120 protein-coding genes (1 of these 120 only partly in view) are annotated in these 108,404 nt (G+C 66.4%); 61 read left to right on the top strand and 59 right to left on the bottom strand.

Features of this window, described 5'->3' with window-relative positions; genetic code table 11:
• The first annotated feature begins 71 nt into the window (after positions 1-71).
• Both EV560_RS01465 and EV560_RS35645 read left to right on the top strand, forming a co-directional pair.
• Positions 72-677, top strand: coding sequence for a DUF5666 domain-containing protein (locus tag EV560_RS01465; protein ID WP_131853300.1), 606 nt, complete (start codon positions 72-74; stop codon positions 675-677).
• 218 nt (positions 678-895) lie between these two features.
• The gene (locus tag EV560_RS35645; protein WP_165923267.1) at positions 896-1,324 is read left to right on the top strand and encodes a hypothetical protein; all 429 of its coding nucleotides are present in this window, start codon (positions 896-898) and stop codon (positions 1,322-1,324) included.
• A 123-nt stretch (positions 1,325-1,447) separates the two neighbouring features.
• On the opposite strand, the gene pth is transcribed toward EV560_RS35645, so the two are convergent.
• The 7 genes from pth to EV560_RS01425 form a co-directional block, all read right to left on the bottom strand.
• Positions 1,448-2,059 carry an aminoacyl-tRNA hydrolase gene (gene pth / locus EV560_RS01455; RefSeq protein ID WP_131853296.1) on the bottom strand — a complete coding sequence of 204 codons (612 nt, stop codon included), beginning with the start codon at positions 2,057-2,059 and terminating at the stop codon, positions 1,448-1,450.
• An 88-nt stretch (positions 2,060-2,147) separates the two neighbouring features.
• The gene (locus EV560_RS01450) at positions 2,148-2,771 is read right to left on the bottom strand and encodes a 50S ribosomal protein L25/general stress protein Ctc (RefSeq protein ID WP_131853294.1); all 624 of its coding nucleotides are present in this window, start codon (positions 2,769-2,771) and stop codon (positions 2,148-2,150) included.
• Between the two features lie 135 nt (positions 2,772-2,906).
• Positions 2,907-3,470, bottom strand: coding sequence for a VUT family protein (locus tag EV560_RS01445; protein ID WP_131853292.1), 564 nt, complete (start codon positions 3,468-3,470; stop codon positions 2,907-2,909).
• Positions 3,460-4,188, bottom strand: a complete 729-nt coding sequence (gene queC, locus EV560_RS01440) for a 7-cyano-7-deazaguanine synthase QueC (RefSeq protein ID WP_131853290.1) — start codon at positions 4,186-4,188, stop codon at positions 3,460-3,462. Before queC ends, EV560_RS01445 begins: the two co-directional genes overlap by 11 nt.
• A 218-nt stretch (positions 4,189-4,406) precedes the next feature.
• Positions 4,407-5,351, bottom strand: a complete 945-nt coding sequence (locus tag EV560_RS01435; RefSeq protein WP_131853288.1) for a ribose-phosphate pyrophosphokinase — start codon at positions 5,349-5,351, stop codon at positions 4,407-4,409.
• A gap of 187 nt (positions 5,352-5,538) precedes the next feature.
• Positions 5,539-6,093, bottom strand: a complete 555-nt coding sequence (locus tag EV560_RS01430) for a hypothetical protein (protein ID WP_131853286.1) — start codon at positions 6,091-6,093, stop codon at positions 5,539-5,541.
• Positions 6,094-6,157: 64 nt separating this feature from the next.
• The gene (locus EV560_RS01425; RefSeq protein ID WP_131853284.1) at positions 6,158-7,309 is read right to left on the bottom strand and encodes a M24 family metallopeptidase; all 1,152 of its coding nucleotides are present in this window, start codon (positions 7,307-7,309) and stop codon (positions 6,158-6,160) included.
• Positions 7,310-7,500: 191 nt separating this feature from the next.
• Between EV560_RS01425 and EV560_RS01420 the strand changes: the two genes are divergently transcribed.
• From EV560_RS01420 to EV560_RS01395, 6 genes are all read left to right on the top strand, one after another.
• Positions 7,501-7,755, top strand: coding sequence for an accessory factor UbiK family protein (locus EV560_RS01420; protein WP_114829357.1), 255 nt, complete (start codon positions 7,501-7,503; stop codon positions 7,753-7,755).
• Positions 7,756-8,138: 383 nt separating this feature from the next.
• Positions 8,139-8,645 carry a type III secretion system chaperone family protein gene (locus tag EV560_RS01415; RefSeq protein ID WP_131853282.1) on the top strand — a complete coding sequence of 169 codons (507 nt, stop codon included), beginning with the start codon at positions 8,139-8,141 and terminating at the stop codon, positions 8,643-8,645.
• Positions 8,646-8,765: 120 nt separating this feature from the next.
• Positions 8,766-9,587, top strand: coding sequence for a pyrroline-5-carboxylate reductase (proC, locus tag EV560_RS01410; RefSeq protein ID WP_131853280.1), 822 nt, complete (start codon positions 8,766-8,768; stop codon positions 9,585-9,587).
• Positions 9,588-9,763: 176 nt separating this feature from the next.
• Complete coding sequence (locus EV560_RS01405) at positions 9,764-10,504, top strand: TetR family transcriptional regulator (RefSeq protein ID WP_131853278.1); 741 nt, start codon at positions 9,764-9,766, stop codon at positions 10,502-10,504.
• Between the two features lie 198 nt (positions 10,505-10,702).
• Positions 10,703-12,685, top strand: coding sequence for a methyl-accepting chemotaxis protein (locus tag EV560_RS01400; protein WP_207907932.1), 1,983 nt, complete (start codon positions 10,703-10,705; stop codon positions 12,683-12,685).
• Positions 12,682-13,041: a tRNA-binding protein gene (locus tag EV560_RS01395; RefSeq protein WP_131853276.1), complete on the top strand. Its 360-nt coding sequence runs from the start codon at positions 12,682-12,684 to the stop codon at positions 13,039-13,041. Before EV560_RS01400 ends, EV560_RS01395 begins: the two co-directional genes overlap by 4 nt.
• Here EV560_RS01395 and EV560_RS01390 read toward each other — a convergent pair whose 3' ends face one another.
• On the bottom strand, positions 13,042-13,953 hold the full coding sequence (locus tag EV560_RS01390) for a pyridoxamine 5'-phosphate oxidase family protein (protein ID WP_131853274.1): 912 nt from the start codon (positions 13,951-13,953) through the stop codon (positions 13,042-13,044). It lies immediately after the preceding gene.
• Positions 13,954-13,956: 3 nt separating this feature from the next.
• Positions 13,957-14,583 (bottom strand): glutathione S-transferase family protein, encoded by a 627-nt coding sequence (locus EV560_RS01385; RefSeq protein ID WP_131853272.1) that lies wholly within the window; start codon positions 14,581-14,583, stop codon positions 13,957-13,959.
• A 101-nt stretch (positions 14,584-14,684) separates the two neighbouring features.
• Here EV560_RS01385 and EV560_RS01380 point away from each other — a divergent pair, with 101 nt between their 5' ends.
• The gene (locus EV560_RS01380) at positions 14,685-15,617 is read left to right on the top strand and encodes a LysR family transcriptional regulator (protein ID WP_131853270.1); all 933 of its coding nucleotides are present in this window, start codon (positions 14,685-14,687) and stop codon (positions 15,615-15,617) included.
• Between the two features lie 19 nt (positions 15,618-15,636).
• Here the strand turns inward: EV560_RS01380 and EV560_RS01375 are convergent, their stop codons facing one another.
• Positions 15,637-16,329 (bottom strand): alpha/beta hydrolase, encoded by a 693-nt coding sequence (locus EV560_RS01375; protein WP_131853268.1) that lies wholly within the window; start codon positions 16,327-16,329, stop codon positions 15,637-15,639.
• A 333-nt stretch (positions 16,330-16,662) separates the two neighbouring features.
• On the opposite strand from EV560_RS01375, the gene EV560_RS01370 reads away from it, so the two are divergent.
• Positions 16,663-17,856, top strand: coding sequence for an alpha/beta hydrolase (locus EV560_RS01370; protein ID WP_131853266.1), 1,194 nt, complete (start codon positions 16,663-16,665; stop codon positions 17,854-17,856).
• Between the two features lie 20 nt (positions 17,857-17,876).
• On the opposite strand, the gene EV560_RS01365 is transcribed toward EV560_RS01370, so the two are convergent.
• The 4 genes from EV560_RS01365 to EV560_RS01350 all read right to left on the bottom strand — a co-directional run bounded on the left by EV560_RS01365 (position 17,877) and on the right by EV560_RS01350 (position 21,165).
• The gene (locus EV560_RS01365) at positions 17,877-18,062 is read right to left on the bottom strand and encodes a hypothetical protein (protein ID WP_131853264.1); all 186 of its coding nucleotides are present in this window, start codon (positions 18,060-18,062) and stop codon (positions 17,877-17,879) included.
• Positions 18,063-18,301: 239 nt separating this feature from the next.
• Positions 18,302-19,750, bottom strand: a complete 1,449-nt coding sequence (locus tag EV560_RS01360) for an ATP-binding protein (RefSeq protein WP_248311841.1) — start codon at positions 19,748-19,750, stop codon at positions 18,302-18,304.
• Between the two features lie 6 nt (positions 19,751-19,756).
• Complete coding sequence (locus tag EV560_RS01355; protein ID WP_131853262.1) at positions 19,757-20,485, bottom strand: response regulator; 729 nt, start codon at positions 20,483-20,485, stop codon at positions 19,757-19,759.
• A gap of 173 nt (positions 20,486-20,658) precedes the next feature.
• Positions 20,659-21,165: a MarR family winged helix-turn-helix transcriptional regulator gene (locus EV560_RS01350; RefSeq protein WP_348982178.1), complete on the bottom strand. Its 507-nt coding sequence runs from the start codon at positions 21,163-21,165 to the stop codon at positions 20,659-20,661.
• A 183-nt stretch (positions 21,166-21,348) separates the two neighbouring features.
• Here EV560_RS01350 and EV560_RS01345 point away from each other — a divergent pair, with 183 nt between their 5' ends.
• Complete coding sequence (locus EV560_RS01345; protein WP_131853258.1) at positions 21,349-22,236, top strand: branched-chain amino acid aminotransferase; 888 nt, start codon at positions 21,349-21,351, stop codon at positions 22,234-22,236.
• A gap of 236 nt (positions 22,237-22,472) precedes the next feature.
• Here the strand turns inward: EV560_RS01345 and EV560_RS01340 are convergent, their stop codons facing one another.
• The 5 genes from EV560_RS01340 to uvrC all read right to left on the bottom strand — a co-directional run bounded on the left by EV560_RS01340 (position 22,473) and on the right by uvrC (position 27,121).
• Entirely contained in the window at positions 22,473-23,522 is a 1,050-nt protein-coding gene (locus EV560_RS01340) for a DUF1176 domain-containing protein (RefSeq protein ID WP_165923266.1), read from the bottom strand.
• Positions 23,523-23,559: 37 nt separating this feature from the next.
• Complete coding sequence (locus EV560_RS01335; protein WP_248311840.1) at positions 23,560-24,015, bottom strand: molybdenum cofactor biosynthesis protein MoaE; 456 nt, start codon at positions 24,013-24,015, stop codon at positions 23,560-23,562.
• A 20-nt stretch (positions 24,016-24,035) separates the two neighbouring features.
• Positions 24,036-24,287: a molybdopterin converting factor subunit 1 gene (gene moaD / locus EV560_RS01330; protein ID WP_131854682.1), complete on the bottom strand. Its 252-nt coding sequence runs from the start codon at positions 24,285-24,287 to the stop codon at positions 24,036-24,038.
• A gap of 38 nt (positions 24,288-24,325) precedes the next feature.
• Positions 24,326-24,937 carry a CDP-diacylglycerol--glycerol-3-phosphate 3-phosphatidyltransferase gene (pgsA, locus tag EV560_RS01325; protein ID WP_131853252.1) on the bottom strand — a complete coding sequence of 204 codons (612 nt, stop codon included), beginning with the start codon at positions 24,935-24,937 and terminating at the stop codon, positions 24,326-24,328.
• Between the two features lie 66 nt (positions 24,938-25,003).
• Positions 25,004-27,121 carry an excinuclease ABC subunit UvrC gene (uvrC, locus tag EV560_RS01320; protein ID WP_465246968.1) on the bottom strand — a complete coding sequence of 706 codons (2,118 nt, stop codon included), beginning with the start codon at positions 27,119-27,121 and terminating at the stop codon, positions 25,004-25,006.
• Positions 27,122-27,265: 144 nt separating this feature from the next.
• Between uvrC and EV560_RS01315 the strand changes: the two genes are divergently transcribed.
• From EV560_RS01315 to EV560_RS01295, 5 genes are all read left to right on the top strand, one after another.
• Positions 27,266-28,282 carry an NADP-dependent oxidoreductase gene (locus EV560_RS01315; protein ID WP_131853248.1) on the top strand — a complete coding sequence of 339 codons (1,017 nt, stop codon included), beginning with the start codon at positions 27,266-27,268 and terminating at the stop codon, positions 28,280-28,282.
• A gap of 91 nt (positions 28,283-28,373) precedes the next feature.
• Positions 28,374-29,213 (top strand): prolipoprotein diacylglyceryl transferase, encoded by an 840-nt coding sequence (lgt, locus tag EV560_RS01310; RefSeq protein WP_131853246.1) that lies wholly within the window; start codon positions 28,374-28,376, stop codon positions 29,211-29,213.
• A complete protein-coding gene (locus tag EV560_RS01305; protein WP_165923265.1) occupies positions 29,210-30,307 on the top strand; it encodes a class I SAM-dependent methyltransferase in 1,098 nt (365 codons plus the stop codon). The genes lgt and EV560_RS01305 overlap by 4 nt, the downstream gene beginning before the upstream one ends.
• A gap of 22 nt (positions 30,308-30,329) precedes the next feature.
• Entirely contained in the window at positions 30,330-31,094 is a 765-nt protein-coding gene (pgeF, locus tag EV560_RS01300) for a peptidoglycan editing factor PgeF (protein WP_131853244.1), read from the top strand.
• 95 nt (positions 31,095-31,189) lie between these two features.
• On the top strand, positions 31,190-31,474 hold the full coding sequence (locus tag EV560_RS01295) for a hypothetical protein (RefSeq protein WP_131853242.1): 285 nt from the start codon (positions 31,190-31,192) through the stop codon (positions 31,472-31,474).
• 74 nt (positions 31,475-31,548) lie between these two features.
• Here the strand turns inward: EV560_RS01295 and EV560_RS01290 are convergent, their stop codons facing one another.
• Entirely contained in the window at positions 31,549-32,295 is a 747-nt protein-coding gene (locus EV560_RS01290) for an SDR family oxidoreductase (RefSeq protein WP_131853240.1), read from the bottom strand.
• Complete coding sequence (locus tag EV560_RS01285; protein ID WP_131853238.1) at positions 32,288-33,076, bottom strand: glycosyltransferase family 2 protein; 789 nt, start codon at positions 33,074-33,076, stop codon at positions 32,288-32,290. The genes EV560_RS01290 and EV560_RS01285 overlap by 8 nt, the downstream gene beginning before the upstream one ends.
• A 623-nt stretch (positions 33,077-33,699) precedes the next feature.
• On the opposite strand from EV560_RS01285, the gene EV560_RS01280 reads away from it, so the two are divergent.
• Positions 33,700-34,383, top strand: coding sequence for an outer membrane protein (locus EV560_RS01280; RefSeq protein ID WP_131853236.1), 684 nt, complete (start codon positions 33,700-33,702; stop codon positions 34,381-34,383).
• 79 nt (positions 34,384-34,462) lie between these two features.
• Here the strand turns inward: EV560_RS01280 and EV560_RS01275 are convergent, their stop codons facing one another.
• The 5 genes from EV560_RS01275 to EV560_RS01255 form a co-directional block, all read right to left on the bottom strand.
• On the bottom strand, positions 34,463-35,065 hold the full coding sequence (locus tag EV560_RS01275) for a glutathione S-transferase family protein (RefSeq protein ID WP_131853234.1): 603 nt from the start codon (positions 35,063-35,065) through the stop codon (positions 34,463-34,465).
• A gap of 28 nt (positions 35,066-35,093) precedes the next feature.
• Complete coding sequence (locus EV560_RS01270; RefSeq protein WP_131853232.1) at positions 35,094-35,945, bottom strand: 23S rRNA (adenine(2030)-N(6))-methyltransferase RlmJ; 852 nt, start codon at positions 35,943-35,945, stop codon at positions 35,094-35,096.
• 133 nt (positions 35,946-36,078) lie between these two features.
• Entirely contained in the window at positions 36,079-36,702 is a 624-nt protein-coding gene (locus tag EV560_RS01265) for a ribonuclease T2 family protein (protein WP_131854680.1), read from the bottom strand.
• A 57-nt stretch (positions 36,703-36,759) separates the two neighbouring features.
• Complete coding sequence (locus EV560_RS01260; protein ID WP_131853230.1) at positions 36,760-37,308, bottom strand: hypothetical protein; 549 nt, start codon at positions 37,306-37,308, stop codon at positions 36,760-36,762.
• A 253-nt stretch (positions 37,309-37,561) separates the two neighbouring features.
• Entirely contained in the window at positions 37,562-38,692 is a 1,131-nt protein-coding gene (locus EV560_RS01255) for an iron-containing alcohol dehydrogenase (RefSeq protein ID WP_131853228.1), read from the bottom strand.
• Positions 38,693-38,869: 177 nt separating this feature from the next.
• Between EV560_RS01255 and EV560_RS01250 the strand changes: the two genes are divergently transcribed.
• On the top strand, positions 38,870-39,544 hold the full coding sequence (locus tag EV560_RS01250; RefSeq protein ID WP_165923264.1) for a FadR/GntR family transcriptional regulator: 675 nt from the start codon (positions 38,870-38,872) through the stop codon (positions 39,542-39,544).
• Positions 39,545-39,761: 217 nt separating this feature from the next.
• Here the strand turns inward: EV560_RS01250 and EV560_RS01245 are convergent, their stop codons facing one another.
• A complete protein-coding gene (locus tag EV560_RS01245) occupies positions 39,762-40,658 on the bottom strand; it encodes a DMT family transporter (RefSeq protein ID WP_131853224.1) in 897 nt (298 codons plus the stop codon).
• Between the two features lie 156 nt (positions 40,659-40,814).
• Here EV560_RS01245 and EV560_RS01240 point away from each other — a divergent pair, with 156 nt between their 5' ends.
• The 3 genes from EV560_RS01240 to EV560_RS01230 are packed head-to-tail and all read left to right on the top strand — an operon-like array spanning position 40,815 to position 42,076.
• Entirely contained in the window at positions 40,815-41,129 is a 315-nt protein-coding gene (locus EV560_RS01240; protein ID WP_131853222.1) for an ArsR/SmtB family transcription factor, read from the top strand.
• 2 nt (positions 41,130-41,131) lie between these two features.
• Positions 41,132-41,677, top strand: a complete 546-nt coding sequence (locus EV560_RS01235; RefSeq protein WP_131853220.1) for an SRPBCC family protein — start codon at positions 41,132-41,134, stop codon at positions 41,675-41,677.
• Positions 41,678-41,680: 3 nt separating this feature from the next.
• Entirely contained in the window at positions 41,681-42,076 is a 396-nt protein-coding gene (locus tag EV560_RS01230) for a VOC family protein (protein WP_131853218.1), read from the top strand.
• Between the two features lie 119 nt (positions 42,077-42,195).
• Here the strand turns inward: EV560_RS01230 and EV560_RS01225 are convergent, their stop codons facing one another.
• The 5 genes from EV560_RS01225 to EV560_RS01205 are packed head-to-tail and all read right to left on the bottom strand — an operon-like array spanning position 42,196 to position 46,363.
• Complete coding sequence (locus EV560_RS01225; RefSeq protein WP_131853216.1) at positions 42,196-42,744, bottom strand: winged helix DNA-binding protein; 549 nt, start codon at positions 42,742-42,744, stop codon at positions 42,196-42,198.
• Positions 42,731-43,411 (bottom strand): aspartate/glutamate racemase family protein, encoded by a 681-nt coding sequence (locus EV560_RS01220; protein WP_131853214.1) that lies wholly within the window; start codon positions 43,409-43,411, stop codon positions 42,731-42,733. Before EV560_RS01220 ends, EV560_RS01225 begins: the two co-directional genes overlap by 14 nt.
• A gap of 58 nt (positions 43,412-43,469) precedes the next feature.
• Positions 43,470-44,465 (bottom strand): TRAP transporter substrate-binding protein, encoded by a 996-nt coding sequence (locus EV560_RS01215; RefSeq protein ID WP_131853212.1) that lies wholly within the window; start codon positions 44,463-44,465, stop codon positions 43,470-43,472.
• 38 nt (positions 44,466-44,503) lie between these two features.
• Positions 44,504-45,811, bottom strand: coding sequence for a TRAP transporter large permease (locus EV560_RS01210; RefSeq protein WP_131853210.1), 1,308 nt, complete (start codon positions 45,809-45,811; stop codon positions 44,504-44,506).
• A gap of 3 nt (positions 45,812-45,814) precedes the next feature.
• Positions 45,815-46,363, bottom strand: coding sequence for a TRAP transporter small permease (locus EV560_RS01205; RefSeq protein WP_131853208.1), 549 nt, complete (start codon positions 46,361-46,363; stop codon positions 45,815-45,817).
• 245 nt (positions 46,364-46,608) lie between these two features.
• On the opposite strand from EV560_RS01205, the gene EV560_RS01200 reads away from it, so the two are divergent.
• Positions 46,609-50,202, top strand: a complete 3,594-nt coding sequence (locus EV560_RS01200; RefSeq protein ID WP_131853206.1) for a hydantoinase B/oxoprolinase family protein — start codon at positions 46,609-46,611, stop codon at positions 50,200-50,202.
• Between the two features lie 134 nt (positions 50,203-50,336).
• Here EV560_RS01200 and EV560_RS01195 read toward each other — a convergent pair whose 3' ends face one another.
• The gene (locus EV560_RS01195; RefSeq protein ID WP_165923263.1) at positions 50,337-51,308 is read right to left on the bottom strand and encodes a Bug family tripartite tricarboxylate transporter substrate binding protein; all 972 of its coding nucleotides are present in this window, start codon (positions 51,306-51,308) and stop codon (positions 50,337-50,339) included.
• 189 nt (positions 51,309-51,497) lie between these two features.
• Here EV560_RS01195 and EV560_RS01190 point away from each other — a divergent pair, with 189 nt between their 5' ends.
• Positions 51,498-52,193, top strand: coding sequence for an SDR family oxidoreductase (locus EV560_RS01190; protein WP_131853202.1), 696 nt, complete (start codon positions 51,498-51,500; stop codon positions 52,191-52,193).
• Here the strand turns inward: EV560_RS01190 and EV560_RS01185 are convergent, their stop codons facing one another.
• Positions 52,194-52,811: a LysE family translocator gene (locus tag EV560_RS01185; protein WP_131853200.1), complete on the bottom strand. Its 618-nt coding sequence runs from the start codon at positions 52,809-52,811 to the stop codon at positions 52,194-52,196.
• Positions 52,812-52,899: 88 nt separating this feature from the next.
• Here EV560_RS01185 and EV560_RS01180 point away from each other — a divergent pair, with 88 nt between their 5' ends.
• The 7 genes from EV560_RS01180 (at position 52,900) to arsC (ending at position 59,062) form a co-directional block, all read left to right on the top strand.
• Complete coding sequence (locus tag EV560_RS01180) at positions 52,900-53,484, top strand: GNAT family N-acetyltransferase (RefSeq protein WP_131853198.1); 585 nt, start codon at positions 52,900-52,902, stop codon at positions 53,482-53,484.
• Positions 53,485-53,661: 177 nt separating this feature from the next.
• Positions 53,662-54,465, top strand: coding sequence for a 4-hydroxy-tetrahydrodipicolinate reductase (gene dapB / locus EV560_RS01170; RefSeq protein ID WP_131853194.1), 804 nt, complete (start codon positions 53,662-53,664; stop codon positions 54,463-54,465).
• Between the two features lie 181 nt (positions 54,466-54,646).
• Positions 54,647-56,290 (top strand): methyl-accepting chemotaxis protein, encoded by a 1,644-nt coding sequence (locus tag EV560_RS01165; protein ID WP_165923262.1) that lies wholly within the window; start codon positions 54,647-54,649, stop codon positions 56,288-56,290.
• Positions 56,291-56,359: 69 nt separating this feature from the next.
• On the top strand, positions 56,360-57,454 hold the full coding sequence (locus tag EV560_RS01160) for an ATP-dependent DNA helicase (RefSeq protein ID WP_131853190.1): 1,095 nt from the start codon (positions 56,360-56,362) through the stop codon (positions 57,452-57,454).
• Positions 57,455-57,603: 149 nt separating this feature from the next.
• Entirely contained in the window at positions 57,604-57,972 is a 369-nt protein-coding gene (locus EV560_RS01155) for an ArsR/SmtB family transcription factor (RefSeq protein ID WP_131853188.1), read from the top strand.
• Between the two features lie 2 nt (positions 57,973-57,974).
• Positions 57,975-58,649: an aquaporin gene (locus EV560_RS01150; protein ID WP_131853186.1), complete on the top strand. Its 675-nt coding sequence runs from the start codon at positions 57,975-57,977 to the stop codon at positions 58,647-58,649.
• Positions 58,646-59,062: an arsenate reductase (glutaredoxin) gene (gene arsC, locus EV560_RS01145; RefSeq protein WP_131853184.1), complete on the top strand. Its 417-nt coding sequence runs from the start codon at positions 58,646-58,648 to the stop codon at positions 59,060-59,062. Before EV560_RS01150 ends, arsC begins: the two co-directional genes overlap by 4 nt.
• Positions 59,063-59,112: 50 nt before the next feature.
• Here the strand turns inward: arsC and EV560_RS01140 are convergent, their stop codons facing one another.
• Entirely contained in the window at positions 59,113-59,880 is a 768-nt protein-coding gene (locus EV560_RS01140) for an anti-sigma factor (RefSeq protein ID WP_131853182.1), read from the bottom strand.
• Positions 59,877-60,440 (bottom strand): sigma-70 family RNA polymerase sigma factor, encoded by a 564-nt coding sequence (locus EV560_RS01135; RefSeq protein WP_131853180.1) that lies wholly within the window; start codon positions 60,438-60,440, stop codon positions 59,877-59,879. Before EV560_RS01135 ends, EV560_RS01140 begins: the two co-directional genes overlap by 4 nt.
• A 195-nt stretch (positions 60,441-60,635) precedes the next feature.
• Here EV560_RS01135 and EV560_RS01130 point away from each other — a divergent pair, with 195 nt between their 5' ends.
• On the top strand, positions 60,636-61,439 hold the full coding sequence (locus tag EV560_RS01130) for a DUF4394 domain-containing protein (protein ID WP_131853178.1): 804 nt from the start codon (positions 60,636-60,638) through the stop codon (positions 61,437-61,439).
• A gap of 173 nt (positions 61,440-61,612) precedes the next feature.
• Here the strand turns inward: EV560_RS01130 and leuD are convergent, their stop codons facing one another.
• From leuD to EV560_RS01100, 6 genes are all read right to left on the bottom strand, one after another.
• On the bottom strand, positions 61,613-62,215 hold the full coding sequence (gene leuD / locus EV560_RS01125) for a 3-isopropylmalate dehydratase small subunit (protein WP_131853176.1): 603 nt from the start codon (positions 62,213-62,215) through the stop codon (positions 61,613-61,615).
• 51 nt (positions 62,216-62,266) lie between these two features.
• Positions 62,267-62,899 (bottom strand): LysE family translocator, encoded by a 633-nt coding sequence (locus EV560_RS01120; protein ID WP_131853174.1) that lies wholly within the window; start codon positions 62,897-62,899, stop codon positions 62,267-62,269.
• 3 nt (positions 62,900-62,902) lie between these two features.
• Positions 62,903-63,376: a metallopeptidase family protein gene (locus EV560_RS01115; RefSeq protein WP_131853172.1), complete on the bottom strand. Its 474-nt coding sequence runs from the start codon at positions 63,374-63,376 to the stop codon at positions 62,903-62,905.
• A 1-nt stretch (position 63,377) separates the two neighbouring features.
• Positions 63,378-63,623 (bottom strand): hypothetical protein, encoded by a 246-nt coding sequence (locus EV560_RS01110; RefSeq protein WP_131853170.1) that lies wholly within the window; start codon positions 63,621-63,623, stop codon positions 63,378-63,380.
• Positions 63,624-63,646: 23 nt separating this feature from the next.
• Positions 63,647-65,065 (bottom strand): 3-isopropylmalate dehydratase large subunit, encoded by a 1,419-nt coding sequence (gene leuC, locus EV560_RS01105; protein WP_131853168.1) that lies wholly within the window; start codon positions 65,063-65,065, stop codon positions 63,647-63,649.
• A gap of 105 nt (positions 65,066-65,170) precedes the next feature.
• Positions 65,171-65,350, bottom strand: coding sequence for a hypothetical protein (locus tag EV560_RS01100; RefSeq protein ID WP_131853166.1), 180 nt, complete (start codon positions 65,348-65,350; stop codon positions 65,171-65,173).
• A 180-nt stretch (positions 65,351-65,530) separates the two neighbouring features.
• Here EV560_RS01100 and EV560_RS01095 point away from each other — a divergent pair, with 180 nt between their 5' ends.
• On the top strand, positions 65,531-65,929 hold the full coding sequence (locus EV560_RS01095) for a hypothetical protein (protein ID WP_131853165.1): 399 nt from the start codon (positions 65,531-65,533) through the stop codon (positions 65,927-65,929).
• A gap of 70 nt (positions 65,930-65,999) precedes the next feature.
• Here the strand turns inward: EV560_RS01095 and rplS are convergent, their stop codons facing one another.
• Positions 66,000-66,386, bottom strand: coding sequence for a 50S ribosomal protein L19 (gene rplS / locus EV560_RS01090; protein ID WP_131853163.1), 387 nt, complete (start codon positions 66,384-66,386; stop codon positions 66,000-66,002).
• On the opposite strand from rplS, the gene EV560_RS01085 reads away from it, so the two are divergent.
• From EV560_RS01085 to EV560_RS01060, 6 genes are all read left to right on the top strand, one after another.
• A complete protein-coding gene (locus EV560_RS01085; protein WP_131853161.1) occupies positions 66,376-66,570 on the top strand; it encodes a hypothetical protein in 195 nt (64 codons plus the stop codon). The two genes, rplS and EV560_RS01085, sit on opposite strands and share 11 nt — an antisense overlap.
• A 92-nt stretch (positions 66,571-66,662) precedes the next feature.
• Positions 66,663-67,595 (top strand): sensor domain-containing diguanylate cyclase, encoded by a 933-nt coding sequence (locus EV560_RS01080; protein WP_131853159.1) that lies wholly within the window; start codon positions 66,663-66,665, stop codon positions 67,593-67,595.
• Positions 67,596-67,863: 268 nt separating this feature from the next.
• The gene (locus EV560_RS01075) at positions 67,864-68,667 is read left to right on the top strand and encodes an SDR family NAD(P)-dependent oxidoreductase (RefSeq protein ID WP_131853158.1); all 804 of its coding nucleotides are present in this window, start codon (positions 67,864-67,866) and stop codon (positions 68,665-68,667) included.
• A gap of 229 nt (positions 68,668-68,896) precedes the next feature.
• Complete coding sequence (locus EV560_RS01070) at positions 68,897-70,975, top strand: elongation factor G (protein ID WP_131853156.1); 2,079 nt, start codon at positions 68,897-68,899, stop codon at positions 70,973-70,975.
• Between the two features lie 221 nt (positions 70,976-71,196).
• On the top strand, positions 71,197-72,915 hold the full coding sequence (locus tag EV560_RS01065) for an AMP-binding protein (RefSeq protein WP_131853154.1): 1,719 nt from the start codon (positions 71,197-71,199) through the stop codon (positions 72,913-72,915).
• 84 nt (positions 72,916-72,999) lie between these two features.
• Entirely contained in the window at positions 73,000-74,106 is a 1,107-nt protein-coding gene (locus tag EV560_RS01060) for a sulfite oxidase (RefSeq protein WP_131853152.1), read from the top strand.
• Positions 74,107-74,115: 9 nt separating this feature from the next.
• Here the strand turns inward: EV560_RS01060 and mtaB are convergent, their stop codons facing one another.
• Both mtaB and dapF read right to left on the bottom strand, forming a co-directional pair.
• Positions 74,116-75,435 carry a tRNA (N(6)-L-threonylcarbamoyladenosine(37)-C(2))-methylthiotransferase MtaB gene (mtaB, locus tag EV560_RS01055; RefSeq protein ID WP_131853150.1) on the bottom strand — a complete coding sequence of 440 codons (1,320 nt, stop codon included), beginning with the start codon at positions 75,433-75,435 and terminating at the stop codon, positions 74,116-74,118.
• Between the two features lie 49 nt (positions 75,436-75,484).
• Positions 75,485-76,369, bottom strand: coding sequence for a diaminopimelate epimerase (gene dapF, locus EV560_RS01050; protein WP_131853148.1), 885 nt, complete (start codon positions 76,367-76,369; stop codon positions 75,485-75,487).
• Positions 76,370-76,630: 261 nt separating this feature from the next.
• Here dapF and EV560_RS36615 point away from each other — a divergent pair, with 261 nt between their 5' ends.
• Positions 76,631-77,515 carry a GyrI-like domain-containing protein gene (locus tag EV560_RS36615; protein ID WP_131853146.1) on the top strand — a complete coding sequence of 295 codons (885 nt, stop codon included), beginning with the start codon at positions 76,631-76,633 and terminating at the stop codon, positions 77,513-77,515.
• 125 nt (positions 77,516-77,640) lie between these two features.
• On the opposite strand, the gene EV560_RS01040 is transcribed toward EV560_RS36615, so the two are convergent.
• From EV560_RS01040 to EV560_RS01030, 3 genes are all read right to left on the bottom strand, one after another.
• Positions 77,641-78,699: an MBL fold metallo-hydrolase gene (locus EV560_RS01040; protein ID WP_131853144.1), complete on the bottom strand. Its 1,059-nt coding sequence runs from the start codon at positions 78,697-78,699 to the stop codon at positions 77,641-77,643.
• Positions 78,700-78,779: 80 nt separating this feature from the next.
• Entirely contained in the window at positions 78,780-79,379 is a 600-nt protein-coding gene (locus EV560_RS01035; protein ID WP_131853142.1) for a class I SAM-dependent methyltransferase, read from the bottom strand.
• A gap of 10 nt (positions 79,380-79,389) precedes the next feature.
• Positions 79,390-80,016: a LysE family translocator gene (locus EV560_RS01030; protein ID WP_131853140.1), complete on the bottom strand. Its 627-nt coding sequence runs from the start codon at positions 80,014-80,016 to the stop codon at positions 79,390-79,392.
• Positions 80,017-80,126: 110 nt separating this feature from the next.
• Here EV560_RS01030 and EV560_RS01025 point away from each other — a divergent pair, with 110 nt between their 5' ends.
• The 6 genes from EV560_RS01025 to trmD all read left to right on the top strand — a co-directional run bounded on the left by EV560_RS01025 (position 80,127) and on the right by trmD (position 85,092).
• Positions 80,127-80,690, top strand: coding sequence for an NUDIX hydrolase (locus EV560_RS01025; RefSeq protein ID WP_131853138.1), 564 nt, complete (start codon positions 80,127-80,129; stop codon positions 80,688-80,690).
• A 242-nt stretch (positions 80,691-80,932) separates the two neighbouring features.
• Positions 80,933-82,498, top strand: coding sequence for a signal recognition particle protein (ffh, locus tag EV560_RS01020; RefSeq protein WP_131853136.1), 1,566 nt, complete (start codon positions 80,933-80,935; stop codon positions 82,496-82,498).
• Positions 82,499-82,683: 185 nt separating this feature from the next.
• Positions 82,684-83,046 (top strand): 30S ribosomal protein S16, encoded by a 363-nt coding sequence (gene rpsP / locus EV560_RS01015; protein WP_131853134.1) that lies wholly within the window; start codon positions 82,684-82,686, stop codon positions 83,044-83,046.
• Between the two features lie 165 nt (positions 83,047-83,211).
• A complete protein-coding gene (gene rimM / locus EV560_RS01010) occupies positions 83,212-83,733 on the top strand; it encodes a ribosome maturation factor RimM (RefSeq protein WP_131853132.1) in 522 nt (173 codons plus the stop codon).
• Positions 83,723-84,397 carry an HAD family hydrolase gene (locus EV560_RS01005; protein WP_131853130.1) on the top strand — a complete coding sequence of 225 codons (675 nt, stop codon included), beginning with the start codon at positions 83,723-83,725 and terminating at the stop codon, positions 84,395-84,397. Before rimM ends, EV560_RS01005 begins: the two co-directional genes overlap by 11 nt.
• Positions 84,397-85,092 (top strand): tRNA (guanosine(37)-N1)-methyltransferase TrmD, encoded by a 696-nt coding sequence (trmD, locus tag EV560_RS01000; protein WP_131853128.1) that lies wholly within the window; start codon positions 84,397-84,399, stop codon positions 85,090-85,092. The genes EV560_RS01005 and trmD overlap by 1 nt, the downstream gene beginning before the upstream one ends.
• Before the next feature lie 6 nt (positions 85,093-85,098).
• On the opposite strand, the gene EV560_RS00995 is transcribed toward trmD, so the two are convergent.
• Positions 85,099-85,500, bottom strand: coding sequence for a rhodanese-like domain-containing protein (locus EV560_RS00995; RefSeq protein WP_131853126.1), 402 nt, complete (start codon positions 85,498-85,500; stop codon positions 85,099-85,101).
• A gap of 21 nt (positions 85,501-85,521) precedes the next feature.
• Complete coding sequence (locus EV560_RS00990; RefSeq protein WP_131853124.1) at positions 85,522-86,724, bottom strand: pyridoxal phosphate-dependent aminotransferase; 1,203 nt, start codon at positions 86,722-86,724, stop codon at positions 85,522-85,524.
• A gap of 158 nt (positions 86,725-86,882) precedes the next feature.
• On the opposite strand from EV560_RS00990, the gene EV560_RS00985 reads away from it, so the two are divergent.
• Complete coding sequence (locus EV560_RS00985; protein WP_131853122.1) at positions 86,883-87,800, top strand: hypothetical protein; 918 nt, start codon at positions 86,883-86,885, stop codon at positions 87,798-87,800.
• Here EV560_RS00985 and EV560_RS00980 read toward each other — a convergent pair.
• The 3 genes from EV560_RS00980 to EV560_RS00970 are packed head-to-tail and all read right to left on the bottom strand — an operon-like array spanning position 87,797 to position 88,512.
• Positions 87,797-88,060 (bottom strand): hypothetical protein, encoded by a 264-nt coding sequence (locus EV560_RS00980; protein WP_131853120.1) that lies wholly within the window; start codon positions 88,058-88,060, stop codon positions 87,797-87,799. The genes EV560_RS00985 and EV560_RS00980 overlap by 4 nt on opposite strands.
• Before the next feature lie 21 nt (positions 88,061-88,081).
• Positions 88,082-88,303, bottom strand: a complete 222-nt coding sequence (locus EV560_RS00975; RefSeq protein WP_131853118.1) for a hypothetical protein — start codon at positions 88,301-88,303, stop codon at positions 88,082-88,084.
• Positions 88,304-88,326: 23 nt separating this feature from the next.
• A complete protein-coding gene (locus tag EV560_RS00970; RefSeq protein ID WP_131853116.1) occupies positions 88,327-88,512 on the bottom strand; it encodes a hypothetical protein in 186 nt (61 codons plus the stop codon).
• A gap of 129 nt (positions 88,513-88,641) precedes the next feature.
• Here EV560_RS00970 and EV560_RS00965 point away from each other — a divergent pair, with 129 nt between their 5' ends.
• Positions 88,642-89,133, top strand: coding sequence for a YaiI/YqxD family protein (locus tag EV560_RS00965; RefSeq protein ID WP_131853114.1), 492 nt, complete (start codon positions 88,642-88,644; stop codon positions 89,131-89,133).
• Positions 89,134-89,149: 16 nt separating this feature from the next.
• Here the strand turns inward: EV560_RS00965 and EV560_RS00960 are convergent, their stop codons facing one another.
• Positions 89,150-89,962: a crotonase/enoyl-CoA hydratase family protein gene (locus EV560_RS00960; protein WP_131853112.1), complete on the bottom strand. Its 813-nt coding sequence runs from the start codon at positions 89,960-89,962 to the stop codon at positions 89,150-89,152.
• 141 nt (positions 89,963-90,103) lie between these two features.
• Here EV560_RS00960 and EV560_RS00955 point away from each other — a divergent pair, with 141 nt between their 5' ends.
• The 3 genes from EV560_RS00955 to EV560_RS00945 all read left to right on the top strand — a co-directional run bounded on the left by EV560_RS00955 (position 90,104) and on the right by EV560_RS00945 (position 93,777).
• Positions 90,104-91,078 carry a Bug family tripartite tricarboxylate transporter substrate binding protein gene (locus EV560_RS00955; protein ID WP_131853110.1) on the top strand — a complete coding sequence of 325 codons (975 nt, stop codon included), beginning with the start codon at positions 90,104-90,106 and terminating at the stop codon, positions 91,076-91,078.
• A 209-nt stretch (positions 91,079-91,287) separates the two neighbouring features.
• A complete protein-coding gene (locus EV560_RS00950; RefSeq protein ID WP_131853108.1) occupies positions 91,288-92,592 on the top strand; it encodes an NAD(P)H-dependent oxidoreductase in 1,305 nt (434 codons plus the stop codon).
• A gap of 51 nt (positions 92,593-92,643) precedes the next feature.
• Positions 92,644-93,777 carry a PQQ-dependent sugar dehydrogenase gene (locus EV560_RS00945; RefSeq protein WP_131853106.1) on the top strand — a complete coding sequence of 378 codons (1,134 nt, stop codon included), beginning with the start codon at positions 92,644-92,646 and terminating at the stop codon, positions 93,775-93,777.
• A 176-nt stretch (positions 93,778-93,953) separates the two neighbouring features.
• Here the strand turns inward: EV560_RS00945 and EV560_RS00940 are convergent, their stop codons facing one another.
• Genes EV560_RS00940 through EV560_RS00930 form a run of 3 tightly spaced genes read right to left on the bottom strand, consistent with a single transcriptional unit; the run spans position 93,954 to position 95,411 of the window.
• Positions 93,954-94,256: a hypothetical protein gene (locus tag EV560_RS00940; RefSeq protein ID WP_131853104.1), complete on the bottom strand. Its 303-nt coding sequence runs from the start codon at positions 94,254-94,256 to the stop codon at positions 93,954-93,956.
• Positions 94,257-94,287: 31 nt separating this feature from the next.
• Positions 94,288-95,049 carry a class I SAM-dependent methyltransferase gene (locus tag EV560_RS00935; protein WP_131853102.1) on the bottom strand — a complete coding sequence of 254 codons (762 nt, stop codon included), beginning with the start codon at positions 95,047-95,049 and terminating at the stop codon, positions 94,288-94,290.
• 5 nt (positions 95,050-95,054) lie between these two features.
• Positions 95,055-95,411, bottom strand: coding sequence for a DMT family protein (locus EV560_RS00930; protein WP_131853100.1), 357 nt, complete (start codon positions 95,409-95,411; stop codon positions 95,055-95,057).
• A 208-nt stretch (positions 95,412-95,619) separates the two neighbouring features.
• Between EV560_RS00930 and EV560_RS00925 the strand changes: the two genes are divergently transcribed.
• The 11 genes from EV560_RS00925 (at position 95,620) to EV560_RS00875 (ending at position 106,258) form a co-directional block, all read left to right on the top strand.
• Positions 95,620-96,792 carry a lytic murein transglycosylase gene (locus tag EV560_RS00925; RefSeq protein WP_131853098.1) on the top strand — a complete coding sequence of 391 codons (1,173 nt, stop codon included), beginning with the start codon at positions 95,620-95,622 and terminating at the stop codon, positions 96,790-96,792.
• A gap of 83 nt (positions 96,793-96,875) precedes the next feature.
• Positions 96,876-97,262 (top strand): RidA family protein, encoded by a 387-nt coding sequence (locus EV560_RS00920; RefSeq protein ID WP_131853096.1) that lies wholly within the window; start codon positions 96,876-96,878, stop codon positions 97,260-97,262.
• A 106-nt stretch (positions 97,263-97,368) separates the two neighbouring features.
• Positions 97,369-98,958 (top strand): ABC transporter substrate-binding protein, encoded by a 1,590-nt coding sequence (locus EV560_RS00915; protein WP_131853094.1) that lies wholly within the window; start codon positions 97,369-97,371, stop codon positions 98,956-98,958.
• 340 nt (positions 98,959-99,298) lie between these two features.
• Positions 99,299-99,628, top strand: a complete 330-nt coding sequence (locus EV560_RS00910) for a ribbon-helix-helix domain-containing protein (protein WP_131853092.1) — start codon at positions 99,299-99,301, stop codon at positions 99,626-99,628.
• Between the two features lie 124 nt (positions 99,629-99,752).
• Positions 99,753-100,187, top strand: a complete 435-nt coding sequence (locus EV560_RS00905; RefSeq protein ID WP_207907931.1) for a c-type cytochrome — start codon at positions 99,753-99,755, stop codon at positions 100,185-100,187.
• 10 nt (positions 100,188-100,197) lie between these two features.
• On the top strand, positions 100,198-100,593 hold the full coding sequence (locus EV560_RS00900; RefSeq protein ID WP_131853088.1) for a VOC family protein: 396 nt from the start codon (positions 100,198-100,200) through the stop codon (positions 100,591-100,593).
• A 262-nt stretch (positions 100,594-100,855) separates the two neighbouring features.
• The gene (locus EV560_RS00895) at positions 100,856-101,398 is read left to right on the top strand and encodes a Twin-arginine translocation pathway signal (protein ID WP_131853086.1); all 543 of its coding nucleotides are present in this window, start codon (positions 100,856-100,858) and stop codon (positions 101,396-101,398) included.
• A 27-nt stretch (positions 101,399-101,425) separates the two neighbouring features.
• Positions 101,426-102,994 (top strand): GMC family oxidoreductase, encoded by a 1,569-nt coding sequence (locus tag EV560_RS00890; protein ID WP_131853084.1) that lies wholly within the window; start codon positions 101,426-101,428, stop codon positions 102,992-102,994.
• Between the two features lie 231 nt (positions 102,995-103,225).
• On the top strand, positions 103,226-104,335 hold the full coding sequence (gene leuB, locus EV560_RS00885) for a 3-isopropylmalate dehydrogenase (RefSeq protein WP_131853082.1): 1,110 nt from the start codon (positions 103,226-103,228) through the stop codon (positions 104,333-104,335).
• 233 nt (positions 104,336-104,568) lie between these two features.
• Positions 104,569-105,522: a protein-methionine-sulfoxide reductase catalytic subunit MsrP gene (gene msrP / locus EV560_RS00880; protein WP_131853080.1), complete on the top strand. Its 954-nt coding sequence runs from the start codon at positions 104,569-104,571 to the stop codon at positions 105,520-105,522.
• A gap of 169 nt (positions 105,523-105,691) precedes the next feature.
• Positions 105,692-106,258: a methylated-DNA--[protein]-cysteine S-methyltransferase gene (locus EV560_RS00875; RefSeq protein ID WP_131853078.1), complete on the top strand. Its 567-nt coding sequence runs from the start codon at positions 105,692-105,694 to the stop codon at positions 106,256-106,258.
• Between the two features lie 548 nt (positions 106,259-106,806).
• On the opposite strand, the gene EV560_RS00870 is transcribed toward EV560_RS00875, so the two are convergent.
• Together EV560_RS00870 and trxB are read right to left on the bottom strand one after the other, a co-directional pair.
• Positions 106,807-107,697 (bottom strand): LysR family transcriptional regulator, encoded by an 891-nt coding sequence (locus EV560_RS00870; protein WP_131853076.1) that lies wholly within the window; start codon positions 107,695-107,697, stop codon positions 106,807-106,809.
• A 142-nt stretch (positions 107,698-107,839) separates the two neighbouring features.
• Positions 107,840-108,404, bottom strand: the 3' portion of a protein-coding gene (gene trxB, locus EV560_RS00865) for a thioredoxin-disulfide reductase (RefSeq protein ID WP_131853074.1). 401 nt of this gene lie beyond the right edge of the window; 565 of the gene's 966 nt are visible here — the last part of the coding sequence; the start codon falls outside the window, past its right edge; it ends in the stop codon at positions 107,840-107,842.

Below are 108,404 nucleotides of genomic sequence, written 5' to 3'. Positions count from 1 at the left end.
ATGGCGGCCCGTGAAGCGGAGGCGCACGACTTCGTCGCGCCGCCCTATCGCTGGCCTGACGGAGGTTTCCCATGCGCATCCTTGTTTCGAGCCTGTTCGCTGCCGGTCTCATGCTGGCGAGCGGCATATCCCAGGCGCAGGCGCCCGGGACGCGCGTCCGCGGCGAGGTCGAGAAGCTCGACGGCTCGACCCTCATGGTGAAGAACGGGAATGACGAGACGGTCGCGATCAACCTCGCGCCGAACTATTCGGTCGGCGCCGTGGTCAAGGCCACTGCCGCCGACATCAAGAAGGGCAGCTTCATCGGCGTCGGCGCCAGGCCGCAGCCGGACGGCACGCTGCTCGCGGTCCAGGTCTTCATCTTCCCGGAGGCGATGCGCGGCACCGGCGAGGGACATCGCGCCTGGAGCGTGCTGCCGGACAGCACCATGACCAACGCCACGGTCTCCGAGACCGTCACCCGCGTCGATGGCGCCAACCTCGTGCTGACTTATCCGGGCGGCGAGCAGAAGGTGACGATCATGCAGGACGCCAACATCATCATGGCCGCTCCGGCCGAAGCGTCCGAGCTCAAACCCGGCACGCAGGTCGCGATGACCGCGAACAAGCAGGCAGATGGCAAGCTGACGGCGAGCCGCATCACGATCGCCAAGCCGGGCGCGCAACTGCCGCTGTGATCGATCGGACCCCGCTCCGTTGAACCAGATGAGCAACTGCCAGCATGGCTGGCAGTTGGCGTGCTGCCTTTCCCGCTTCGTCGTCATGCGAAAAGGGGAGGCGGCCCAACTGATTATGACGACAAATACGGAGGTCATCGCGTCTTTGCCGACGAGATGGATGATGTGCTGACGCATCCGGGCGTTTCGCCTGCCTGACGAAACAAGGGGGATCGAGCATGAGCCTATCAGCGCTGTTCAATCGTCAGCTCGACCGACCCGATACCCGTGGCGGCCTCGAGAGCGTGACCACCGCCGACGGCGCTCCCGGTGGGCAGCCGCCAGGCCCGACCGAGCCGCCCGTCGTCGGCGCCTTCATCACCGAACAGTCGCTGACCTCCTTTGCGGGAGCGACCGGGGCGATCAGCGTGATCTGGGGCACGCTCAAGGCGCTCGTGCCGGGGGTGACGCAGATTCCCGCCGTCTCGTTGTGGATCGGCTTCGGCATCAGCATCGTCGTGGGCATGCTGATCTACTGGATCAATATCACCGATCCGCAGACGAAGCCGACGCCGCGCCAGAAAGCGATCGGCTTCGGCATCGCGGTGCTCAACAGCCTCGTGCTGTTCATGGCGAGCTTCGGCGCGACCACGCTGGTCGCGAAGTAAGCCAGCAAGTCTCGTCTCGATCTAGAGCATTTTCGAGCGAAGTGGATACCGGTTCGCGTGAAGAAAATGCGTCAAAACAAGTAGATAGAGAATTTTCGCGATTCGAAGAAACGCGGAAATGCTCTAGTCGGCCTTCTCGCCCAGCCGCTTTACGGCGCCATGGCCGCGCGCGTCCATGAACAGGTGCACCTTGTTCTGGAAGCCGGCATCGTCGCCGGAGGCGAGCAGGGCGGCGTTGTCGGCGCAGGCCGTGCAGAGATCCTCGACCCAGGGCTGTTCGGCCTTGCCGAAATCGTTCAGCACATAGCCATGGACCAACGCCTTGTCGCCGGGATGGCCGATGCCCATCCGGACGCGGCGGTACTCATTACCGATCATCGCCGTGAGCGAGCGCAGGCCGTTATGCCCGGCATTGCCGCCGCCGAGCTTGATGCGCAGCTTGGCCGGCGCGAGGTCGAGCTCGTCATGGAAGGCGACGACATCAGCGGGCGTGAGCTTGAAGAAGCGCATCGCCTCTCCGACAGCGCGGCCTGACTCGTTCATATAGGTCTGCGGCTTGAGCAGGATGACCTTCTCGGTACCGATCGTGGCTTCGCAGGCTTCGGCCTGGAAGCGGGAGCGCCAGGGCGAGGCGCGGTGGGCGCGGGCGATGGTGTCGAGCGCCATGAAGCCGATATTGTGGCGGTTATGGGCGTAGCGCGCGCCCGGATTGCCGAGGCCGGCGAAGATCAGCATGGGAGGCTCCGGCGGGCGCGCTGGCCCAAAAGCAAGAACGGCCGGGTTATACCCGGCCGTCCCGTTTCGTCCATCAGGCCTTAGGAAATCAGGCCTTCTTGGCGTCGGCCGCCGGAGCCTCATCGGCCGCGGCCGGGGCGTCCTCGATGACGGTCGGCGGGATGATCGTGACCAGCGTGAGATTCTCGCGCGAGGTCAGCGAAGCGCCAGCCGGCAGCTTGATGGCGTCGATATGCAGCGTGTCGCCAACCTGGAGACCGGCAACCGAGACATCGAGCGACTCGGGGATGTTCTCCGGAGCGACTTCGATTTCGACGGTGTGCTCGACGAGCTGCATCGTGCCGCCGCTCTTCAGGCCGGGCGAGGCTTCCTGGCCGACGATGTGCACGGGCACCTGGACCTTGATCGTCTGGCCTGCGGCGACGCGGAGGAAGTCGACGTGGAGCGGGGTGTCCTTGACCGGGTCGAGCTGATAGTCGCGCGGAATGACGCGGGTCTTCTTGCCCTCGACATCGATCTCGAAGACCGTGGTCAGGAAGTGGCCGGCATAGATCAGCAGGCGGGTCTGGTTGGCATTGAGCGCAATCGCTTCGGGAGCGGCGCCCGCGCCGTAGATCACGGCGGGTGTCAGGCCTTGACGACGAACTGCCCGGGCGGCCCCCTTGCCGACCTGGGCGCGCGCCGAAGCCTGGATTTGCTTCGCGGCGGTCATGATATCTGTCCTTGCTCTTAAAAAAGACGGCCGCTCACGCGGCCGGCGGTTCGCGCCCGTGCCTCCAAGGGTGTCAGTCGGGCGCGCGCAGGCTCATAGGCGAAAATGGGCGATGGGGCAAGCGAATGCCGCGCCTCAGGCCGCCAAAAGTCCGAGCCGCTCGTCGCGCCGCCGCAGCAGATGCATCAGCGGCAGCGCCAGAAGCACCATCCAGGCCTTGCCGACAATCTGGCCGGCCAGGAAGTCGAGGCTGCCGAAGGCGAGCCAGAGGAAGACGATGCTGTCGACGACGAGGCCGATCAGGCTCGAGGCGGCCACGGCCGCAACGAAATTGCGCTTCTGCAGCGGGGTATAGACCGCGAAATCGGTGAGTTCCGAGAGCAGGAAGGCGGCCATCGAGGCGATGACGATCGCCGCGGGCGCCAGCAGGCCCGAGATCAGCGCGCCGACGGCGATGGCGCCGAGCCCGGCGATCGGGCCGAGGCGGCGCTGGACGATGTCGCGCAGCACGAGCGCAAGCCCGATCATCAGCACGCCGCTCGGCGCGCTCAATCCGGGGGCGACAGGCACGAGGCAGGGCCCGTCCGGCACGCAGACCGTGCCGACATGGCCGATCAGCCAATTGGCGAGCGGAATGGTGAGTGCAAACAGGACAAGCGCAATGACGCCTTCGATATGGCGCTGCCGATCACGATTCATAGCTCGGTCCGCTGTCTTCGGGTGAAACGAGATAGGCGGCATAACCCTTCGCGCGCAAATCGCAAGCGGGGCAGGTGCCGCAGCCATAGCCCCAGGGATGACGCGTCTGCCGGTCGCCGAGATAGCAGCTGTGGCTTTCTTCGATGACGAGATCGAGGAAGTCCTGGCCGCCGAGCGCCCTGGCGAGCGCGAAGGTCTGGGCCTTGTCGCGCCACATCAACGGGGTGTGCAGCACGAGTCGCCGATCGAGGCCGAGATTGAGCGCGACCTGCATCGCCTTGACCGTGTCGTCGCGACAGTCGGGATAGCCGGAATAATCGGTCTCGCAGACACCGAGCACGATGTGCTTGCAGTCACGGCGATAGGCGAGGGCGGCCGCGAAGGAGAGGAAAATCAGGTTGCGGCCGGGCACGAAGGTGGTCGGCAGGCCGCTCTCGGAGAAGGCGATCTCGCTCTCGCGGGTCAGCGCGGTCTCGGAAATCGCGCCGAGCGCCTTGAGGTCGATCAGATGATCGGGGCCGAGCCGCTCGGCATTGCGGCCGCCGCGCTGTAGCAGCGTCGTGCGGATCGACACGCGGCATTCCAGCTCGACGGCATGACGCTGGCCATAGTCGAAGCCGACCGTCTCGACGGAATCGAAGCGGGCGAGAGCCCAGGCGAGCGCGACGGTCGAATCCTGCCCACCGGAGAACAGGACGAGAGTGCGGGAGGCGCTCATCGCGCCAAGCCTCAGGTCATTGCGAGCGTAGCGAGGCGATCCAGGAGGAGTGCGTGAGGCCCCTGGATTGCGTTGCTACGCTCGCGATGGCGGATGAGCGGACTGCCATGGCCGCACTTAGGTCATCGGACCGGATACCGCATCCGATCCGATGACCCAGCTCCTTGTTTGTGCATCGGCTTTTCCGAAAACCGCAATTCACTTTTCGGGCCGATGCGCTAGTCGAACAGGCTGGAGACGCTGGTCTCGCTCGCGGTGCGCTCGATCGCCTCGCCCATCAGGTTCGCGATGGAGATGACGCGGATGTTGCGCGCCACCTTCACGGCCTCGGTCGGCATGATCGAGTCGGTGATCACCAGTTCCTTGAGCTTGGAATTGGCGATGCGCGCCACCGCGCCGCCGGAGAGCACGCCATGGGTGATATAGGCGTAGACCTCCTTGGCGCCCTGATCGAGCAGCGCTTCGGCGGCATTGCAGAGCGTGCCGCCGGAATCGACGATATCGTCGAGCAGGATGCAGCAGCGGCCCTCGACATTGCCGATGATGTTCATGACTTCCGACTCGCCCGGCCGGTCGCGGCGCTTGTCGACGATGGCGAGAGGCGCATCGATGCGCTTGGCGAGCGCGCGGGCCCGGACCACGCCGCCGACGTCAGGCGAGACCACCATGGCGTTCCTGTAGTCGAGCCGCTCACGGATATCCCGCGCCATCAGCGGCGCGCCGAACAGGTTGTCGGTCGGGATATCGAAGAAGCCCTGGATCTGCCCGGCATGGAGATCGAGCGTCAGCACGCGGTCGACGCCGGCATGGGTGATCAGGTTGGAGACGAGCTTGGCCGAGATCGGCGTGCGGCCAGAGGCGCGCCGGTCCTGGCGGGCATAGCCGAAATAGGGGATCACCGCCGTGATGCGCTTGGCCGAGGAGCGGCGCAGGGCATCGGTGATGATCAGGAGCTCCATCAGATGGTCGTTCGTCGGGAACGAGGTCGACTGGATGATGAAAACGTCCTGGCCGCGGACATTCTCCTGGATCTCGACGAAGACCTCCATGTCGGCGAAGCGCCGGACGGACGCCTTGGCGAGCGGGATGTCGAGTGAGGCACAGATCGCTTCGGCGAGCGGCCGGTTGGAATTGCCGGCGACGACTTTGATCGAAGAGGGCATGCCGGGGCGCACCGTAGAGTCTGGCAGGTTCGGGCCGCGGCGGCGGCTCGATTTGACGGGCTCTTAACAGCGTGATGACAATGAGTCGACTGTTGCACTGCAAAAACGCAGTGCGAATCCGAAATACCGCCCTTGCTGTGAGCGCCGAGCGGTCAGGTCAGGCCGCCGGCAGAGCCCAGCCGGACCCTCAGGAGCGCTTGCCGCTCGCCGCCGAGGCGGTCTTCGTCTTGGCCTTGTCTTTGGGATCGGCCACAGCCGGCTTCTCCGCAGCGGGGACGCTGACGAGGAAGGTGGCGATCGCGTCCATCGAATCGGAGGCCGCCTTGGCGACGATGGTCTGGTCGATGCCGGCCCAGGGATCCTCGCCGCCACCGCGCTTGCCGAGGCTCTCGCCCTGGACGCGCTGGGCGCGCTTCTTGGCCTCGTCGTAAACATCCCAGACGAAGGCGAGGGAGGTCTGGCCATCCTCGGTGGGCTGGGCGGTGAGATAGCCGCGGACGCGGAAACGGGCCGGCGCGTTGCTGGCGACGATCTCCATCTTGCGCTCGGCCGCAGCCTCGCCGAGCAGGCTGGCGAAGCGGGTGGTGACCTGGTCCGGCGCGCCGGAAATGCTCTGGACCGAGACGGGGACGCCGGGGGCGTCGACTCGCGGACGTTCCGCGGTGGCGGTGGTTTCCTGGCAGCCCGCGAGCGCAAGCGCGACGACCGGCCCCAGCATGAGACCCTTCAAACGACCGAACATGACGCCTCCCGCTTTTTGCGACGGGTTGGATTTCTTAAGAATTCCTTGCGAGCCCCTTTTAGGCTCAACGGGTGGCGAGGTCCAGATCGGGAAGATTGATCGGTTCACAAGAGCTTTCGCCGACTAGATAAGTTCGGCCGAGGCACATCGCCGTCTCGCTCTCCGAATCCATCAGAATCATATGGGCGAACATCACCATGCCCGGCACGAGCGGCCAGTCATTGTCCTCGTAGAACATCGGCCAGTCCATCCAGCTCGGGGTGAATTTGGCGCCGAGCGAGTAGCCGCAAGCATTGAGCCGGTGATTCGACAGGCCGTGCTCGTCGAAGACCTTTGCATGGGCGGCGAAGACGTCGCCGGCGCTGCGGCCGGGCTTCAGCTCCGACTCGCAGGCGAGCAGGGCGGCCTTGGCGGCGGCATGATAGGTCAGATGCAGCGGCCGGGGCTCGCCGACCACGACGGTGCGCATGATCGCGGCGTGGTAATGCCGATAGGTGCCGGCGAATTCGAGCGTGATCTGGTCCCGCTCCGAGAGCTTGCGGCGGCCGGCCTTGTAGCGGCAGAGCAGGGCGTCCTGACCCGAGCCGATGATGAACTCATTGGCCGGATAGTCGCCCCCGCCGGAGAAGATCGCATTGTGCTGGGCGGCGAGAATGTCGCCTTCGTCGGCGCCGGCGCGGATCAGGTCGAGCGCGGCGCGGTCGGCCGCGTCGGACAAGCTTGCCGCCTGGCGGACATAGGCGATCTCCTCCGACGATTTCACGGCGCGCAGGCGGGTGACGATCGTCGAGGCATCGACGAATTCGCTGAAGCCTTCGAAGGCGGCCTCGAGCTTGCGGCCGTTCGAGGCGACGAGCCCGTAGGATTCGAACTCGACGCCGATGCGCTTGCCGGCGAGGCGCAGGTCGCGGGCGAGAGCCAGCAGGTCATTGGCGGGATCGGCGTCCTTGCCGTCCTTCCAGACGCGGATGCAGCTCAGGTTCGAGGTGTGCTGGGCCTGGCGCAAATCGGCGGAGCGGGTCAGCAGCGCCATGCTGCCATCGGCCTTCACCACCAGGCACTGGAAGAAGCAGAAGCCGAACGTGTCGTAGCCGGTGAGCCAGAACATCGATTCCTGCTGGAACAGGAAAAGCGCATCGAGCCGCTCCTGTTGCATCGTGGCCAGCAGCGAAGCGCGGCGGCGAGCAAACTCGGCGGGTGAGAAATGCAGGGCCATGTCACGAATCCGTAGCGAGGCGTCACCGGATCAGTAAGCGTGGCGTGCCGGTGGGCCAAGCCCTGTTTTGCGGGAGAGGCGGAACGGCCGGGGGGCGAGACGCCTGGGTGAACAGCTCCTTTTCGCTGGGCGCTTCGTCTCCCATGTCGATCATGCTAGGCAGACCCCAAGTCCCGGCACCGGAGATAGCAATGGTCACGACCTCGAACCGTATTCTCGACGATCTCGCCCGCCTCGTGACGGACGCCGCCGGTGCGGCCCAGGGCGTGCGGCGCGAGGTCGAGACCGTGGCGCGCACGCAGATCGAGCGGCTGCTGCGCGAGCTCGACGTCGTCTCGCGCGAGGAGTTCGAGGCGGTGCGCGAGATGGCGCTGCTGGCGCGCGAAGAGAACGACAAGCTCGCGGCGCGGCTGGCCGCTCTCGAGGCGGCGCAGGCCAAAAGCTGAGGTTTTTGCCTTTCGCCACGTCCTCGGGACGAGGGGTTTGGGCTCTGAACGGCGGTTGACCTTCCGGCTGTGGACAGCCGCGAGCAGGGATTGAGCAGCCACCCCGAATCCGAAGAGCCTGCGGCCGTGTTGGGAGCGTCACAGCGCCTGCGCTATCGTCGATGAAAGAGGTGATTCGCCGGTGGGCCTGCCAGGGCCGATACCGGTGAGGCGAGGACATGTATTCGAGTGGGCATGATGCCCTGGAGGCGGCCAGAAGGCGGCTTTCGGCAGCGTGATCTCAGTCCTCGCAGTCGGGTTGCGTCCTTTTTCCGTCGCCGTGTTCCCGTTCTCGAACGAGCCGGTTCCGCATCCCGCGGGTGGCCGGCAGTTGGACCTTGGGCATGATGGACCTTGATCTGGACGCCGAGCTTGATCGGCCTTCCAACCCTCTCGACCTGATTGAACGCCTAGCGGCCCTCAACAACTGGACCTTCGACCGCGACAGCGACGACGAGCTCTCCGTCGCCGTGAGCGGCGGCTGGGCCGAATATCATGTCGCGATCACCTGGCTTTCGGAGGTGGAGGCGATCCATATCGCCTGCGCCTTCGACCTGAAGGTACCGGAGCGCCGCCGCGCCGAGGTGCTGCAACTGGTCAGCCTCGTCAACGAGCAGCTCTGGCTCGGCCATTTCGACCTGTGGAGCAGCGAGAACGTGGTGATGTATCGCCACGCGCTGCTGCTCTCGGGCGGCGCAGAACCGACCGACGAACAGGCTGCGGCGCTGATCAAATCGGCGATCGAATCCTGCGAGCGCTATTTCCAGGCCTTCCAGTTCGTGGTCTGGGCCGGCAAGACCGCGCGCGAAGGGCTCGAAGGCGCGATGCTGGAGACAGTTGGCGAGGCCTGAGGCGGTTTTCCTCATGCCCGGGCTTGACCCGGGCATCTCTTGGCGGTTTTCGTCCTGAGCTTCTCGGGCCGGTGCTTTGCGCCGCCCGAGACTGACGCAATTCCAGTGCGAGAGGCCGCCATGACCAGCACCCTGCCGAAAACGCTCGTCCTGATCGGGGCGGGCAAGATGGGCGGAGCCATGCTGGAAGGCTGGCTGCGCATCGGCATGGACCCGGCCGGGATCAGCCTGGTCGATCCCAAGCCGTCGGACGAGATGGTGGCGCTGGCGGCCGAGAAGGGCATGGCCCTCAATCCCGATCCGAAGACGCTCGCGCCGGCCGAGGTGCTGGTGCTGGCCACCAAGCCGCAGATGCTCGACACCGCGGCGCCCGCCGTGCAGGGCTTCATCCATCCCCAGACGCTGGTGATCTCCGTGCTCGCCGGCAAGACGCTCGGCGACCTCGCGGCGCGCCTGCCCAACGCCGCGGCGATCATCCGCGCCATGCCGAACCTGCCGGCCTCGGTCCAGCGCGGTGCCACCGGCGCCGCCGCAGGCAAGGGCGTCAGCGGCGCGCAGAAGGCGATGGCCGACACGCTCCTGGGTAGCGTCGGCATCGTCGAATGGCTGCCGGACGAGTCGCTCGTCGATTGCGTCACGGCCGTCTCGGGCTCGGGGCCGGCCTATGTCTTCCATCTGGTCGAATGCCTGGCGGCGGCCGGTGTCGCGGCCGGCCTGCCGGCCGAGACGGCCGAGCGCCTGGCGCGGGCGACGATCATCGGTGCCGGCGAGATGCTGCACCAGTCGTCGCTGCCGCCGGCGACCTTGCGCCAGAACGTCACCTCGCCCGGTGGCACGACCGCCGCCGCGCTGGAGCATCTGATGGCCGATAACGGTATGGCGCTGCTGATGCGTCGCGCTGTCGCGGCCGCAAAGCGCCGCGCCGAGGAACTTTCCGGCTGAGCGGCCTTTCATAGGTCGCGATCCGGGCCTAGCTTCCCTTCATCGCCAGAGCATGTTCCGCAAATCGGTCCCCCCTTTTGCGATCGGAACAGGCTCCAGCTTAATGTCTGGCGCGACTTCTGATCGTTCGACCGATCTCCGTCGAACGGAAAGCGCGCCGGCGAAGGAGAAGTCAGATGGCGCGCAAACCCGCTTCCCCAACAGCTTCCGAACCCTCCGTCAGCGCGGCGCCGGCCGATCCGCGCAGGCTCGTCGTCGCCGCCCTGTTCAAGCTCGCCGCCGAGCGTAGCTGGGACGAGATCGAGCTTGGCGATATCGCGACCGAGGCCGGCGTCTCGCTGGCGGCGCTGCGCAACCTCTTTCCGTCCAAGCTCGCCATTCTCGGTGGCCTGACCAGGATCGTCGACGAGGCGGTGCTTGCCGGCGCTTCCGACGATCTCGCAGCCGAGCCGGCGCGCGAGCGCATGTTCGACCTGGTGATGCGCCGCCTCGATGCGCTGACGCCCTACAAGGCTGGCTTGCGCCGGGTGGTGCGTGCGGTTCGCCGCGATCCGCTGACGCTCGCCGCGCTCAATCGCGCCTCGGTCAATTCCTGGCGCTACATGCTGGCCTCGGCCGGAATCGCCACCGAAGACGCGCTCGGCCCGGTCCGGGTGCAGGGCGCGGTGCTGCTGATGGCGCGCGTCGCCGAGACCTGGCTCGAGGATGACGAGCCCGAGCTTTCACGCACGATGGCGCGGCTCGACCGCGAGCTGAAGACGGCGAGCTGGGTGCTGTCGCGGGCCGAAGACGTCCACCGGCTCACCGCGCCGCTGCGCGGGCTCGCCCGGGCGCTTTGCGGCGCGCGTCCGCGCGTGCGCCGGCGGGAGCGCGGCGATGCGGATCGGAACGGTGAGGATTACGCGCCGGCTATCTGAGCGGGAGGGCGCGCAGGCGGCCTGTTCCCGCCTGCGTGCCATGATGCGCGCCGACGAACCGGCGGAGCCGGCTCCTTACCCTTGGGTTGCATGGCACCTGCCCAAACGGCAGGAAATGTGACGGAAACGGGGCATTGTTAAGCGGGTCTTAGCCATTTCCTGGAGAATCTGCAGCCGCATATTCTCCAGGGGCGGACCATGGCTTTCTTCAGGCGTATCACCACTCTCTCGATCAGCCAGTCCTTCGCCTTGATCGCCGGGCTGGCCGTCGTCATCGCGGTCGGCGGCGTGGCCTATACGCTGGTCGGCGCGCGCGACGAGATGATCATGCTCAAGCGCAACGAGATGAAGAACGCGGTCGAAGCCGCCGCTTCGACGATCAACGGCTACCTGGCGCGGGCTCAAAAGGGCGAGCTGAAAGAGGCCGACGCCCGGAAGATGGCGATCGACGCCGTCGCCAATGCCCGCTTCGACAACGGCAATTACTATTTCATCGTCGACTTCAACGGCATCAGCGTCTCGCATGCCAACAAGAAGATCGAGACGACGGACATGAAGCCGCTCAAGGACGCCGACGGCAAGTTCTTCGTCAGGGACATGGTCGAGCTCGGCAAGGCGAAGGGCCAGGGCTTCCTCGACTATGGCTGGCTCAAGATGGGCGACAAGGAGCCGTCGCTGAAGATCTCCTACATCATCGCCATCCCGCAATGGCAGTGGGTCATCGGCACGGGCGTCCATGTCGACGATGTCGACCGTGCCTTCTTTCGGATGGTAAGCAGCCTCGCCTATGTGCTGGTGCCGCTCGGCCTCCTGATGCTCGGCCTGGTCGTCCTGCTCAGCCGCCGCGCCAACGGCATGCTGAAGGATACCACGAAGAGCATGGAAGGGCTCGCCGCCGGCGCACTCGACACCTCGATCGCCCATGCCGAGCGTAGCGACGAGATCGGCAGCATGGCTCGTTCGCTCATCGTCTTCCGCGATGCGGCGCTGGCCAAGGCCGAGATGGAGGCCGACAAGCAGCGCGTCGAAGAGCAGGCCAGTGCCGAGCGTGACGCCGCCGACAGCGAGCGCCACCGCAACGAGGCCGAGCGCGCCGATACCGCCCGCAAGCAGGCCGTCGTGGTCGAGGCACTCGGCACCGGGCTCGAGCGCCTGGCCGATGGCGACCTGACCTATCGCATCGAAGCGGCCTTCACGGCCGACTATGTCAAGCTCAAGGACGATTTCAACGACGCCATCGCCAAGCTCCAGGAGACGATGGGCCAGATCGCGACCAATACCGAGAGCATGAAGGCGGGCTCGGGCGAGATCAGCCAGGCAGCCGACGATCTCGCCTCGCGCACCGAGCAGCAGGCCTCCTCGGTCGAGGAGACGGCGACCGCGCTCGACGAGCTGACCGCGACCGTCCGCCAGACCGCCGAGAGCGCCCGCCTGGCGAGCCAGGCGACCGTTCAGGTCAAGTCCGAGGCCGAGCAGTCGACCCAGATCGTGCGCGATGCCGTCACCGCCATGGGCGGCATCGAGAAATCGGCCGACGAGATCTCGCAGATCGTCGGTGTCATCGACGAGATCGCCTTCCAGACCAACCTGCTGGCGCTCAATGCCAGCGTCGAAGCGGCCCGTGCCGGCGATGCCGGCAAGGGCTTTGCGGTCGTCGCCTCCGAGGTGCGGGCGCTGGCGCAGCGCTCCGCCGAGGCCGCCAAGGAGATCAAGGCTCTGATCACCGCCTCGAATGTCGAGGTCGAGAAGGGTGTCGCGCTGGTTGGCCAGACCGGCGGGGCGCTGCAGCGCATGGCCGGCGAGATCACCCGCGTCACCACGCTGGTCGCCGAGATCGCCAGCGCCGCGCAGGAGCAATCGGCCGGCCTCCAGGAGGTCAACAGCGCCGTCAACGAGATGGATCAGGCCACGCAGCAGAACGCCGCCATGGCCGAGCAGTCGACCGCTGCGGCCCATGCGCTCTCGCAGGAGGCCGATCGCCTCGCCGGGCTGGTCGCCCGCTTCCGGGTCGGCGGGGAGGTCGCCGGACTGCAGGCGATGGCCCGCAAGATGGCGAGCGCGGTTGCGCCGGCGCCCCGCGCTGCTAATAGGGCACGCAGGGCGGCGCCTCCGGCGAGCGGAGCGGCGACGGCCCGCAAGCTCGAGCGGAGCGCGCATGACGCCGCCTGGGAGGAATTTTGAGCTCATCGCCTGAACTGGCCGCGCAGATCGGCTTCGACGATTTCCTCAAGGTCGACATCCGCGTCGGCACCATCGTCGAGGCCGAGCCTTATCCTGAGGCGCGCAAGCCGGCGATCAAGCTGGTGATCGATTTCGGCGGCACGATCGGCCGCAAGAAATCCTCCGCCCAGATCACGAAGCACTATAAGCCAGAGGACCTGCCGGGCCGGCAGGTCCTCGCGGTCGTCAATTTCCCGCCGCGCCAGATCGGGAAGTTCATGTCCGAGGTGCTGACGCTCGGCGTGCCCGATGCCGACGGCGAGGTCGTGCTGATCGGCCCGAGCCTGAAGGTGCCGGACGGCGGCAGGATGTACTGATCAGGCTGCCGCCCGGGTCTGCCAGGCGCCGGTCGCCAAGGTCGTCGGCGCCGGATCGGCAGCGGACCAGCGTAGCGGCAGAGCGCCGGCCTGCCGCCAGCCGCGCGTGACGCGGAAGCGCCAGAGCCTCTCGGACCCTTCCAGCAGGCTCAGTTCCGGCCCGTCCCAGACGATCTCGGTCTCGCCCTGGAGCTGAAGGATGTCACCCCTGGCGAAATCGACGAAGAGCAGTGCCGCGCGCGGCTCCAGCAGCAGGTTGCCGAGCGTGTTGAAATAGTTGTTGCCGATGAAATCCGGCACGGTCAGCACGTCGGCGTCGATCCGCACGAAGCCCGGGCGGCCGCCGCGATGCGAGATATCGAGGCCCGAGCCGGAGGCGCTGGCGACAAACAGCGTATCGGAACTGACGATGAGCCGTCGCGCCGCGGCGTCGAGCTGAGCCAGGGGCTCGATCGGGGCGGGAGCCGCGGCCACGCGGACCAGATCGCGCACCTGGATATATTTCGCGCAATTGCCGAAGCTCTGCGACACGGTGACGTCCAGGCCGCCATCATCGCGCGCGGCGATGGTGCCGTTGGCGCGGTTGCGCCGACGCGTCTGGAAATCCAGGCCGAGCAGGCCGATCGGCGCGCCAGGCTGAAGCGGATCACTGGCGGGATCCTGCGGCGAGGGCAGGGCGGCGATGCTGAGCTCGGTTGCGGTCGGGCTCTGCACGAAGCCCGCCTCTCCCGCCAGCACGGTCGCGATCGGCCAGCCCTGGGCATCGCGCCCCGCCACGAAAAGATAGGGCAGGAGCGCGAAGAAATCGCGATGCTGCGCCGGCATGAACTCGCGGATGCCGGCGCCGCGCGAGGCGACGCCGGCACGGGCCTGGGCTTCGAGCTCGCCGGGGTGGAAGGGCTGCGCTTCCATGGCTCAGGCCGCCCGGACAGGGATGGGAGAGCGCGGCATCGGCTTGAAGAAGGGCAGGGCCTCGACCCGTGCGAGCCAGGCCCGGACGGCCGGGTAGGGCTCGAGCGGGATACCGCCTTCCGGCGCATGCGCCACGTAGGAATAGCAGGCGAGATCGGCCAGTGTCGGGTGGTCCGCGGCGAGATAGCTGCGGCCGGCGAGATGGCCATCCATGAAACTGAGCACGCGCTCGGAGATCCGCTCGGCGCGGGCCGCATCGTCCTTCAGGCCAAATTGGGCGATGAGCCGCGCGATGCTGGGCCCGTGCATCACCTCGCCGGCGGCGATCGAGAACCAGCGCTGGACCTGCGCGGCCGTGACCGGGTCATTCGGTAGCCAGTCGCTGTCCGGCGCATAGCGCTTCACCAGATAGACCATGATCGCATTGCTGTCGGCGAGCGTGAGATCGCCATCCTGCAGCACCGGGATCTGGCCGAGCGGATTGAGCGCCCGGAAAGCCTCGCTGCGCCTGACATCTGCGGGCGCGGCCTCGATACGATAGGGCAGGCCGAGCGCGAGCAGCACGAGCTCGACGCGGTGGGCGTGACCAGAGAGCGGCGTGCCGTGCAAGGTGATCTCGGGTTGGGACATGCGGGCCTCCTGCGTGATCTTGCATCGGACTTTGATTGTTTCAGCCAGGATGCGAAATCGGCTATCTCTGGAAATCAGAATTCCATTTTGAGGAACGAAGCGTGGACCGTCTCGACGAGCTGGCGATCTTCGTCGCGATCCTCGATACCGGCAGCCTCGCCGGCGCCGGCCGGCAGTTGCGGCGCTCGCGCCCGGCGGTCACCCGTGCCCTCGCTGCGCTGGAGGCGCGCGTCGGCGCCAGGTTGATCGCGCGCAGCACGCGCCAGATCACACCCACCGATGCCGGCCGGGAGCTCGCGGCATCGGCGCGGCGCATGCTGGCGGAGTACGACGCGGTGCTCAGCGGTGCCTCGGCGATCCCGGTGCGCGGCCTGCTGCGGCTCACGGCGCCGCTCGCCTTTGGCCGCCGGCATGTCGCGCCGATCGTGGCCGAATTCCTCGACCTTCACCCGGAGGTCCAGATCGAGCTCGTGCTCGCCGATCGGAACCTCGACATGATCGAGGAGGATCTCCACGCCGCGGTGCGGATCGGGCCGTTGCCGGATTCGCGGCTGGTCGTGCGCAAGGTCGGCGAAGTCCAGCGCCTGCTCGTCGCGGCGCCGTCCTATCTGGAGCGGCGCGGCGTGCCGAAGCGTCCGACGGACATCGCCGCTCACGATACGGTCGCAGCGGTCGGTGCGGGGCAGGGGATGGTCTGGCGCTTCGGCGGTCCCGGGCGCGGCGCGCGCGTCGCGATCGCACCGCGCTTCATCGTCAACGAGATCGAAGCGATCCTGGAAGCGGCCCGGAGCGGGCGCGGGCTGGCGCGGCCGCTCTCCTATCAGGCGGCCGCCGATCTCGAAGCCGGCACGCTGGTCCGGCTCCTGAGGGAGTTCGAGCCGCCGCCGCTGCCGGTGCAACTCGTCGTGCCGAGCGGCCAGCATCTGGCGCCAAAGGTCCGGGCATTCCTCGACCATGCGGCGGAGCGGCTGCAGCAGCTCGTGGTGATCCGGCCGGAGAGGCCCCTTGACAGTTCGACTGGCGCGGCCGCCTGACGGGATCGTGCCGGACGCCTCAGCGCAGCGAGCCGGCGAAGCCGGTGATCGCCGAGACCACCGCGCCCTCGCGGCCGATGAAGCCGTGATGCGCCTGCGCCTGGCAGGGGTTGCCGGTGGACGAGCCGCCATCGATCCAGACCGTCCTGGCGCGGCTGCCGGCCCAGCTCTGGAAGGCGACCGCCGCCTCCGGGGTCGTGACCCGGCAGCCGTCCTCGCGGTGATGTACGATCAGCGTCGGCGGCAGGCGGGAGGGATCGCCGAGGCTCGACTGGACGTCGCTCAGCATCGAGGAGGCAAAGACGACGCCATCCGGACGCGAGGCGAGCAGGCCGGGCACCTTGAGCGAGCCGCGGCTCATTGCGACGATGATGACGCGCGGGGCGATGCCGCGCATGATCTCGATCGCCTTGGCCGGATCGGCATCGCCGTCGACAAGGATGCTGGCGATGCCGCTGCGGGCATAGGCGCCGCGCGTGCGCACGATCCAGTTGCCGTGACGGGCGACGTCGCCATCGGCGCTGATCCCGACATAGCCATCGCCGCCGGTGAGCAGCACGAGACCGGCGCGGGCCTTGCCGGCCGGCTTGTTGAGCAGAGCGCGCCCGCCGCCGAACAGTCCGCCACCGAGCTCGACGACCTCTTCGGCCATTGCTGCAACCGGCAAGGTGAGCGCTGCGGCGACCAGCAAGTATCGGATTGTCTTGAGCATCGAGATATCCCCCTATCGCCCGAAGCGGTGTCGGCACCCGGCTCAGCCGAACGGGCGTGCTCTGCTTAGACTGGTTTCGCGAACTATTGTCGACAGTCGGACGAGCGCGGCCCCCTTCGTGAGGATGGTTGCGGCAACCCGGCGAGCACCGGCTCTGAAAGCCTGGGTTGGAGATTGCCCGTGGGACATCGGATTGCTTGCAGTTGTCCCTTTTCACGGTTGTCGATAGTGTGCGCGCAAGATGTCTATTGTCCTTCGGGACAATTATCGGCGGGCGCGACCTGTATTACGGCGAGCGTTCATGGGGATAGCGTGAGTTTGGACACTGGCGTGATGCGATTTTCCAAGAGTTCGTTCACGCCGGCAAGTGGCTCTAAGAGCCGATACTTCGCCAGCTATGCGCGCCTATTCGGTGCAATTTTCCTGACAATCCTGGTAGGCGCGTGCGGTACGCGGCCGGAAAGTGGATTTCTCCTGCCGGTCACCAACCAAGGCCCGGCGACCAGTTCTCATACGATCCTCGTAGCGACCACCCGCCAGCGGGATGAGCGGCCCGGCACGCTGTTCAATGGCGAACGGGCACAGCGGATCGACTTCGCCGAGATTGCCGTCTCGGTTCCGCCCAATCATCAGGACGGTGAGATCGAATGGGCCTCCGAGCCGCCAGGGGATCCGGCAAAGACCTTTGCCGTGCGCAAGGCCGCCTATCTCGATGGTGAAAAGGCTTTCATCGCAGCGCTCAACGCCCAGCTCGCATTGCGGCCGAAGGGGCAGCGCCGGATCTTTCTCTTCGTCCACGGCTACAACACGATGTTCGCGGAATCGGTGTACCGCTTCGCGCAGTTGATCCATGATTCCAAAGGGCAGGGCGTGCCGGTGTTGTTCACCTGGGCGTCCCGCGGACAGCTCACGCAGTATGTCTACGATAACAACAGCGCAACGGCCGCCCGCGACGACCTGGAGCGGACGATTCGCCTGATCTTTGCCAGCAATGCCGAGCAGGTGAACATTCTCGCGCATTCCATGGGAAACTGGGTCACGGTCGAGGCGCTGCGCCAGATCAAGATGACGGGGGGCCTGGCGAACTCCTCCAAGCTGGGGAACCTCTTTCTCGCCGCTCCCGATATCGATATCGACGTCTTCAAGTCGCAGATGCGGCGTTTCGGCAAGCCGGCCAAGCCGTTCTACATCATCGTATCAAAGGACGATAAGGCGCTCGGCATCTCGAATTTCCTCGCGGGCGGGCAATCGCGGCTCGGTGCGGATGCCAATACAGCCGAGCTGGCGGAGCTGGGCGCGACCGTGATCGACATGACCGATGTGAAAGCGCTGGATTCCAGCAATCACGGCAAGTTCGCGCAGCTGGCGGCTGTTGCTCCGCAGCTCGAAGCCGCCTTGGAGCGAGGCATCAGGACGCATCGAACCGGCGCCAGCGCAGGGGAGATCGCCGGAAATTCGCTCGAGGCGATCGTCAAGTTGCCGATCACGCTGATCACGGCGCCGCTGCGGGCAGTCGCCGAGAATTAGGTGGCGTCAGGCTCTGGCGGTCACTGGCGGCTCTGCCGCCACGCCAAGAGCGTCTGGAACAGCGGATAGCAGAAGGTGGCGACGATCGCGCCCGTCACCGCCCAGCCGAGTGCGGCGCCTCCGAGAAGCTCCTGCCCGACATAGGCGCCGAGGAAACAGCCGATCAGGGCCAGCACGATCTTGATGGCAAGGCTCGAACTCGTCACGTCGCTCACCCATGGTCATCGCGTTGCGGTTGCATGGACCGGAAAGGGAGGCGGGACAAGAGCGTCTTGCCATGGAAGCGCGGCTCGCGGGCCTGATTCGTCCAAGCTGCAGGCCACAATCTGACAATGCTGCGACCTGAAGCATGTCCGCGTTTCTTCGAAGCGCGAAAAATTCTCCAGGCTCGTGCTTTATCGCATTGTCTTCACGCGAACCGGTGCCCACTTCGCTCGACAATGTTCTAGACGGGCAGCCGCACCGTCGCACGCAAGCCGCCGAGTGGGGAGTCGCCCAGAATGATGTCGCCGCCATGCGCGCGGGCGATGTCGCGGGCGATGGCGAGCCCGAGGCCCGTGCCGCCGCTATCGACATTGCGGGCCTCGTCGAGGCGGAAGAACGGGCGGAAGACGTCCTCGCGCTGGTCGGGGGGGATGCCCGGCCCGTCATCATCGACCATCACGATGAGGTAGCGCGCATCGTGGGTGGCGCTGATCGCGATGCTGTCGCCGAAGCGCGAGGCGTTGGAAACGAGATTGGTGAGCAGGCGGCGGAAGGCATCGGGCCTGATTACCACCAGCGGATCGCCGACGACCTTGAGATGGGTCTGGTGGCCCTGGCGCTCGGCGTCGGATTTCAGGTCTTCGAGCAGGGCGCGGATATCGGTCTCGACCGCGGCCTCGCCGGCATCGCCGCGGGCGAAGGCGAGATAATCCTCGAGCATGCGGCTCATCTCGTCGACATCCTTTTCGAGGGCGTCGAGGTCGGGGGATCGCTCCAGCAGCGCGAGTGAGAGCTTGAACCGGGTGAGGATGGTGCGCAGGTCGTGGCTGACGCCGTTCAGCATCGTGGTGCGCTCGCCCATGGCGCGCTCGATGCGGCGCTTCATCTCGATGAAGGCATTGCCGGCACGGCGGACCTCGCGGGCGCCGCGCGGGCGGAATTCCGGCTCGCGGCCCTTGCCGAAGGCCTCGGCCGCGTCGGCGAGGCGCAGGATCGGCCTGATCTGGTTGCGCAGGAAGAGCACGGCGATGGTCAGCAGGATCAGCGAGGTGCCGATCATCCAGATCAGGAAAATATGGCTGTTCGAGGCATAGGCCTGGCTGCGCCGCGTCAGTACGCGCATGACGTTGGGGCCGAGCTTGATCCTGATCTCGATCAGGCTGGAGCGGCCGACCGTGTCGAGCCAGAAGGGCCTTGCGACCTGCTGACTGAGCTCGGCCGAGAGCGCTGAATCGAGCAACGAGAAGAATGGCCGCGGGCCCGGCGGCGGCAGGTCCGTATCGGGGATGATGTCGACATCCATGCCGAGCCGATTCTGGGCGATGCGGGCGAGCACGGAGGCATCGGCATCCTGCGGATAGCTCTCGTAGACATCGATCAGCGCCGAGATTTCCGAAGCCACCGCCGAGGACAGGCGCTGCGTCACCGTCTGCCAGTGCCGCTCCATGAAGACATAGGCGACGACCGATTGCAGCAGCACCACCGGCGCGATGACGATGACCAGCGCGCGGGGATAGAGCCCCTTCGGCATGTAGCGGCCGATGAGGCGAAAGGGCCGCTCGCCGAATTTGAGCAACGGCCTCAGGCTAAGCGCCAGCCCCGCCCATCCGCGCTCGATGGCGGCGCGGACTCGGCCAAGGCCGAGACCGGCGGCCTGGGCGAGGCGCGCGTGATGGGTTTCGCTCGACATCGGTCGTTACCCGCGGTCCGTCACCAGCCGGTAGCCGATGCCGCGGACGGTCTGGAGATAGAGCGGATCGGCCGGATCGCGCTCGATCTTGCGGCGCAGCCGGTTGATCTGGACATCGATGGTGCGGTCGTTGGCGGCGGAGCCTTGCGCCGCGAGCTGCTCGCGCGGGACATGCTCGCCGGCATGCTCGGCCAGCGTGGTCAGGATCTCGCGCTCGCGCTCGGTCAGGCGAATGGTCTCTTCGCCCTGCCTGAGCTCGCCGCGCGCCAGCCCGTAGATGAAGGGGCCGAAGCGGACGAAATCCGGGCGTGTGCCGGATTGGGCGGTATCGACGACCACTGTCCGCTTCATGATGTTGCCGAGGCGCAGGATCAGTTCACGCGGCTCGAACGGCTTGGGCAGGTAGTCGTCGACGCCGATTTCCAATCCGTTGATGCGGTCGGCGCTGTCGGCCCGGGCCGTCAGCATCAGGATCGGGATATTGGACTCGCCGCGGAAGCGACGCGCGAAATCGAAGCCGTTCTCGCCCGGCATCATGATGTCGAGCACGATCGCGTCGAAGACGAGATGCGTCAGCCGGGAATCGGCCTCGGCCGCATTGGCGGCAGTGGTGACGCGGTAGCCGTGATCGCCGAGGAAGCGCGCCAGCAAATCGCGCAACCGGCGGTCGTCGTCGATCACCAGGATATGCGGTGCCTCGTCGGGCACTGGCTTGAGCGCGCTGCTTGCGGCCATCTGGGCTCCTTTTTGCGTCGGCGGCTCGATCCGGGCCGCGCTTTTCGCTCCATAGATAGCACAGACCGGTCAGGCTCGGGGGCTGCTCGTCGTCGCGGGCCGGATAACATTGTCTAACCTTTTGAAACCGTGCCCTACGGACGCGACGCCTTCGCGCCGGACGAGGTTCGGCTTCAATCCGGCTGGGCGAGCGCGTTCAGTACTTTCTTGCGCTCGGACGGGTCGATCAGCCCGGCGAGATAGCGCGCGACGATGTCGCCCGCCTCGGGTCCGACAATGGCGAGGGCGGCATTGACGCGCTTCGCCTGCAGCTGCGCCAGCCTGATGGCGAGCTCGCGGCCCGAGGTCGTGGCGTAGAGATTGCGCTGCCGCTTGTCCTGCGTGCCCATGCGGGATTCGACGAAGCCGGTCTCGACCAGCTCCTTCAGCACGCGGTTGAGGCTCTGCTTGGTGATCTGCAGGATGTCGAGCAATTCGGCGATGGTCAGGCCGGGGCGGCGCTGCACGAAATGCAGGACGCGATGATGGGCCCGGCCGAAATTATAATCGGCGAGGATGCGGTCCGGGTCGCTGACGAAATCGCGATAGGCGAAGAACAGGAGCTCGATCAGCTCGTAAGGCACGTCCGCAGCGCGGGCGGGCCGGGGCGCTTCGGTCGCTCCGACTTGCGCATCGGTCATGGCGCGCTCCCTTTTTATGTCAGCCATGTTGACATATCTCAGACGGAAGATTACCGGTCAAGCATGCCGCGCGACTGAATATGTCGCATTTGCCTGTTGTCGCGCAGCATTCGTTCCGCGCTTGCGCCCGGCGAGAGGCTGTGGCGGAGTCCCGGGCAAAAGAACGTTCAAGAGGAGTTGCCCATGTCTGTCATTCCTTTCGACCAGCGCGACGGCGTGATCTGGTTCGACGGCAAGCTCGTGCCGTGGAAGGACGCCAAGGTGCACGTACTCACCCATGGGCTGCACTACGGCTCCTGTGTCTTCGAGGGCGAGCGCTCCTATGACGGCGTCATCTACAAGTGCACCGAGCATTCGAAGCGGTTCCACAAATCGGCCGAGCTGATGGATTTCGACATCCCCTATTCGGTCGCCGAGATCGACGAGGCCAAATATCTCTGCCTGCGCGAGAACGGGCTGAAGGACGCCTATATCCGCCCCGTCGCCTGGCGCGGCTCGGAGATGATGGCGGTGTCCGGCCTCAATAACTCGATCCATACCGCGATCGCGGTGTGGGAATGGCCGAGCATGTACGACATGGCCCAGAAGCTGAAGGGCGTGCGGCTCGACATCGCCGAATACCGCCGGCCGGACCCGGCCTGCGCGCCGGTTCATGCCAAGGCGGCGGGCCTCTACATGATCTGCACGCTCTCGAAGCATAAGGCCGAGCGCGCCGGCTATGCCGACGCGATGATGCTCGACTGGGAAGGCAATGTCGCCGAATGCACCGGCGCCAATATCTTCTTCATCAAGGATGGCGTGATCCATACGCCGCAGGCCGATCGCTTCCTGAACGGCATCACCCGCCAGTCGGTGATCGAGCTGTGCAAGCAGCGCGGCTTCGAGGTGATCGAGCGCCGCATCCGTCCGGACGAGCTCGAGGGCTTCTCGGAATGCTTCATCACCGGCTCGGCCGCCGAGGTGACGCTGGTCTCCGAGATCGGCCCCTACAAGTTCATCACCGGCAATATGGGCAAGGTGATCATGGAGGATTACTCCGCCGCCGTGCGCCCCTCCGCCAAGGCGGCCTGAGCGCCAGCTAGATCGGACCGGATATCGTATCCGGTCCGATGATCCAGCTGCTTGTTTTCGCATCGGCTCTTCCGAAAACCGCAAGCCACGTTTCGGGCCGATGCGCTAGAGCATTTCCGCGTTTCTTCGAATCGCGAAAATTCTCTATCTACTTGTTTTGACGCATTTTCTTCACGCGAACCGGTATCCACTTCGCTCGAAAATGCTCTAAAAGACAAGTGAGCGGCGTCCGCCGCTCACTTCACCACCTTCACCTCGCTGCGAAAGAGCGTCAGCCACTCCTCGGAGGGCAGCTGGCGGCATGCGTCCATCGTTTGCAGTGCGCTCATGACGAACGCCTCGCCGGTCCAGGCAAAGCTGCCGGTTTGGCCGCAATCGCCGACGCCGCGGGCCTTGGCGAAATAGACCATCTCGCCAGCGTTCGGCGCATAGCCTGAATTGATCAGCGTGTTGTCGTTGTCGCGCCCGAAGTTGACCCTGTCGGCGCTCGTCATCGCATCGCCCCTGATCATCCAGTAGCCGGTCGAGACGTTGTAGGCGCCGCTGCCGCAGGGGATTCCGATCAGCGTGTAGCCGCCGGCGAGCGGCCAGGCCTGGTCGGCGTCGCGGAAGGAACCGTCATCAGTGGTGCAGGCCTTGGGATCGATGATTTCGAGCCGCTTGCGCAGCGCGGCACCCAGCGATTTCGCCTTTGCCTCGTCGAATTGCGGCCCGCTCGCCCTGGCGCTGATCACCGGCAGTGCCGGTGCCTTCGGCACGGTGCTCGCCGCCGCCGGGCCCTTGCGGATCAGAGCAGACACCGTGTTGAGCCGCCCCTGCTTCTCGTCGATCCAGAGCAGGGCGGCGACCGAGCCGGCGAGCGAGATCGTATAGGTCGTGCCGGCCATGGTGGCGGAGAGCTTGGTCGCCTTGCGCATGGCGTTCAGCAGCGCATCCGCGTCGGCCGGCGAGAAGACGAGGCGCGCGGTCTCGGGATCCGCGACCTTGGCAGCCGAGGGGCTGCCATAGGGCGCGTCGTCGAGCGCGAGCGCGATCATCAGCGGCGCCTTGAGCTTGCTGCCGGTGAGGGTGAGCGACATCGACACGGCGCCGTCGGGACCGGCGGGGCGCTCGAGCTTGAGGAAGCCGATATCCGTGGTGCTTTCATCGGGCAACGAAATGGCGGTGCAGCTCTTGATATTGTCGCAGCCGGCGAGCCACTCGCGGAAGGTCTTGCTCTCCCCGGGCCGCTGCGTCTGCGCCTGCGCGGCGCCGGTCACAGTCAGCAGCAGCGCGCCCGCCTGCACGGCGAGCTTCCCTCGGCCCCATCCCCCGCACATATCGTCAGCTCCAGCGTTCGGCTGCCTTGTCGTCTTCGCCCTTGGCCTCGACCCAGCTGCCCGTGCTGCCGTCGACGAGGTGCTCGCGCTTCCAGAACGGGGCGCGGGTCTTCAGGTAATCCATCATGAATTCGGCTGCCTCGAAAGCAGCGCGGCGATGGGCGGAGGCGGCGACGACCAGCACGATCTGCTCGCCGGGCTTGATCATGCCATGGCGATGGATGGCGACGAGCCCGCTCAAGGGCCAGCGGTTGGCGGCCTCGGCCGCGACGCGGCCGATCTCGGCCTCGGCCATGCCGGGATAATGCTCGAGCTCGAGCGCCGTCAGCCTGCCGCCTTCGTCGCGGCAGAGTCCGGCGAAGGTGACGATCGCGCCGATATCGGCACGGCCGCCGGTCAGGGCCGCCACCTCGGCGTTGAGGTCGAAATCCTCGGCTTGAATGCGGATGACCGGGATCATCTCAGCCCCCGCTTCAGGCATCAGCCGCCCGTCATCGGCGGGAAGAAAGCGATCTCGCTTGCGTCGGCAATCACCGCATCCGGCTTGACGTGGCTGTGGTCGATCGCCGCGCGCACGATGGCCTCATTGTCGAAGGCGGCCTCGTAGCCCTCGCCGCGCGTCTTCAGCCAGCGTACGAGATCGGCGATCGTCCGCGTCTCGGCGGGCAGCTCGACCTTCTCCTCGGCGAGCCCGATGCGCTCGCGCACCCAGGCGAAATAGACGAGCTTCAGGGTCCGGGTTCGGGTCTCGGTCAGCGTTTCGGTCATGGTCATGGTGCGCGCTCGTCCTCCTCAACGAGGTGTCGGATGCCCGCGTTGAAGTAATCCCACCCCGTATACATGGTGAGAAGCGCGGCCAGCCACAGCATGACAATGCCGATCTGGGTATTATAGGGCAGAACCTTGTCGCCCGCGGGGCCGGCGACGAGGAAGCCGAGCGCGAGCAGTTGCGCCGTCGTCTTCCATTTCGCCACGTTGCTGACGGGAACGCTGACCTTGAGCTCGGCCAGGAATTCGCGCAGGCCCGAGACGAGGATTTCGCGGCAGAGGATGACGATAGCGGCCCAGAGCGACCAGCTATGGATCGTGCCGTCGGCGACCAGCATCAGCAGCAGCGCGCAGACGAGCAGCTTGTCGGCGATCGGGTCGAGCATGCGGCCGATCGCCGATTGCTGGCTCCAGGCGCGAGCGATCCAGCCGTCGAGATAATCAGTGACGGCGGCGCCGACATAGATCGCCAGCGCGCACCAGCGCATCCAGTCGTCGCGCGGCCAGAACAGCAGCGCCACCAGAGCCGGGATCGCCACGATCCGACCGTAGGTCAGCAGGTTGGGCAGCGACCACGGGCCGCGCCGCTTGATTGCGTCCGGAAATATCGTCACGGCCTCCACCAAAACAGCAGGGTTGTGACAGCGTCAACACGCAATCCCGCGAGGCGGCCAGACGCCTCAGGCATCGTGAAAAAAGTCATGCACGGCCTTGGCGGTGGCTGCGTTGACGCCCGGCGTGCGCATGAGGTCGTCGAGCTTGGCGCGCTGGATCGCCTTCACGGTGCCGAAATGGAGCAGCAGCGCCCGTTTGCGGGAGGGGCCGATGCCGGGAATCTCGTCGAGCGGGTTCTTGGTGAGGTCGCGCTTGCGGCGGGCGCGATGCGTGCCGATGGCGAAGCGATGCGCCTCATCGCGCAGGCGCTGGATGAAGAACAGGGCGGGATCGCGCGGCGGCAGCTTGAAGGGCTCCTTGCCCGCCATGAAGAAGGTCTCGCGCATGGCGTTGCGATCCTCGCCCTTGGCGATGGCGACGAGCGCGATATCGGTGACGCCGCATTCGGCCATGATCGTGCGCGCCGCCTCGAACTGGCCCTTGCCGCCGTCGACGATGACGAGATCGGGTCGCGAGGGGAAGGCGGTGTCGTCTTCGGCCGGCTCAGGCGCAGCCGAGGGCAGCATGTCGGCCTGAGCCTCGTCAGGGATGGCAGCGGGAGAGCGACTCGAACCCCCGACAAAGCCGGTGCCTGCCTCCTCGAGGCCGGTCACAGGGGCTTCCGGCGCTTCGTCTGGCGCCGGCGCCTGCTGGCCATTTTCCTTCGCCAGGCGCGTAAAGCGCCGCTTCAGCACCTCGCGCATCATGCCGAAATCGTCGCCGGCGATGGTGTCGGCCGAGATATTGAAGGTGCGGTAATGGCTCTTCATGAAACCGTCCCGCCCGGCGACGACCATGCCGCCGACCGCGTTCGTGCCCATGATGTGCGAGTTATCGTAGACCTCGACGCGGCGCGGCGGCCTGGTCAGTCCGAAGGCCTCGCCCAGCGCGCCGAGCAGGTGCTGCTGCCCGGCATTCTCCGCGAGCTTGAGCGAGAGCGCCTCCTTGGCGTTCTTCTGGGCATGGGCTGCGAGATCGCGCCGTTCGCCGCGCTTCGGCGCCACGACCTCGACCTTGCGGCCGGCGCGGGCCGAGAGCGCCTCGCCGATCAGGCCGATCTCCTCGACCTCGTGCGAGAGCAGCACGAGGCGCGGCGGCGGCTTGTCGTCGTAGAACTGGGCAACGACCGAAGCGAGCACCTCCTCCGGCGTCAGGCTCTTGTCGGCGCGCGGGAAGAGGGCGCGGTTGCCCCAGTTCTGGTGGTTGCGGAAAAAGAAGATCTCGACACAGAAATGCCCGCCCTGCTCGTCGATGGCGAAGACGTCGGCTTCCTCGACGCTCTGGGTGTTGATGTCCTGGCCGGCCTGCACCGCCGAGAGCGCCGCGAGCCGGTCGCGATAGCGCGCCGCTTTCTCGAATTCGAGCTCCTCCGCCGCATCCTGCATGCGGGCCGAGAGCAGTTGCTTCACTGCCGAAGAGCGGCCGGAGAGGAAGTCGCGCGCCTGTCCGACCAGCGCCTGGTAGTCGCCATGCGAAATCTCGCCGGTGCAGGGGCCGGCGCAGCGCTTGATCTGGAAGAGCAGGCAGGGCCGCGTGCGGTTCTCGTAATAGCTGTCCGAGCAGGAGCGGATCAGAAAGGCCTTCTGCAGCGCGTCGATGGTGCGCTTCACCGCCCAGACCGAAGCGAAGGGGCCGAAATAGTCGCCCTTGCGTTGGCGCGAGCCGCGATGCTTGGCGATCTGCGGGGCCGGGTGGTCGCCGGTCAGCAGGATATAGGGGAAGCTCTTGTCGTCGCGCAGCAGTACGTTGTAGCGCGGCCGGAGCTGCTTGATCAGGTTCGACTCGAGCAGCAGCGCCTCGGTCTCCGTCCCCGTGGTGACGAATTCCATGTTGGCGGTCTCGGAGATCATCCGCGCGACCGCATTCGTATGCGCCATGCCGCGGGCATAGGCCGTGACGCGGTTCTTCAGGCTCTTGGCCTTGCCGACATAGAGCACCTCGCCGGCACGATCGAACATCCGGTAGACACCCGGCTTGTTCGGCAGGTGCCTGGCGAATTGCTGGATCACCTCGATGCCGTGCTTCAGCTCCGAGGGCGAGGCCTCGTTGATCTCGGCGGCGGGCAGCAGGGCGGGGGACGTATCCTCCTCCTCGAATTCGTCTTCCGGCAGATCGTCTGGGCGTTCGCGATTCATGGCCTGCATGTATGGTGTCGGAAGGGCTTCGTCATGTCAGGAACGTGATCGGCGTCGTCCGAGCGGCCGGATTTGGGCATTGCCGCCGGGCCTGCCGCGCGTCCCAATGCGAAGGATCGTTCCAAGGGCCGCTCCCGTCGAGGACTCGAGATCATGTCTGCACCGGATAATCTGCGAATCGTCCTGGCTTCCCGGCCGACCGGCCGGCCTGGCCCGGAAAACTTCCGGATCGAGCATGCCGCGTTGCCGAGCGTATCGGACGGGCAAGTCCTGCTGCGCATCCTTTATCTCTCGCTCGATCCCTATATGCGCGGGCGCATGAGCGCCGTGAAATCCTATGCCGCACCGGTCGAGATCGGGCAGGTCATGGAGGGCGGCACCGTTGCCGAGGTTCTCGAAAGCCGCCTGGCTGATTTCAAGCCGGGCGATATCGTGCTCTCGCATTCGGGCTGGCAGAGCCATGCCGTGGCCGATGGCTCCAGGCTGCGCAAGCTCGATCCTGCCGCGGCTCCAGTCACGACGGCGCTTGGCGTGCTCGGCATGCCTGGCTTCACCGCCTATTCGGGCCTGCTCACCATCGGCCAGCCCAAGCCGGGCGAGACGGTCGTCGTGGCGGCGGCGAGCGGGCCGGTCGGCTCGGCTGTCGGGCAGATCGCGCGGCTGAAAGGCGCGCGTGCAGTCGGCATCGCCGGCGGAGCGGAGAAATGCGCCTTCGTCCGGGAGACGTTCGGGTTCGACGCGGTCGTGGACCATCGCTCGCCTGATCTCGCCGCGGAATTGGCTGCCGCCTGTCCCGATGGGATCGACGTCTATTTCGAGAATGTCGGCGGCAAGGTCTGGGATGCCGTCTTCCCGCTGCTGAACGGCTTCGCCCGCATTCCGGTCTGCGGGCTCGTCGCCCAGTATAACAGTAGCGGCGAGTTCGAGGGGCCGGACCGCCTGCCTGTGGTCATGCGCCAGATCCTCACGAAGAGCCTGACATTGCGGGGCTTCATCCAGACCGAGTTCGCCGCGCAGCGCCCGGCCTTCCAGGCCGAGATGGCTCGCTGGATCGCGGAAGGAGTGCTCAAGTACAAGGAGGATATCGTCGAAGGGCTGGAGCAGGCGCCGCAAGCTTTCATCGGCCTGCTGGAAGGCCGGAATTTCGGCAAGCTGATCGTCAAGGCTTGAGCGGGACGGCGGCCGCATAGCCTTTTTGCTTGACCGCATCGCGGCGCGGTGGCCATCACCTTGCGCCCGAGCCTCGTCGCGCGAGTTGTCCATGCCCGTCTTCGCCATTCCCTTCCCGGTGATCGACCCGGTCGCGTTCTCGCTCGGGCCGCTCTCGGTGAAATGGTACGGGCTCGCCTATGTCGTCGGGCTGCTCGGCGGCTGGTGGTATGCGCGCCGGCTGGTCTCGGCCGAATCGCTCTGGGGCGGCCTGAAGCGGCCGCAGCCCGACGAGCTCGACGACATGCTGCTCTTCGTCGCGCTCGGCGTCGTGCTGGGCGGGCGGCTCGGCTTCGTGTTGTTCTACGATCTGCAGCGCTATCTCGCCCGGCCGCAGGACATCATCGCGGTCTGGCAGGGCGGCATGTCCTTCCATGGCGGCCTCGTCGGCGCGGCCACGGGGCTCTATCTCTTCGCGCGCAGGCGCGGCTATCCGGCGCTCAGCGTGTTCGACCTCGCCGCGACCGTGGTGCCGATCGGGCTTTTCCTCGGGCGCATCGCCAATTTCATCAATGCCGAACTCTGGGGCCGGCCGGCGCCGGATTTCCCCTATGCGATGATCTTCCCCAATGCCGGCCCGGTGCCGCGCCATCCCAGCCAGCTTTACGAGGCCTTCGCCGAGGGCATCCTGCTCTTCATCCTGATGGCGCTGATCGTGCGCGCCGGCGGCTTCAAACGGCCGGGCTTCGTCGCCGGCGTATTCGGCATGGGCTATGCGCTGGCGCGGATCGTCTGCGAATTCTTCCGCGAGCCCGACGTGCAACTCGGCTTCCTGTTCGGCTCCGATATCAGCGCCCTGAACGGCGGCATCACCATGGGCATGCTGCTGTCGCTGCCGCTGTTCTTCGCCGGGTTGGTGCTGGTCCTGCGCGCCAGGCGGGCGAGCGCGTGAACGCGCTGAAGGCGGAGCTGATCGACCTGATCCGCGAGGAGGGGCCGCTCAGCATCTCCCGCTACATGGCGCTCTGCCTCGGCCATCCCCGCCACGGCTATTACATGATGCGCGACCCGTTCGGCGCGCAGGGCGATTTCACCACGGCGCCCGAGATCAGCCAGATGTTCGGCGAGTTGATCGGGCTCTGGGCCGCGACGATCTGGCGGGCAATGGGTGAGCCGGATCCGATCCGCCTGGTCGAACTGGGGCCCGGACGCGGCACGCTGATGGCCGACGCGCTGCGGGCCGCGAAGGCCGTGCCCGGCTTTCGCGCTGCGCTCACGGTGCACCTGGTCGAGATGAGCCCGGTGCTGCGGCAGGCGCAGGCGCGCATGCTGGCCGGCCTGGCTGAGCCGCTCTGGCATGACAGGATCGCGGATGCGCTGGATGGCCCGGCCATCGTCATCGCCAACGAGTTCCTCGACGCGCTGCCGCTCGACCAGTTCATACGCAGCCAGGCCGGTTGGCAGGAGCGTCTGGTCGGGCTCGATGGCGGCGGCGAACTCGCCTTTGGCCTCGCGCCGGAAGCGGAGACCTCGATTACCATCGCGGCGCCGGAGGGAACCGTGCTGGAGCAGCCGCTCGCAGCATTGGATCTGGTCGCGGCGGTTTCGCGCCATCTCGCGCGGGCGGGAGGCGCGGCCCTGTTCATCGACTACGGTTCCTCGCGCACCGGTTTCGGCGACACGCTGCAGGCGGTGAAGCGGCAGCGCCAGGCCGACCCGCTGGCCGAGCCGGGCGAGGCCGACCTGACCGTGCATGTCGATTTCGAGCGGATGGCAAAGGCAGGGCTGGGGGCCGGCGCCGCTGCACATGGCCCGGTCACGCAGCGCGATTTCCTCGCTGCCATCGGCCTCGCCCAGCGCGCACAGGCGCTCTCGGCCAAGGCGAGGCCGGAGCAGGCCGCGGCGATATCGGCCGCCTTCGACCGGCTCATCGAGCCCGGAGCGATCGGCATGGGCGAATTGTTCAAGGTTCTGGCGCTATCCCATCCCGGCCTGCCGGCTCTGCCCGGATTTGACCTTCATCGCCTGCCACAGCAACAGGCCTGAGCCAGCCGAACCGGAATCAGCGATGTTCATCTCCTCTCCCGACCTCGCCCATGAGCCCGGCATCCGGCACGCCTTCTTCACCCGCCAAGGCGGAGTCTCGACCGGGATCTACGCCTCGCTGAACGGTGGCGTCGGCTCGGCCGACGATCCGGCGGCAGTCACGACCAACCGGGCGCGGATGGCCGCGCATCTCGAGATCGAGCCGTCGCGCCTCGTCAGCGTCTACCAGGTCCATTCCTCCGATGCGGAGGTGGTGACCGGTCCCTGGCCGGGCGAGCGGCCAAAGGCCGATGCGATGGTGACGGTCGCTCATGACGTCGCGCTCGCAATCTCGACTGCCGATTGCGGGCCGATCCTTTTCGCCGACAGCGAGGCGCGGGTGATCGGCGCCGCCCATTCCGGCTGGAAGGGGGCCTTCACCGGTATCGTCGGGGCGACGGTCACCGCGATGGAGAAACTGGGCGCCAGGCGCGAGCGCATCCTGGCCGTGCTCGGGCCGACGATCGGGCCGAAGGCCTATGAGGTCGGGCCGGAATTCCTGGAGCGCTTCAAGGCCGAGAACGCGACCTATTCGCGCTTCTTCCACCCCTCCGAGCGGCCGGCCCACGCGATGTTCGACCTGCCCGCCTTCATCGCGCTCAGGGCGCAGGAGGCTGGAATCGGGCGCTTTGTCGATCTCGGCCTATGCACCTATAGCGACGAGGCGCGCTTCTACAGCTATCGCCGCACCACCCACCGCAACGAGCCGGACTATGGCCGGCTGATCTCGGCGATCGTTCTGAGCTGAGCCGGCCACACGGCCTGGTCGCGCCGGCTCATCGATTGCACGCTGCGTCATAGTGGCGCATGCTCCCGGCGGCCATTCGGCCTGATGGGGGTATCATGGAACAGATACTGATCAATCTCATCGCCGGTGCGATCGGCGGGAATGCGGCGGGCAAGGCCTCGCCGAGTTTCGATCTGGGAACCCTTGGCAACACCATTGCGGGTCTGGTCGGTGGCGGCGTCCTCGGACAGCTGGTTCCGCTCGTGCTGCCTGCGGTGACCGCCGCGGCGGCCGCCGGCAATCTCAGCGTCGGCGGTATCATCACCCACCTGATCAGCGGTGGCGCGGGCGGCGCGATCCTGACCGCGATCATCGGCGCGATGAAGAACAAGACGGCGTGAGCCGCCTGGACCATCGGACCGGATACCGTATCCGGCCCGATGATCCGGCTCCTGCCCGCATGGGGCGCCTTGCTTCAGCCGACGATGTCGGGCGTGCGCCAGGCGAGATGCTGCCCCGAATCGACCGCGATCATCTGACCCGTCACCCATTTCGCCCGCGCGAGGTAAAGTACCGCCTCGGCGATCTCGCCGGCCTCGACCCGGCGCTGCAGCAGCGATCCTGCCGCCTCCGCCGCCATCAGTTCCTCGCCCTCGTACTGGTTTGGCAAGGTCGGTCCGGGCCCGACGGCATTGACCCGGACGCGCGGCGCGAGCGCCTGCGCCATGGTCACAGTGGCGGTCAGCAGGGCCGATTTGGTGAGGGTGTAGGAGTAATATTGCGGCGTCAGCTTCCAGACGCGCTGGTCGACGATGTTGACGATGCAGCCGTCGCGATCGGCAGGGAGGCGGTTCGCCAGCGCTCCCGCCAGGACAGAAGGCGCGCGCAGATTGATCGAGAATTGCCGGTTCCAGGTCGGGACGTCGAGGTTTCGGATATCGTCGACCAGGAAGCTCGAGGCGCTGTTGACCAGGAGCGTGACCGGGCCGAGCGCGGCTTCCGCCGCGGGGATGATCCCGTCCACGGCCGAGGGATCGGCGAGGTCGCCGGTCACGACCGCCGCCTTGCCGCCCTTCGCCCGCAGCTCCGCGGCCAGCGCCTGGGCCTCCGCCAGCGAGTTCTGGCAATGGATGACCACGGCATAGCCTTCCGCCGCGAGGCGCTCGACGATGGCGCGGCCAATCCGGCGAGCGCCGCCGGTGACGAGCGCGATCTCAGACATCGCCGTTCCTGCCGTTCCTGTGGCGCTGCAGGCGCCGCTCCCAGTGCTTGGCGGCGCGCAAATACCGGTAGAAAGCGAAATTCATCGCGGTCATGAAGCCGTAGAGGCCGCGCAGGGCATGGCGGCGGCCGATATAGGCCTTGATGAAATTGGCGGGAAACTCGCCGACCATCCTCAGGACCGAGATCGTCTCGCCGCGCTGGTCGAGGTCGTCGGCCTGGGCGTCGCTATAGGCATTGAGCTTGGCCATCTGCTCGCCGAGCGAGCGCACCGAATAATGATGGATCGTGCCCTTGAGCTTGGCGACCCTGGCGCCGGGCAGGAGATCGACGCGGTCATGAACCGGGGAGGGCGAGTAGCGGCCCTTGTCGCGGCGATAGAGCCGGACCGGCGCCAGCGCATAGGCGAAGCGATGCGGCGCGCGCTCGCCCGGGAAGAGCTCGGCGATGCGCAGCTTGTAGGCATCGGCTGCCGGCTCGCCGTGAGCGAAGAGCGCGGCGATCTCGGCCGCCAGATCGGGCGGCACGACCTCGTCGGCATCGATATTGAGCATCCAGTTATAGCGGCACTGCTCTTCGGCGAAGCGCTTCTGCTGGCCATAGCCCGGCCAGGTATTGAAGATGACGCGCGCGCCGAGGCCCTCCGCCACGGCCTGCGTGCCGTCGGTCGAGCCGGAATCGACGACGATGATGTCGTCGCTCAGGCTCTGCACGGCGCTGATCGTGCGGCCGATGCGGTCAGCCTCGTCGCGGGTGATGATGAAGATCGAAAGCGGCGGCACGCGACCCGTCTCGGTTTGCCCGAGCTTCGGGTCTGAACGCCCGATTCGGGATTGAATGCATGGATATCAGGAGTTTGCGATTCAGGCAGCGATCCAGAATGGCGGATCGTTTTGGCGAGGCCACCATGCCCGATTGTGGCAGCAACTGCCAAGCGCGGCCGGTCCTTCACCCGCCATGGCGAGGGTTAGAGCGGCGCGAGGCTGCCTCGATTTGTTCGACGCTTGCCGAGAGCGGCGTCGCCTGATCGCAACGAGACCGGTTTCTAGGCAGGGGCCAGCGAACAGGCGGCGACCATCGTCGCGATGGCTAGAGGAGACCCGCCACAATTTCGTTTAGTCGCGCGGGAACCTTGAGCGGGGCCGCGCGTTTTTCTCGGCGCGTGAAGGATTTGGTAAATGATTTACTAGTATTCCGTTGCGGCGCGGGTGTGGTTTAACAATAGTTAACGCGAGTTGATGAATTGGTAGAAGTCATCCAAATTCGTGCCACATTTTCGCCGCGGTCTGTGATGGAGATGTGCTTCGACGGCAACAGACATCAGGGCCATCGGGCCCTATAAGTGGCCCATCGAAATCGAACGCCGCGCCATGCGGTGCCAGCGACGTCTACTGAGGAGTATATGATGAAGAACTACCTGCTTTCGGGCGTCGCAGCCCTCGGCCTTCTCGCCGCCGGCGCGGCTTCTGCTGCCGACCTGCCGTCGCGTAAGGGCCCGGTTGCGGCTCCCTACTATCCGCCGGTTTTCACCTGGACCGGTTTCTACGTCGGTGCCAACGCTGGCTACGCCTTCGGCCAGGTCGACTCGACCAACTTCGGCGTTCTGAACAACTTCGATGATCCGGATGGGTTCATGGGTGGTGGCCAGATCGGCTACAACTACCAGATCGGCCAGTGGGTCATCGGCGCCGAAGCCGACTTCCAGGGCGCTGACCTGAAGGCGAGCTCCTTCGACTTCCTGACCGGTTCGCGCGCCTCGAACGAGCTGAACTGGTTCGGCACGGTCCGTGCCCGCGTCGGCTATGCCTTCGACCGGTTCCTGCCGTACGTCACCGGCGGTTTCGCTTACGGCAACGTCAAGAACAAGATCGCGACCCCGCTCGGCACGTTCAGCGACGACAACACCCAGTGGGGTTGGACGGTCGGTGCTGGCCTCGAATACGCCTTCACCAACAACCTGACGGCCAAGGTCGAGTATCTCTACACGGAGCTCGACAAGGAGACCATCACGGTTCCGTTCGGCACCTTCACGGGCGACGTCAAGACCAAGTTCTCGGTCGTTCGCGCCGGCCTGAACTACAAGTTCTAGTCTACGCCTGTCACCTTCGGGTGATGAGAGCCCGGTGGCTTCGGCCACCGGGTTTTTTGTTGCCTGCGTGGGATCGCCGTCAGCTCTTGACGCGGGTCGTCTCGAAGGACGGAACCTTGGCGGCGAAATCGTCGAGCCAGGCGACGAGATTGGGATGGCCGGAGCGCCATTTGCCCTCCTGGCGCAGGTCGAGATAGCCGAGAGCGCTTGCCAGCGCGATCTCGCCGATGCGCGGGCGCTCGAAAGCGGGCGGCGCCTTTTCGAGCTCGGCGAGGGCGCGGCTGACCTTGCTGGCCTGGTTCGCGACCCAGGCGGCGTTCCGGCCTTCTTCGGGGCGGAAGCGGATTTCGTAGACCTGGAGCAGCGTGGCATCCGCGATGCCGTCGCCGAGCGCCTGCAGGCGCAGCTGCTTGAAGCGCTCTGCGCCGCGCGGGAAGAGCTTTCCGCCGCCGGCGAGATCGTCGAGATATTCGACGATGACGCGTGAATCGAACAGCGTGGTGCCGTCTTCGAGAACCAGCGTCGGGATCTTGCCGAGCGGGTTCTGGCTGCGCAGCACCTCGTTCGGATCGGTGGTGTCGGCTGCGGTGATCTCGATCTTGTCGATCAGGCCGAGCTCATAGGCGGCGATCTTGACCTTGCGGCCGAACGGGGAGGCGGGGGCGGAGCGCAAAACCAGCATCGTCGAAAATCCAAAATGGCTCGGGAGATCAGCCGTCCGGGCGGATCGGCTCGCAACGGTAGCGCGGCTTCGGCCCTTGCGCGAGACGTTCGGTCAGGGCCGGCAGCAGGATCTGCGCTTCCTCGGCCAGTTTCCAGGGCGGATTGACCACCAGCATTCCTGTGGCGGAGAGGCCGCCCGCGGCTTCGGGCCGGTCGACATCGATCTCCAGGCGCAGCAGGCGGCCGATGCCGGCATCCTCGATCGCGCCGATCAGGTCGCTGGCGGCGCGCCTATCCTTTATCGGATACCAGAGCGCGTAGATGCCGGTCGGCCATTTGCGATGGGCGGCGATGAACTCGGCGGTGAGCGTTTCGAACTCGTCCTTCTCCTCGAAGGGCGGGTCGATCAGGATGAGGCCGCGCCGCTCCTTGGGCGGGACATTGCCGCGCAGCGCGTTCCAGCCATCGATCGCCAGCGCCTTGCAGCGCGAATCGCGACCGAGCGCGGCAGCGAGCTTCTTGTAGGTCGGCGGATGCAGCTCGGCGGCGATCAGCCTGTCCTCCGCCCGCATCGCATGACGGCAGAGCCAGGGCGAGCCGGGATAGGTTTCCGGACCTTGGCGCTCGCGCGCGACGGCGACGGCCTCGCGCCACGGCTTCAGCAACTCCTCGACGGCGGGAGCGAGCGGCGAGCGATCGAGGCGCGCCACGCCGTCCTTCCATTCATGGGTGCGCAAGGCTTCCTCGGAGCCGAGATCATAACGCCCGGCGCCGGCATGCGTGTCGACGATGCGATAGGGCGCGTCCTTGACTCCGAGATGGGTCAGGATGCGCATCAGCACGACATGCTTGAGGATGTCGGCGAAGTTCCCGGCGTGGAAGCTGTGCTGGTAGTTCATGCCGCGGTCTTAGAGCATTTTCGCGTTTCTCCGAACCGCGAAAATTCCCTATCTATTTGTGTTCACGCATTTTCTTCACGCGAACCGGTGTCCACTTCGCTCGAAAATGCTTTCGCCGCAGAAGCGCCGCCTGTCAGCGCACCGCCTTCACAGTGATATCCCGCGTGCGGCAGCCGGAGCGGTCGACCTGCTGGCAGGTCTGGAAATTGCGCAGGTCCTTGCTCATGCAGATACGGACCTCCTGCAGCACGCCACGCTTGCAGGCGATCGACATCATGTCAGGGCGCAGGCCTGGATTGGCTGCGGCGAAGGCGCGCTCGAGGTCGAGTGCCGCCCAGGTCTGGTCGCGCTCGCTCTGCTGGAGCGCGGGCGGAATGACGATCTTGTCGCGGGCGCGGCGGACATCGGCGAAGTAGTCGCCGGGGCTCGAGCCGGAGCAGGTGCCGTGCTTGCGCCATTCGTAGCGGGCGAGGCCTTCTGAGGGGAACAGGCCCTTTGTCTGCTCAAGCGCGATGCGCGAGGGCGTGCGGCCGGCCGGGCCGCAATCGCTCGGATAGCCGCGCTCATATTGCGGCCAGAGTCCGTGCACGACGAAGCCGAGATTGGCACCGCTCTCGCATTGCTCGCGCGAGCGTTCGCGGTCACCCTCCAGCTCGCAGAAGCCGGGCGACCAGGACAGCGCGAGCACGTAGAAGTCGAATTCGCCAGGCGTGCCGCCGCGGCCATATTGCCCCTGCGCTTGCGCGCCCGAGGCCATCAGGCCGAGCAGCGCCAGCAGCGAGAGCCAGGCGCGCAGCAGGTTCACTGCCGAGTGTTACCGCTCGGGGCCGGGGCGGGCCATCTGGCAATTGGGCGCGTAGGAGCGCTCGCGATCGAGCCCGGCGACGCACCAGTTGACGTTCCAGGTCATGCCGAACAGGCCGAGATTCTGGCGCACGGAATAATCGACGCGATGCCAACTGCCGTCGTTCAGGGCGATGTGGCCGGTGCAGAAGCGGCGAGGGATGAAATCGGCGCCCCAAGGCCGGAAGCCGATCGGGCGAATATGATCGTAGGCCACCGCCTGGAGCGGACCCCAGAATTTCTGCTCGCGCGAGTTGAACCAGCTCGTGATCTCACCGAGCACGGCCGGATCCTCACAGGCAGGTAGGTTACCGTCCATCGGGATGATGCGGTTCTCGGCGCGATCCTCGATCGGGACCTGGCGGGTGCTGGTATAGCCGGGCGTAAAGCCGGGGACACGCTCATGGCCGTAACTTTGGCCGTAACTTTTGCCATAACGCGTATCGGCGGCACTGGCGGTCACTGCCCCGGCGAGGCAGGCAACCGAGATCAAAACGGTTCGCAGCAGGGCGCGGCGCATGGGACAGGCCTCGTGCAGGCGTGAATCTCAGAATCGCACGATGGCTGGCGGCGCCGGAAGGGTCAAGGCGATTGCATCGATGCGGTAAAACTAGTGTGGGCGTGTGGCTTTCTCGCCCGCTGTCATGCTCGGCCCGGTGCCGAGCATCCACGCCTTGCGACGTCGAACCCTGCTGCTGTCAGGCCAGGGCGTCGATGGTCGGGACAAGCCCGACCATGACGGGAAGGGGCGGCGCCTCGGCTCCGCCCTGCTCTCAGAACGAGGCTTCGAGCATCGCGGCGTAGTCGGCGGCATTGGCCGCGCGCGGGTTGGAAGCCGTGGAATGGTCTTTCACCGCCGCTTCCGAAATCGCGGCGACGACACCCCGCGGCACGCCCATCTCGGTCAGGTTCTTGGGCATGCCGAGGCGGGCGGTGAGGCCGGCGATCCAGACCGCGAGATCGGCATCGGCGGCGAGGCCGAGCGCCTTGCGGATCTCGGCATATTTCGCCTGCGACTCCGGCTCGTTGAAGCGCAGCACGGCCGGCAGGAGCACGGCGTTCAGCGTGCCGTGATGCAGCGAGACCTCCTTGAGACCGCCGAGCGGGTGGGAGAGCGCGTGCACGGCGCCCAGCCCCTTCTGGAAGGTCAGGCCGCCCTGCAAGGCGGCCATCATCATCTCCTTGCGGGCCTCGCGGTCCGAGCCGTCCTTGGTGGCGCGCTCGATATGGGCGACGGCGCGCTTCAGGCCGTCGAGCGCGATGGCCTCGGCCGGCGGGTTGTCGCGCGGGCTGAGATAGGTCTCGATGCAATGGGTGATCGCGTCCATGCCGGTCGCGGCGGTGAGCCAGCCGGGCAGGCCGAGCGTCAGCTCGGGATCGCAGATCGCGAGCTTCGGGATCAGGTAGGGCGAGATGAAGCCGAGCTTGCGGCCATCGTTCAGCGTGATCAGCGCGGCGCGGCCGACCTCGCTGCCGGTGCCGGAGGTGGTCGGCACGGCGATGACCGGCGCGACGGAGGCGGTGACCTTCGGGATGCCGCCGAGGATCGCGGCATAGGTCTCGAGCGGGCCGTCATGGCTGGCGAGCAGGGCGACGCCCTTGGCGAGGTCGATCGGCGAGCCGCCGCCGATGGCGACGAGCCCGTCGCAGCCATTCTGCTTGTAGAGGGCGAGCGCCTCGAGCACGGCGGCCTCGGTCGGGTTGGTCGGAGTGGCGTCGAAGATCGGGGCGGAGGCGAGCGTCGCAGCCTGCTTCTGCACGCCGGCGACGAGGCCGATAGCGACGACGCCCTTGTCGGCGACGATCAGGGGCTTCTTGATGCCATAGGTCGCGAGATCGGCCTCGATGCCGGCGATCTCGCCGAAGCCGAACTTGATCGTGGTGAGGTAATTGATCAGGGCCATGGTGCGTCCTCGTGCAGGTGGCCATGTCCTGGCGCGCGCCCGCGGACCATCCACGCACGCATCCGTATCTGGCCTTACCGGTAAGGCCACGAATTGACATGCGGGCCGGGAGCGGTCAACTGCGTAGGGCGCGGGGCCGGAGGTCGATGGATGCGGATCGAGAAGGACAGGCGTCCGATGGCGGATCAGCTGGTCCAGCAGATCCGTCGGCTGCTGGTCGAGGAGGGCATGAAGCCCGGCGACCAGGTGCCGCCGCAGCGTGAGCTGGCGCAGCGGCTCGGCGCCAGCCGGCCGACCATCCGCGAGGCCGTGCTGCAGCTGGAGGGCATGGGCGTCATCCGGGTCGAGCCGGCGCGCGGCACCTTCATCACCGAGGCCTTCTCGCAGCCCGAGGCCGATTTCAGCGAATGGAAATTCGCGCAGCGCTTCTCGCAGGTGGAGATCTATCAACTGCGCTTCTCGCTGGAGGGGCTGACGGTGCAGCTTGCCGCGCGCAACGCCTCGCATGACGATCTTGCCCGGCTCGACGAGCTCAATACGCAGATGCACCGCGCCATCGTCGAGGAGCGCTATCGCGAGGCGATGGAGCGCGATTTCGAGCTGCACCTGACCATTGCGGAGATCGCCGGCAACCGGGCGGTGCGCGATATCCTGGCGCTCTACCGGCCTGTGATCACCGAGACGCAGCGCCCCCCGGTGGCAGAGCCCGAGCGGTTGAACGAGGCCTTCCAGGAGCATGGGGCGATCATCCGCGCGCTTGGCCGCCGCGACGGCGTGACGGCGGCGGTGGCGATGCGCCATCATATCGTGCAGTCGACCGACCGGATGAAGGTGCCGTTCGTCGCAGGCTAGACCATCGGACCGGATATCGTATCCGGTGCGATGATCCAGCTTCTTGTTTTCGCATCGGCTTTTCCGAAAGCCGCGATCCACTTTTCGGGCCGATGCGCTTAGGACGTCATTGCGAGGAGCGGAGCGACGACGCAATCCAGGGGGCGTAGAGCGCTGCCGCCCCTGGATTGCTTCGCTGCGCTCGCAAGGACGGATTGGTGGTCTCTCAGACCGAAAATCAGATCTCTTCCGGCTGCAGCAGCACGTCGCTCAGCTTGGCGCTCCGCCGCTCCAGCAGCAGGAGCGCAAGCCCGGCGGCGACGATCAGCCCGGCGCCGATCAGCATGGCCGGCGTCGGCCAGTCGCCGAAGATGAACCAGCCAAAGACGAGGGCCCAGACGATCAGGGTGTACTGATAGGGCACGACGACCGAGGCCTCGGCCAGCTTGAGCGAGCGTGTCACGCAGAGATGCGCGACCATGGCGACGATGCCGAGCAGGCCGAGCAGCGCGGTGTCGGTCAGGCTCGGCGTCACCCAGCCAAAAGGCAGCAGGATCAGCCCCATGATGAAGGCTCCCAGCGTTTGCCAGGCGACCAAAGTCACGTCGGGCGTGCCGCGCAATTGGCGGCCGGTGATCATCATGATGGCGAAGGAGACGCTGCCGACGAGCGCGATGATCGCCGGCAGGGAGAGGCTCTGGCCGGAGGGGTTGAGCGCGACCGCAACACCGATGAAGCCGACGACGACCGCGAGCCAGCGCCCGGCATCGACCTTCTCGCCGAGCAGGAGCGCGGCCAGCACCACGGCCCAGACCGGGGCGGCCAGCCAGAGCGTCATCGTATCGGCCAGCGGCAGGTAGGACACCGCCCAGTAGAACAGCGCGACCTCGCAGGAGCCGAGCGCGACGCGCATGACCTGCAGCCCCGGCCGCTCCGGCCGCAAGGTGCGACCGATGCCCTGCCGCACCACGAAGGGCGCGATCACGGCAAGGGCCGCGATGCTGCGCAAGACCAGGACCTGGCCGACCGTATAGGTCGCGACCAGCCATTTCCCCATCACGTCGTTGATCGAGAACAGCAGGATGCCGAGCAGCATCATGGCGATGCCGAGGAGCGTGGCGTGGCGTGCGGGCATGACCGATCGAAATCAGGTGTGAAACTGGGAAGGCAGAGTGCCCGTCTGACGTGCCGCGGCGTAGGATGCAACCCCGCTGCGCAAACGAGCGGCATGCGCCGCGCGCGAGTGATTATTTAATGATTGACTTAATTAAGTGAGGGGCTAATTTTCTACATGGACCGTTTCGTCGCCCTGGCCGACCCGACCCGCCGCCGCATCATCGAGATGCTGGGGGAAGGCGCGTTGGCGGCTGGCGAGATTACGGCGCGTTTCAGCGTCAGTGCGCCGGCTATCTCGCAGCACCTCAAGGTGCTGAAGGAGGCCGGGCTGGTCCGGGTCGAGGTCAGCGGCCAACGTCGCATCTATCGGCTCGACCCCGACGGGTTGGAGGCCTTCGACGCCTGGGTCCGCAAGGTGCGCGGCTATTGGGGCTCCCGACTCGACGTGCTCGAGCAGGAACTGACGAAAGCGGACGAACAGGGAGAGTAGGCATGAATGAGTATGGCGTCGTGCTGGAAAGTGGCGCGATCCGGTTCGAGCGGCTGCTGCCGGCACCGGTCGAGCGGGTCTGGACCTATCTGACCGACTCGGAGAAGCGCGGCACCTGGCTCGCCTCCGGCGTCTTCGACCTGCGTCTCGGCGGCGAGACCAATCTGCTGTTCAAGCATTCGCAGATCACACCGGAGGAGCCACCCGAAAAATATCGCGACATGAACGAGAACGGCTTCCTGTCAAAAGGCGCGATCACGCGCTACGAGCCGCCGCATGTGCTCGCCTTCACCTGGCATGGCGGCGACAACCCGTCCTCGGAGGTCACGTTCGAGCTCAGCCCGAAGGATGGCAAGACCCTGCTTGTGCTGACGCATCGCAAGCTCGCCGCCACGGATATGAGCAATGTCGCCGGTGGATGGCATGTGCATCTCGGCCTGCTGGAGGACCAGCTCGAAGGCAATCCGCCACGTGGATTCTGGTCCCGCATCGATGCGCTGGAGGCCGAATACACGGCACGCATGGCCAACACCGAAGGGCAGGGCTGAGTGATGGTCGCGAGCGTTCAGACCTTCCTGATGTTCGAGGGCAAGGCGGAGGAGGCACTCAGTCTCTACGTCTCGCTCATCCCCAATAGCGAGATCATCAGCATCAATCGCCATGGTGCCGAGGGGCCCGGTCCCGAGGGCTCGGTGATAACGATGACCGCGACGATCGGCGGGCAGAGCGTCATGGCGAGCGACAGCTTCGTGAAGCACGCCTTCACCTTCACCCCGTCGATGTCGCTGTTCGTGACCTGCGAATCGAACGAGGAGCTGGAGCGGCTGAGCGCGGCCCTGCGCGAGGGCGGCTCGGTGCTGATGCCGCTCGACAATTACGGCTTCAGCCGCCGCTTCACCTGGGTGAGCGACCGCTTCGGCGTGTCCTGGCAGCTGAATCTGCCGTGACACTGGACGGCAAAGCCGTCATTGCGAGGAGCGTAGCGACGAAGCAGTCCAGGGGATGTAGGTCGAGCCCTGGGCTTGCCGAAGGCAAGGCCCCGATGCTCGCAAAGGATGGTGTCGTGCTACAAGCTCGCCGCCGCCCTTGCCGCCTGGTCGTACTGGCCCGAGAGCGAGCGGATCGCGGCTGCGATCTCCGAGAGGCGCTGCGGATCGATGCTGGTCGCCAGCACTGACTTGACCAGGAGCTGCTCGCGCACCTGCGCATAGCGCCGGCACGCATCCTCTCCTCCTTGCGTCACCGCGACGGTCTTCTCCTTGCCCTTGCGGCCGCTCTTGATCAGCTTCAGCCGCTCCAGCTTCTTCAGAGAGTAGTTCACGATATGCGTGTCCTCGATATTGAGGACGAGGCAGATATCGGCCAGCCGCTTGGCCTTGCCGCGATGATTGACATTGTGCAGCACGAGCACGTCCATCGGGGTCAGGTCCGGCACGCCGGCTGCCGCCATGCAGCGCAGCATCCAGCGATGGAAGGCGTGCACGTTCATGGTGAGCGCGAATTCGAATTCCGACAGCGCCGGCATCGCGCCCGAGGCGAGATGGCCGGAGGAGACGATCGGCCCGAGCAGCGTCTCCGTGAGCTTGGCGTCGGGGCTGGGATCAGGCCCGGGCATCGCGCGTCCTTCCTTGCGTGATCAGGCCGACCAGCGGCCAGAGGTCATAAGCCGGGCAACCGGCCGCCGCCGCGATCGCATCGCGATGCGGCGAGAGATTGGTGCATTCGAGGACAATCGCGCCGATTTCGGCATGCGCCGCGACGAGCGCCTTCGCGGTGGCGACAGCCTCGGCCTCGCGCAGGGCAAAGCCGTCCTCGCCCGGCTGCTCGAAGATGGCGCGTTGGAAGGCGCCACCTTCGGGCAGGCCGATTACGGGCGTGTCGGTTGCGGCGCCTGCTGCTGTCAGGTGTGCGGGCGACAGGCTCGCGGCCGAGAAGGTCAGCACGCCCACCCGTTTGCCGGCGGGCAGCATCTGCCCGAGAGTCGGGATGAGCAGCAGTGCGCTCGTCGCGACGGGGACCGGCAGCTTCGCCGCCAGTGCTTCCTGATAGGCGATCAGGAAGCCGCAGGACGTGGTGAGCGCGGTGGCGCCGCGCTCGATCAGTCGATGGCCGGCAGCGACGAAGGGGGCGAGGAAGCCGTCATCGGCAATGCCGACGATGCGCCCGGCCGTCGCCTGCGGCACGCGTTCGAAGATCACCGGGCCTGAAAAGCTTTCCGGCGCTCCGATATCGCCGGGAAAACGCCGGAAGCCGGTATCGAGCATCAGCACGCCGAGGGTCATGGGGCCTTGCTCGCAGCGAGCAGCCGCGCCGCCGCGAGGCGACGGCGCGGCCACGGACTCACATCTTCTTGTAGGCGTCGACCACGGCCTGGCCGTCGGCGCCGGCCTTCTTCAGCCAGTCGGTGGTCAGGGTATCGCCGGCCTTCTTGAAGCCGGCGGCGAGCTCGGTGCTCGGGGGCTGGATCTTCATGCCCTTCGCCTTGAGCTGGTCGAGATACCAGTTGGTCTTGTCCTCCCAGGCCTTCCAGCCGCGGGCTTCGGCGGTGGCGGCGGCCTTGAGCACGGCCTCCTGCGTCGCCTTGTCGAGGCCTTCGAAGGCAGCCTTGTTGACGAATGTCGCGTCCTTCGGAATCCAGGCCTGGACGTCGTAGAAATGCGTCAGCGATTCCCAGACCTTCGAATCATAGCCGGTGCCGCCCGAGGACATGAAGGAGTTGACGACGCCGGTCGCCAGCGCCTGCGGCAACTCCGCCGCCTGGATTGTGACCGACTGCATGCCGAGCAGCTCACCGAGGCGGGCCGTGCCGACATTGTAGGAGCGCCATTTCAGGCCCTTCATGTCGTCGATCGTATTGAGGTCCTTCTTGGCGTAGACGCCCTGCGGCGCCCAGGGAACCATGAACAGCAGCTTGATGCCCTGGCTGTCGAGCTTCTTCTCCACCGCCGCCTTCGAGGCCTTGTAGAGCTTCATCGAGTCGGCGAAGGATGTGGCGAGGAAGGGCACGACGTCGATGCCGAAGATCGGATCCTCATTCTCGTGGATCGACATCAGCACCTCGCCCATCTGGGCCTGGCCGGTCTGGACGGCGCGCTTGATCTCCGGCGCCTTGAACAGCGCGGCATTGGCATGGACCGTGATCGTGAGCTTGCCGCCGGTCGCGGCCTCGACATCCTTGGCGAAGGCGACGAGATTCTCGGTGTGCGGATTGTCGGACGGATAGGCGTTGGGCAGGTTCCACTTGGCCTGGGCCGAAGCCGCGGTCGTGCCGAGCGCGAGCGAGCCGGCCGCAACGCCCGCCAGAAGCAGGCCCTTGATGAAATCGATACGCTTCATTTGGTTCTCTCCATTCCCCTGTTGTCGTTGACGCTGCATCATCCCGGAAACGCCAGTTGCGGCAGGATCATCACGATCTGCGGGAAGATCGTAATGATCGCCACGGCCGCGACCAGTAGAAAAAAGAAGGGCAGGGCGGCGAGCGCCACCGTGTTCGAATCCTTGCCCGACATGGTCTGAAGCACGAAAAGGTTGAAGCCGACCGGCGGCGAGACCTCGGCCATCTCGACGATCAGCACCAGGAAGATGCCGAACCAGACCAGGTCGAAGCCGGCGGCCTTGATCATCGGAATGACGATCGAGGTGGTCAGCACGATCATCGAGATGCCGTCGAGCGCGGTGCCGAGGACGATATACATCACGGTCAGCGCCGCGATCAGCGCGTAGGGCGAGAGATGCAGGCTGTCGACCCAGGCGGCGAGCGCGGCCGGGATGCCGGTATAGGCCATCGAGGTCGACATGAAGGAGGCGCCGGCCAGGATCAGCATGATCATGCAGGTGATGCGCGTCGTGCCCATCACGCTCGCCCAGAAGGCCTCGCGCGTCAGCGTGCCCGACCACCAGGCGATGCCGAAGGAGCCGAGCACGCCCCAGGCGGCGCATTCCGTCGCCGTCGCCCAGCCGAGCAGCAGCGAGAGGAAGACGAGCGCGATCAGCAGCATGCAGGGAATCAGGTTGGCCGACTCCTTGAGCTTCTCGCGCAGCGGCATCTTGGGCTCGCGCGGCGGGGCCTTGTCCGGGTTCAGCAGGTGCCAGACGATGATGTAGCCCGAATAGAGCGCCATCACGAGCAGGCCGGGCAGGAAGCCGGCGAGGAAGACCTGGATGATCGAGACATTGGCCGCCACCGCATAGACCACCATGGTGATCGAGGGCGGGATCAGGATGCCGAGCGTGCCGGCGCCGGCGAGCGAGCCGAGGCTGACCGTCTCGTCGTAGCCACGCTTCTTGAGCTCGGGCAGGGCGATCTTGGCGACGGTGGCGCAGGTTGCCGCCGAGGAGCCGGAGACCGAGCCGAAGATGCCGCAGGCGAGCACGTTGACATGCATGAGGCGACCCGGAAGCCAGTTCAGCCAGGGCGCGAGGCCGCGGAACATCTCCTCGGAGAGCCTGGTGCGGTAGAGGATCTCGCCCATCCAGATGAAGAGCGGCAGTGCGGCCAGCGTCCAGGAGGCGCTGTTGCCCCAGATCGTGGTGGCGAGCACCGAGCCGGCCGGAATGCCGCCGGCGACGAACTGCATCGCGACCCAGCCGCAGGCCATCAGCGAAATGGCGATCCAGACGCCGCCAGCGAGGAAGATGGCGAGCAGGCCGAGCAGCAGCGCCGAGATTTCGATCATCGCCATGGATCAGACTCCGCTCGCCATGGCGCGCTCGACGATTTCCTCGTCGGATTGGGCAGGCGGCTTCTCGTAGCGCGGTTCCTGGCGGCGGATCACGACATGGACGAATTCGTCGAGGAAGGCGATGAACAGGATGATCAAGCCGCCGGAATAGCCGAGCTGCGGGATCCAGAGTGGTATCGGCACGACACCGCCGGCGACGTCGTTGAACTGCCAGCTCTGCCAGGTCATCACCGCGGCGTGCCAGGCGAAGAAGCCGACGAAGCCCAAGCCCAGCACCAGCGAGAACACCTCGAAGCACCAGCGGGTGCGGCCCTTGAAACGGTCGATCAACAGGCCGACCCGGATCATGTCGCCGGATTTGAAGGTATGGGCGAGGCCGAGAAAGGCCATCGCCGCCATGCTCCAGGAGGCGAAATCATCGCCGGCGGGAATGTTGATGCCGATCTCGCGGCCGATCGAAAGCCCCATCATCAGGATGAAGATGACGACGAGGAAGAAGCCGGCGGCATATCCGGCGAAGAGATAGAGCTTGTCGAGGATGGTGCGGATCATGCCGCGCTCCGTGAGGTTGCGGCAGTGCCGGTGCGACGATGGGATACAGGAAATGAGCGCATGCCGACGCTTCGCGCGGTTGCGATTGACCCTGCCATCATATCCTCCCACGATCGGCCCGGCCCCTCAGCCATGTCCCGATCTCGAAACCAATCGTAGACGGCGAAATTACCTTGTCAACTTTTCATCGACGATTTATCGATGAATTATCAGCTCAATTGATGCATCACGCTGAGGAGAGTGACATGGCGAGCCGTTGGGATTTCTGGATCGACCGCGGCGGCACCTTCACCGACGTGATCGGCCGCGACCTGACAGGCAAACTTCACGCCAGGAAGCTGCTCTCGGAGAATCCGGGCGCCTATCGCGACGCCGCGGTGCAGGGCATCCGTGATCATCTCGGCCTGAAGGCCGGCGAGCCGATCCCAGCCGGGCTGGTCGGCGAGGTGCGCATGGGCACGACGGTCGCGACCAACGCGCTGCTGGAGCGCAAGGGCGACCGCACGCTGCTGGTCACGACCAAGGGTTTCCGGGACGCGCTGCGCATCGGCTACCAGGCGCGGCCGAACATTTTTGCCAAGGAGATCATCAAGCCGGAGCAGCTCTACACGGCCGTGGTCGAGGTGGAGGAGCGCACGCTTGCCGACGGCACGATCGAGCAGGCGCCCGACGAGTCGGCGATCCGTGCCGCGCTGCAGGCCGAGTACGATGACGGTTTTCGCGCCGTCGCCATCGCCTTCATGCACGCCTATCGCTATCCGGCGCATGAGCAGGTCGCGGCCAGGATCGCCCGCGAGATCGGCTTTCCGCAAGTCTCGGTCAGCCATGAGGTCTCGCCGCTGATCAAGCTGGTCGGGCGTGGCGACACGACCGTGGTCGACGCCTATCTCTCGCCGATCCTCGGCCGCTATGTCGCGCAGGTCTCGGAGGAGCTCGACATTGCCCGCACCGGCGCGCGGCTGATGTTCATGATGTCGTCGGGCGGGCTCACCGCGGCCGAGCTGTTCCAGGGCAAGGACGCGATCCTCTCCGGCCCGGCCGGCGGCGTCGTCGGCCTCGCCGAGACCGGCCGCTCGGCCGGATTCGACAAGGTGATCGGCTTCGACATGGGCGGCACGTCGACCGACGTCGCCCATTTCGACGGTGAGTATGAGCGGGCCTTCGAGACCGAGGTCGCCGGCGTACGCATGCGCGCGCCGATGATGCTGATCCATACGGTCGCGGCCGGCGGCGGCTCGATCCTGCATTTCGACGGCGCGCGATTCCGCGTCGGCCCGGATTCGGCCGGTGCCAATCCTGGTCCTGCCGCCTATCGCCGCGGCGGGCCGTTGGCGGTGACCGACGCCAATGTCATGGTCGGCAAGCTGATCCCGTCCTACTTCCCGGCTATCTTCGGCGCGGGCCAGGACCAGCCGCTCGATGTCGAGACGGTCAAGGCGAAGTTCGCGGCATTGGCTGCCGAGGTCGGGGACGGGCGCTCGCCCGAGGAGGTCGCCGACGGCTTCATCCAGATCGCGGTCGCCAACATGGCCGAGGCGATCAAGAAGATCTCGGTGCAGCGTGGCTACGACATTACCCGCTATGCGCTGAACTCCTTCGGCGGCGCCGGCGGCCAGCATGCCTGCCTCGTGGCCGATGCGCTCGGCATCAAGACGGTGCTGCTGCACCCGTTCTCCGGCCTGCTCTCGGCCTATGGCATGGGCCTCGCCGAAATCCGCGCGACGCGCACCGCAGCGCTCGACGTGCCGCTCGACGGCGAGGCAAAGGCCGCGATCGCGGCGGTCGGCGACAGGCTGGGTGCCGAGACCAGGGCCGAGGTCGCCGGGCAGGGCGTGCCGGAAGGCGACATCGCCATCCATGTGCGCGCCCATATCCGCTATGCCGGCACCGATACCGCCATCGCCATCCCGTTCGGCAACCGGGCCGAGATGGTCGAAGCCTTCCAGGTCGCCCACAAGGCGCGCTTCGGCTTCATGGACGAGACCAAGGCGCTGGTCGTCGAAGCTGTCGAGGTCGAGGCCGTCGGCGGCGGCGCCAAGTTCGAGGAGGAGAGCGAGGCGGAGCTCGCCGGCGCGCCCGGGATCGCCGAGCGCACCCGCTTCTTCGCCAAGGGCGAATGGCACGAGGCGGCGATCGTCCGCCGCGAGGCGATGTCGTCAGGCCAGGGCATTGCCGGCCCGGCCATCATCATCGAGGCCAACCAGACCGTCGTGGTCGAGGAGGGCTGGACCGCCAAGCTCACCGGCAAGGACCATCTCGTCCTCGTCCGCACCAAGGCGCTGGTGCAGAACGCTGCGATCGGCACCAGGGCCGATCCGGTCATGCTCGAGATCTTCAACAACCTGTTCATGTCGATCGCCGAGCAAATGGGCGTGACGCTGCAGAACACCGCCTATTCGGTGAACATCAAGGAGCGGCTCGACTTCTCCTGCGCCGTCTTCGACCAGACCGGCGCGCTCGTCGCCAATGCGCCGCATATGCCGGTGCATCTGGGCTCGATGGATCGCTCGGTCGAGACGGTGATCGCCAACAACCCGGTCATCCGCCCGGGCGACGTCTACTGCCTGAATGCACCCTATAATGGCGGCACGCATCTGCCGGACATCACGATCTGCACGCCGGTCTTCGACGAGGCGGAGAAGGAGATCCTGTTCTGGGTGGCGAGCCGTGGCCACCATGCCGATGTCGGCGGCACGGCGCCGGGCTCGATGTCGCCGCTGGCGACGGTCATCGAAGAAGAGGGCGTCTATATCGACAATTTCAAGATCGTCGATCAGGGCCGCTTCTGCGAGGAGGAACTGCTCGCGCTGCTGACCGGGGCGCGCTATCCGGTGCGCAACGTCGTGCAGAACGTCAACGACCTCAAGGCGCAGATCGCCGCCAACGAGAAGGGCGTGGCGGAACTGCGGAAGATGATCCGCTCCTTCGGCCTCGATGTCGTGCAGGCCTATATGGGCCATGTCCAGGACAACGCGGCGGAAAGCGTCGCGCGGCTGCTGGCCAAGCTGCACGATTGCGAATTCACCTATCCGATGGATCAGGGCTGCGCGATCAAGGTGAAGATCACGGTCGACCGCGAGAAGCGCGAGGCAACCGTCGATTTCACCGGCACCTCGCCGCAGCGCGAGGACAATTTCAACGCACCGGCGCCCGTTACCCGTGCGGCCGTGCTCTATGTCTTCCGCGTCATGGTCGACGATGCGATCCCGATGAATGCGGGTTGCCTCAGGCCGATCAAGGTTATCGTGCCGGAGGGCTCGATGCTGGCGCCGCGTTATCCGGCCGCCGTCGTGGCAGGGAATGTCGAGGTCTCACAGGCTGTGACCAATACGCTGTTCGGCGCGCTGCAGGCGATGTCCTGCTCGCAGGGCACGATGAACAACCTGACCTTCGGCAACGACCAGTATCAGTATTACGAGACGATCTGCTCGGGCTCGCCGGCCGGACCGGGCTTCAACGGCACCTCGGGCGTGCATGTCCACATGACCAATTCGCGCCTGACCGATCCCGAGATCCTGGAGACGCGCTTCCCGGTCGCGCTCGAGGATTTCCACATCCGAGCCGGTTCGGGTGGCAAGGGCAAGTGGAATGCCGGCGATGGCACCAGCCGCACCATCCGCTTCCTCAAGGCGATGGACTGCGCGATCCTCGCCTCGCATCGCAAGGTCCGGCCGTTCGGCGCGGGTGGCGGCGAGCCCGGCCTCGTCGGCAAGACGACGGTGCGCCGACTTTCCGGCGAGATCGAAGAGCTGAAGCCGAGCGACCAGACCTTCCTGGAGGTTGGCGAGGCGGTCACGGTGCTGACGCCGACCGCGGGCGGCTACGGCAAGCCGGAGTGAGCGGGGCAGGCTGGACCATCGGACCGGATATCGCATCGGTCCGATGATCCAGCGTCTTGTTTTCGCATCGGCATTTCCGAAGGCCGCAATCCGCTATTCGGGCCGATGATCCAGCCGCCCCGCTCGGTCGCAAGCTACTGCTGAAGCCCTGCGGCCTCGACCAGGGGCCTCCAGGCGTCCATGCCCGACTTGATCGCGCCGGCAAAATCGGCCGGTGTGTTAGGCTCGGGCGCGATGAAGCCGAGCTGCTCGTAGCGCTGCGTGATCTCCGGCGAGGCCACGATCGCCGCGATCTCGCGGTTGTAGAGCTCGACGATCGGCTGCGGCGTGCCCTTCGGCAGCAGGAAGCCGTTCCAGCCATTGCTCTCGAAACCCTTGATGCCGGCCTCGGTGAAGGTCGGCACGTCCGGCAGCGCCGGGGCACGTTTCGCGCCGGAGACGGCCAGCACCTTCATCGTCCCGGCACGATGCTGCTCGCTGAAATCGGCGACGGTGGCGACAGCGCCGGAGAGGCGCCCGGCGAGCAGGTCCTGCATGGCGAGCGCCATGCCGCGGAACACCACCATCTCGGCCTTGGCGCCCGAGGCCTGGACGAAGCGCAGGCCGGTCAGATGCGAGAGGCTCGCCTGAAGGGGCACGGCGATATTGGCCTTGTCCGGGTTCTGCTTCAGCCATTGCACGAAACCCGCGACATCGCTGCTGCCGGTTTCCTTGGTGGCGGCGACGGCCAGTTGGAAGTCGGCGGCCCTGACCACGGGCTCGAAATCGGCGAGCGGATCATAGCTCAGGGTCTTGAACGTCACCGGCGCGAGCACGACCATGCCGATATTGCCGACGAGGACGGTCGAGCCGTCCGGCGCCGCCTTCTTCACCTGCTCGGCGGCGAGGCGCCCGGAAGCGCCGGCATTGTTCTCGATGATCACGCTCCGGCCGAGGCGCTGCGACAGCTTCTCGCCGATAATTCGCGCCATCACGTCGGTGGAGCCGCCGGCGGCGAAGCCGACCAGCATGCGGATGGGACCCTGAGGCAGGGTCTGCGCGCTGGCGGGCGCGGCGAGCGCCAGCGCCGAGATCGCGGCGAGACGCAAGACGTGACGACGATGCATGATTGATCCTTTCCCGCTCGTTGGCGGTTCCCCTCGAAGGACGGCAACAGACCATATTCGCATGGCCGTGCAACGCCGCATGCAGCATGCAGGCCATGGTGCCGGCGCAAGACCGTAGTAAGTGCACTAGTGTCGCATCGCCGGTGCAAGCTGGCCGACCTGCAAGCCCCGCCTTCGAAGGACTTCGCCATGCCCAAGACCTGGATGATCACCGGCGCCAATCGCGGCATCGGCCTTGCGCTCACCAGCGCCCTTGTCGTGCGCGGCGACCATGTCGTCGCCGCGGCGCGCGATCCGAGCAGCGGCGCGCTGAAGGCATTGGCAGAAAAGCATCCGGGATCGATCACGCCGCTTGCGCTCGACGTGACCTCGGACGAGAGCGTCGCCGCGGCCAAGGCTGCGCTCGGGAATCGCGAGATCGACGTCCTCGTCAACAATGCCGGCGTCTATGGGCCGCGCGACCGGCAATCGGCCCTCGACATGGATTTCGATGCCTGGCGCGAGGTGTTCGAGGTCAATGTCTACGCGCCGCTGCGGGTGGCGCAGGCCTTCCTGCCCAATGTCGAGGCCTCGAAGACCCGCAAGATCGCGACGATCTCCAGCCGCATGGGCTCGATCGGCAACAACCCCTCCGGTTCGATCGCCTACCGTTCCTCGAAGACGGCGGTGAACATGACCATGGTCCTGTTCGGCAGCGCCGTCCGGGATCGCGGCGTCAGCATCTATCTGTTCCATCCCGGCTGGGTGCAGACCGATATGGGCGGTTCGGGCGCCGATATCCCTCCGAGCCAGAGCGCGGAAGGGTTGATCAGGACGATCGACACGTCCGGCGCGGCCGAGAGCGGCAGCTTCCGCAACTGGGACGGGGCGCCGATTCCCTGGTGATCAGCTCGCGCGCGAGGAGGCGAGCCAGACCCCGCCGCCGATCAGGCACCCGCCGCTGAATCGCGACAGCAGCCGCACGCGGTTCTGCGACAGGAAGCGCCCGGCGCGGCCGGAGAGAAGCGCATAGGCGCTGTCGCTCAGGGCGGCGAAGAGCATCGCGGTCAGGCCCATGATCGCGATCTGCGTGGCGTGGTCGCGGGCCGGGTCGAGGAATTGCGGGAAGAAGGCACCGAAGAAGAGCAAGGTCTTGGGATTGCTGAGCGCGACCAGCACGCCCTGAAGGAAGAAACCGCCGCGCGGCGCGCGCGCCGGGGCCGCGCCGTCCTCGGCATTGCCGGCCGAGCGGAACATCTTCCAGCCGAGCCAGATCAGATAGGCGGCTCCGGCGAGGCGCAGCCAGTCGAACCAGTGACCGAGCGCCGCGATGACGGAGCTGAGGCCGATGCCGACGATCGCGATCATGATGGCAAGGCCGGCCTGGGTTCCTGCCACGTTGAGGAGCCCGGCGCGGCTACCGTGCTTCAGGCTGTTGGCGATGATCAGAGTCACGGTCGGGCCCGGCACGATGATGATCACGGCGCAGGCGGCGAAATAGGCGGCGAAGAGTTCGAGCGACATGGGAGCGGTCTCCGGCTGTGGCGCATAGTACTCTGCCGATATCGTCGCCCTGTCGAGCCGGCATATGGGCGACGGGAAGGAGCGTTGGATGGGCAAGGCCGGTTTTGATGTTGTCCCGCTGACGCCCGAGCGCTGGCCGGACCTGGAGGACCTCTTCGGGCCGAAGGGCGCCTGCTATGGCTGCTGGTGCAACCATTTCCGCATGCCGCAGAAGCAGCGCATGCCGCTGCTCGGCGAGGGCGCGCGGCTTCTGTTCGAGGAGCGCGTCCGCAAGGGGCCGCCGCCGGGCGTGATTGCCTATGACGGCGAGACCTGCGTCGGCTGGCTGCAGGTCGGCCCACGGCGGGACGTTTCCGAATGGAACAACCCGCGCCGCGCCTCGACGCCGCTGCCGGACGCGCCGGCCGAAGATCCGCGCAACTGGGCGGCTTCCTGCTTCTTCGTACGCAAGCAATGGCGCGGCCAGCGGGTGACCGCCGCGCTACTCGACGGTGCGATCGATTTCGCCCGCGCCAGCGGCGCGCGGCTGCTCGAGGCTGCTGCGATGGATCACGAGCTCAAGCGCAGCAGCGAGGGGCTCTATGTCGGCCCGGAGCGAATCTTCCTGCGAGCCGGCTTCAGCGAGGTCGCGCGGCAGAAGCCGGGCAGGCCATTGATGCGGCTTGCGCTCTGACGGCCGTGCATCGCCGCGCATGGACGCGCTTCGGGCTCTGTCCAGAGCATTTCCGCGTCTCTCCGAAACGCGAAAATTCTCTATCTATTTGTTTTGACGCATTTTCCTCACGCGAACCGGTGTCCACTTCGCTCGAAAATGCTCTAGTCCTCGACCAAATCATACGAGGAGAGACCGATGATCCGCATCACGCTCGCAGGCTGCACCGGCTGGGTCGGCAAGGCGCTCGTCGCCGCCATCGCGGCCGCGCCCGATCTCGAACTTGTCGCCGGCATCTCGCGCAAGGCGGCGGGGCGCGATCTCGGCGAGGCCGCCGGGCTGCCCGCGAATGGCCTGCCGGTCTTCGCCTCGGTGGCGGAGGCGCTGTTCGTGCCGTCTGACGTCCTGATCGACTACACCAAGCCCGACAGTGTGAAGGGCAACGTGCTGAGTGCGGTCGCTGGAGGCCGGCATGTCGTGGTCGGCGCATCCGGGATGACGGGCGAGGACTATGCCGAGATCGATGCCGCAGCGCAGATGGCCGGTGTCGGCGTGCTCGCGGCCGGCAATTTCTCGATCACCGCGACCCTGCTGCGCCGCTTCGCCCGCGAGGCGGTCAAAAACGTGCCCGATGTCGAGATCATCGATTACGCGTCCGCCTCCAAGCCCGATACGCCCTCGGGCACGGGCCGCGAGCTCGCCGAGACGCTTGGTGCCGAGCGCATGGCGGCGACCTCCAAGCCGGTCTCGGAGCTCGGAGGAGCACGCGAGACCCGTGGCGCGGCGATCGGCGCGCCCCACCCGGTCCAGGTGCATTCGCTGCGCTTGCCGGGCTTCGTCCTCTCCTGCGAGGCGGTGTTCGGTCTGCCCGACGAGCGCCTCGTCATCCGCCATGATGCCGGCACCTCTGCCGCTCCCTATGTCGGCGGGACCCTGCTCGCGGCGCGAAAAGTCTCCGAAAAAAGCGGCCTGCGGCGCGGGCTCGACAGCCTGATGGCGTAACTCGACAAAATCGCTGGACAATACCGATCTCTACCGGATTTGTACCCGGCTAAATTGTTGATTTCGATCGATTTCTCACCGTCCGTTAACCCCACGTTCGTTCGCATCTGCGAAAGGAGCGGCGCGTTTGGAATTGACGGTGAGACCGATGCGGAATCTGGGCCTGACAGCGAAGATCACGATGTTGTTCGCGCTGTTGGGTATCGCTGCCGGGGCCGGTCTCTACAGCGCGGTCAAGGGGCTCGACGCCGTTCACGAGATCGACAAGGAGGCCTTCGCGAGCCTGGCCCTTGCCAATCGCGCGACGCTTCTCTCGAACCGCGTCGCACAGGCGTCGCTGCTCAGCCGTTTCGACGATGCGGCGACGCCGCGGGCTGTCGAGGTGGCGCTCGACGCGCTCGACGGCGCGGTCGAACTGGTCGACTCGGCAAGGGTGAGTTTCATCGCCTCGCTGCCGGATGATTTCCGCGAGGCCAACCCGACCCTCGATCGGATCATCACGACCTTCATCGATTTCCAGCGTGATATCGTCTCGATGGGGCGCAACGTCTCGCCCAAGGCGGCATTGCTCGAGGCCGGGTCCGAGCCGGCACGCGAGAATGTCCGCCAGATCCTCCTGACCACGGCGAAACTGACCGATGAGCTCGACCAGCGCGCCCAGCGCAGCGCCGCTCGCGCCAGCGAATTGGAACGCTCGGTTCGCTGGCAGGTCATCGTCACTGCCGTCAGCCTGCCGCTGGCCGGGGCCTTGCTGGCAATCGTCCTGCTCCGCACCTATCTGACGCGCCCACTACGCGAGCTGATGGCTGCGATCGGCGCTGCGACATCCTCGAGCGTGGTCATCGACGTGCCGCATGTCCGCCGCAAGGATGAGATCGGCCAGTTGGCTCGCACGGTGCGCACGCTCAGCGAGGTCCGCGCCACGCTGGTCACGCGCGAGGCCGAGGCCGATCTGGCGCAGCAGCACCAGGGACAGCGCACGCAAGAGCTCGGGCGGATCGCCGATGAGTTCGAGGGGCGTCTCGGCGTGCTGCTGCGCGACATTGCCGAGGTCAGCGAGATCCTGCGCGCCGCGCTGCAGGATTCCGCCATCCGCGCCCAGCAGGTTTCGCAAAGCACGGCGACCGCGGCTTCCGCCGTCGTCGGCGCGGGCAACGAGGCGCAACGCATCACCGATGCTGCGCTGCGGCTCGAATACGTGATCCAGCAGATCAATACCGAGGTCCGGCGGGTCTCGGAAACGGCGACCGCCGCCTCGCAGGAAGCGGCCGGCACCTCCGGCCTCGTGCGCCGGCTAACTGAGAACGCGAGCCAGATCCGCGATGTGGTCGAGATCATCGAGGCGATCGCACGGCAGACCAACCTGCTGGCGCTGAACGCGACGATCGAGGCGGCGCGGGCCGGCGTGCATGGCCGGGGCTTTGCCGTCGTCGCCAGCGAGGTCAAGGCGCTTGCCGGGCAGACGGCCGATGCGACGGCGCAGATCGTCAGGCGCATCAGCAATGTCAACGAGGCTTTGTCCCATGCCGCCCAGGCGGTCTCGGCGATCGTCGCCAGCGTCGGCGCGGTCGAGCAGACCAGCACCGAGATCTCGACCATGGTCGGCTCGCATTCCGAACTCCTGGGATCGCTCGGCGATACCGTCGGGCGCATCTCGCATGTCACCGGCACGGCCGCGAGCGCCATGGACGAGATCGCCAAGGCCAATGTCCAGACCGTCGCCCAGGCCGATATGGGCGCCATGGGCGCGCGCGATCTCGACGAGCGCATCGCGGCACTGCAGGAAGAGGCGGAGGAATTCGTCACGCGGCTGCGCGCCGCCTGATCAGGCCTTGCGCGGCGCACCCGACTCGCGCCCATTGGCGGGCATGATCGCCCGCCCCACATCGTGCCCATGAGCAACTGGTCACCGCAGCAGGATGCCGCGCTGAGCGCCGTCGCGCGCTGGCTCCAGGCCGGCCGTCCCCAGGTCTTTCGCCTGTTCGGCTATGCCGGCACGGGCAAGACGACACTCGCGCGTCATATCGCGGAGGGCGTCGACGGTGATGTCGTCTTCGCGGCCTATACCGGCAAGGCGGCGCTGGTGCTGCGCAACAAGGGCTGCCACGGCGCCCAGACCATCCATTCGCTGATCTATCGCTCGCGCGGCGTCGAGGAGGAGAGCCCGACCTTCGTGATCAACCGCGAGAGCAACGCGGCGAAAGCCTCGCTCATCATCATCGACGAGTGCTCGATGGTGGACGAGGAACTCGGCAAGGACTTGCTCTCTTTTGGCACGCCGGTGCTGGTGCTGGGCGATCCGGCGCAACTGCCGCCGGTCAAGGGCGGCGGCTTCTTCACGGAGGCCGAGCCCGACATCATGCTGACCGAGGTGCATCGTCAGGCCGCCGACAACCCCATCGTGCGGATGTCGATGATCGTGCGCGAGGGCGGGCGGCTCGAGGTCGGCGAATACGGCGAGAGCCGGGTGATCCGGCGCGATGCGATCAATTCGGAGATCGTGCTCGGCGCCGACCAGGTGCTGGTCGGCATGAACAAGACGCGGCGGCTCTACAATGCCCGCATCCGCCAGCTGATGGGCCGGACCGAGACCGTGCCGGTCGCCGGCGAGAAACTGGTCTGCCTGCGCAACGACAAGACGAAGGGCCTGCTCAATGGCGGCTCCTGGATCGTGCAGGAGCTGAAGACCTCGAAGAAGGGACTCGTCACCATGCGGGTGACGCCTGAGGACGATGCCGGCGGCAAGGCCGTGAAGGTCTCCGTACTGCCGAATTTCTTCGACGGCACCGAGGAGGAGGTGCCGTGGGAGCTGCGCAAGCACACTGACGAGTTCACCTTCGGATATGCGCTGACTGTCCACAAATCGCAGGGCTCGCAATGGGACGATATCGTGCTGTTCGACGAGGCCTTCGCCTTCCGCGAGCACCGGGCGCGCTGGCTCTATACCGGGCTGACCCGCGCGGCGGAAACGATCACGGTGGTGATGTAGGGACGCCGGCAGATGGTGCGGTGCCTCGGTCTTCAGTCTGCCGTGCTCGATCCGCGCCATGAACGATGGCCTCAAGGCAAGACGCTCGGCCATGCGAGCGTCTTAAAAATCGCCGTTGATTATCCGAATATTTCGACCATACTGGAATTATGGAATCGAAAGCCGCCGCTGCGAGCCTGTCCGCTCTTGGTCATGAGGGGCGCCTGACGATTTTCCGCCTGCTGGTCAAGGCTGGTCCAGTCGGTGTCGCCGCGGGAGAGATTGCAAGGAGGCTGGACAGCCTGCCCAACACCCTGTCGGCCAATCTCAACGTCCTCTCGCATGCCGGGCTGATCACCTCACGCCGCGAAGGCCGGTCGATCATCTATTCGGCCGACTTCACCGCCATGACCGGGCTGCTCGGCTTCCTGATGGAAGATTGCTGCAACGGCTCCCCGGAGATCTGCGCGCCATTGGGGGGCATCGTCGCGAGGGCCGCCGCTTGCGACGGGGCCTGCCTGCCGAACGCGAACGCTTGAGCATGGCCACCTTCGACTTGCCGCGTCGCCTCTTCGCAGAGGCCTTGGGGACTGCATTTCTTCTGGCTGCCGTCGTGGGCTCCGGGATCATGGGCGAGCGTCTCGCCGGCGGCAACGTTGCCCTGGCCTTGCTCGGCAACACCTTGGCGACCGGGGCGGCACTCGTCGTGCTGATCACGCTGTTCGCACCGATCTCCGGCGCGCATTTCAATCCGGCCGTGACTTTGGTAGCCACGCTCAGGCGAGACATGCCCTGGCGCTCGGCACTGGCCTATGCGCTCGCCCAGCTGCTCGGCGCCATCCTCGGTGTCTGGTGCGCCCATGCGATGTTCGGCGAGCCGCTCTTGCAGATCTCGACCAAGCTGCGCACCGGGCCGGCGCAGGTCTTCTCCGAAGCGGTTGCGACCTTCGGCCTGGTTGCGACCATTCTGGGCAGCTTGCGCTTCCGGCTCGACTTCGCACCGATATCGATCGGCCTCTACATCGTCGCTGCCTACTGGTTCACTGCGTCGACCTCCTTCGCCAATCCGGCGGTGACGATCGCCCGCAGCCTTAGTGATACCTTCGCGGGCATCGCACCGGCGAGCGTTCCCGATTTCATCTTCGCCCAGTTGGCCGGCGCATTCGTCGCGATGCTCACGTTCGGCTGGCTTCTCAAGGAAGAGCAGACCTCATGACCGACATCGATTTCCCCGTCGTGATCTTCCACAATCCAGCCTGCGGCACGTCACGCAACACGGTCGAGATGGTTCGCGCCGCCGGCTATACGCCGAAGATCGTCGCGTATCTCGAGGTCGGCTGGACGCATGACCAGCTTCGCAAGCTGGCCGGTGAGGCAGGCCTGTCCTTCCGACAATTGCTACGCGAAAAGGAAACGTCAGCCGCCGAGCTGGGACTGCTCGACCAGGGCATCAGCGAGGACCGTATTCTCGACGCCATGGTCGAGCAGCCGATCCTGGTGAACCGCCCGCTCGTAGTCACGCCGAAGGGCGTCAAGCTGTGCCGGCCGTCGGAACTGGTCTTCGACCTGCTGGATCGAAAGCCGTTCAGCTTCACGAAGGAGGACGGCGAGATCGTTGTGCTCGAATAGCGCCGAGCTGTCGTCGCCGCGGGGTGGCGGGCCACCTGTCGCTTGTCTCCTCACAATGCCTGCGCGGTCGTGCCCTTGGCGATGATCGGGCCGGTCGGGCGGCCGGTCGGTGAGCCGGTTGCCGGTTCCAGCGTGATCTCGAAGAGCTGGTTCGCGCCGAGCGGCAGCTGATCGAGCCGCAGCGGCGTCGAGCGGGCGCGCTCGATCAAGCCGACCGAGCGTGGCCCGACTGCCCGGTCCCACAGCGTCCAGATTTCCAGCGCCTTGCCTTCCGGCACCGCGATCGCCTGCAGCGGCAGCAATTCGACGCGGCCGTCGCCGAAGGTGTTCACGACGGCGGCAGCGATATTGGTCTCGGTCAGGAGCACCGCGACCATGACGGGCTGGCGCCGGGCGCGATCGAGTGCGCCGAGGAGGCCGACCGCGAGCAGGATTGTCGCGACCGCGCCGGCCAAGGCCGCGCCACGCCAGACGAGGAGGCTGTTCCACCAGTCGGAGAGGCGCGAGCCGGTCGCGGCGCCCGGCCGGACAGGGGTGGCCGTCGCGGCTGCCGGCCGTGCAGCCAGCGGCGTGACCGCTGCCAGTTCCGCCTCGATCCGCCGCCAGAGTTCGGACGAGGGCGGGATGGCGGGAGCGGTCGCATCGATCGCGGCGAAATGACTGCGCCAGCGCGCGACGGCGCCGGCAAGCTCGGCATCGACTTCGAGTCGGCGTTCGAACGCGGCGAGGTCGGCACCTTCGATCAGGCCGAGCACATATTCGCCCGCCAGCATGTCGCGCTCTTCGGGGCCGAGCGGCAGGTCGGGGGAGGGGCTCATCCGAGGCACTCCTTGAGCGCGAGCAACGAGCGGCGAATCCAGGACTTCACCGTCCCGAGCGGCAGCTTGACCCGTTCGGCCAGCTCGCCATGGGTCAGGCCTTGGACGAAGGCGAGCAGCACAAGGCTGCGGCGCTGCTCCGGCAGCTGCTCCAGGCAGGCGCGCAGGGCCTTGGCGTCGGACAGTTTCGACATCACCGTCTCGGGATCATCCTCTTCGCTCGCCGTCTCCTCGGCGACAGGGGTGTCGCTCGTCTCGGTCCGCTTCTCGTCGCGCAGGATCGAGAGCGCGCGGTTGCGCAGGATGGCGTAGATCCAGGTCAGGCCGCTACCGCGCTCGGGGTCGAAGCGGGCGGCATGGCGCCAGATCAACACGAAGGCGTCCTGCACGGCCTCCTCCGCCAGCGCCCGCCGCTTGAGCAGGCGCTGGGCCACACCGAGCATACGCGCCGACTCGGCCTCGTAGATGCGCTTCAACGCAATTTTATCGCCCGATGCGCATTGGCGCAGCGCGGCGTCGATCTCCGTCGCTTGTCGCGGCAGCGTGGCGCTCGTCGCCATCCTGTCCCCCTGATCGGCGCCATCGCATGCGCCAGTGCGAGTCTACGCGGCTGGGCGGGCCGCGGATGCAGCCCGATCTTTTATTTCTTCAAGCGCATCCGCACCAGCGCGCCGACCTTATCCCCAGTGGGCAGCACGCCAGGCATTGGCGTCGATCGACCCAAGAGAATTGCGATCCAATCGGAGGATAACCTCATGCAGACCATTGGCATCACGCGCCTCGCGCTCGTCGCCTCCACCATTCTCGGCGCGTCCTTTGCCGCCACGCTTGCGGCCCCAGCCGGCACGCTCGCCGTGCTCAGCGGCGACCATACGCTTACCATGGTCGACACCGCGACGCAGAAGGCCGGCAAGTCGATCGAGGTCACCGGCATCGGCGGCAAGATCGCCGGCATCGATGTTCGCCCCGCCGACGGCCTGCTCTATGCACTCGGCGGCGATGGCACGATCTACACGGTCGATCTTGCCAGCGGCAAAGCCACGATCAAGTCGAAGATGGATACCGTGCTCGCCGCAGGCACGATGGCGACGGTCGATTTCAACCCGGCCGCCGACCGGCTGCGCGTCATCGGCGCGGATGGCACGAACCTGCGCGTCAATGTCGACGACGGCAAGACCATGGTCGACGGCAAGCTCAAATTCGCCGAGACCGACATGCACAAGGGCGAGGTGCCGATGGTCGTCGCCGGTGCCTATTCGAACTCGGTCAAGGGCACGAAGGAGACCGCGCTCTACGATATCGACGGCAAGATCGGCGGGCTCCTGAAGCAGGCGCCGCCGAATGACGGCGTGCTCGGCGCGATCGGCAAGCTCGGTGTCACGCCAAAGGCGGTCGCCTTCGATATCGAGACCGGCAGCGACGGCTCGAATACCGGCTGGCTCCTGGCCGATGGCGCGTTGCACAAGGTCGACCTCGCCTCCGGCAAGGCGACGATGATCGGGAAGGTGAACGGGCTCAAGTCACCGGCGCGTGACGCCGCCGCGCTGCCGGCGATGTAAGCCCGCCAACCGACCGATGACGAGGGAGCCGCCGTCTCACCCGCGGGACGGCGGCTCTTCGTGCTTGGAGCACTTCCGCGTTTCTCCGAACCGCGCAAGTGCTCTATCTCTTTGCCTTGACGCATTTTCTTTACGCGAACCGGTATCCACTTCGCTCGAAAATGCTCTGGTGTTCAGGCCCAGGCGCGGCCGGCGATCTTCTTCTCGAAGGCGTCGATCGCCGGGGCCTTCTCCATGGTCAGGCCGATATCGTCGAGCCCGTTGAGCAGGCAATGCTTGCGGAACGGATCGATGTCGAATTTCAGCGTGCCGCCGTCCGGGCCCTTGATCTCCTGCTTCTCGAGATCGACGGTCAGGGTCGCGTTCGAACCGCGATCGGCATCGTCGAAGAGCTTCTCCAGGTCCTCGGGCTTCACGACGATCGGCAGGATGCCGTTCTTGAAGCAGTTATTGTAAAAGATGTCGGCGAAAGAGGTCGAAATCACGCAGCGGATACCGAAATCGAGCAGGGCCCAGGGTGCATGCTCGCGCGAGGAGCCGCAGCCGAAATTATCGCCGGCAACCAGGATCTCCGACTTGCGGTAGGCCGGCTGGTTCAGCACGAAATCGGGGTTCTCCGAGCCGTCCTCCTTGTAGCGCGCCTCGGCGAAGAGGGCGGTGCCGAGCCCGGTGCGCTTGATCGTCTTGAGGTACTGCTTGGGGATGATCATGTCGGTGTCGACATTCACCACCTTCAACGGGGCGGGGGTGGAGGTCAGCGTGGTGAAGGGCTGCATGGCAAGGCTCCAACGGGTGTTTCGGTCAGGAGGCGTGATGGACGGCGGGCCTCATAGCTGCGCCGTCAGGAGTTTGAAGCTGGCAAAGCCGAAGAAGGCGGCGAGGCAGGCTTCCGCCCGGCGCCGGATCCTGCGGTAGCCCGCGACCATGGAAGCGGTCGAGAACAGGTATGCATAGCCCTGGTTGAGCACCAGGGAGATCATCATACAACCGAAGACGATGGCGTAGACGACCACCGCGGGTGTCTCGGGGCGCAGGCCGAGCGCGATAATCGCCGTCCAGCTCAGGATCGCCTTGGGGTTGGTGAGGTGCATGAGATAGCCGCGCAGATAGGCGAGATGCCCGGGAACGGCGGCTTTCGGCGGCGGCATATCCTCTCGCATGGCCGAGCGCGCCGAGCGCCCGGCCAGGAACAGCAGGTAGAGGCCGCCGACGATCTTGATCGCGTAGAGCGCGCCGGGATGGGCCACGATCAGCGCGGAGACGCCGATGGCGGCGAGAATGCCCCAGGTCAGGGAGCCGGTGGTGACGCCGAGCGCGAGCGTGAGCCCGGCGCGCCTGCCATGCTCCATCGAGGTCGCCATGACCGCGAGATTGCTCGGGCCGGGGCTGGCCACGGCCAGGAAGAAGGCCGAGTAGACCAGCACCAGGTCGGGCCAATGGCGGATCAGGTCATCGATCATCGTCTATCGCTCCGCCGCCTGCTCGATCGCTTCCATGTCCTCGTCCGAGAAGCCGAAATGGTGGCCGATCTCGTGCACGAGCACATGGGTGACGATGGCACTGAGGGTTTCGTCGTTCTCCGCCCAGTAGTCGAGGATCGGGCGGCGGTAGAGATGGATCGTGTTCGGCATCTGGCCGGTCTGTGGCGCGTAGCCCTGCTGGGGCAGGCCGACGCCGCTGAACAGGCCGAGGATGTCGAACGCGCTCTCCGCCTCCAGCTCCTTGACCACGTCATCCTCGGGGAACTCGGTGACGTTGATGATGAGATCGGCGCAAAGCGCGCGGAACTCGTCCGGCAGGTTGTCGAAGGCGGATTGGGCCAGCACCTCGAACTCGGCGATGGAGGGGGCCTTGAGCCCGCTCCAGTCAAGCGAGGACGAGGCCTCGGCATGGGCCGAGGCGCTGGCGGAGGCTGAGATCGACGGCACGGTCTTCATCTCACCAGATCTTGAGCTGATGCCCGAGCCAGAAGGCCAGCACGACGACGCCGATCAGCGAAAGGGCACGGCCGATGCGCCGGCCCCAAAGCTCGATCTTGTCGCCCTCTGGCGCGTCGCGACCGGAGAAATGGTCAGCGGCACGGCCCATCGAGGAGCCGAACACGCCTTCCTGGTCGCGCTTGACGCGCTCAAGCGTTGCCTTGGCCTCGGCGGCGCGGGCGGCTTCGCGGGGGTCGGTTGTCATGCCTTACCTCCGCGAACGGGCTCCTAGCCCAGCTGCCTCACATCGACGAAGTGACCGACGAGCGCCGCGGCTGCCGCCATGGTCGGCGAGACCAGGTGGGTGCGGCCGCGATAGCCTTGGCGGCCCTCGAAATTGCGGTTCGAGGTCGAGGCGGCGCGCTGGCCGGGCTTGAGCTGGTCGGGGTTCATGCCGAGGCACATCGAGCAGCCGGGCTCGCGCCACTCGAAGCCGGCGGCCAGGAAGATCTTGTCGAGACCCTCTTCCTCCGCCTGCTGCTTCACCAGGCCGGAGCCGGGCACGATCATGGCGTAGTCGAGCGAGCCGGCGATCTTCTTGCCCTCGACGATCTTGGCGACGGCGCGCAGATCCTCGATGCGGCCATTGGTGCAGGAGCCGATCCAGATCACGTCGAGCGGGATCTCGGTCATCCTGGTGCCGGCGGTCAGGCCCATATAGTCGAGAGCGCGCTTCTTCGAGGCGCGCTTGACCTCGTCCTCGATCAGCTCGGGATCGGGCACCGCGCCCATCACCGAGATCACGTCCTCGGGGCTGGTGCCCCAGGAGACGATCGGCGGCAGGTTGGCGGCGTCGAGCTTGACCACGCGGTCGAAATGCGCGCCCTCGTCGGTGCGCAGCGTCTCCCAATAGCGCACGGCCTCTTCCCAGGCCGCGCCCTTGGGCGCCTTCGGCCGGCCCATGAGATAGGCATAGGACTTCTCGTCCGGCGCGACCATGCCGGCGCGGGCACCGCCCTCGATCGACATGTTGCAGACCGTCATGCGGCCTTCCATCGAGAGGCCTCGAATGGCCTCACCAGCATATTCGATGACCGAGCCGGTGCCGCCGGCAGTGCCGATCTCGCCGATGATCGCCAGCGTGATGTCCTTGGCGGTGACGCCCTTGGCCGGGGTGCCGTCCACCTGGACGAGCATGTTCTTGGCCTTCTTCTGGATCAGCGTCTGGGTGGCGAGCACATGCTCGACCTCGGAGGTGCCGATGCCATGGGCCAACGCGCCGAAGGCGCCGTGCGTCGAGGTGTGGCTGTCGCCGCAGACGATCGTGGTGCCGGGCAAGGTGAAGCCCTGCTCGGGGCCGACGATGTGGACGATGCCCTGGCGGACGTCGAGCTCGTTGAAATACTCGACGCCGAAATCCTTGGCGTTCTTGGCGAGCGCCTCGACCTGGATGCGGCTCTCCTCTTCGGCGATGCCCTTGCTGCGGTCGGTGGTCGGGATGTTGTGGTCGACGACGGCGAGCGTCTTCTCGGGAGAACGAACCTTGCGGCCGGTCATGCGCAGGCCCTCGAAAGCCTGCGGGCTCGTGACCTCGTGGACGAGGTGGCGGTCGATATAGAGCAGGCAGGTGCCGTCTTCCTGCCGGTCGACGACGTGGTCGTCGAAGATCTTGTCGTAGAGCGTGCGGGGGGCGGTGGACGACGTCATGTCGATAAGCCTCGGTCCTGGAATTCTTCAGTCTTGGAATTCTGGTGCCGGCCTGAGCCGGCGGCGCTTGCGCAAGCGGCCTGTCGCCGGCCGAGACGGCCGGTCTCAGGCGCGGCTAAGGCCTGCAACGGCCGAGGTCGTGAACCGGCCGAAAAAGCGCCAGGGCAGGCGGGCATGGTCGTGCAGCGCCGCGAATTCCTGCGTAGTCGGGATGCGACGGCGCAGCTTCGCCACGCGCCTGACGGCGCGGCTGCCGATCCCTACGATGTGCAGGCCCGATGTCATGCCGATGCTTCTATCAGTTCCAAACTGCGCCGGCAACGAAGCCAATGCCGGTCGGCTCGGCGTCGAACGCGGAGCTCGCGCGTTCACCTGACGCGTTCGGCTGGCGCGGTCATCGGCAGTCAAGGTGCGACGGCCGGCGGCGCCTGCTATAGGCGGCGGGCAACAGGATCGGTGGTAGAGATGATGCGCTTTTTCCCCTTCATGGCCTTCGCAGTTCTCGCCTATGGCGTCGTCGTCGCCGTCATGGGCATTCCACTCGAGCGGGTGCTGTTCTCGATCGGGCTGCCGTCAGGCGCCAGCTTCGCGCCGACGACGGGCGAGACCCTGCTCGCTGTCGCGATCCTGGTCCTGTTCTTCGAGATCATGAACGCCGCCAGTGCGCGCTCGAGTTCGATCCTCAATCACGGCCTGTCGCTCCTGGTCTTCGTCGGCTGCGGTCTCGCCTTCCTGTTGCTTCCGGCCTTCGGCACCGGGACCTTCCTGGTCATCACCGTGATGTCGCTGATCGATGTCGTCGCCGGCTATTCGATCAGCATCCTCACCGCCCGGCGCGACCTGACGGTCGGCCCGCAGGACTGAGCTTTCGGCAAAACAAAAGCGCGGCCCCGAAGGGCCGCGCTCGAAACTCGCTTCGCAATGCGGGCGAAGCTTACTTGCCAGCGCCCTTGGCCGGCTTGGCATCGGTGCGCTCGGCGATACGGGCCGACTTGCCGCGGCGATCGCGCAGGTAATACAGCTTGGCGCGCCGGACCTTGCCCTTGCGGACAACCTTGATGGAATCGATGTTCGGCGAATAGAGCGGGAAGACGCGCTCGACGCCCTCGCCATAGGAAATCTTGCGGACGGTGAAGGCCTCGTTCAGGCCGCCGCCATTGCGCGCGATCACGACGCCCTCATAGGCCTGGACGCGGCTGCGCTCGCCTTCCTTGACCTTGACGTTGACCTGCACGGTGTCGCCGGGCTGGAAGTGCGGGATGTCCTTGCCTTCGCTGAGCTTGGCGATCTGCTCTTTGTCGAGCTGCTCGATGATGTTCATGGGTCTCTCCATGGCCGTGTTCGCGCTGGACGCGCGGGCTTTCGGCTCGCTGTTTTCAGTTGAGGGCGTGCCCATACAGGAGGACGGGCTGTTTGTCGAGCCGCACCGGCAGCGAAACGCATTCAGGGAAGGACATGCCGGATATTCTGACTGGTGCCACAAAAATGCGCAGCATGCGCTCTAAATCGGAAAGCGTAGTGAAATGTTCCAGGCGCAGACTGGCGCCAGGAAAGCCGCCCGCGTTCAGATCCGCACCTGCAGGAACACCGTCTGCCGATGGACGGGATCAGCGCAAATCTCAGCAAGCTCTATGAGAACACGCCGGTGCTGGTCGCCGCATATGATGCGTTCGATCGCCTGCGCTACGCCAACGGGGCCTTCCGCTGCGCCTTCTTCATCGAGCCGGGAGAACAGCCGTTCTGGTCGGAGCTGATGCGCCGCAACCGTGCGGCGGGGAGGGGCACGATCATCCGCGAGCCCAATTTCGACTCCTGGCTGGTCTCGGCCAAGTCGCGCCGCGGCAAGCAGCCCTTTCGCGCCTTCGAGACTGACCTCGTCGATGGTCGCTGGCTCTGGATGACAGAGACCGTACAGCCGAATGGCTGGATGCTCTGCATTGCCAGCGACATCACCGAGATCAGGGCGGAGGAGCGTGCCGTCCGGCAGGACCGCGATTTCGCGATCAAGGCCTCCTACACCGATGAGCTGACCGGTATCGCCAACCGTCGCTATGTGATGGGCCGCGTCGACGAGATGACGCGAACCAGCATCCAGCACGGCATCGTCGGCTGCGTCGCCATTCTCGACATCGACAATTTCAAGCAGATCAATGACCGCTTCGGCCATGCCACGGGCGATCTGGTCCTGCGCGACTTCGCCCTGCGGATCCAGGAGGATGTTCGCCGGACCGATTGCTTCGGCCGGATCGGCGGCGAGGAATTCGCCCTCGTGCTGCCTGATACGCAGGTCGACGAGGCGTTGCTGATCCTCGACCGGATGCTGGCCATCGTGCGGATGGCCGTGCCGATGCCCGAGCAGCCCTCGTTCAAATACACGTTTTCGGCCGGTGTCGCCGAATGGATGGCAGGCGAGACGGCGACCGACATCTACACGCGCGCCGACCGGGCGCTCTACGCCGCCAAGCTCGCGGGACGGGATCGAATCGCGGCCGATGGCTTGAGACGCGAGCCCCCGGCCGTCGTAGCTTAGGGTCTGTCCTCATATTGGAGGGTGTCGCGACGCACCAGCCGGGCAAAATGCCCGCGCCCCTTCGGGGTCGGGCGAAAATGGCCGACTGCCGCGTCGGTCCCTTGCCCGATGCCTGGGGCATGGGGCGGCGGGCTCCTCCTTGCATTCGGCCATTTTGGCCCGATCACGACACCCTCCAATATGAGTACAGACCCTAGCGCGGCCATGGCTTCCATCGCGCTGGAGCAGGGTGCATAGCTGGGCGACGATCGCGTCATTGGACATGGCCATGGCTCAGGACATCCCGAAAGTTGCTCTCGTCACCGGCGCCGCGCGCGGCATCGGGCTGGCGACGGCCAAGCGGTTCCTTGCCGATAACTGGCGGGTCGCGCTGCTCGATATCGATGCGGTGACGCTGGCGCAGGCGATGGCGGAGCTCGACGCGCCGCATGTCACGCTGTCGCTGACCTGCGACGTCGCGGATCCTGCCGCCGTCGTCGCCGCCTTCGATACGGCGGCCGAGCGCTTCGGCCGGCTCGACGCGCTCGTCAACAATGCCGGAACGGCCGTGTTCAAGCCGCTGCTGGAGACCAGCTATGACGAATGGCAGCGCGTGCTCGCGGTCAATCTCACCGGCCCGTTCCTGTGCACGCAGGCCGGTGCACCGCTGATGGCCGATGGCGGCGGCGGCGCCGTCGTCAACATCACCTCGATCTCGGGCCTGCGCGCCTCGACGCTGCGCGCCTCGACGCTGCGCGTCGCCTACGGCACCAGCAAGGCCGGGCTCGCCCATCTCACCAAGCAGCAGGCGGCCGAGCTCGCCGCGCTCGGCATAAGGGTCAATGCGGTCGCGCCCGGCCCGGTCGATACCGCCATGGCCAAGGCGGTGCACAGCAAGGAGATTCGCGCCGATTATCACGACGCGATCCCGCTCGCCCGCTATGGGCTGGAGGAGGAGCTCGCGGAGGCGATCTTCTTCCTGTGCAGCGAAAAGGCGAGCTACATCACCGGCCAGGTACTCGCGGTCGATGGCGGCTTCGATGCGGTCGGCATCGGTCTGCCGACGCTGCGCGGCCAGCGCCGCAATCTCTGAGCCGACGCCGGCGCGCGACGGGCCTGCCAACATTCCGCTTGCACCGCGCCGCCAACGGCGCGAACCTGCGCTGGCTATCCCTCTTCGACGGCCGCCCGACCCAAGTCGGGCCCGAGCGACCGCCGCCTTCCCGGCGTGGGCGCTTCCATTCTTGCTTCCGCCGGGTCTCCGCCGTGCCGGACGCGCCTGCCATTCCCGTCCGCCATGGCCATAACCCAGGGAGGACGACATGGCTGCAAAGTCAGGCAATGGAGGTTCCACCAACGCAGACAGAGTGAGGGGGCCGCGGTGCATCGCGATCGTCGGTCCCTTCCAGAGCGGCAAGACGAGCCTGCTCGAAAGCATCCTGGAGCGCTGCGGCGCGCTCTCGCGTGCCGGCTCGGTCAAGACCGGCAACAGTGTCGGCGATGCCAATGCCGAGGCCCGCGCCCATCAGATGAGCACCGAGCCGAACGTGGCGACGGTCGAGTTCCTCGGCGAGCGCTTCAGCTTCATCGACTGCCCCGGCTCCGTCGAGTTCCTGCACGAGATGCGGCATGTCCTGCCCGCCGTGGATGCCGCGGTCGTGGTCTGCGAGGCCGATGATCGCAAGGCGCCGGCGCTCGAACTCGTGCTGCGCGAGCTGGAAGAAGCCGACATCCCGCGCTTCCTCTTCCTCAACAAGATCGACACCGCGACCCGCCGGGTACGCGAGACGCTCGGCATCCTGCAGCGTGCCTCGCGCACGCCCCTGCTGCTGCGCCAGATCCCGATCTGGCAGAAGGGCATCGCTGTCGGCTTCATTGACCTCGCGCTCGAGCGAGCCTTCATCTACCGCGAGCATGCGCCGAGCGAGATCGTGCCGCTCGGCAGCGAGGAAGTCGGCCGCGAGAAGGAAGCGCGCTTCTCGATGCTGGAGAAGCTCGCCGATTACGACGATACGCTGATGGAGGATCTGCTCGGGGATATCGAGCCGCCGCGCGACCTCGTCTTCGACGATCTGGCGCGCGAGCTGAAGCAGCGTCATGTCGTGCCGGTCCTGATCGGCGCTGCCGAGCGCGGCAATGGCGTGACGCGCCTGCTCAAGGCGCTGCGCCACGAGGCGCCGAGCCTGGCCGAGACGCGCGGGCGCGTCGGCGTGGTCGAAGGCGGCTCGCCGCTGGCGCTGGTGATGAAGACCTGGCATTCGAGCCAGGGCGGCAAGGTCTCGCTCGCCCGCGTGCTGCGCGGGCAGATCGCGGAAGGCGATATCGTGACCTCCTCGGCCGGGGTCGAGACCCGCATCGGCGGCGTTATCGAACTGAAGGGGGCCGAGCAGATCCGCAGGCCTTCGGCGGGTGAGGGCGAGGTCGCCGCCTTCGCGCGGCTGGAGGGTGTGCGCACCGGCGATGCACTGGCGGTCGGCAAGACCCGGCCCGGCATCGTCAGCTCCGTCGCCCCGCCCGAGCCGGTTCATGCGCTCGGTATCGGCGTGAAGGACCGCAAGGACGATGTCCGGCTGACGACGGCGCTCGCCCGCATCGCCGAGGAGGACCCGGCGCTGATGGTGACGCACCTGCCGGAGTTCGGCGAGATGCGCCTCTCAGGCCAGGGGGAGATGCATCTGCGGGTGACGATGGAGCGGCTCTCGGGCCGCTACGGCGTCGCGGTCGAGAGCCATCCGCCGGAGGTCGGCTATCGTGAGACGATCCGCGGCAAGGCGAGCGCGCGCGGCCGGCATCGCAAGCAGAGCGGCGGCCACGGCCAATATGGCGATGTCGTGCTGGAGGTCGCGCCGCAGGAGCGCGGCGCGGGCATCCGCTTCATCGACAAGATCACGGGAGGCGTGGTGCCGAAGCAATATATCTCCTCGGTCGAGGCCGGCGTCCGCGACTTCTGCCAGAGCGGGCCGCTCGGCTTCCCGCTGGTCGATCTCGAGGTCACGTTGACCGACGGCTCCTACCATACGGTCGATTCCTCCGACATGGCCTTCAAGCAGGCCGCGCGAATCGCGATGTCGGAGGCGATTCCACAGGCCAAGCCGGTGCTGCTGGAGCCGATCCTGGCGGTCGAAGTGGTGATTCCCTCCGACGCGATGTCGAAGGCCTCAGCCATCGTCTCGGCCAGGCGCGGCCAGATCCTGGGCTATGACGCACGGCCGGGATGGCGCGGTTGGGACCAGATCAACGCGCTGGTTCCGGAGGCCGAAATGGCCGGCCTGATCGTCGAGCTGCGCTCGGCGACCTCGGGCGTCGGCTCGTTCAGCGCCCGTTTCGACCATCTTGCCGAGCTTGCCGGCAAATCGGCCGATGCGGTGGTCGCCGCGCATGCTCTCGCACAGGCTCGTTAGAGCAGGATCCGATGCCGGGGCAGGGAGATCGATCGCCGCTTCGCCTCGGTTAGGAGGCGTGGCGATCTGCGCATCGGTTGCCAGCGGGACGGTTTATATCTAAACTTTCTGAATGCCGGAGCGGCGGGCGCTTGCGCCCGCCGTCTTCGTCTCGCACTGTGTGAGCACAAAGTGGCAGGAACGCCCGCAGACAAGGGTGAAATGCCGGGCTAAGGGAGGGAATGATGAACGCGACGACCGCCGTGCAGGCGATGAGCGATGCGCGCCCTTGGCTGGCGCACTATCCGCCGGCGGTGCCCCCCGTGATCGACGAGACCAAGGTCGGCACGCTGGCCGATCTGATCCGCCATGCCTGCCAGAGCTATGCCGAACGCCCTGCGTTCGAGAGCTTCGGCAAGTCGATCAGCTTCGCCGAGACCGGGCGCGCGGCCCAGGCCTTCGCTGCCTGGCTGCAGGGCCGCGGCTTCAAGAAGGGCGATCGCATTGCCCTGATGATGCCGAATATCCTGGCCTATCCGGCGACGATCTTCGGCGCGCTGATCGGCGGCTTCACTGTCGTCAACGTCAATCCGCTCTATACCGCCCGCGAGCTCTCGCATCAGGTCAACGATGCCGGTGCCCGGGCGCTGGTCGTGATCGAGAATTTCGCCCATGTCGTCGAGGAGGCGCTGCCCCAGCTCAAGCTCGATGCGATCGTCGTCGCCACGGCCGGCGACCTGATGGGCTTCAAGGGCACGATCGTCAATTTCGTCGCCCGCAAGGTGAAGAAGGTCGTCAAGCCCTTTCACCTGCCCGGCTCGATTTCTCTGAAGAGCATCCTTGCGCAGGCCGCGCCGATGGCGCCGGTCACGGTGCTGCCGGAAGATATCGCCTTCCTGCAATATACCGGAGGCACGACCGGGATCGCCAAGGGCGCGACACTGACGCATCACAACGTCGCCGCCAATGTCGAGCAATGCGCGCTCTGGCTCGGCTGGGGGCTGGAGCCGCCGCTCGGGCGCAGCGACTATCAGCACGTCATGGTCACCGCCCTGCCGCTCTACCATATCTTCGCGCTCACCTGCTGCTGCATGTTCATGCTGCGCATCGGCGCCAAAGGGCTCCTGATCGCCAATCCGCGCGACATTTCCGGCTTCATCAAGCTCCTGAAGACCAGCCGGATCACGCTCTTCTCCGGCGTCAACACGCTCTACAATGCGCTCGCCAACCATCCCGAGATCGGCTCGGTCGATTTCTCGGAGCTGCGTTTCGCCGTCTCCGGCGGCATGGCGACACAGGCCGCCGTCGCCAAGCGCTGGAAGGAGGTCACCGGCCGGCCGATCGTCGAGGGCTATGGCCTCTCCGAGACCTCGCCCGTCGCGTCGGCCAACCGGCCCGATATCGCCGAGTTCACCGGTACGATCGGCTTCCCGCTGCCTTCGACCGATTTCGCCATCCGCGACACCGAGGGCAACGACTTGCCGCTGGGCGAGGCCGGCGAGGTCTGCATCCGCGGCCCGCAGGTCATGGCGGGCTATTGGAAACGGCCGGACGAGACTGCCAAGGTGATGACGCCGGACGGCTTCTTCCGCTCGGGCGATGTCGGCGTGATGCTGCCGGATGGGCAGATCAAGATCGTCGACCGCATGAAGGACATGGTCCTGGTCTCCGGCTTCAACGTCTATCCGAACGAGGTGGAGGACGTGCTGGTCATGCATCCCGGCGTGCAGGAGGCGGCGGTGATCGGCCTGCCGGACGAGCATTCCGGCGAGGCGGTGACGGCCTTCGTGGTCAAGCGCGACCAGACGATGACGGCCGAGGAGCTGCGCGCCTTCTGCAAGGACAAGCTCACCGGCTACAAGGTGCCCAAGCACATCGTCTTCCGTGAGAGCCTGCCCAAGACCAATGTCGGCAAGGTGCTGCGCCGGGCACTGCGCGAGGAGGTGGCGGCGAAGCGCTGACAGCGATCGCGCGGGCGGCCAGGTTGCCCTGGCCGCACGGCTGCGGCTAGCTTCTGCGCCCGATCCCGGAAGCATGGTTGCCGTTTGCCCCGCCGCCTCATCGAACTGCCATTGCTGCGCCGCCTCAAGCCCGGCCTCTACGTCCATGACGAGGAGGCGCTGAATGCGGAGCCCGAGATCGGCCTGCTCGACCAGGACATCACGCCGGTCGACGCCTTCTTCATCCGCAACAACGGTGCTCTGCCGGAGATCGCGAACCCCGAGGCCTGGACGCTGACGCTCGACGGCGAGGTCGAGCGGTCCTGCGTCTGGACGCTCGATGCGCTCCGGACGAGCTTCGAGACCGTGACCGAGACGGCCGTGCTCGAATGCGCAGGCAATGGCCGTTCGCAATTCTCGCCGCCGACCGACGGCCTGCCCTGGCGTCTCGGCGCTGTCGGCTGCGCCCGCTGGACCGGCGTGCGGCTCACGGATCTGCTGGCGCATGCGGGCGTGAAACCGGGCGCGGTCTACACAGCGCATCATTCTCCGGACCGGGCCATCAAGGACGAGACGAAGCCGGCGCTCTCGCGCGGGCTGCCGATCGGCAAGGCGCTGGGCGAGGAGGTGCTGGTCGCCTTCGCGATGAATGGCGAGCCTCTGCCGCGCCTGCATGGCGGGCCGTTGCGCGTCGTCGCACCGGGCTATCCCGGCTCGGCCTGGCAGAAATGGCTGGAGCGCATCGAGATCCGGTCCGTCGAGCACGATGGCGAGAAGATGCGCGGCACCGACTACAGGCTGCCGCGCCGGCCGTTCAAGCCGGGCGAGCCGCTCGATCCCGGCCAGTTCGAGGTGATCACCGACATGCCGGTGAAAGCGCTGATCACCGCGCCGGTTGCAGGTTTCGAGGTCGCGGCCGGCAGCGAGATCGAGATTCGCGGCTTCGCCTGGAGCGGCGCGATCCCCGTCGCTGGCGTTCAGGTGTCCTGCGACGGTGGCGCCAACTGGCGTGAGGTCGTGCTGGGGCCGAGCGAGGGGGCCTTTGCCTGGCGGCGGTTCGCCATACGGTTCGAGCCGGCCGTACCCGGTCCCGTGACGATCATCGCGCGTGCCTATGACGAGCACGGCAATGTTCAGCCGCTCGACATGCCGTGGAATCCGCGGGGCTATTGCAACAACCAGGCGCAACAGGTGAAAGGCACGGCGCGATAGGCCAGCGCCCTACGCCGCCAGCAAGGCCTTTTCGTCGCCGGCCTGTGCCGTCACGGGCAGGATTGCGCCTGGCGCGACGTCGCGGCTGAAGCGCAGCAAGGTGAAATCTTCGGCGCGGCCGGTATTGCCGCGCTCGGTCAGCACGGTCAGCTGCCGCCCTATGCGGGCCTGCAAATGCCGGGCGTGGGCGGCGCTGGCGGCCCCGCGCAGGCGGGCGGCGCGTTCGCTGACGATCTCGCCGGCAAGCTGCGGCATCCGCGCCGCCGGGGTACCTGGTCGGGCAGAATAGGGGAAGACGTGGACGAAGCTCAGGCCGCATTCCTCGATCAGCGCGAGCGAGCGCGAGAACATCGCCTCCTCCTCGGTCGGGAAACCGGCGATAAGGTCGGCGCCGTAGACCATGTCAGGGCGAAGCGCGCGGATCTCGGCGCAGAAGCGGATGGCGTCGTCGCGGCTATGGCGGCGCTTCATGCGCTTCAGGATGAGGTCGTCGCCGGCCTGCAGCGAGAGATGCAGATGCGGCATCAGCCGCCTCTCGGTCGCAATGAGGTCGCGGAGCTCGTCATCGACCTCGACTGCATCGATCGAGGAGAGGCGCAGGCGCGGCAGCTCGGGCAGCTCGCGCAGGATGGCGCGGACCAGCCGGCCGAGCGGCGGAGCGTCCGCCAGATCGTGGCCATAACTCGTCAGGTCGACGCCGGTCAGAACGACCTCGCGCGTGCCGGCTTCGACAAGCCGGCGGCATTGCGCGACGACATCCGCGACGGCGAGCGAGCGTGAATTGCCGCGGCCGAAGGGGATGACGCAGAAGGTGCAGCGATGGTCGCAGCCATTCTGCACTTGGACGAAGCCGCGCGTATGGGCGGTGAAACCCGCGGGAACCAGCGTGCGCAGGCCCGACTGGCGCATGATGTCGTCGACAGCGAGCTTGTCCTCCGGTGCGGCGGGCGCATGAAGGCTGTTGGAGCGGGCCAGGGCAGCCCAGGTTTCGGCGCGCATCTTCTCGCCATTGCCGATGACGCGCGCCGTCTCCGGCATCGCGGCGAAGGCCGCAGGCTCGATCTGCGCGGCGCAGCCGGTGACCACGACGGCACGCTCGGGCTGCTCGCGCTTCAGGCGGCGGATGGCCTGGCGGGCCTGGCGCGTCGCCTCGGAGGTGACGGCGCAGGTATTGACGATGGCAAGGTTGGAGAGGCCCGCAGCTTGCGCCTGTGCCTTGATCGCCTCGCTCTCGACGATGTTGAGGCGGCAGCCGAAGGTGACAACCTCCAAAGCATGTCCGCGCTTCTGCGAATCGCCGACATGCTCCGGCTTCTTATTTTGCCGCATTGTCTTCACGCGAACCGGTGTCCACTTCGCTCGACATGCTCCGATGCTGTCAGGCCGCGCTCTCGAACAGCGAAGGCGCCAGCGCGCCTTCCCATTCGAACTCGACCGGACCGGTCATCAGGACATGGCCGTCGCTCTCGCGCCATTCGATGACGAGGTCGCCGCCGGGCAGGCTGACGGTCGCCTTGCGGGCCGAGAGCTCGCGCCGGACGGCCGCGACCAGCGCCGCGCAGGCGCCGGAACCGCAGGCCTGCGTGATGCCGGCGCCGCGTTCCCAGACGCGCAGCACGATGTGATCGGGAGCCTTCACCGCGGCGAGCTCGATATTGGCGCGGTCGGGGAAGATCGGATGATTCTCCAGCAGCGGGCCGATCTGCTCGAGATTGTAGGCATAGGGGTCGTCGACAAAGAAGACCGCGTGCGGATTGCCCATGTTGACGGCGCAGGGCGTGTGCAGGATCGGCTCGTCGATCGGTCCGATCTGCAGCTCGAAGCGGCTGGTGTCGTGGAACGGGTCGGCAAGCGGGATCTCGTCCCAGGCGAGCCTCGGCTCGCCCATATCGACGGTGAAGACGAGCTCGGACCTGCGCGTCGCCGGCAGCAGCCCGGCCTTGGTCTCGAGCAGCAGCTCGCTGCGGCCGGGCGCGCCGCTTTGCGCATCGGCGATCATGGCCCAGGCGACGCAACGCGTGCCGTTGCCGCAAGCGCCGGCCTCGGAGCCATCGACATTATAGATGCGCACGAAGGCGTCCGTGCCCGGCGTGCGCGCATCGTGCAGCACCATCAATTGGTCGAACCGGGCACGCGGCTCCGAGGCGATGGCGCGGGCGTCCGATTCACTCACCTTGAGCGCAGTTCCGCGCAGGTCGAGCACGGTGATCTGGTTGCCGAGCCCGTTCATCTTCAGGAACCGGCGATGCGCCAATGCGTTCATTCGGTCACATGTCCAACAAAGAGCGGCTATATGAGCGTGCCGACGCGAAAAAGCCACCCTTGAAGCCGTTCCTGCGCGCGAGCGGACATTCTATGTTGCGCCGCAGCATGATTCCGAAAAGTGCATAGCGGTTTTCGGACAACGTCATGCTGCTAATGATTGTTGAGAGACGGATTCAGATACCAGACCGAACCGCAACGCGGCTCGGTCTGGTATCATCCGGCTCTCGGGTGCGAATCAATTTCTGTCGGAGCCATGGTGATGCGGCGTTCCAAGCTTGCTGTTGCAGCTCTGGCGATCCTCTGCGGGGCGAGCGCGATGGCGCTGGCCCAGACGCGTGTCGCACCACCGACCGCTGTCGAGGCAGCGCCGCTGGCGCCACCCCCCGGCGCGACGCCGGCGCAGGTTCAATCGGCGCCGGCCCAGGCTCAGCCGACCCCGGTCCAGCCGGCACCCACGGCGCCGCCCGAGCCTCAACCCGTGCAGCCGCCACCGGCTCCCCCAGGCCCGCTGGTGCCGCAGCCGGCCCAGCCCGCGCCCACGGCGCCGCCCGAACCCCAGCCGGTGCAGCCACCGCCGAGCCTGCCGGCACCGCCTGCCCAGGCGCCGGCCACGCCGCCGCAACAGCAGACCGGCGCGCCCAATCCGAATGCGACCCTCGCCGGCAAGCCGGGCGATCCGAGCGATGTCGACGAGGTCACGCTCGTTGCCAAGCCGGCGCTCACGATGTCGGGCCAGTCGAGCTGGGATCAGGGCTTCCAGCGCCTGTCGGAGACCTTCAAGACGCTGCGCGACGAAGCGGCCAAGGCGGGCCTGCGCGTCTCCGGACGGCCGCTGACGCTGTTCACCGAGACGGATGATAACGGCTTCCGCTTCGATGCGATGCTGCCGGTCGAGCGTGCCCCGGATGCCGCTGCGGCGCTCGGCAACGGCGTCAAGGCCGGGACGACGCCCGCCGGCCAGGCCCTGCGCTTCGTCCACACGGCGCCCTATGACGATATCGACTCGACCTACGAGACGATCACGGCCTATCTCGAAGCCAAGAGCATCGTGGTGAAGGACGCCTTCCTCGAAGAATATGTCAGCGAGCTCAACGATCCGCTCGACCCCAACCTCGAGATCAATGTCTACGTGCAGCCGAAATAGGCGCTGCCCTTTCCGTCATGGTCGGGCTTGTCCCGACCATCCGCGTCTTCCTGTGTGAAGCGCGGTGTTCGAGACGTGGATGCTCGGCACAAGGCCGAGCATGACGATCGCGAAGTCCCAAGGCGCTAAGCCTCCCAGCTCAACCCCGGCTGCATCGGCCTGAAGCGCTCCTCCGGCAGCCCGGCCTGCGCCAGCGCGAGCTTGAGCGCCTCGGGCGGGCGCTCGATGCCCTCGTCGGTGAGCTGGAACGTGCCCCAATGGTGGCCGAGCGCCTGCTCGGCCCGCAGCGAGAGCATCACCTTCACCGCCTCTTCCGGATTCATGTGGTTGTCGCCCATGAACCAGCGCGGCTCATAGGCGCCGATCGGCAGCACCGCGAGGCGGAACGGGCCATATTCGACGCCGAGCCGCTCATAGAGCGAGCCGTCATGATAGCCGGTATCGCCGATATGGAAGACCTTTGCCTGGGGCGTCTCGATGACAAAGGAGCACCAGAGCGCCATGCGCCGGTCGAGCGCGCCGCGTGCCGACCAATGATAGGTCGGCGCCAGGGTGACCGCGATCTCGTTCGACAGCGCGACCTTGTCGCTCCAGTCATAGGCTTCGGCCCGGATCGCCGGATTGCGGGCGCGCAGGATCGTGTCGTTGCCGAGCGGCATGATCATCCGCGGCTGGTCGCGCTGGTGCAGCGCCTCGAGCGTGGCGAGGTCGAGATGGTCGTAGTGGTTATGCGTGACCAGCACGATGTCGATCTTCGGCAGATCGTCGAAGGCGACGCCGGGCGCGTTCACCCGCCTGGGGCCGATGAAGCTGAACGGGCTGGCGCGCTCGGCGAAGACGGGGTCGATCAGCACGTTGAGCCCGGCCATCTGGTAAAGGAACGAGGCGTGGCCGAGATGGACGATGCGCAGGCCCTCGACGCGCGCCGGCGGCTTGTCCTGCGGCGGAGCCGGGTAATGCGGCGGAAACAGCTCGCGGTTGCGCTTCGAGGTCTGCCAGCGCCAGACATCGAGCAGTCCCTTGGTCACCGGGCGGCCGTCGCTGAAGATCAGCCCGTTGAAATGGTCGCTGATCGGCCCCTGGTAATAGGGGTTGCGCGAGCGGGCGAAAGAGGCCCAGGCCGCGCCGGTCGAGCCGATCAGCGCGGTGATGCCGAGGAGGGAGAGCAGCTTGCGGCGGTTCATGGTGCGAGAGAGGTGGGGCGGATCGGCTGAAGATCAAGCACACCGATCCTGCGTCGGATCGGCCGCGCCGCCAATCGCTCTCACGCGGTCTTGAACGCGAGCGCGTGGAGCCAGCGGGTCGGCTCCCCGTCATAGCCGCCGCCCATCTCCTCGGAGATGTCGAGCCGGGTCCAGCGCTCCGGCCCGTAGGCCTGCTTCAGCCAGTCGGCGGACGGATAATTATAGTAGCGGTCGAAGCGGTCGCGTCCCTCCCGCGCGCCTGCCTTGAAGCTGGCGTAGAAGGCGCCGCCGGGCCTCAAGGCGGCATGGATCCGGGCGATGACGTCTGGCAAGGCCGCGCGGGGCACGTGCAGCAAGCAGGCATTGGCCCAGATGCCGTCATAGGCGCCGCTTTCGACGAGATCCTCGAACAGCAACACGCGCACTGGGCGTCCAAGGCGACGTTCGGCTTGCTTCGCCAGCTCCGGGGAACCATCGCTCGGCGTCACATCGAAGCCGCGCGCCAGCATGGCCTGGCTGTCCTGCCCGGCGCCGCAGCCGAGCTCGAGGACGCGTCCGCCAGGCGGGAGTGCGGCCAGGAAGGAAGCAAGCCGGTCCTGGCTCGCCGCCTGGCCGCGCGCGGCATAAGCCTCGGCCTCCGCCGCATAGAAATCGAGCGTGGTGGCATCCTTGCCGGACAAGCGGTGAGCCTCAGTTGCTGCCCGAGCGCACCGCCACGGTCGCGATCCCGGCTCCGATGAGCAGCGTGCCGCCGGCCTTGTTGAACAGGCCGATGGCGCGCTCGTTGCGCACGACCGAGCGGGCGCGCGAGGCGATCAGCGCGTAGCCGAACGCATTGGCGAAGGCGAGGGTGACGAAGGTCGCCTCGAAGATCAGCATCTGCGTCCAGAAATCGGCCCTGGCGTCGAGGAACTGCGGCAGGAAGGTCACGAAGAAGGTGATGCTCTTCGGGTTCAGCGCGGTCACCAGCCAGGCATGGCCGAGCATCTTCACGGCCGAGGCCCGGTCGGTGCGCGGCTGCGCATCGAGGCTGCCGCCGGCGCGGAAGAGCTTGATGCCGAGCCAGATCAGATAGGCGGCGCCGATCCATTTCAGCACGGTGAAGAGCGTAGCCGAGGCCGAGAGCAGCGCGCCGACGCCGAGCATGGCGAGCGTCATCGCCGTGAAATCGCCGAGTGCGACGCCGATCGCCACCGGCAATGCCGTGCGCCAGCCCTGGCCGAGCGCATAGGAGATCACCAGCAGGATGGTCGGGCCGGGAATGACGAGCAGGACGGCGGTGGCGGCGGCGAAGGTCGCCCAGGTTTCGAAGGTCATGGCGTCGGCTCCTGTGATAAGTGCGGAGCAATCCCCAGGCGCGAAAGCTTGTAAAGAGGCAAAAGACCGGTATCAGCGGAAGGAGCGGCTGACCGAGAACGGAGCGAATGATGGGTGCGGAATGGCGGGTGGTCTCCTCGCAGACCTTGCTGAAGGACCGCTGGATCGACCTCAGGGCCGATCGCTGCGTCACCGCCTCCGGGACGGTGATCGAGCCATACTATGTCTTCGGGTATCCCGACTGGGTGCATGTCGTGGCGCTGACCGATGCCGATGAGCTCGTGCTCGTCAGGCAGTACCGCCACGGCGTGAAGTCCATGGTGCTGGAACTGCCGGGAGGTGCCGCCGATGCATCCGACCCCGACATGGTGGCGACGGCGCGCCGCGAGCTGCTGGAGGAAACTGGATTCGTCGCGGCGGAGATGCTGCATGTCACCTCGCTCTTTCCCAATCCCGCGATCCAATCGAATCGGTTGCATGTCATGCTGGCGACGGGCTTGCGGCGCGAGGCTGCGCCCTCCCTCGATCCGGGCGAGGACGGGCTTACGATCGAGACGATGCCGGTCGATGCGGTCCTGGCCGGACTGTCGCAAGGCTTGATCGGCCAGGCCATGCATGTGGCGGGCCTGCTGCTCGGGCTGGGTAAGGCGGGGCGGCTGAATCTTGGTGTTTAAGGGTGCTTGAACCCGTCGCTATGTCGGCGAGCCTTGACTTTCGCCACAATCTGACGCTTTAACCCGCGCATTCGTTTCGCCGACATCGACGAGACCACATCCGCCGACCGGGCCGCGCAGCAGCGCCTCGATGAGCCCGGAGGTCAACGCCCGACAGCGCGTCTGCGCCCTCGGGCGCGAAACCGTTTGGGGATAGCGTCCGTTTTGTCCGGCGAGCAACAGATGAAACGGACGAAAGCCGCATGTTCGGCACGCTGAGCGATAGACTCTCCGGCATCCTCTCGGGCCTGACCCGCAGGGGCTCGCTGACGGAAGAGGATGTGAACGCCGCGCTGCGCGAGGTCCGCCGCGCGCTGCTCGAGGCCGACGTCGCGCTCGAGGTCGTTCGCAGCTTTACGGAAAAAGTCAGAGAGCGGGCCGTCGGCGCCGAGGTGCTGAAATCGGTCACGCCCGGCCAGCAGGTCATCAAGATCGTCAACGACGTCCTGATCGACACGCTCGGCGGCGAGGGCGAGGGCATCACCTTCGACGCCGTGCCGCCGGTCGCGATCCTGATGGTCGGCCTCCAGGGCTCGGGCAAGACCACCTCTACAGCGAAGATCGCCAAGCGGCTCGGCGACCGGAACAAGAAGAAGGTCCTGATGGCGTCGCTCGATACGCGGCGTCCGGCCGCGATGGAGCAGCTCGCCGTGCTCGGCCAGCAGGTCGAGGTCGCGACCTTGCCGATCGTCGCTGGCCAGTCGGCCGTGCAGATCGCGCGCCGTGCCATGGATGCGGGACGGCTCGGCGGCTACGACGTCGTCATGCTCGACACCGCCGGTCGCGTCACGCTCGACGAGGCGCTGATGGCGGAGGTCGCCGAGGTCAAGGCGGCCACCACCCCCCATGAAGTGCTGCTCGTCGCCGATGCGCTGACCGGCCAGGACGCAGTCAACACGGCGCGCGCCTTCGACCAGCGTGTCGGCCTCACCGGCATCGTGCTGACCCGCATGGACGGCGACGGCCGCGGCGGCGCCGCGCTCTCGATGCGTGCCGTCACCGGCAAGCCGATCAAGCTCGTCGGTACCGGCGAGAAGACCGACGCGCTCGAGGATTTCCACCCTTCGCGCGTCGCCAACCGCATCCTCGGCATGGGCGATATCGTCTCGCTCGTCGAGAAGGCGGCTGCGACCGTCGATGCCGACAAGGCGCAGGCTCTGGCCCAGCGCCTGGCCAAGGGCAATTTCGATCTCTCGGACCTGCGCACCCAGCTCGAGCAAATGGAGAAGATGGGCGGTCTTGGCGGCGTCATGGGCATGCTGCCCGGCATGGCGCAAATGAAGAACCAACTCGCCAACGCGAAGATGGACGACAGCGTCATCAAGCGGCAGATCGCGATCATCAACTCGATGACGGCGACCGAGCGCAAGAACCCGGACCTGCTCAAGAACAGCCGCAAGAAGCGCATCGCCGCCGGTTCCGGCACCTCGCCGGAGGCGATCAACAAGCTGCTCAAGATGCACCGCCAGATGGCGGACATGATGAAGCAGATGGCGCGCCAGAAGGGCGGCATGCTCGGCAAGCTCGGCCAGATGTTCGGTCTCGGCGGCGGGATGCCCGATCCCTCGAAGATGGACCCGGCGCAGCTCGAAGCGCTGCAGAAGCAGCTCGGCGCCGGCGGCGGCATGCCCTCGCTGCCGCCGGGCGGCTTCCCCGGCCTGCCCAAGGGCGTCACCCCTCCCGCCGGCATGATGCCGAAGCTGCCCGGTCTGGGCGGCAGCGGCCTTCCGGGACTCGGCGGCAACCCGTTCGGGGGGAAGAAGAAGTGAGACATCGTTCGGCCAAGACGGTTCCCGTCATGGTCGGGCTTGTCCCGACCAGCCACGTCTTCGTGACGCGGCGGCCGGGTGAAGACGTGGATGCTCGCCACAAGGGCGGGCATGACGGTGAGATGCCGGCTGCTGCTTGCGCAGCCTGGCAAAGCAGCAACTGACAAGAGCAAGGAAGAAGAGAAATGTCCCTGAAGATCCGCCTGACCCGCGGCGGCGCCAAGAAGCGCCCCTATTACCGCATCGTCGTCGCCGACGCCCGCTCGCCGCGCGATGGCCGCTTCATCGAGAAGATCGGCGCCTATGACCCGATGAAGGCGAAGGATTCGCCGGAGCGCGTCGTGCTCGATCTCGAGAAGGCCGCGGCCTGGATCGCCAAGGGCGCCCAGCCGACCGACCGCGTCCTACGCTTCCTCGATGCCGCCGGCGTCACCAAGCGTCCGGCCCGCAACAACCCGAAGAAGGCCGAACCTGGCGAGAAGGCCAAGGAGCGCGCCGCCAAGAAGGCCGAGAAGGCCGGCGCCCCGGCCGAAGCCGCGGCTGAGTAAGCTGCGTCAACTTTGCCGTCATGGTCGGGCCTGTCCCGGCCATCCACGTCTTGGCCGCTGCAATGCGGTGTTCGAGAGTTGGATGCTCGCCGCAAGGGCGGGCATGACGGGCTGGAGCCTGGTCGTGCCCCTGGGGCCTGACGGCCTGTGCCGGAAGGACGGCTGATGAGCGACGACCTCGTCCTGCTCGGCATCGTCGGCGCGCCGCATGGCGTGCGCGGCGAGGTCCGGATCAAGACCTTCACCGGTGATCCGCTGGCGATCGGCGAGTATGGGCCGCTGCTCGACGAGCGCGGCCGCAGCTTCGAGATCGAGGATGTCCGGCCGGCCAAGGAAGTCGTCGTCGCCCGCATCAAGGGCGTGACCAGCCGCGAGGAGGCCGAGGCGCTCAATGGCGTGAAGCTGCATGTCGAGCGCAGTCGCCTGCCCGAAGCCGAGGATGAGGACGAGTTCCTCCAGGCGGATCTGATCGGCTGCGCCGTCACCGATGCCGAGGGCGGGGTGCTCGGCGAGGTCCGCGCCGTCGCCAATTACGGTGCCGGCGATCTGCTCGACATCGAACTCACTGATGGGCGCTCCGTGCTGATGCCCTTCACCAAGGCTTTCGCGCCGCGCATCGACATCGCTGCCCGGCGTATCGAGGTCGCCCCGCCGGTCGGGCTGTTCGAGGTCGACGATGACAAGTGAGACGCCGGCCAAGGCACTGATCTTCGACATGGACGGCACCATCGTCGACAATATGCGCTTCCATGACGACGCCTGGGAAAGCTGGTTCCGCTCCTACGAACTGCCGTTCGAGCGCGCCACCTTCTCCGCCCGCACCGCCGGCATGGCGGTGGCCGAGATCATCCGCCCGCATTTTCCCGCCGCCGACGAGGCCGAGTTGCTACGCCTCGGCGAGGAGAAGGAGGCGGCCTACCGCGCGCAATACGAGCCGCATGTCGCGCCGACGCCGGGCCTGCTGCCTCTGATCGCACGGGCTGCGACGCATGGCGTGCCGATGGCGGTCGCGACCGCGGCTCCGCTGCCGAATATCGCGTTGATCCTCGACACGCTCGGCATCCGCGAGATGTTCAAGACGATCGTCTCGCCGAGCCAGGGTTTTCGCGGCAAGCCGCATCCCGATATGTTCCTCGCCGCCGCCGAGCGGATGGGCGTGCATCCGGCCGATTGCATCGTGTTCGAGGATGCACCGAACGGCGTCGAGGCCGCGCGCCGCGCCGGAATGCGCGCCGTCGCCGTGCTGACCATGTTGGGCGAAGAGGGTTTCGCGAGCTTCGACAATGTCATCGCCCGCGTCGCCGATTTCAGGGCGATGGACAGATCGCCGGCGCTGCGCTTCGCTGAATAATGGCTTTCCGCGCCGATATCCTGACGCTCTATCCGGAGATGTTTCCCGGTCCGCTCGGCGTTTCGCTGGCCGGCGAGGGGCTGCGCACTGGTCTGTGGTCGCTGCAGACGCACCAAATCCGCGAACACGGCATCGGCCGGCATCGCACGGTCGATGACAGCCCGGCTGGCGGTGGCGCCGGCATGGTGCTGCGCTGCGACGTCCTGGCAGCAGCGATCGATGCCGCCGTGCCGGCCGAGGATACACGGCCGCGCCTTCTGATGTCGCCGCGCGGGCGCCGGCTCGACCAGACCTATGTCCGCGAGCTGGTGGCGGGTGAGGGTGTCGTCATCGTCTGCGGACGCTTCGAGGGCGTCGACGAGCGTGTGATCGAGGGGCGGGAGCTCACCGAGGTCTCCGTTGGCGACTATGTGCTCTCCGGCGGAGAAATGGCGGCGCTCCTGTTGCTAGACGCCTGTGTGCGGCTCATCCCCGGGGTGATGGGCAAGGAAGCCTCCGGCACCGACGAGAGCTTCGAGAACGGACTGCTCGAATATCCACACTATACCCGTCCGCGCGAATGGGAGGGCAGGGGCATGCCCGAGGCGCTGCTCTCGGGCGACCATGCCCGCATCGCCCGGTGGCGGCGTGAGCAGGCGGAGAAGATCACGCGGGAGCGAAGGTCGGATCTGCTGAATCCTCCTCGCCCGAGGTGAGAGGCTTCATTCCACCGGCAGCTTCTCCGCCAACCACCCGCCACTGCCGAGCATCCCACCTCTTACAATGGCGAGATCGCGCCAGCCGCGGCCGGCGAGCTTCTGCTGGATGGCGTTGGCCTGGCCGCCGCTGCGGTCGATAAGGACGATGCGTTTGCCGGGGTTGTCGAGGCGGATGCCGGCGAGACGGACCTCGAAGCCGGAACCATCGGCATCGAGCCTGACTGCGCCTCGCGGCACGCCGGTATCTGCCCATTCATCGGAGCTGCGGATGTCGATCAGGACGATCCGGCCCGCTTTTGCGCCGTCATGCGCTTCGCGCGGGGGCAGCGAGGAGATTGGCGACTGGCCCCGAACAGGGCCAGTCGCAAGTGCGATCATGCCGGCGAGGACGGTCCTACGCCGCATGGCGCGCCGTCCTCGGCATTGTCAGCGCAGCTCGGCGCAGAAGCGCTGGATGCGGCGGCAAGCCTCTTCCAGCTTCTCGTCCGAGGTGGCGTAGGAGATGCGGAAGTTCGGGCCGAGGCCGAAGGAGGAGCCGTGCACGGCGGCTACCGCCTCGGTCTCCAGCAGGCCCATTACCAGATCCTCGTCGGTCTCGATCTTCTTGCCGTTCGGCATGGTCTTGCCGACCAGTGCCGAGCAGTCGGGATAGACGTAGAAGGCGCCTTCCGGCGTCGGGCACTTCAGGCCGCGGGTCTGGTTCAGCATGGAGACCACGAGGTCGCGCCGGCGCTCGAACGCCTTCCTGAACACCGGCAGGTGCTCCTGCGTGCCGTCGAGCGCCTCGACCGCGGCCCATTGCGAGATCGCCGAGGTGCCGGAGGTCTGCTGGCCCTGCACCATGTCCATGGCGTTGATCAGGTGCTGCGGGCCGGCGGCGTAGCCGATGCGCCAGCCCGTCATCGCATAGGACTTCGAGACGCCGTTCATGGTCAGCGTGCGCTCGTAGAGGCCGGGCTCGATCTGCGCCGGGGTGACGAACTTGAAGTCGCCATAGACGAGATGCTCGTACATGTCGTCGGTCAGCACCCAGACATGCGGGTGGCGCATCAGCACGTCGGTCAGCGCCTTGAGCTCGGCATGGGTATAGGCCGCGCCCGAGGGGTTGGAGGGCGAGTTCAGGATGACCCACTTGGTCTTCGGCGTGATCGCGCGCTCGAGCTCGGCCGGCTGCAGCTTGAACTCGTTCTCGATCGAGGTATGCGCGAAGGTCGCGGTGCCGCCGCAGAGCGCGACGATCTCGGGATAGCTGACCCAGTAGGGCGCAACGCAGATGACTTCGTCGCCCGGGTTCAGCGTGGCGAGCAGGGCGTTGTAGATGACGTGCTTGCCGCCGGTGCCGACGATGGTCTGGCTCGCCTTGTACTCGAGCCCGTTCTCGCGCTTGAGCTTGCGGGTGATTGCCTCACGCAGCTGCGGGATGCCGGCGACGGGCGTGTACTTGGTCTCGCCGCGCTTGATGGCGGCTATCGCCGCCTCCTTGATATTGTCCGGCGTGTCGAAATCGGGCTCGCCGACGGAGAGCGAGATCACATCCTTGCCCTGCGCTTTCAGGTCGCGCGCCTTCTGCGTGATGGTGATGGTCGCAGACGGCTTCACGCGCTTCAGGGCGTCGGCAAGAAAGGCCATGACTTGATCTCCAGGGGAGCGGATGGGATGCGCCAAGCAGGCGCGCGCGTGGTTTAGGACTCGAAAGCCGGCATCGCAAGACAGAGTGCTTGATCATTCGCAGAAGCGAAGCGAATTTATGGTGTCGTCGGGCCGCTCTTGGCGCGGGAGATCCGTTCGTGGCCGAGGAGAGCTGGGTCTGGAAACACCGCTGGGGCCTGATCCCGAGCGTCTTTCTCGCGCTGTGCTTCGCCTATGGCGCCGGTCGCGCACTCTGGTATCGTCATGTCACCTCCGCCAGCAACCGGCCTGAGCAGGTCGAGACCTGCGCACTCGGCTCCTATGATCAGGCGGCATTCCGGGCTCTCATTACGCGGGTGCAGAAGGACGGCGGTCGCGGCGGGGAGGGCTGCGGCAAGGTCGACGATCCCGCCTCCTGCCTGCGCCGCTCGCTGAAGGAGCGGATCGACGCGATCCAGCAGGTCGCCGGCCCGGACATGATCGGCCGGATCATGGCGATGCATGCGCTGATGCGCGCCAACAAGGCGGTGCTGCTTGCGCAGGCGACCGAGGCGCCCGAGCAGCCGATGCGCGTCGATCTCAGCTCGCCGGGCTTCCGCATGGTGCCGGACGGGGCGCCGAAAACGCGCCGGGCGGAGCGCTTCACCTATGCGCTCGACGAGCGCGAGATCGGCTTTTCCGGGCCGGCCCTGTTCACCAGCAGTCGGCGCAGCTGGAACTGGGACAGCGGACGGACCAATCTGCCGAGCGGGCTCTACGCCATCGCCGAGGTGACGATCCTGCTCGCCGATCCGGCGCTGAAGTATCCGGACGACATGAGTACCGGCGCGGTCCAGGAAAAGATCGACTATGTCGAGGCTGCCTGGAGCCACCGCTCCTCCGATTCCGAATGGGTGCGGCGTCCGCCGCTTCCGGCGGAGTCGGTGCATGAGATGAGCTCGCTCTGCCCGCGCCGCCCGGCCTGGCTGGATGTGCAGGCGGTCAAGGCGGCGAAGCCGTCGCGGCCGTTCTCGATGAACAATATCCGTGAAGATGTGGAGCGAGCGATGCGCGGCTCCGGCTCGACGAAGCCTTAGCCACGTTCAGCCAGCCAGGCGCGGCGGCGCTGGACCATCGTGACGAGGCCGGCGCTCCAGCGCGCACGGCCCCAGCAGGGGAAACCGCGGCGGTTGAGGCGGCGCGCGATATCGGCGGGGTCCTCGATGCCAACAGCGACGAGCTGATCGACCAGCGCCCCGGCAGCCTCGACGAAAACGGCAAAAAGCGCGCGGTCCAGCCTGCGCTCCTCGCCAGCACGCAATCGGCCGGGCTCGCGCCCGGCCGAAACCGTCTGCATATGGTCTACACGTGCGAGAATTCAGCGTACTCCCTGACCAAAGCTGGGCTCGACCGCGTTGGGCGAGAGCATCACAGCATTGGGGTGGCCGCCCTCGAACAGGGCGAAGCGGACTGCATCCTTCTTGTCGCGGAAGATGCCCTCCGACTGGCCTTCGAGATCGCGCGCGACCCAGAAGCCGCTCTTCGACTGGCCGACAAGGAACAGGTGGCTGGTGTTATCGGATTGCGACTGGAGAGGCATGGCTTGGCCCATGATGGCGACACTCAGTTCGGCATCATCAGCCAGGTGCGCAGGGCGACCAGGCCGGCCGCAATCAGCATCATCAGCGCCAGCACGGCCAGTTCCGCCGCCAGGATTCCGACCTGCGGCCGCTTGTTCGCAACGCTGCGATAGACGGCGCGGGCGCGGCGCTGGTGGCTGGGATAGGCGTGGGTGACATCAATCGTCATATCGACCTCCATCGATGCCGGAGATGTAGGTCTGGCCCCGGTAAGCTCGCCATGCGGAAGATGGCGCGGCGCATAAGGCCGGCATAAAGGCTGCTTGCGCGCAGCCCGCATCCCTGCGATGGCCGGCGCATGAGCGAAGAGCCCAAGGACGAGCGCAAGACGATCGCGATCTATGTCGACGCCGATGCCTGCCCGGTGAAGCCCGAGATCTACCGGGTGGCCGAGCGGCACCGGCTCAAGGTCTTCGTCGTCTCCAACAGCTTTCTCAACGTGCCGCGCGAGAGCTGGATCGAGCGCATCATCGTCTCCGACGGGTTCGATGCGGCCGATGACTGGATCGCCGAGCGGGTGGGGCGCGGCTCGATCGTGATCACCGCCGATATCCCGCTGGCCGATCGCTGCATCAAGGCCGGTGCCGACGTCATCGGGCCGACAGGCAAGCCCTTCACCGAGGCCTCGATCGGCATGGCGCTGGCGACGCGCGACATGATGGAGGACCTGCGGGCAGCCGGCGCGGTGACCGGCGGCCCGAAGCCGTTTTCGCAGAAGGATCGTTCGGCCTTCCTGCAGGCGCTGGACCTGGCGATCCAGCGGCTGAAGCGGGCTGGTTTTTCAGGCTAGAGCATTCGGAAATGCTCTAAATGTCGCCGAAATCGCCGCCGCGGCCCTTGCCCGAGGCAAAGCGGCCGGCGCCCGCCGCGCCCTCGGTCGCGATCGTCTGGACACCGCCGGCCCATTCTCGCGCCAGTGCATCGCGAACCGGGAGCCGATGACCGGCAATGGCGCTGCGGCGGTCGGCGAGCATCGCGCCCTGCGGGAAACGGGCGATCTCCTGTGCCATCGCCTCGGCGGCAGCGCGCGCCTCGCCCTTCGGTACGAGCGTCTCGCACAGGCCAATGCGCAGGGCTTCCTCGGCCGGCACCTTGCGGCCGGTCATGATGATCTCGAGCGCGCGGCCCTGGCCGACGAGGCGGGGCAGGCGCACCGTGCCGCCATCGATCAAAGGGATGCCCCAGCGCCGGCAGTAGACGCCGAAATAAGCGTCCTCCGCCATGACACGGATATCGCACCAAAGCGCGAGCTCCATGCCGCCGGCGACGGCCGGCCCCTCGACGGCGGCGATGAGCGGTTTCGACATCTCCAGCCGCGAGGGGCCCATCGGCCCGCGCGGGAGCGGGCCGCCGTCCGCGGGAAAGCCGAGGCCCTCGACGATCTCCTCGCGGAAGCGCTGGGGATCGGTGAAGGCCTGTGCGTATTTCAGGTCCCAGCCGGCGCAGAAGGCGCCGCCTTCGCCCCAGAAGACGATCGCATGGGTCTCGGGATCGGCGTCGAGCTGCTGGAACGCCTCGGTCAGCGCAATCGCACTCTCCGGATCCATGGCGTTGCGCGCTTCGGGGCGGCTATGGATCACGGTCGCGATCTTGCCGCTACGCTCGATGCGGATGCTCATGACGGCACACCTCCCTGCTTTGTCGCTAATTCAAGGCTAGCGCGACATTGATGGCCATAGCCGGCGCTGGACGCATGACGCCTTTGCTCGTAATGGTCCCGCCAAGTCCGTTCCCCAAATCGGGCCGCTGGGAGGAATTTCATGTCGATCACCCGCCGTTCCACGCTCGGCCTCGTCGCCGGCGCCGTCTTCGCTCCGGCCATCGCGCGGGCGCAGAGCTTTCCGACAAAGCCGATCAGCCTGGTCGTGCCCTATCCGGCCGGCGGCCCGACCGACGCGATCGCCCGTTTCGTGGCGCAGGACCTTTCGACCTCGATCGGCCAGAACGTGCTGGTCGAGAACCGCGCCGGCGCTTCGGGTGCGGTCGGCACGCGCGCCGTCGCCCATGGCGCCGCCGATGGCTACACGATCGTGTTCGGCAACAACCAGACGCATGGCAACAACATGTTCCTGTTGAAGGAGCCGGGCTATGACGCGGTCAAGGATTTCGCGCCGCTCGCCGGCGTCGGCGCCTTCGAGCATGCCTTTGTGGTGCGCAATGATTTGCCGGCGAAGAACATCTCGGAGCTGATCGCGCTGGCCAAGGCCGATCCGGAGAAGCTGAACTACGGCTCGACGGGCATCGGCTCCGGCTCGCATCTCGCCATGGAGCTGTTCATGCAGCGCACCGGCATCAAGATGACGCATGTGCCCTTCCGCGGCGCGGCGCCGCTGGTGCAGGAGATCATCGGCGGGCGCATCGACATCGCCAACTCGACGCTGCCGAGCGTGCTCGAGCAGATCAATGCCGGCTCGCTGCGAGCGCTGGCGATCGCGAGCCCGGAGCGCAACCCCTACGCCAAGCAGATCCCGACCCTGCGCGAGCAGGGCGTCACCAATGCCGACGCGGATTCCTGGGCGGCCTTCTTCGCCCCGGTCGCGACGCCGCAGCCGATCCTCGACCAGCTCTCGAAGGCGATCATCGCCTCGCTCGCCAAGCCGGAGATCACCAAGTCGATCCTCAATCTCGGCTTCACGCTGAAGGTGCGCGATCCGGCGGCCTTCAAGCCCTATCACCTCCAGGAAATCGCAACCTGGAAGCAGATCATCGCAGATGCCGGCGTGAAGGCGGAGTGACCTCGATCATCGGACCGGATGTCGTATCCGGTCCGATGATCTAGCTTCTTGTTTTCTAAGGCGTTCCACCGTCACACTGGACAAGCGCCGGAGCTGCGTCGATCCATCATCGGGAACTCCGCGCTGCGATGGATCCCCCGCGCTCCACTTCGCTCCAGCCGGGATGACGGTGTGTCCCGACTGACTGGTTGAAGCCTGGAGTCCCCGCCATGAACCTGATGCCTCATCTCGCTGCCCGGGTTGAGGCCGGGCGGCCCGTGCGTGTCGCCCTGATCGGAGCCGGCAAGTTCGGCTCGATGTTCCTGTCGCAAGTGCCGCATATCAAAGGGCTCGAGGTGGCAGTCATCGCCGATCTCGACCCGGAGCGGGCGAAGCATGCCTGCCGCCAGGTCGGCTGGGACGAGGCGCGGATCGCCGCGACGCGCTTCATCGCCGATGGCGTCGAGGCCGCCTCGCTCGACGGTGTCGAGGTGGTGATCGAGGCGACCGGCCATCCGGCCGCGGGGGCGCACCACGCGCTCGCCGCGATCACAGCCGGCAAGCATGTCGTCATGGTCAATGTCGAGGCCGACGTGCTCGTCGGCCCCGTGCTCGCCGCCAAGGCGCGCGCTGCCGGCGTGGTCTATTCGATGGCCTATGGCGATCAGCCCGCGCTCGTCGCCGAGATGGTCGACTGGGCTCGCGCCACGGGCTTCACTGTTGCGGCCGCGGGCAAGGGCACCAAGTATGTGCCGGCCTATCATCGCGTCACGCCTGACGATGTCTGGACCCATTACGGGCTTACGCCCGAGGCGGCGCGGGCGGCAGGGATGAACCCGCAGATGTTCAACTCCTTCCTCGACGGCACCAAATCCGCGATCGAGATGGCGGCGATCGCCAATGCCTGCGGGCTCGACGTGCCGGAGGCCGGCCTCGGCTTCCCGCCCTGCGGTGTCGACGATCTCGCCCATGTGCTCAGGCCGAAGGCGGTCGGCGGGCATCTCGAGCGGGATGGGATGGTCGAGGTCGTGTCCTCGCTGGAGCGCGATGGCAGGCCGGTCTTCCGCGACCTGCGTTGGGGCGTCTATGTCGTGCTCAAGGCACCGAACGACTATGCCGCCGCCTGCTTCAGGCAATATGGGCTGCCGACCGATTCAACCGGGCAATATGCCTCGATGTACAAGCCCTTCCACCTGATCGGGCTCGAACTTTCGATCTCGGTGCTGAATGCGGCGCTTCGCGGCGAGCCGACCGGCGCGACACGCTACTGGCGGGGCGACGCGGTCGCGACCGCCAAGCGCGACCTCAAGGCAGGCGAGACGCTCGACGGCGAGGGCGGCTACACGGTCTATGGCCGCTTGATGCCGGCACAGGCCAGCAAGGCGGTGGGCGGCCTGCCGATCGGCCTGGCGCATGGCGTGACGCTCGTGCGCGATGTGGCGCAAGGGCAGGTGGTGACCGGCGCGGATGTCGAACTCGACGAGGCGCAGCCGATCGTTTCACTTCGGCGTGAGCTGGAAGCAACGGAGTGGTGAGCGGGCGCGTTTTCGTCCACTGACGTTCACCGGAACGACAGGGAGACCTCGATGCACCGCACCGCCCTTGCCATTCGCGTCAGCCTCGCGCTCGCAATTTCGGCCTTCATGCTGCCGGCTGTCGCCCAGCAGCGTTTTCCCTCGAGCGCGGGCGACCTCGTCGTCGAGACGGTCGCGAGCGGGCTCGAGCACCCCTGGGGCTTGGCCTTCCTGCCCGACCGGCGCATGCTGGTGACCGAACGGCCGGGGCGGCTGCGGCTGGTCTCGGCCTCCGGCGAGATCTCGCGGCCGATCACCGGCGTGCCCAATGTGGTCGCGCGCGGGCAGGGCGGGTTGCTCGATGTCGTGCTCGATCCGAATTTCGCGCAGAACCGGACGCTCTACCTGTCCTTCGCCGAGCCGCGCGCCGGCGGCAACGGCACCAGCGTGGCCAAGGCCAGGCTCAGCGCCAACGGCACGGCGCTGGAGGGGCTCAACGTGATCTTCCGGCAGAGCCCGGCGATCAACAGCAACATGCATTTCGGCTCGCGGCTGGTCTTCGACCGCACAGGCGCGCTCTTCGTCACGGTCGGCGATCGCTACAGCCAGCGCGACCAGGCGCAGAATCCGGCCAACCATATCGGCAAGCTGCTGCGCATTAGCCCTGATGGCGGGCCGGCTCCGGGCAATCCGAAGAAGGAAGGCTGGGCGCCGGAGATCTGGTCGATCGGCCATCGGAACGTCCAGGGCGCTGCTCTCCATCCCGAGACAGGCCAGCTCTGGACCGCCGAACATGCAGCGCGTGGCGGCGACGAGATCAACACGCCCAAGGCCGGGCGGAACTATGGCTGGCCGGTCATCACCTACGGCATCGACTATTCCGGCGCGAAGATCGGAGAGGGAACCTCGAAGCCCGGCATGGAGCAGCCGCTATTCTACTGGGATCCGTCGATCGCGCCTTCGGGCGCGGCCTTCTATACGGGCGATGTCTGGCCGGCCTGGAAGAACTCGCTCTTCGTCGGCGCGCTCGCCGGGCAGATGCTGGTTCGGCTCTCGACCAAGGGCGAGGCGGTGACCGGCGAGGAGCGCTTGCTGGCCGGTCTCGGCGAGCGCATCCGCGATGTCCGGCAGGGACCGGACGGTTTCCTCTACCTGCTGAGCGATGACGAGAAGGGGAAGGTCCTGCGGGTGAAGCCGGCGCGGTAGGCAATCCCCATCATCAGTGCGAGGAGGCGTAGCCTTCGAAGCAGCCCAGGGGCCGTCGGGCACTGGGGCCCACCGGATCACACGTTCTCTATCAATAGTTAGAGGCGGATTCACCGATCAGGTTGATTCAACCTGATCGGATCCGGCTTTAGGTTCGCAATGACCTGAGAAGGCGCTCAGGGCCCGCAATCCCACTCGCGCTCGAGCGCGAAAACCTTGCGCTTGGCGAGTTCGCCGGTCGGTGAATAGAGGTCGCCGATATAGTATTCGGTGCCCGAGGCGTCATGCGTGGTGCGCTCGACCTGCAGCGACCAGCCGGTGCCAATCTGGTTGGCGCCGCGATAGTCGCGGTGCAGGTTGTTCGGCGAGGCCGAGGCGAGGATGCGTACGCTGTCGTCGCTCGGGCTGCAGGTCGGGCCGGCGAGCGCCGGGCTCGCGGCCGCCAGAAGGCAGCCGGCAAGCAATGCCGTTCTGATCAAGACTTGGTCTCCTTAGGCTGGGAAGCGGTGGCTAGGTGATGTCCGCCAGCCGCGTGTCGAGCGAGAGCACCGGGCACCAGTGCGGCTCGAAATCGGCGCCGAGCGGCCAGATTTGCTCCTTGAAAATATCGAGCAGCCGGGTCTGGTAGCGCTCGAACCAGGAGCGATGGCAAAGCACGAACTTGGCTGCTGCGACAATCGTCTCGCGGTCGATGATGCACAGCGGCACAATCTCAGGATGCCGTTCGAGGTAGTTTTGCACAGCAACCGCCAAGGTCGGGTAGCCCGGGTGGAGCATATCGTCGAGGACGATCAGCCCGCCATCCGAGAGGCAGGCGGTGGCGAGTTCGAGGTCCTTGGTCAGCGCGGTGCGCGAATGGTCGCCGTCGATATGGACGAGCCGCAACTTTCGGCCGCCGGCATGGCCCAGCAGCTCGGCCGGAGCCATCGTGCCGGCATCGGCTTTGATCGTGACACGGCGTTCCGGCGCGATGCCGTGGGTCAGCAAATTGGCCTCGAAGCGTTCTTTCACGCCCGTGTCGGGCCATTCGAATACGTCGATGGCGAGCGCGACCTCGCCGGGCTCCAGCGCGTGCGCGAGCGCGATGAAGAAGCGGCCCTCGAACGTGCCGATCTCGGCGACCGGTCCAGTGACGCCCTCCGCCGTCTGCAGCCGCAGCAACCTTGTGCAGACCGCCGCGGCGAAGCGGGAGGACATGCCGACGACGCGGTGATAGCCCTCGGCGAGATAGGTCTCGACGGCGGGATGCTCGGAGGAGGGGATCGGCGCCATCGATCTCAGGCCTTCGCCTGGAAGATGAAGAAGGCGCCGGCCGCGATCAGCGCGAAGCCGATAGCGTGGTTCCAGCCGAGCGGCTGTTTAAGCCAGAGCACCGAGAAACCGGCGAAGACGATCAAGGTGATGATCTCCTGCATCGTCTTCAGCTCGGCGGCCGAATAGACGGCCGAGCCGATGCGGTTGGCCGGGACAGCCAGCATGTATTCCGGCAATGCGATCATCCAGCTCGCGAAGATCGCGAGCAGGATCGCCGTGCCCTTGTAGCTGAGATGCCCGTACCAGGCGAAGGTCATGAAGATGTTCGAAGCGAACAACATGACGATGGGCAGGAGATAGGTGGTGGAGCTGATTTGCATGATGCGGCCAATTGAATGAGCTTGAACCGTAACTGTGCATTCTTGTCACCGATAGGGCGGGCTCGGCCTTGGCGCGGCTTCTTCGACAGAATGATGATCGTCCGCGCTGGCCCTGGCCGCCCTTTCCACGTCGCACGCAACCACATGGTTAACCTCTCTTAACCCCTGCGCCCTAGATTCGCGGCAATCCTTAGATTCGGTGGGGTTCATGCGCGCGCTCAGACTGGCACTTCCGCTCCTTCTCGCAGCTACGACCGCTCATGCGGATTTCGACGACTGTGTCGCCGGGCTGCGCTCGGCGGCAGCGGCCAAGGGCGTCTCCGGGGCCACGTTCGATCGTGCTATGGCGGGCGTCACGCCCGACATGAAGGTGATCGAGGCGATGAACAACCAGCCGGAGTTCAAGACGCCGATCTGGGACTATCTCGGCACGCTGGTCGACGACGAAAAGGTCGCTGAAGGGCGCAACATGCTGCGCCAATATGGCTCGGTGCTGGCCGCGGCCGAGCAGCGCTTCGGTGTCGACCGGCATACGATCGTCGCGGTCTGGGGCGTCGAGAGCGATTTCGGCAAGGCACGGGGCAAGATGCCGCTGGTGCAGGCGCTTTCGACCGGCGCCTGCCTGGCACCGCGCCGCAACGCCTTCTTCAAGGGCGAGTTGATCGCGACCCTGCAGATCATCCAGCGTGGCGACCTTAAGGCCGACCGGCTCTTCGGTTCCTGGGCCGGCGCCTTCGGCCATACCCAGTTCATCCCCTCGACCTATTTGCGGCTCGCCGTCGATGGCGACGGCGACGGGCGGCGCGACCTGGTCGACTCGGTCGCCGATGCGCTGCATTCGACCGCGAATTTCATGGACAAGGCCGGCTGGGTCACCGGCGCGACCTGGGGCTACGAGGTGCGCGTGCCGAATGGCTATTCTGGTCCGGCCGGGCGGAATCCGAAGCACCCGGTCTCGTCCTGGGCGGCGCGCGGCATCGTCAAATATGACGGCTCGCCGCTCTCGGGCACGGGCAATGCCGGGCTGCTGATGCCTGCCGGACGCAACGGCCCCGCCTTTCTCGTCTTCAAGAACTATGATGCCGCCTACAGCTATAACGGCGCCGATTCCTATGCGCTGGCGATCTCGCTGCTCTCCGACCGCATCCGCGGCCGGCCCGGCGTGCAGGCGGATTGGCCGACCGATGACCCGCCGCTCTCGCGCGAGCAGCGCCGCGAATTGCAGCGCCTCCTGATCGCGCGCGGCTATGATGTCGGCGAGCCCGACGGTGCCGTCGGTTCGTTGACGCGCAACGCGATCAAGCAGGTCGAGGCCCAGATCGGCATGCAGCAGACCGGCCGGCCGGGCGCGAAGGTGCTCAGGGCGCTCAAAGGCCGCTGATCGGTCGCATCACCAAAGCGAAATTGCGTGGCGCGCGGTTCTCGGGCCTGATTGCCGCCGACGCCACCAGCGCAAGGCCCGACATGACCCGCCGCCTGATCTCCACCGGTTCGCCGTTCGAGCGCAGCTTCGGCTATTCGCGCGCCGTGATCGACGGCGATCTCGTCTTCGTCTCCGGCACCACGGGCTACGACTACGCCACCATGACCATGCCCGAGGACCCGGCCGAGCAGGCACGCAACATCTTCCGCACCATCGGCAATGTGCTGGCCGAGGCCGGCTCGTCCCTCGCGCAGGCGGTGCGGGCGCAGTATTTCGTCACCGACCGAGCCTATTGCGAGCCCGTGCTGACGGTCTGTGGCGAGGTCTTCGGCGAGATCAGGCCGGCTGCGGGCATCTATGTCATCGCCGGGCTGCTCAGGCCGGAGATGAAGGTCGAAATCGAGGTCACGGCACGGCTGAAAGTCTGAGCCCTCCCGGCATTGCGCCTCCATCGCAACGATGCTGGTATATCTCTTGCTAGAACCATAGCAGCCGCGCACGGCGCGGGCTTGTCCAATGCAGGGGAGATGCGGGATGAAACTCAATCGCCGTGAACTATTGGCCGGAACTGCGGCAGTTGCTGCAAGCAGTTTCGGCGGATTTTCGGTACGTGCTCAAGCGCGCAGCAGCACGCTGCGCTTCATCCCCTCGACACCGCTGCCCTCGCTCGATCCGATCGTGGCGACGAGCTATGTCATCCGCAATCACGGCTATCTGATATATGATACGCTGTTCGCGACCGACAGCCAGTTCCGCATCCAGCCGCAAATGGTGCAGAACTGGGAGACTGCGCCGGATGGTCTGCGCTGGACCTTCCACCTGCGTGACGGGCTGAGCTTCCATGATGGTCAGCCGGTGAGGGCGCAGGACTGCATCGCCTCGATCAAGCGCTGGTCGGCCCGCGACGCCTTCGGCCAGACCTTCGCTACCTTCGTCGAAGGCTATGATGTGGTCGACCAGCGCACCTTCGCTGTGCGGCTGAAGAAGCCCTTCCCGATGCTGCCGGACGCGCTCGGCAAGCTCTCGTCGAACGTGCCCTTCATCATGCCCGAACGCGTGGCGATGACCGAGCCGACCAAGAACATCACCGAGGCGATCGGCTCCGGCCCCTGGCGCTTCATGGACAAGCAATGGGTCCCCGGCCAGAACGCGATCTACGAGCGCTTCGCCGCCTACAAGCCGCGTGAGGAGGCCCCGTCCTGGGCCGCCGGTGGCAAGGTCGCCAAGATCGACCGGATCGAATGGCTGGCGCTGACCGAGGTCGCGGCCGCGTCAGGCGCGCTGATGCAGGGCGAGGTCGACTGGTATGAGCAGCCGCCGGTCGACCTGCTGCCGATGCTCAAAGGCAATCCCGACATCGCCATCGAGAACGTGCCGCTCGGGCTCATCCTGCTGATGCGCTTCAACCACCAGCAGCCGCCCTTCAACAATCCCGGCATCCGCCGGGCGGTGATGATGGCGATCAACCAGGCCGACTACATGGAGGCGGTCGTCGGCAACAAGGACTACTATCAGGAGTGCAAGACCTTCTTCACGCCGGGCTCGCCGATGTCGACCGGGGCGGGCGGCCAGGCCGCGCTCGGCAACAATGTCGAGAAGGCCAAGGCGATGCTGCAGGAGGCCGGCTACAAGGGCGAGAAGGTGCTGCTGCTGGCACCGGCCGACCAGCCGATCGCCTACAACCAGTGCCTGGTGACGCAGGAACTGCTCAAGAAGCTTGGCATGACCGTCGATCTCGTCGCGACCGACTGGGCGAGCTTCATCGGGCGGCGCTCCAATCGCGGCCTGCCCGATCAGGGCGGCTGGTCGCTGTTCCACACGCTCTGGTCCGGCGCCGACGTGCTCAATCCGGCGCTGCATCCGTTGCTGCGCGCCAATGGCTCGGCCGCCTGGTTCGGCTGGCCGGACGACCCGACGCTGGAAGGCCTGCGCGACCAGTGGATCGCCACGCCCGACGCGGCCAAGCAGAAGGAGCTCGCGGCGGCGATCGAGACCCGCGCCTTCGAGACCGTGCCCTATGCGCCCGGCGGGCTGGTGCAGCAGCCGATGGCCTATCGCAAGAGCCTGACCGGCATGGTGCTCTCGCCGGTGCAGTTCTTCTGGAACATGGAGAAGAAGGCCTGAGGCTGCCTGCTATGTCTACTGGCGTCGCCGTCTGACGCGGCTGTTTGAGGTTCCGGTGCTCGCGGCTCGATGCCCGCTCCGCTCCGGTTCTCGACGGCCACGCCAGCCGGCCCGCGCCAGTAAATTCTCAAACAGGTTCCGCGATCATCGGACCGGATTTCGTATCCGGTCCGATGATCCAGCTTCCTGTTTTCGCATCGGCTTTTCCGAAAACCGCAACCCACTTTTCGGGCCGATGCGCCAGGCGCGGGGCCGTGGCTCGCGAGATGGTTTACAGCGCCCCGAAGCGGGGCCATCCTCTCCGACAAGGCGACACAACAAGCCGTCAGGGAGGTGGACCATGTGCCGGATCTTCTCGGCCCAGACCGCGGATCGCTACGCCTATCAGACGCGCTCGATCCGGCTCGGCGGGCATGCGACCTCGATACGGCTCGAAGCGGCCTTCTGGGACATCCTCGAAGAAATCGCGATGCTGCAGGGCGTCACGCTCGGGCGCTTCCTGAGCAAGCTGCATGACGAGGTGCTGGAATTCCAGGAGGAGGAGATGAACTTCACCTCGCTCCTGCGCTGTGCCTGCCTGACTTACCTTGCCGAGGTGCGCGGGCAGGAGGACGACAATGACAGGCTGCGGCGCGAGGCCGTGCAGGCCTTCCACACGGCAGCGGAATAGGGCGGTTCGGGGAATGATCCCGATCTGTTTTGAATTGTAGTAGTCCTATACTACCCGCTCCGGAGAAGCCGCTCCTAAGCTCGATCGACCTGAACAGACGAGGTCGCGAGCATTGCCTTCCCATATGGACGAGCGCACGCCGCGCTGGCGCCGTGCGAGCACCAGGCCGAGCGGTCTGGCAGTTGCAACCGCCATCAACGCCGTCCTCATTTTCGGCGGAGCGCTGCCCGTTGCGGCGCAGGAACTCGACCCGACCAAGGCGAAGGCGCAGTTCCTCTCGAGCTGCGGCGTCTGCCACACCGCCGAGAAGGGCGGGGCCAACCGGCAGGGGCCCAATCTCTACGACATCATCGGCAAGCCGGCCGCGGCCCGCGACGACTTCAAGTTCTCCGAAGCGCTGAAGAGCTCCGGCTTCGTCTGGGACGAAGCCATGCTCGACCGCTGGATCGAGGATGCCGCTGCCGTGCGGCCGGGCACGATCATGGCCTACCGGCAGCGCGATGCCGAGCGGCGCAGGCTGGTCATCGCCTATCTCAAATCCCTTGCCGAGCCGAAATAGGAGCCCGCGCGTGGCCAAAGCCATCCATATGATGATCCGCGTGCTCGATGAGGGGCGCTCGCTCGCCTTCTACGAGACGGCGTTCGGCCTGAAGACCGCCGATCGCTTCGCCTTCGAGGGCTTCACGCTGGTCTATCTGCGCAATCCGGCGGCCGATTTCGAGATCGAGCTGACGATCAATCACGACCGCAAGGAGCCTTACGCGCCCGGCGACGGCTATGGCCACGTCGCCTTCGCGGTGGAGGATCTCGAAGCCGAACACGCGCGCCTGAGCGCGGCCGGGCTCTCTCCCAATCCAATCAAGGAGTTCCATCGCGAGGGCGCGCTCCTCGCCAAGTTCTTCTTCATCCAGGATCCCGACGGCTACAAGATCGAGGTCCTCCAGAAGCACGGCCGCTACCGCTAGATCATCGGACCGGATATCCCGGTCTGATGATCTAGCTCTTTGTTTTGCATCGGATTTTCTCGAAAAGCGCAATCCGCTTTTCGAGCCGATGCGCCAGAGCCGGATGATCTCAGGTCGGGCGACCTGAAATCTGAATCCGTCTCTCAACCAGGAGCTGGAGCACGATGTCGTCCGAAAACCGGATCCCACATTTCGGCATCGCGCTCTAGCGCAGGCTTGGCCGGCGCAGCGGGGAAACGCGCCGGAAGAACGGGAGGAGACCATGGCAACATTGCATGAAGCCGCATCGACGGCGGCGATGGACCGTCGCCGTTTCATTGCCGGGACGGGGGCCGCCGCGATCGCGATCTCAGGCGGCGCGCTGATCCATGCCGGCGAGGCCTGGGGGCTGGAGGTGAAGACGCTCAAGCCGCAGACCATGCTGACCCTGATCAAGCTGGCGCGGGACATCTATCCGCATGACCGGCTGGCCGATCGCTTCTACGCGATCGCGATGAAACCCTATGACGAGAAGGCGGCAAAAGACGCGGCCGTGAAGGGCGATATCGAGCGCAGCGTCGCCGAGCTCGATGCCGCTGCAATGAAGCAGCACAAGGCGCCCTATGCGCTGGTCGGCTGGGAGAGCCAGCGCGTCAACCTGCTGCGCCCCATCCAGAAGGGCAAGTTCTTCCAGGGCGTGCGCTCCGGCCTCGTCGTCTCGCTCTACAACCAAAAGGATGTCTGGGCGCTATTCGGCTACGAGGGCGAGAGCGCCTCGAAGGGCGGCTACATCGCCCGCGGCTTCGGCGACATCGCCTGGCTCTGAAAAACAAGAACGACGGAGGGAACAGCCATGGCTGCGACATTCAATCAGAACGACGATTCCGTCGTCGTGATCGTGGGCTCCGGAGCGGGCGGCGGCACGCTCGCCACCGAGCTCGCGCTCAAGGGCATCAAGGTGGTCTGCCTCGAGGCGGGCAAGCGCCACGAGATCGAGGATTTCCTCAACGACGAATGGGCGTCCTTCGCCCAGCTCGCCTGGACAGACATGCGTACGACCTCGGGCTCCTGGCGGGTCGCGCGCGATTTCGCCAACCTGCCGGCCTGGATCGTCAAGGCGGTGGGCGGCTCGACCGTGCACTGGGCCGGCGCCTCGCTGCGCTTCCAGCCGCACGAATTCAAGGCGCGCAGCACCTATGGCGCGCTCAAGGGCGCGAACCTGCAGGACTGGCCGATCGATCTGGCCGAGATGGAGCCCTGGTACGCCAAGGCCGAGGATCGCATGGGCGTGACCCGCACCAACGGCATTCCCGGCCTGCCCGGCAACAACAATTTCAAGGTGCTGGAGAAGGGTGCCAGGGCGATCGGCTACAATCAGGTCCATACCGGGCGGATGGCGATCAATTCCGAGCCCCGGGACGGTCGCGGCGCCTGCCAGCAGATCGGCTTCTGCTTCCAGGGCTGCAAATCCGGTGCGAAATGGTCGACGCTCTATGCCGAGATCCCGAAGGGGGAGGCGACCGGCAATCTCGAGGTCCGGCCGGAATCCTTCGTCCAGAGGATCGAGCATGATGCTTCGGGCAAGGTCACCGGCGTGGTCTATCGCGACGGCAAGGGCGTGCAGCAGCGCCAGAAGGCGCGGATCGTCGCCGTCGCCGGCAACTCGATCGAAAGCCCGCGGCTCCTGCTGAACTCGTCCTCGAACATGTTCAAGGACGGGCTCGCCAACTCCTCCGGCCAGGTCGGCAGGAACTACATGCGACACATGACCGGCTCGGTCTACGGCGTCTTCGACAAGCCGGTGAGGATGTGGCGCGGCACGACCATGGCCGGCATCGTCCAGGACGAGGCGCATCACGATCCCAAGCGTGGCTTCGTCGGTGGCTACGAGCTGGAGACCCTGTCGATCGGCCTGCCGTTCATGGCAGCCTTCCTCGATCCCGGCTCCTGGGGGCGGGAGTTCACCACCGCGCTCGACTCCTATGAAAACATGGCCGGGATGTGGATCGTCGGCGAGGACATGCCGCAGGAGAGCAACCGCATCACCCTCTCAGACAAGAAGGACAAGGGCGGCATGCCGGTCGCCAATGTCCATTTCGACGACCATCCCAACGACATAGCCATGCGCAACCACGCCTATGCGCAGGGCGCGGCGATCTATGGGGCGGTCGGCGCGACGCGGACCTTCCCGACCACGCCCTATCCCTCGACGCATAATCTCGGCACCAACCGGATGTCCGAGAAGCCGCGTGACGGTGTCGTGAACAAGTTCGGCCAGAGCCACGACATCAAGAACCTGTTCGTCTCCGATGGCAGCCAGTTCACCACCGGCGGGGCCGAGAATCCGACACTGACCATCGTCGCGCTGGCGCTGCGCCAGGCCGACCATATTGCGAAGCAGATGGCGCAAAGGACAGTATAGGTCGCGAACAGGTCCAAGCCGCCGGCCTTTTCCCCTGCCGGCGCGGATGGCGGTGCCCGGTCTCCCTCCCGGCCGGGCATCGTCATGTCCGGGCACCGGGGATGCCTTGCGGGCAAGCTCCTTCTTCCGCAGGCGAAGCCGGCTTTGCTTGCGCTCGGGCGCGCCGCCTCGTAATCACCCCGCACGGCCTGTCTGGCCGATCACAATCACAAAACGCGTGCGAGGCGACCCATGGCGACCCATAAGCTCCTGCTCCTGCCGGGTGACGGCATCGGCCCCGAGGTGACCGGCCAGGTCGAGAAGATCGTCGGCTGGTTCGAGAAGCAGGGCCTTGCCTCCTTCTCGCTCGAGCGCGGCCTTGTCGGCGGCGCCGCCTATGACGCCCACAAGCAGGCGATCTCGGAAGGCGACATGAAGCTGGCCCAGGAGGCCGATGCCGTGCTGTTCGGCGCGGTCGGCGGGCCGAAATGGGCGGATGTGCCCTATCAGCACCGCCCGGAGGCCGGCCTGCTCAGGCTGCGCAAGGATCTCGGCCTGTTCGCCAACCTGCGTCCGGCAATCTGCTATCCGGCCCTGGCCTCGGCTTCGTCGCTGAAGCCCGAGATGGTCGAGGGGCTCGACATCCTGATCGTGCGCGAGCTCACCGGCGGCGTCTATTTCGGCGAGCCGAAGGAAATCGTCACGCTGGAGGACGGCTCCAAGCGCGGCATCGACACGCAGCTCTACACCACGCCGGAAATCGAGCGCATCGCCCGCGTCGCCTTCGAGCTGGCGCGCACGCGCCGCAACAAGGTCTCTTCGGCCGAGAAGCACAACGTCATGAAGACCGGCGTGCTCTGGAAGCAGACGGTCACGGCGCTGCATGCCAAGGACTACAAGGATGTCGAGCTCGAGCATGTGCTCGCCGATAATTGCGCGATGCAGCTGGTGCGCTGGCCGAAGCAGTACGATGTCATCGTCTGCGACAACCTGTTCGGCGACATTCTGTCAGACGTCGCGGCGATGCTGACCGGCTCGCTCGGCATGCTGCCCTCGGCTTCGCTCGGTGCGGAAGACCCCGCCACAGGCAAGCGCAAGGCGCTGTACGAGCCCGTCCATGGCTCGGCTCCGGACATCGCCGGCAAGGGCCTCGCCAACCCGATCGCGATGATCGGCTCCTTCGCGATGGCGCTGCGCTATTCCTTCGGCGCCGGCGAAGCGGCCGACCGCCTGGAAGGCGCGATTGCCGACGTGCTGGGATCCGGCACCCGCACCAAGGACATTGCCGCGCCCGGCGCCAACGCCGTCTCGACCACCGAGATGGGCGACGCGATCATCAAGGCGCTGGAAGCGCGCGGCTGAGGTTGCCTCTACCCTCCTGGAGAGACGGTGTCGCCGAGGCGGCTGTTGAGGAAAGGGTCGCGTCAGCGGCTCTTTTCTCGTTTATGGCCCAGGTCCTTCCCTCATCCGTCAGCGCTTCGCGCTGCCACCTTCTCCCCCGAGGGGAGAAGGTGACCGCCTCTCCCCCTCGTGAATTGGCGTGCCAGCGGCTGATGCACTAAACTGCCTTCACCGAAACGGAGCATGTCCGTCAAATGCTGATCAAACGCCGCCTGGGCTGGGAAATGCCCGAGAGCCAGGCCACGCCTGAATCCGTCTTCTTCAACCGCCGCTCCTTCCTCGGGGCTGCGACAGGCCTGGTCGCCGGCGCAGCGCTGCCGCAGATCGCCGCTGCAGAGGGCGATCCGACGCTCGATCTCTACCCGGCCAAGCAGAACCCGGCCTATACGCTCGACCGGCCGGTGACCGAGGCGGAGCTGGCGGCCAACTACAATAATTTCTACGAGTTCGGCACGTCGAAGGATGTGGTCGGCGCGGCCAAGCGCCTGCAGCCGCGGCCCTGGACGATCTCGATCGACGGCATGGTCGAGAAGCCCTTCGAGATCGGCTTTGACGACCTGATCCGCAAGGTGACGCTGGAAGAGAGGCTCTATCGCTTCCGCTGCGTCGAGGCCTGGTCGATGGCCGTGCCCTGGACCGGCTTCACGCTGAAATCGCTGGTCGAGCTGGCCAAGCCGCAGAGCGGGGCGAAATACGTCAAGTTCGAGACCTTCATGAACCCGCGCGTCGCGCCGGGTCAGTCGCAGCGCTGGTATCCCTGGCCCTATACCGAGGGCCTGACCATGGCCGAGGCGACCAACGACCTGGCGCTGATGGTGACCGGCATCTACGGCAAGCCGATCCCGAACCAGCATGGCGCTCCGCTCAGGCTGATCACGCCGTGGAAATACGGCTTCAAATCGGTGAAATCGATCAGCAAGATCAGCTTCGTCGCCGAGCGTCCCAAGACCTTCTGGGAAGGGCTGCAGGCGAGCGAATACGGCTTCTGGGCCAATGTGAACCCGGAGGTGGCGCATCCGCGCTGGAGCCAGGCGAGCGAGCAACTGCTCGGCTCGCGCGATCGCCGCCCGACCCTGCTGTTCAACGGCTATGCCGAGCAGGTCGCGGGGCTCTATAAGGGGCTGGAGGGCGAGAAGCTCTACATGTGAGAGACCACTTGAGAATTCGACTGGGGCGGCCCCCTGATGTGGCTGTCTGTGCTTCCGGTGCTCGCGGAGGAGATTTCCGTACCGCTCCGGATCTTGGCAGCAACGCCGGCCGCCCCGCCTCAGCGAACTCGCAAACGGTCTCCGGCCTCGCCGGTTTAGAGAAGATGCGATGAGCCCGGGATATTGCCTGTTCGACACCGCGATCGGCGAGTGCGCACTCGTCTGGGACGGCGAGCGCATCATCGGCGCGCAATTGCCGGAGCAGGACGAGGCAAGGGCGCGCAAGCGCCTGGCGCAACGCTGTGCCGATGCGGTCGAAGCGCTGCCGCCGCCCTTCGTCGAGCAGGCGATCGTCGCGATCAGGGCGCTACTCTCAGGCGAGCGGCGCGATCTCTCCACCCTGCCGATCGACATGTCCGGCACGCCTGAGTTCAACCGCAAGGTCTATGATGTTGCGCTCGCGATCCCGCATGGCGAGACGCTGACCTATGGCGAGGTCGCGGCGCGGATCGGCGAGCCTGGCGCGGCGCGTGCGGTCGGAGTGGCGCTGGGCCAGAACCCGATTCCGATCATCGTGCCCTGCCATCGCGTGCTGGCGGCCAATGGCAAGACCGGCGGCTTCTCGGGCGGCGCCGGCGTCGAGACCAAGCTGCGCATGCTCACGATCGAGAAGGCGCGCACCAGCGCAGCGCCTGGCCTGTTCGACGACCTGCCGCTCGCGGCAAGGCCGCGCTGAAGCGCATCCTGACACGATAGCCCGCGATAATGTTCGCCCAGTCGCGAGCAGGGACGGCTTGCGATCCTGCCGCGGGGGCATGGCTCGAGACATGGCCTGCCAAAGCCCGGTGTTAGCGCTGAAGCGTGTTTGAGCAGGCAAGAAAAAAGGCCGGCGTCCCGAAGGAGCCGGCCTTGAAGTTTGAAACATCCGGCGCGAACGCCAAACATCTCAGAGGGGAACGGCTGGAACGAACTCAACGCCGGGAGGAGATTGCGGAGCCCGTTCCGAACAACCGTGATTGCTATATCGGGCAGCAGCTGCCTTTTTGCAATGCAGCATTTCTTGGGTCCGTCATGCGCTGTTTGCATGACCTAACGTCAACTGCCTGAAATATCTGCTTAAATGATTGAGAAATATGCGTTCGGCGCAGCGCGGGCGGGTGGCTTGGAAAGGTGGCCGACTAAAAAATAAAGACCGTCTCCCGATTTCGAACGCAGGTGTTCAAAATCGGGAGGCGGTTGTCATCAGGCCGTGATGGATTTCGTCTCGGCGAGGCGCCGCTGGACTCAGTAGGTCCAGCGCTGCGCCTTCTGGATCAGGAAGTCGCGGAAGACCTGCACGCGGGCCACCGACTTCATCTCCTCGGGATAGACGAGGTAGCTCTCGAGCTGCGGCATCTCGGTCTCGCGCATCAGCTGCACGAGCGGCGAGCCGGTCTCGATCAGGTAATCGGGCAGCACCGCGATGCCGGCGCCCGAATCGACCGCGCGCTTCATCGCCGTGATGTTGTTGACCGTGAGATGGATCGGGCGCGGGTTGCGCTGCTCGCGGCCGAGCGTGCCGAGCCAGTGCACCGCCGTCAGGTAGGATGGCGAGGTGCCGCCGAAGGTCAGCAGGCGGTGATTGTCGAGATCGTCATAGGTCTTGGGCTCGCCGAAGCGCTTGATATAGGCGGGCGAGCCATAGACGTGGAAATGCACCGTGAAGAGCTTGCGCTGGATCAGGTCCGGCTGCTGCGGCTGGCGCAGGCGAATGGCGATATCGGCCTCGCGCATCGACAGGTCGAGCTCCTCGTCGGTGAGGATGAGATCGACCTTGATGTCGGGATAGAGATCGAGGAACTCGGCCAGCCGCGGCGTCAGCCAATGGCCGCCCAGGCCGCGCGTCGCGGTTACCTTGAGCTCGCCCGACGGATGCTCGCGCGTTTCCGACAGCTGCGAGCGGGTCCGCTCCAGGCGCTGCGTCATCTCGCGCGCGGCGCGCCAGAGCAGCTCGCCCTGTTCGGTGAGGATCAGCCCGCGAGTGTGGCGATGGAACAGCGGCGCCCGCAATTCCCGCTCCAGCGCGCCGATCTGGCGGCTGACAGCGGACTGGCTCAAGCCCAGAACATCACCTGCCTTGGTGAAACTGCCTGACTCTGCGACGGTATAAAAAATCCTGATGCGGTCCCAATCCACCGCGGTTCCCCCGTTATGCGTTTATTGCATGATGGGGGGTAAAATTCTTTTCCGTCAATGGTTGCGTTGCGGGTCTGCCTATTTTTCACACCGAATATCGTGAAAAAATTCATCAACAAGCGTGATGAATCCCTTCAGCGGCCTATTCGGCGGCCTGGCGCTGCTCCGAAACATTGGCCGCGAGCCACCTTTCGGCATCGAGCGCGGCCATGCAGCCAAGACCGGCCGCGGTCACCGCCTGGCGATAGTGCTCGTCGGTGACGTCACCGGCTGCGAAGACACCGGGAACATTGGTCTGAGTCGTGCCCGGAGTGACCTCCAGATAGCCCGATTCGCGCATGGCGAGCTGGCCGGTGAAGAGCTCGGTCGCCGGCTTGTGGCCGATGGCGATGAAGACGCCGTCGGTCTTCACTTCGCTCTCGGCGCCGGTCTTGAGGTTGCGCAGGCGCAGATGCGTGACGGAGGGCGGCTGCGTGCCGCCGCAGATCTCGGCGATCTCGCTGTCCCAGATCACCTCGACCTTGGGGTGCTTGAACAGCCGGTCCTGCATCACCTTCTCCGCGCGCAGCGTATCGCGGCGATGGACCAATGTGACCTTGGAGGCGAGGTTGGCAAGATAGAGCGCCTCCTCGACCGCGGTGTTGCCGCCGCCGACGACCACGACCTCCTTGTTGCGGAAGAAGAATCCGTCGCAGGTGGCGCAGGCC

The organism is Allobosea sp. BK604, from assembly GCF_004341515.1.
GTDB lineage: Bacteria > Pseudomonadota > Alphaproteobacteria > Rhizobiales > Beijerinckiaceae > Allobosea.
This window is presented reverse-complemented; position numbering and strand designations above follow the sequence as displayed.

What these genes read in the sequence shown, in the direction of transcription:
- EV560_RS01345 (WP_131853258.1), top strand. Translation starts at nt 21,349, where the DNA reads ATGTCTGTCATTCCTTTCGACCAGCGCGACGGCGTGATCTGGTTCGAC.
- EV560_RS00950 (WP_131853108.1), top strand. Translation starts at nt 91,288, where the DNA reads ATGAACCTGATGCCTCATCTCGCTGCCCGGGTTGAGGCCGGGCGGCCC.
- EV560_RS01245 (WP_131853224.1), bottom strand. Translation starts at nt 40,658, where the DNA reads ATGCCCGCACGCCACGCCACGCTCCTCGGCATCGCCATGATGCTGCTC.
- EV560_RS00960 (WP_131853112.1), bottom strand. Translation starts at nt 89,962, where the DNA reads ATGAGCATCCGCATCGAGCGTAGCGGCAAGATCGCGACCGTGATCCAT.
- EV560_RS01095 (WP_131853165.1), top strand. Translation starts at nt 65,531, where the DNA reads ATGATGCGCTTTTTCCCCTTCATGGCCTTCGCAGTTCTCGCCTATGGC.
- EV560_RS01085 (WP_131853161.1), top strand. Translation starts at nt 66,376, where the DNA reads ATGATGTTCATGGGTCTCTCCATGGCCGTGTTCGCGCTGGACGCGCGG.
- EV560_RS01240 (WP_131853222.1), top strand. Translation starts at nt 40,815, where the DNA reads ATGGACCGTTTCGTCGCCCTGGCCGACCCGACCCGCCGCCGCATCATC.
- EV560_RS01230 (WP_131853218.1), top strand. Translation starts at nt 41,681, where the DNA reads ATGGTCGCGAGCGTTCAGACCTTCCTGATGTTCGAGGGCAAGGCGGAG.
- EV560_RS01215 (WP_131853212.1), bottom strand. Translation starts at nt 44,465, where the DNA reads ATGAAGCGTATCGATTTCATCAAGGGCCTGCTTCTGGCGGGCGTTGCG.
- EV560_RS01445 (WP_131853292.1), bottom strand. Translation starts at nt 3,470, where the DNA reads ATGAATCGTGATCGGCAGCGCCATATCGAAGGCGTCATTGCGCTTGTC.
- EV560_RS00965 (WP_131853114.1), top strand. Translation starts at nt 88,642, where the DNA reads ATGAGCGAAGAGCCCAAGGACGAGCGCAAGACGATCGCGATCTATGTC.
- pgeF (WP_131853244.1), top strand. Translation starts at nt 30,330, where the DNA reads ATGTTCATCTCCTCTCCCGACCTCGCCCATGAGCCCGGCATCCGGCAC.
- dapF (WP_131853148.1), bottom strand. Translation starts at nt 76,369, where the DNA reads ATGAACGCATTGGCGCATCGCCGGTTCCTGAAGATGAACGGGCTCGGC.
- EV560_RS01335 (WP_248311840.1), bottom strand. Translation starts at nt 24,015, where the DNA reads ATGATCCCGGTCATCCGCATTCAAGCCGAGGATTTCGACCTCAACGCC.
- EV560_RS01225 (WP_131853216.1), bottom strand. Translation starts at nt 42,744, where the DNA reads ATGCCCGGGCCTGATCCCAGCCCCGACGCCAAGCTCACGGAGACGCTG.
- EV560_RS01375 (WP_131853268.1), bottom strand. Translation starts at nt 16,329, where the DNA reads ATGCTCAAGACAATCCGATACTTGCTGGTCGCCGCAGCGCTCACCTTG.
- EV560_RS01130 (WP_131853178.1), top strand. Translation starts at nt 60,636, where the DNA reads ATGCAGACCATTGGCATCACGCGCCTCGCGCTCGTCGCCTCCACCATT.
- EV560_RS01415 (WP_131853282.1), top strand. Translation starts at nt 8,139, where the DNA reads ATGATGGACCTTGATCTGGACGCCGAGCTTGATCGGCCTTCCAACCCT.
- EV560_RS01260 (WP_131853230.1), bottom strand. Translation starts at nt 37,308, where the DNA reads ATGCGCCGCGCCCTGCTGCGAACCGTTTTGATCTCGGTTGCCTGCCTC.
- leuD (WP_131853176.1), bottom strand. Translation starts at nt 62,215, where the DNA reads ATGCAGCCCTTCACCACGCTGACCTCCACCCCCGCCCCGTTGAAGGTG.
- rpsP (WP_131853134.1), top strand. Translation starts at nt 82,684, where the DNA reads ATGTCCCTGAAGATCCGCCTGACCCGCGGCGGCGCCAAGAAGCGCCCC.
- EV560_RS01165 (WP_165923262.1), top strand. Translation starts at nt 54,647, where the DNA reads ATGTTGTTCGCGCTGTTGGGTATCGCTGCCGGGGCCGGTCTCTACAGC.
- EV560_RS00895 (WP_131853086.1), top strand. Translation starts at nt 100,856, where the DNA reads ATGGCAACATTGCATGAAGCCGCATCGACGGCGGCGATGGACCGTCGC.
- EV560_RS01220 (WP_131853214.1), bottom strand. Translation starts at nt 43,411, where the DNA reads ATGACCCTCGGCGTGCTGATGCTCGATACCGGCTTCCGGCGTTTTCCC.
- EV560_RS01140 (WP_131853182.1), bottom strand. Translation starts at nt 59,880, where the DNA reads ATGAGCCCCTCCCCCGACCTGCCGCTCGGCCCCGAAGAGCGCGACATG.
- EV560_RS00925 (WP_131853098.1), top strand. Translation starts at nt 95,620, where the DNA reads ATGCGCGCGCTCAGACTGGCACTTCCGCTCCTTCTCGCAGCTACGACC.
- EV560_RS01430 (WP_131853286.1), bottom strand. Translation starts at nt 6,093, where the DNA reads ATGTTCGGTCGTTTGAAGGGTCTCATGCTGGGGCCGGTCGTCGCGCTT.
- rplS (WP_131853163.1), bottom strand. Translation starts at nt 66,386, where the DNA reads ATGAACATCATCGAGCAGCTCGACAAAGAGCAGATCGCCAAGCTCAGC.
- dapB (WP_131853194.1), top strand. Translation starts at nt 53,662, where the DNA reads ATGATCCGCATCACGCTCGCAGGCTGCACCGGCTGGGTCGGCAAGGCG.
- EV560_RS00980 (WP_131853120.1), bottom strand. Translation starts at nt 88,060, where the DNA reads ATGCAGACGGTTTCGGCCGGGCGCGAGCCCGGCCGATTGCGTGCTGGC.
- EV560_RS01400 (WP_207907932.1), top strand. Translation starts at nt 10,703, where the DNA reads ATGGCTTTCTTCAGGCGTATCACCACTCTCTCGATCAGCCAGTCCTTC.
- EV560_RS01040 (WP_131853144.1), bottom strand. Translation starts at nt 78,699, where the DNA reads ATGAACCGCCGCAAGCTGCTCTCCCTCCTCGGCATCACCGCGCTGATC.
- EV560_RS00905 (WP_207907931.1), top strand. Translation starts at nt 99,753, where the DNA reads ATGGACGAGCGCACGCCGCGCTGGCGCCGTGCGAGCACCAGGCCGAGC.
- EV560_RS01295 (WP_131853242.1), top strand. Translation starts at nt 31,190, where the DNA reads ATGGAACAGATACTGATCAATCTCATCGCCGGTGCGATCGGCGGGAAT.
- EV560_RS01360 (WP_248311841.1), bottom strand. Translation starts at nt 19,750, where the DNA reads ATGTCGAGCGAAACCCATCACGCGCGCCTCGCCCAGGCCGCCGGTCTC.
- EV560_RS00995 (WP_131853126.1), bottom strand. Translation starts at nt 85,500, where the DNA reads ATGCGGCGTAGGACCGTCCTCGCCGGCATGATCGCACTTGCGACTGGC.
- EV560_RS01255 (WP_131853228.1), bottom strand. Translation starts at nt 38,692, where the DNA reads ATGGCCCTGATCAATTACCTCACCACGATCAAGTTCGGCTTCGGCGAG.
- lgt (WP_131853246.1), top strand. Translation starts at nt 28,374, where the DNA reads ATGCCCGTCTTCGCCATTCCCTTCCCGGTGATCGACCCGGTCGCGTTC.
- arsC (WP_131853184.1), top strand. Translation starts at nt 58,646, where the DNA reads ATGACCGACATCGATTTCCCCGTCGTGATCTTCCACAATCCAGCCTGC.
- EV560_RS01070 (WP_131853156.1), top strand. Translation starts at nt 68,897, where the DNA reads ATGGCTGCAAAGTCAGGCAATGGAGGTTCCACCAACGCAGACAGAGTG.
- msrP (WP_131853080.1), top strand. Translation starts at nt 104,569, where the DNA reads ATGCTGATCAAACGCCGCCTGGGCTGGGAAATGCCCGAGAGCCAGGCC.
- leuB (WP_131853082.1), top strand. Translation starts at nt 103,226, where the DNA reads ATGGCGACCCATAAGCTCCTGCTCCTGCCGGGTGACGGCATCGGCCCC.
- EV560_RS00915 (WP_131853094.1), top strand. Translation starts at nt 97,369, where the DNA reads ATGAAACTCAATCGCCGTGAACTATTGGCCGGAACTGCGGCAGTTGCT.
- EV560_RS01135 (WP_131853180.1), bottom strand. Translation starts at nt 60,440, where the DNA reads ATGGCGACGAGCGCCACGCTGCCGCGACAAGCGACGGAGATCGACGCC.
- EV560_RS01115 (WP_131853172.1), bottom strand. Translation starts at nt 63,376, where the DNA reads ATGAAGACCGTGCCGTCGATCTCAGCCTCCGCCAGCGCCTCGGCCCAT.
- EV560_RS36615 (WP_131853146.1), top strand. Translation starts at nt 76,631, where the DNA reads ATGCGGCGTTCCAAGCTTGCTGTTGCAGCTCTGGCGATCCTCTGCGGG.
- EV560_RS01270 (WP_131853232.1), bottom strand. Translation starts at nt 35,945, where the DNA reads ATGAACTACCAGCACAGCTTCCACGCCGGGAACTTCGCCGACATCCTC.
- EV560_RS01385 (WP_131853272.1), bottom strand. Translation starts at nt 14,583, where the DNA reads ATGTCCCAACCCGAGATCACCTTGCACGGCACGCCGCTCTCTGGTCAC.
- EV560_RS01155 (WP_131853188.1), top strand. Translation starts at nt 57,604, where the DNA reads ATGGAATCGAAAGCCGCCGCTGCGAGCCTGTCCGCTCTTGGTCATGAG.
- EV560_RS01190 (WP_131853202.1), top strand. Translation starts at nt 51,498, where the DNA reads ATGCCCAAGACCTGGATGATCACCGGCGCCAATCGCGGCATCGGCCTT.
- EV560_RS01450 (WP_131853294.1), bottom strand. Translation starts at nt 2,771, where the DNA reads ATGACCGCCGCGAAGCAAATCCAGGCTTCGGCGCGCGCCCAGGTCGGC.
- EV560_RS01100 (WP_131853166.1), bottom strand. Translation starts at nt 65,350, where the DNA reads ATGACATCGGGCCTGCACATCGTAGGGATCGGCAGCCGCGCCGTCAGG.
- proC (WP_131853280.1), top strand. Translation starts at nt 8,766, where the DNA reads ATGACCAGCACCCTGCCGAAAACGCTCGTCCTGATCGGGGCGGGCAAG.
- EV560_RS00955 (WP_131853110.1), top strand. Translation starts at nt 90,104, where the DNA reads ATGTCGATCACCCGCCGTTCCACGCTCGGCCTCGTCGCCGGCGCCGTC.
- EV560_RS01160 (WP_131853190.1), top strand. Translation starts at nt 56,360, where the DNA reads ATGAGCAACTGGTCACCGCAGCAGGATGCCGCGCTGAGCGCCGTCGCG.
- EV560_RS01150 (WP_131853186.1), top strand. Translation starts at nt 57,975, where the DNA reads ATGGCCACCTTCGACTTGCCGCGTCGCCTCTTCGCAGAGGCCTTGGGG.
- EV560_RS00975 (WP_131853118.1), bottom strand. Translation starts at nt 88,303, where the DNA reads ATGCCTCTCCAGTCGCAATCCGATAACACCAGCCACCTGTTCCTTGTC.
- queC (WP_131853290.1), bottom strand. Translation starts at nt 4,188, where the DNA reads ATGAGCGCCTCCCGCACTCTCGTCCTGTTCTCCGGTGGGCAGGATTCG.
- EV560_RS00945 (WP_131853106.1), top strand. Translation starts at nt 92,644, where the DNA reads ATGCACCGCACCGCCCTTGCCATTCGCGTCAGCCTCGCGCTCGCAATT.
- EV560_RS01080 (WP_131853159.1), top strand. Translation starts at nt 66,663, where the DNA reads ATGGACGGGATCAGCGCAAATCTCAGCAAGCTCTATGAGAACACGCCG.
- ffh (WP_131853136.1), top strand. Translation starts at nt 80,933, where the DNA reads ATGTTCGGCACGCTGAGCGATAGACTCTCCGGCATCCTCTCGGGCCTG.
- EV560_RS01350 (WP_348982178.1), bottom strand. Translation starts at nt 21,165, where the DNA reads ATGACCGATGCGCAAGTCGGAGCGACCGAAGCGCCCCGGCCCGCCCGC.
- EV560_RS01120 (WP_131853174.1), bottom strand. Translation starts at nt 62,899, where the DNA reads ATGATCGATGACCTGATCCGCCATTGGCCCGACCTGGTGCTGGTCTAC.
- EV560_RS01195 (WP_165923263.1), bottom strand. Translation starts at nt 51,308, where the DNA reads ATGCATCGTCGTCACGTCTTGCGTCTCGCCGCGATCTCGGCGCTGGCG.
- EV560_RS01425 (WP_131853284.1), bottom strand. Translation starts at nt 7,309, where the DNA reads ATGGCCCTGCATTTCTCACCCGCCGAGTTTGCTCGCCGCCGCGCTTCG.
- EV560_RS01210 (WP_131853210.1), bottom strand. Translation starts at nt 45,811, where the DNA reads ATGGCGATGATCGAAATCTCGGCGCTGCTGCTCGGCCTGCTCGCCATC.
- EV560_RS01235 (WP_131853220.1), top strand. Translation starts at nt 41,132, where the DNA reads ATGAATGAGTATGGCGTCGTGCTGGAAAGTGGCGCGATCCGGTTCGAG.
- EV560_RS00970 (WP_131853116.1), bottom strand. Translation starts at nt 88,512, where the DNA reads ATGACGATTGATGTCACCCACGCCTATCCCAGCCACCAGCGCCGCGCC.
- EV560_RS01180 (WP_131853198.1), top strand. Translation starts at nt 52,900, where the DNA reads ATGGGCAAGGCCGGTTTTGATGTTGTCCCGCTGACGCCCGAGCGCTGG.
- mtaB (WP_131853150.1), bottom strand. Translation starts at nt 75,435, where the DNA reads ATGCGGCAAAATAAGAAGCCGGAGCATGTCGGCGATTCGCAGAAGCGC.
- EV560_RS01065 (WP_131853154.1), top strand. Translation starts at nt 71,197, where the DNA reads ATGATGAACGCGACGACCGCCGTGCAGGCGATGAGCGATGCGCGCCCT.
- trmD (WP_131853128.1), top strand. Translation starts at nt 84,397, where the DNA reads ATGGCTTTCCGCGCCGATATCCTGACGCTCTATCCGGAGATGTTTCCC.
- EV560_RS01355 (WP_131853262.1), bottom strand. Translation starts at nt 20,485, where the DNA reads ATGGCCGCAAGCAGCGCGCTCAAGCCAGTGCCCGACGAGGCACCGCAT.
- rimM (WP_131853132.1), top strand. Translation starts at nt 83,212, where the DNA reads ATGAGCGACGACCTCGTCCTGCTCGGCATCGTCGGCGCGCCGCATGGC.
- EV560_RS01315 (WP_131853248.1), top strand. Translation starts at nt 27,266, where the DNA reads ATGTCTGCACCGGATAATCTGCGAATCGTCCTGGCTTCCCGGCCGACC.
- pth (WP_131853296.1), bottom strand. Translation starts at nt 2,059, where the DNA reads ATGCTGATCTTCGCCGGCCTCGGCAATCCGGGCGCGCGCTACGCCCAT.
- EV560_RS01265 (WP_131854680.1), bottom strand. Translation starts at nt 36,702, where the DNA reads ATGGCCTCGGGCGCGCAAGCGCAGGGGCAATATGGCCGCGGCGGCACG.
- EV560_RS00910 (WP_131853092.1), top strand. Translation starts at nt 99,299, where the DNA reads ATGTGCCGGATCTTCTCGGCCCAGACCGCGGATCGCTACGCCTATCAG.
- EV560_RS00935 (WP_131853102.1), bottom strand. Translation starts at nt 95,049, where the DNA reads ATGGCGCCGATCCCCTCCTCCGAGCATCCCGCCGTCGAGACCTATCTC.
- EV560_RS01185 (WP_131853200.1), bottom strand. Translation starts at nt 52,811, where the DNA reads ATGTCGCTCGAACTCTTCGCCGCCTATTTCGCCGCCTGCGCCGTGATC.
- uvrC (WP_465246968.1), bottom strand. Translation starts at nt 27,121, where the DNA reads ATGCAGGCCATGAATCGCGAACGCCCAGACGATCTGCCGGAAGACGAA.
- EV560_RS01005 (WP_131853130.1), top strand. Translation starts at nt 83,723, where the DNA reads ATGACAAGTGAGACGCCGGCCAAGGCACTGATCTTCGACATGGACGGC.
- EV560_RS01420 (WP_114829357.1), top strand. Translation starts at nt 7,501, where the DNA reads ATGGTCACGACCTCGAACCGTATTCTCGACGATCTCGCCCGCCTCGTG.
- EV560_RS01025 (WP_131853138.1), top strand. Translation starts at nt 80,127, where the DNA reads ATGGGTGCGGAATGGCGGGTGGTCTCCTCGCAGACCTTGCTGAAGGAC.
- EV560_RS01075 (WP_131853158.1), top strand. Translation starts at nt 67,864, where the DNA reads ATGGCTCAGGACATCCCGAAAGTTGCTCTCGTCACCGGCGCCGCGCGC.
- EV560_RS01370 (WP_131853266.1), top strand. Translation starts at nt 16,663, where the DNA reads ATGCGATTTTCCAAGAGTTCGTTCACGCCGGCAAGTGGCTCTAAGAGC.
- leuC (WP_131853168.1), bottom strand. Translation starts at nt 65,065, where the DNA reads ATGACGTCGTCCACCGCCCCCCGCACGCTCTACGACAAGATCTTCGAC.
- EV560_RS00990 (WP_131853124.1), bottom strand. Translation starts at nt 86,724, where the DNA reads ATGGCCTTTCTTGCCGACGCCCTGAAGCGCGTGAAGCCGTCTGCGACC.
- EV560_RS00875 (WP_131853078.1), top strand. Translation starts at nt 105,692, where the DNA reads ATGAGCCCGGGATATTGCCTGTTCGACACCGCGATCGGCGAGTGCGCA.
- EV560_RS01465 (WP_131853300.1), top strand. Translation starts at nt 72, where the DNA reads ATGCGCATCCTTGTTTCGAGCCTGTTCGCTGCCGGTCTCATGCTGGCG.
- EV560_RS01390 (WP_131853274.1), bottom strand. Translation starts at nt 13,953, where the DNA reads ATGGAAGCGCAGCCCTTCCACCCCGGCGAGCTCGAAGCCCAGGCCCGT.
- EV560_RS01110 (WP_131853170.1), bottom strand. Translation starts at nt 63,623, where the DNA reads ATGACAACCGACCCCCGCGAAGCCGCCCGCGCCGCCGAGGCCAAGGCA.
- EV560_RS01405 (WP_131853278.1), top strand. Translation starts at nt 9,764, where the DNA reads ATGGCGCGCAAACCCGCTTCCCCAACAGCTTCCGAACCCTCCGTCAGC.
- EV560_RS01280 (WP_131853236.1), top strand. Translation starts at nt 33,700, where the DNA reads ATGAAGAACTACCTGCTTTCGGGCGTCGCAGCCCTCGGCCTTCTCGCC.
- EV560_RS01435 (WP_131853288.1), bottom strand. Translation starts at nt 5,351, where the DNA reads ATGCCCTCTTCGATCAAAGTCGTCGCCGGCAATTCCAACCGGCCGCTC.
- EV560_RS01290 (WP_131853240.1), bottom strand. Translation starts at nt 32,295, where the DNA reads ATGTCTGAGATCGCGCTCGTCACCGGCGGCGCTCGCCGGATTGGCCGC.
- EV560_RS35645 (WP_165923267.1), top strand. Translation starts at nt 896, where the DNA reads ATGAGCCTATCAGCGCTGTTCAATCGTCAGCTCGACCGACCCGATACC.
- EV560_RS00930 (WP_131853100.1), bottom strand. Translation starts at nt 95,411, where the DNA reads ATGCAAATCAGCTCCACCACCTATCTCCTGCCCATCGTCATGTTGTTC.
- EV560_RS00920 (WP_131853096.1), top strand. Translation starts at nt 96,876, where the DNA reads ATGACCCGCCGCCTGATCTCCACCGGTTCGCCGTTCGAGCGCAGCTTC.
- EV560_RS01030 (WP_131853140.1), bottom strand. Translation starts at nt 80,016, where the DNA reads ATGACCTTCGAAACCTGGGCGACCTTCGCCGCCGCCACCGCCGTCCTG.
- EV560_RS01205 (WP_131853208.1), bottom strand. Translation starts at nt 46,363, where the DNA reads ATGATCCGCACCATCCTCGACAAGCTCTATCTCTTCGCCGGATATGCC.
- EV560_RS01275 (WP_131853234.1), bottom strand. Translation starts at nt 35,065, where the DNA reads ATGCTGGTTTTGCGCTCCGCCCCCGCCTCCCCGTTCGGCCGCAAGGTC.
- EV560_RS01250 (WP_165923264.1), top strand. Translation starts at nt 38,870, where the DNA reads ATGGCGGATCAGCTGGTCCAGCAGATCCGTCGGCTGCTGGTCGAGGAG.
- EV560_RS00890 (WP_131853084.1), top strand. Translation starts at nt 101,426, where the DNA reads ATGGCTGCGACATTCAATCAGAACGACGATTCCGTCGTCGTGATCGTG.
- EV560_RS01200 (WP_131853206.1), top strand. Translation starts at nt 46,609, where the DNA reads ATGGCGAGCCGTTGGGATTTCTGGATCGACCGCGGCGGCACCTTCACC.